General features: G+C 40.0%; 98 protein-coding genes, 1 tRNA gene and 1 pseudogene. 52 read left to right on the top strand and 48 right to left on the bottom strand.

Translation table 11 applies throughout. From position 1 onward, the window contains the following. The 4 genes from Q0R88_RS21890 to thrS all read right to left on the bottom strand — a co-directional run. On the bottom strand, window positions 1–167 hold a 167-nt coding region (locus Q0R88_RS21890), incomplete at its 3' end, for a 50S ribosomal protein L20 (RefSeq protein ID WP_295720457.1). Between the two features lie 78 nt (window positions 168–245). Beyond that, entirely contained in the window at window positions 246–446 is a 201-nt protein-coding gene (gene rpmI, locus Q0R88_RS21885) for a 50S ribosomal protein L35 (RefSeq protein WP_295720451.1), read from the bottom strand. A 118-nt stretch (window positions 447–564) separates the two neighbouring features. After that, window positions 565–1131, bottom strand: coding sequence for a translation initiation factor IF-3 (infC, locus tag Q0R88_RS21880; RefSeq protein ID WP_090647343.1), 567 nt, complete (start codon window positions 1129–1131; stop codon window positions 565–567). A 1-nt stretch (window position 1132) separates the two neighbouring features. Continuing rightward, window positions 1133–3058, bottom strand: a complete 1926-nt coding sequence (gene thrS, locus Q0R88_RS21875) for a threonine--tRNA ligase (protein WP_295720443.1) — start codon at window positions 3056–3058, stop codon at window positions 1133–1135. 184 nt (window positions 3059–3242) lie between these two features. Here thrS and Q0R88_RS21870 point away from each other — a divergent pair, with 184 nt between their 5' ends. Beyond that, entirely contained in the window at window positions 3243–3701 is a 459-nt protein-coding gene (locus Q0R88_RS21870; RefSeq protein WP_295720441.1) for a hypothetical protein, read from the top strand. A 33-nt stretch (window positions 3702–3734) separates the two neighbouring features. On the opposite strand, the gene Q0R88_RS21865 is transcribed toward Q0R88_RS21870, so the two are convergent. The 5 genes from Q0R88_RS21865 to Q0R88_RS21845 all read right to left on the bottom strand — a co-directional run bounded on the left by Q0R88_RS21865 (window position 3735) and on the right by Q0R88_RS21845 (window position 9648). Beyond that, complete coding sequence (locus Q0R88_RS21865; RefSeq protein WP_295720439.1) at window positions 3735–4463, bottom strand: (Fe-S)-binding protein; 729 nt, start codon at window positions 4461–4463, stop codon at window positions 3735–3737. 9 nt (window positions 4464–4472) lie between these two features. Next, on the bottom strand, window positions 4473–5792 hold the full coding sequence (locus tag Q0R88_RS21860) for an MFS transporter (RefSeq protein WP_295720437.1): 1320 nt from the start codon (window positions 5790–5792) through the stop codon (window positions 4473–4475). A gap of 267 nt (window positions 5793–6059) precedes the next feature. After that, a complete protein-coding gene (locus tag Q0R88_RS21855) occupies window positions 6060–8528 on the bottom strand; it encodes a DUF4965 domain-containing protein (protein ID WP_295720434.1) in 2469 nt (822 codons plus the stop codon). A gap of 280 nt (window positions 8529–8808) precedes the next feature. Next, window positions 8809–9270, bottom strand: coding sequence for a DUF4268 domain-containing protein (locus Q0R88_RS21850; RefSeq protein WP_295720432.1), 462 nt, complete (start codon window positions 9268–9270; stop codon window positions 8809–8811). 36 nt (window positions 9271–9306) lie between these two features. Beyond that, complete coding sequence (locus tag Q0R88_RS21845; RefSeq protein WP_295720430.1) at window positions 9307–9648, bottom strand: hypothetical protein; 342 nt, start codon at window positions 9646–9648, stop codon at window positions 9307–9309. A gap of 123 nt (window positions 9649–9771) precedes the next feature. Between Q0R88_RS21845 and Q0R88_RS21840 the strand changes: the two genes are divergently transcribed. Together Q0R88_RS21840 and Q0R88_RS21835 are read left to right on the top strand one after the other, a co-directional pair. Beyond that, entirely contained in the window at window positions 9772–10242 is a 471-nt protein-coding gene (locus Q0R88_RS21840) for a GNAT family N-acetyltransferase (RefSeq protein WP_295720426.1), read from the top strand. Window positions 10243–10385: 143 nt separating this feature from the next. Then, window positions 10386–10467, top strand: a tRNA-Leu gene (locus tag Q0R88_RS21835). A gap of 61 nt (window positions 10468–10528) precedes the next feature. On the opposite strand, the gene Q0R88_RS21830 is transcribed toward Q0R88_RS21835, so the two are convergent. Then, window positions 10529–11296 (bottom strand): NADAR family protein, encoded by a 768-nt coding sequence (locus Q0R88_RS21830; protein WP_295720423.1) that lies wholly within the window; start codon window positions 11294–11296, stop codon window positions 10529–10531. 239 nt (window positions 11297–11535) lie between these two features. Between Q0R88_RS21830 and Q0R88_RS21825 the strand changes: the two genes are divergently transcribed. Next, window positions 11536–12639 (top strand): deoxyribonuclease II family protein, encoded by a 1104-nt coding sequence (locus Q0R88_RS21825; protein ID WP_295720420.1) that lies wholly within the window; start codon window positions 11536–11538, stop codon window positions 12637–12639. 128 nt (window positions 12640–12767) lie between these two features. Here Q0R88_RS21825 and Q0R88_RS21820 read toward each other — a convergent pair whose 3' ends face one another. Then, entirely contained in the window at window positions 12768–13685 is a 918-nt protein-coding gene (locus tag Q0R88_RS21820; RefSeq protein WP_295720417.1) for a bestrophin family ion channel, read from the bottom strand. 247 nt (window positions 13686–13932) lie between these two features. Here Q0R88_RS21820 and Q0R88_RS21815 point away from each other — a divergent pair, with 247 nt between their 5' ends. Further along, window positions 13933–14457: a DinB family protein gene (locus Q0R88_RS21815; protein WP_295720413.1), complete on the top strand. Its 525-nt coding sequence runs from the start codon at window positions 13933–13935 to the stop codon at window positions 14455–14457. 135 nt (window positions 14458–14592) lie between these two features. Here Q0R88_RS21815 and Q0R88_RS21810 read toward each other — a convergent pair whose 3' ends face one another. The 10 genes from Q0R88_RS21810 to Q0R88_RS21765 all read right to left on the bottom strand — a co-directional run bounded on the left by Q0R88_RS21810 (window position 14593) and on the right by Q0R88_RS21765 (window position 25612). After that, a complete protein-coding gene (locus tag Q0R88_RS21810; protein WP_295720409.1) occupies window positions 14593–15639 on the bottom strand; it encodes a PmoA family protein in 1047 nt (348 codons plus the stop codon). An 8-nt stretch (window positions 15640–15647) separates the two neighbouring features. Further along, on the bottom strand, window positions 15648–17003 hold the full coding sequence (locus Q0R88_RS21805) for a Gfo/Idh/MocA family oxidoreductase (protein ID WP_295720408.1): 1356 nt from the start codon (window positions 17001–17003) through the stop codon (window positions 15648–15650). A 299-nt stretch (window positions 17004–17302) separates the two neighbouring features. Further along, window positions 17303–17899, bottom strand: coding sequence for a short chain dehydrogenase (locus tag Q0R88_RS21800; protein ID WP_295720406.1), 597 nt, complete (start codon window positions 17897–17899; stop codon window positions 17303–17305). Between the two features lie 265 nt (window positions 17900–18164). Continuing rightward, window positions 18165–18944 (bottom strand): helical backbone metal receptor, encoded by a 780-nt coding sequence (locus Q0R88_RS21795; RefSeq protein WP_295720403.1) that lies wholly within the window; start codon window positions 18942–18944, stop codon window positions 18165–18167. A 1-nt stretch (window position 18945) separates the two neighbouring features. Next, window positions 18946–20349 carry an undecaprenyl-phosphate glucose phosphotransferase gene (locus tag Q0R88_RS21790; protein WP_295720401.1) on the bottom strand — a complete coding sequence of 468 codons (1404 nt, stop codon included), beginning with the start codon at window positions 20347–20349 and terminating at the stop codon, window positions 18946–18948. Between the two features lie 225 nt (window positions 20350–20574). After that, window positions 20575–21873: a nucleotide sugar dehydrogenase gene (locus Q0R88_RS21785; protein WP_295720398.1), complete on the bottom strand. Its 1299-nt coding sequence runs from the start codon at window positions 21871–21873 to the stop codon at window positions 20575–20577. Window positions 21874–22121: 248 nt separating this feature from the next. Next, complete coding sequence (locus tag Q0R88_RS21780) at window positions 22122–23057, bottom strand: KpsF/GutQ family sugar-phosphate isomerase (protein ID WP_295720395.1); 936 nt, start codon at window positions 23055–23057, stop codon at window positions 22122–22124. Window positions 23058–23060: 3 nt separating this feature from the next. Then, window positions 23061–23837, bottom strand: a complete 777-nt coding sequence (kdsA, locus tag Q0R88_RS21775) for a 3-deoxy-8-phosphooctulonate synthase (RefSeq protein ID WP_295720393.1) — start codon at window positions 23835–23837, stop codon at window positions 23061–23063. Between the two features lie 108 nt (window positions 23838–23945). After that, window positions 23946–24656, bottom strand: coding sequence for a LytTR family DNA-binding domain-containing protein (locus tag Q0R88_RS21770; RefSeq protein ID WP_295720390.1), 711 nt, complete (start codon window positions 24654–24656; stop codon window positions 23946–23948). Further along, complete coding sequence (locus Q0R88_RS21765) at window positions 24653–25612, bottom strand: histidine kinase (RefSeq protein WP_295720387.1); 960 nt, start codon at window positions 25610–25612, stop codon at window positions 24653–24655. The genes Q0R88_RS21770 and Q0R88_RS21765 overlap by 4 nt, the downstream gene beginning before the upstream one ends. A gap of 840 nt (window positions 25613–26452) precedes the next feature. Between Q0R88_RS21765 and Q0R88_RS21760 the strand changes: the two are divergent. The 3 genes and pseudogenes from Q0R88_RS21760 (at window position 26453) to Q0R88_RS21750 (ending at window position 33138) form a co-directional block, all read left to right on the top strand. Then, a pseudogene (locus Q0R88_RS21760) lies at window positions 26453–29713 on the top strand (TonB-dependent receptor). An 11-nt stretch (window positions 29714–29724) separates the two neighbouring features. Continuing rightward, window positions 29725–31500 (top strand): RagB/SusD family nutrient uptake outer membrane protein, encoded by a 1776-nt coding sequence (locus Q0R88_RS21755; protein WP_295720385.1) that lies wholly within the window; start codon window positions 29725–29727, stop codon window positions 31498–31500. A 108-nt stretch (window positions 31501–31608) separates the two neighbouring features. Continuing rightward, window positions 31609–33138: a VCBS repeat-containing protein gene (locus Q0R88_RS21750; protein WP_295720382.1), complete on the top strand. Its 1530-nt coding sequence runs from the start codon at window positions 31609–31611 to the stop codon at window positions 33136–33138. A gap of 48 nt (window positions 33139–33186) precedes the next feature. Here the strand turns inward: Q0R88_RS21750 and Q0R88_RS21745 are convergent, their stop codons facing one another. Next, the gene (locus tag Q0R88_RS21745) at window positions 33187–33438 is read right to left on the bottom strand and encodes a hypothetical protein (RefSeq protein ID WP_295720380.1); all 252 of its coding nucleotides are present in this window, start codon (window positions 33436–33438) and stop codon (window positions 33187–33189) included. A 572-nt stretch (window positions 33439–34010) separates the two neighbouring features. On the opposite strand from Q0R88_RS21745, the gene Q0R88_RS21740 reads away from it, so the two are divergent. Beyond that, the gene (locus Q0R88_RS21740) at window positions 34011–34463 is read left to right on the top strand and encodes a cold shock domain-containing protein (protein WP_295720378.1); all 453 of its coding nucleotides are present in this window, start codon (window positions 34011–34013) and stop codon (window positions 34461–34463) included. 565 nt (window positions 34464–35028) lie between these two features. After that, window positions 35029–37050, top strand: coding sequence for an HRDC domain-containing protein (locus tag Q0R88_RS21735; protein ID WP_295720376.1), 2022 nt, complete (start codon window positions 35029–35031; stop codon window positions 37048–37050). 47 nt (window positions 37051–37097) lie between these two features. Here the strand turns inward: Q0R88_RS21735 and Q0R88_RS21730 are convergent, their stop codons facing one another. The 5 genes from Q0R88_RS21730 to Q0R88_RS21710 form a co-directional block, all read right to left on the bottom strand. Beyond that, window positions 37098–38012, bottom strand: coding sequence for a DJ-1/PfpI family protein (locus Q0R88_RS21730; RefSeq protein ID WP_295720373.1), 915 nt, complete (start codon window positions 38010–38012; stop codon window positions 37098–37100). Window positions 38013–38114: 102 nt separating this feature from the next. Then, complete coding sequence (locus Q0R88_RS21725; RefSeq protein WP_295720371.1) at window positions 38115–38513, bottom strand: DUF6010 family protein; 399 nt, start codon at window positions 38511–38513, stop codon at window positions 38115–38117. A gap of 16 nt (window positions 38514–38529) precedes the next feature. Further along, window positions 38530–38961, bottom strand: coding sequence for a DUF2147 domain-containing protein (locus Q0R88_RS21720; RefSeq protein ID WP_295720369.1), 432 nt, complete (start codon window positions 38959–38961; stop codon window positions 38530–38532). Between the two features lie 72 nt (window positions 38962–39033). Further along, on the bottom strand, window positions 39034–39381 hold the full coding sequence (locus Q0R88_RS21715; protein ID WP_295720366.1) for a hypothetical protein: 348 nt from the start codon (window positions 39379–39381) through the stop codon (window positions 39034–39036). A 34-nt stretch (window positions 39382–39415) separates the two neighbouring features. Beyond that, window positions 39416–40588: a DJ-1/PfpI family protein gene (locus Q0R88_RS21710; protein WP_295720364.1), complete on the bottom strand. Its 1173-nt coding sequence runs from the start codon at window positions 40586–40588 to the stop codon at window positions 39416–39418. 400 nt (window positions 40589–40988) lie between these two features. Here Q0R88_RS21710 and Q0R88_RS21705 point away from each other — a divergent pair, with 400 nt between their 5' ends. Next, window positions 40989–43403 (top strand): FtsX-like permease family protein, encoded by a 2415-nt coding sequence (locus tag Q0R88_RS21705; protein ID WP_295720361.1) that lies wholly within the window; start codon window positions 40989–40991, stop codon window positions 43401–43403. A gap of 36 nt (window positions 43404–43439) precedes the next feature. On the opposite strand, the gene Q0R88_RS21700 is transcribed toward Q0R88_RS21705, so the two are convergent. Continuing rightward, window positions 43440–44357, bottom strand: a complete 918-nt coding sequence (locus tag Q0R88_RS21700) for a helix-turn-helix transcriptional regulator (protein ID WP_295720358.1) — start codon at window positions 44355–44357, stop codon at window positions 43440–43442. A gap of 18 nt (window positions 44358–44375) precedes the next feature. Beyond that, window positions 44376–45266 carry an NAD(P)H-binding protein gene (locus Q0R88_RS21695; RefSeq protein ID WP_295720356.1) on the bottom strand — a complete coding sequence of 297 codons (891 nt, stop codon included), beginning with the start codon at window positions 45264–45266 and terminating at the stop codon, window positions 44376–44378. A gap of 142 nt (window positions 45267–45408) precedes the next feature. Between Q0R88_RS21695 and Q0R88_RS21690 the strand changes: the two genes are divergently transcribed. Beyond that, window positions 45409–45762, top strand: a complete 354-nt coding sequence (locus Q0R88_RS21690; protein WP_295720354.1) for a hypothetical protein — start codon at window positions 45409–45411, stop codon at window positions 45760–45762. 32 nt (window positions 45763–45794) lie between these two features. Here Q0R88_RS21690 and Q0R88_RS21685 read toward each other — a convergent pair whose 3' ends face one another. The 6 genes from Q0R88_RS21685 to Q0R88_RS21660 form a co-directional block, all read right to left on the bottom strand. Then, complete coding sequence (locus Q0R88_RS21685) at window positions 45795–46175, bottom strand: VOC family protein (RefSeq protein ID WP_295720352.1); 381 nt, start codon at window positions 46173–46175, stop codon at window positions 45795–45797. Continuing rightward, on the bottom strand, window positions 46165–46599 hold the full coding sequence (locus Q0R88_RS21680; RefSeq protein WP_295720349.1) for a VOC family protein: 435 nt from the start codon (window positions 46597–46599) through the stop codon (window positions 46165–46167). Before Q0R88_RS21680 ends, Q0R88_RS21685 begins: the two co-directional genes overlap by 11 nt. Continuing rightward, window positions 46599–47570, bottom strand: a complete 972-nt coding sequence (locus tag Q0R88_RS21675; protein WP_295720345.1) for an ankyrin repeat domain-containing protein — start codon at window positions 47568–47570, stop codon at window positions 46599–46601. The genes Q0R88_RS21680 and Q0R88_RS21675 overlap by 1 nt, the downstream gene beginning before the upstream one ends. 76 nt (window positions 47571–47646) lie before the next feature. Continuing rightward, entirely contained in the window at window positions 47647–48105 is a 459-nt protein-coding gene (locus Q0R88_RS21670; RefSeq protein ID WP_295720344.1) for a hypothetical protein, read from the bottom strand. A gap of 54 nt (window positions 48106–48159) precedes the next feature. Then, on the bottom strand, window positions 48160–48771 hold the full coding sequence (locus Q0R88_RS21665) for an alpha-ketoglutarate-dependent dioxygenase AlkB (RefSeq protein ID WP_295720341.1): 612 nt from the start codon (window positions 48769–48771) through the stop codon (window positions 48160–48162). Between the two features lie 8 nt (window positions 48772–48779). Then, the gene (locus Q0R88_RS21660) at window positions 48780–49052 is read right to left on the bottom strand and encodes a hypothetical protein (protein ID WP_295720338.1); all 273 of its coding nucleotides are present in this window, start codon (window positions 49050–49052) and stop codon (window positions 48780–48782) included. Window positions 49053–49155: 103 nt separating this feature from the next. On the opposite strand from Q0R88_RS21660, the gene Q0R88_RS21655 reads away from it, so the two are divergent. The 4 genes from Q0R88_RS21655 (at window position 49156) to Q0R88_RS21640 (ending at window position 56486) form a co-directional block, all read left to right on the top strand. After that, window positions 49156–49887, top strand: coding sequence for an Error-prone repair protein ImuA (locus Q0R88_RS21655; protein ID WP_295720336.1), 732 nt, complete (start codon window positions 49156–49158; stop codon window positions 49885–49887). Between the two features lie 53 nt (window positions 49888–49940). After that, window positions 49941–51392 carry a DNA polymerase Y family protein gene (locus Q0R88_RS21650; RefSeq protein WP_366087754.1) on the top strand — a complete coding sequence of 484 codons (1452 nt, stop codon included), beginning with the start codon at window positions 49941–49943 and terminating at the stop codon, window positions 51390–51392. Window positions 51393–51405: 13 nt separating this feature from the next. Continuing rightward, complete coding sequence (locus Q0R88_RS21645) at window positions 51406–54603, top strand: error-prone DNA polymerase (RefSeq protein WP_295720330.1); 3198 nt, start codon at window positions 51406–51408, stop codon at window positions 54601–54603. Between the two features lie 431 nt (window positions 54604–55034). Then, a complete protein-coding gene (locus tag Q0R88_RS21640) occupies window positions 55035–56486 on the top strand; it encodes a sensor histidine kinase (RefSeq protein WP_295720328.1) in 1452 nt (483 codons plus the stop codon). Window positions 56487–56509: 23 nt separating this feature from the next. Here the strand turns inward: Q0R88_RS21640 and Q0R88_RS21635 are convergent, their stop codons facing one another. Next, window positions 56510–57373, bottom strand: a complete 864-nt coding sequence (locus Q0R88_RS21635; protein ID WP_295720327.1) for a universal stress protein — start codon at window positions 57371–57373, stop codon at window positions 56510–56512. A 322-nt stretch (window positions 57374–57695) separates the two neighbouring features. Here Q0R88_RS21635 and Q0R88_RS27215 point away from each other — a divergent pair, with 322 nt between their 5' ends. Beyond that, window positions 57696–57932 carry a helix-turn-helix transcriptional regulator gene (locus tag Q0R88_RS27215; RefSeq protein ID WP_366087768.1) on the top strand — a complete coding sequence of 79 codons (237 nt, stop codon included), beginning with the start codon at window positions 57696–57698 and terminating at the stop codon, window positions 57930–57932. 145 nt (window positions 57933–58077) lie between these two features. Here Q0R88_RS27215 and Q0R88_RS21630 read toward each other — a convergent pair whose 3' ends face one another. The 7 genes from Q0R88_RS21630 to Q0R88_RS21600 form a co-directional block, all read right to left on the bottom strand. Continuing rightward, the gene (locus Q0R88_RS21630) at window positions 58078–58254 is read right to left on the bottom strand and encodes a hypothetical protein (protein WP_295720324.1); all 177 of its coding nucleotides are present in this window, start codon (window positions 58252–58254) and stop codon (window positions 58078–58080) included. Between the two features lie 254 nt (window positions 58255–58508). Continuing rightward, window positions 58509–58901 carry a response regulator gene (locus tag Q0R88_RS21625; RefSeq protein WP_295720321.1) on the bottom strand — a complete coding sequence of 131 codons (393 nt, stop codon included), beginning with the start codon at window positions 58899–58901 and terminating at the stop codon, window positions 58509–58511. Window positions 58902–59297: 396 nt separating this feature from the next. Beyond that, the gene (locus Q0R88_RS21620; protein ID WP_295720318.1) at window positions 59298–60788 is read right to left on the bottom strand and encodes a SusD/RagB family nutrient-binding outer membrane lipoprotein; all 1491 of its coding nucleotides are present in this window, start codon (window positions 60786–60788) and stop codon (window positions 59298–59300) included. Window positions 60789–60801: 13 nt separating this feature from the next. After that, window positions 60802–61770 (bottom strand): hypothetical protein, encoded by a 969-nt coding sequence (locus Q0R88_RS21615; protein WP_366087751.1) that lies wholly within the window; start codon window positions 61768–61770, stop codon window positions 60802–60804. A 239-nt stretch (window positions 61771–62009) separates the two neighbouring features. Further along, the gene (locus Q0R88_RS21610; protein WP_295720317.1) at window positions 62010–63986 is read right to left on the bottom strand and encodes a carboxypeptidase-like regulatory domain-containing protein; all 1977 of its coding nucleotides are present in this window, start codon (window positions 63984–63986) and stop codon (window positions 62010–62012) included. A 588-nt stretch (window positions 63987–64574) separates the two neighbouring features. After that, entirely contained in the window at window positions 64575–64796 is a 222-nt protein-coding gene (locus tag Q0R88_RS21605) for a hypothetical protein (protein WP_295720316.1), read from the bottom strand. 121 nt (window positions 64797–64917) lie between these two features. Beyond that, a complete protein-coding gene (locus Q0R88_RS21600; protein ID WP_295720314.1) occupies window positions 64918–65655 on the bottom strand; it encodes a glycosyltransferase family 2 protein in 738 nt (245 codons plus the stop codon). A 45-nt stretch (window positions 65656–65700) separates the two neighbouring features. Here Q0R88_RS21600 and Q0R88_RS21595 point away from each other — a divergent pair, with 45 nt between their 5' ends. The 35 genes from Q0R88_RS21595 to Q0R88_RS21425 all read left to right on the top strand — a co-directional run bounded on the left by Q0R88_RS21595 (window position 65701) and on the right by Q0R88_RS21425 (window position 102964). Continuing rightward, window positions 65701–66543, top strand: coding sequence for a polysaccharide biosynthesis/export family protein (locus tag Q0R88_RS21595; protein ID WP_366087749.1), 843 nt, complete (start codon window positions 65701–65703; stop codon window positions 66541–66543). After that, on the top strand, window positions 66543–68966 hold the full coding sequence (locus Q0R88_RS21590; RefSeq protein ID WP_295720310.1) for a tyrosine-protein kinase family protein: 2424 nt from the start codon (window positions 66543–66545) through the stop codon (window positions 68964–68966). The genes Q0R88_RS21595 and Q0R88_RS21590 overlap by 1 nt, the downstream gene beginning before the upstream one ends. An 18-nt stretch (window positions 68967–68984) precedes the next feature. Beyond that, on the top strand, window positions 68985–69500 hold the full coding sequence (locus tag Q0R88_RS21585; RefSeq protein ID WP_295720307.1) for a UpxY family transcription antiterminator: 516 nt from the start codon (window positions 68985–68987) through the stop codon (window positions 69498–69500). Window positions 69501–69662: 162 nt separating this feature from the next. Further along, window positions 69663–71450 (top strand): asparagine synthase (glutamine-hydrolyzing), encoded by a 1788-nt coding sequence (gene asnB, locus Q0R88_RS21580; protein ID WP_295720304.1) that lies wholly within the window; start codon window positions 69663–69665, stop codon window positions 71448–71450. Continuing rightward, window positions 71443–72561: a glycosyltransferase family 4 protein gene (locus tag Q0R88_RS21575; protein WP_295720301.1), complete on the top strand. Its 1119-nt coding sequence runs from the start codon at window positions 71443–71445 to the stop codon at window positions 72559–72561. The genes asnB and Q0R88_RS21575 overlap by 8 nt, the downstream gene beginning before the upstream one ends. Next, on the top strand, window positions 72558–73421 hold the full coding sequence (locus Q0R88_RS21570; protein WP_295720300.1) for an ABC transporter permease: 864 nt from the start codon (window positions 72558–72560) through the stop codon (window positions 73419–73421). Before Q0R88_RS21575 ends, Q0R88_RS21570 begins: the two co-directional genes overlap by 4 nt. Window positions 73422–73424: 3 nt before the next feature. Then, the gene (locus Q0R88_RS21565) at window positions 73425–74717 is read left to right on the top strand and encodes an ABC transporter ATP-binding protein (protein WP_295720297.1); all 1293 of its coding nucleotides are present in this window, start codon (window positions 73425–73427) and stop codon (window positions 74715–74717) included. A gap of 45 nt (window positions 74718–74762) precedes the next feature. Continuing rightward, the gene (locus tag Q0R88_RS21560; RefSeq protein WP_295720294.1) at window positions 74763–75359 is read left to right on the top strand and encodes a CatB-related O-acetyltransferase; all 597 of its coding nucleotides are present in this window, start codon (window positions 74763–74765) and stop codon (window positions 75357–75359) included. Further along, window positions 75343–75984: a DapH/DapD/GlmU-related protein gene (locus Q0R88_RS21555; protein WP_295720293.1), complete on the top strand. Its 642-nt coding sequence runs from the start codon at window positions 75343–75345 to the stop codon at window positions 75982–75984. The genes Q0R88_RS21560 and Q0R88_RS21555 overlap by 17 nt, the downstream gene beginning before the upstream one ends. Beyond that, window positions 75971–76840 carry an alpha-1,2-fucosyltransferase gene (locus Q0R88_RS21550; protein ID WP_295720290.1) on the top strand — a complete coding sequence of 290 codons (870 nt, stop codon included), beginning with the start codon at window positions 75971–75973 and terminating at the stop codon, window positions 76838–76840. Before Q0R88_RS21555 ends, Q0R88_RS21550 begins: the two co-directional genes overlap by 14 nt. Continuing rightward, window positions 76825–77874 (top strand): glycosyltransferase, encoded by a 1050-nt coding sequence (locus Q0R88_RS21545; RefSeq protein ID WP_295720289.1) that lies wholly within the window; start codon window positions 76825–76827, stop codon window positions 77872–77874. Before Q0R88_RS21550 ends, Q0R88_RS21545 begins: the two co-directional genes overlap by 16 nt. Then, entirely contained in the window at window positions 77847–79004 is a 1158-nt protein-coding gene (locus Q0R88_RS21540) for a glycosyltransferase family 4 protein (protein WP_295720287.1), read from the top strand. Before Q0R88_RS21545 ends, Q0R88_RS21540 begins: the two co-directional genes overlap by 28 nt. A 27-nt stretch (window positions 79005–79031) precedes the next feature. Then, window positions 79032–80045: a glycosyltransferase family A protein gene (locus Q0R88_RS21535; RefSeq protein ID WP_295720284.1), complete on the top strand. Its 1014-nt coding sequence runs from the start codon at window positions 79032–79034 to the stop codon at window positions 80043–80045. Further along, on the top strand, window positions 80042–80995 hold the full coding sequence (locus Q0R88_RS21530; RefSeq protein WP_295720281.1) for a nucleotide-diphospho-sugar transferase: 954 nt from the start codon (window positions 80042–80044) through the stop codon (window positions 80993–80995). Before Q0R88_RS21535 ends, Q0R88_RS21530 begins: the two co-directional genes overlap by 4 nt. Then, window positions 80985–81770: a DUF5672 family protein gene (locus tag Q0R88_RS21525; RefSeq protein WP_295720280.1), complete on the top strand. Its 786-nt coding sequence runs from the start codon at window positions 80985–80987 to the stop codon at window positions 81768–81770. The genes Q0R88_RS21530 and Q0R88_RS21525 overlap by 11 nt, the downstream gene beginning before the upstream one ends. A gap of 3 nt (window positions 81771–81773) precedes the next feature. Further along, complete coding sequence (locus Q0R88_RS21520) at window positions 81774–82706, top strand: glycosyltransferase family 2 protein (protein WP_295720278.1); 933 nt, start codon at window positions 81774–81776, stop codon at window positions 82704–82706. A 40-nt stretch (window positions 82707–82746) separates the two neighbouring features. Beyond that, window positions 82747–83586, top strand: coding sequence for an alpha-1,2-fucosyltransferase (locus Q0R88_RS21515; protein ID WP_295720275.1), 840 nt, complete (start codon window positions 82747–82749; stop codon window positions 83584–83586). A gap of 59 nt (window positions 83587–83645) precedes the next feature. Continuing rightward, window positions 83646–84578: a glycosyltransferase family 2 protein gene (locus tag Q0R88_RS21510; protein ID WP_295720273.1), complete on the top strand. Its 933-nt coding sequence runs from the start codon at window positions 83646–83648 to the stop codon at window positions 84576–84578. Beyond that, complete coding sequence (locus Q0R88_RS21505) at window positions 84556–85806, top strand: acyltransferase (RefSeq protein WP_295720270.1); 1251 nt, start codon at window positions 84556–84558, stop codon at window positions 85804–85806. The genes Q0R88_RS21510 and Q0R88_RS21505 overlap by 23 nt, the downstream gene beginning before the upstream one ends. Before the next feature lie 37 nt (window positions 85807–85843). Further along, window positions 85844–86962: a glycosyltransferase family 61 protein gene (locus Q0R88_RS21500; RefSeq protein WP_295720268.1), complete on the top strand. Its 1119-nt coding sequence runs from the start codon at window positions 85844–85846 to the stop codon at window positions 86960–86962. Continuing rightward, window positions 86956–87492 (top strand): acyltransferase, encoded by a 537-nt coding sequence (locus Q0R88_RS21495; protein WP_295720265.1) that lies wholly within the window; start codon window positions 86956–86958, stop codon window positions 87490–87492. Before Q0R88_RS21500 ends, Q0R88_RS21495 begins: the two co-directional genes overlap by 7 nt. After that, a complete protein-coding gene (locus Q0R88_RS21490) occupies window positions 87485–88414 on the top strand; it encodes a glycosyltransferase (protein ID WP_295720263.1) in 930 nt (309 codons plus the stop codon). Before Q0R88_RS21495 ends, Q0R88_RS21490 begins: the two co-directional genes overlap by 8 nt. Beyond that, the gene (locus Q0R88_RS21485; protein WP_295720261.1) at window positions 88401–89423 is read left to right on the top strand and encodes an acyltransferase; all 1023 of its coding nucleotides are present in this window, start codon (window positions 88401–88403) and stop codon (window positions 89421–89423) included. The genes Q0R88_RS21490 and Q0R88_RS21485 overlap by 14 nt, the downstream gene beginning before the upstream one ends. 57 nt (window positions 89424–89480) lie before the next feature. Then, window positions 89481–90344 carry a hypothetical protein gene (locus tag Q0R88_RS21480; protein WP_295720258.1) on the top strand — a complete coding sequence of 288 codons (864 nt, stop codon included), beginning with the start codon at window positions 89481–89483 and terminating at the stop codon, window positions 90342–90344. Beyond that, window positions 90326–91285 (top strand): glycosyltransferase family 2 protein, encoded by a 960-nt coding sequence (locus tag Q0R88_RS21475; protein ID WP_295720256.1) that lies wholly within the window; start codon window positions 90326–90328, stop codon window positions 91283–91285. Before Q0R88_RS21480 ends, Q0R88_RS21475 begins: the two co-directional genes overlap by 19 nt. A 22-nt stretch (window positions 91286–91307) precedes the next feature. Further along, window positions 91308–92333, top strand: coding sequence for a glycosyltransferase family 4 protein (locus tag Q0R88_RS21470; protein ID WP_295720254.1), 1026 nt, complete (start codon window positions 91308–91310; stop codon window positions 92331–92333). Next, window positions 92330–93562, top strand: a complete 1233-nt coding sequence (locus Q0R88_RS21465; protein WP_295720252.1) for a hypothetical protein — start codon at window positions 92330–92332, stop codon at window positions 93560–93562. Before Q0R88_RS21470 ends, Q0R88_RS21465 begins: the two co-directional genes overlap by 4 nt. Next, on the top strand, window positions 93559–94839 hold the full coding sequence (locus Q0R88_RS21460; protein ID WP_295720250.1) for a glycosyltransferase: 1281 nt from the start codon (window positions 93559–93561) through the stop codon (window positions 94837–94839). The genes Q0R88_RS21465 and Q0R88_RS21460 overlap by 4 nt, the downstream gene beginning before the upstream one ends. After that, complete coding sequence (locus tag Q0R88_RS21455; RefSeq protein WP_295720249.1) at window positions 94826–95719, top strand: FkbM family methyltransferase; 894 nt, start codon at window positions 94826–94828, stop codon at window positions 95717–95719. Before Q0R88_RS21460 ends, Q0R88_RS21455 begins: the two co-directional genes overlap by 14 nt. A gap of 1 nt (window position 95720) precedes the next feature. After that, complete coding sequence (locus Q0R88_RS21450; protein ID WP_295720247.1) at window positions 95721–96881, top strand: glycosyltransferase family 4 protein; 1161 nt, start codon at window positions 95721–95723, stop codon at window positions 96879–96881. Next, window positions 96871–98283, top strand: coding sequence for an exosortase Y-associated Wzy-like protein (locus tag Q0R88_RS21445; RefSeq protein WP_295720244.1), 1413 nt, complete (start codon window positions 96871–96873; stop codon window positions 98281–98283). The genes Q0R88_RS21450 and Q0R88_RS21445 overlap by 11 nt, the downstream gene beginning before the upstream one ends. Further along, window positions 98280–99419 carry an XrtY-associated glycosyltransferase XYAG1 gene (locus Q0R88_RS21440; protein WP_295720242.1) on the top strand — a complete coding sequence of 380 codons (1140 nt, stop codon included), beginning with the start codon at window positions 98280–98282 and terminating at the stop codon, window positions 99417–99419. Before Q0R88_RS21445 ends, Q0R88_RS21440 begins: the two co-directional genes overlap by 4 nt. After that, window positions 99416–100831 (top strand): exosortase Y, encoded by a 1416-nt coding sequence (gene xrtY / locus Q0R88_RS21435; protein WP_295720241.1) that lies wholly within the window; start codon window positions 99416–99418, stop codon window positions 100829–100831. Before Q0R88_RS21440 ends, xrtY begins: the two co-directional genes overlap by 4 nt. Continuing rightward, window positions 100824–101378: a WcaF family extracellular polysaccharide biosynthesis acetyltransferase gene (locus Q0R88_RS21430; protein ID WP_295720238.1), complete on the top strand. Its 555-nt coding sequence runs from the start codon at window positions 100824–100826 to the stop codon at window positions 101376–101378. Before xrtY ends, Q0R88_RS21430 begins: the two co-directional genes overlap by 8 nt. A gap of 14 nt (window positions 101379–101392) precedes the next feature. Continuing rightward, window positions 101393–102964, top strand: coding sequence for a hypothetical protein (locus Q0R88_RS21425; RefSeq protein WP_295720237.1), 1572 nt, complete (start codon window positions 101393–101395; stop codon window positions 102962–102964). Window positions 102965–103147: 183 nt separating this feature from the next. On the opposite strand, the gene Q0R88_RS21420 is transcribed toward Q0R88_RS21425, so the two are convergent. The 5 genes from Q0R88_RS21420 to Q0R88_RS21400 form a co-directional block, all read right to left on the bottom strand. Then, window positions 103148–106276, bottom strand: coding sequence for a CusA/CzcA family heavy metal efflux RND transporter (locus Q0R88_RS21420; protein ID WP_295720234.1), 3129 nt, complete (start codon window positions 106274–106276; stop codon window positions 103148–103150). 34 nt (window positions 106277–106310) lie between these two features. Continuing rightward, complete coding sequence (locus tag Q0R88_RS21415; RefSeq protein WP_295720231.1) at window positions 106311–107408, bottom strand: efflux RND transporter periplasmic adaptor subunit; 1098 nt, start codon at window positions 107406–107408, stop codon at window positions 106311–106313. Between the two features lie 13 nt (window positions 107409–107421). Beyond that, window positions 107422–108717 (bottom strand): TolC family protein, encoded by a 1296-nt coding sequence (locus Q0R88_RS21410; RefSeq protein WP_295720228.1) that lies wholly within the window; start codon window positions 108715–108717, stop codon window positions 107422–107424. Window positions 108718–108786: 69 nt separating this feature from the next. Next, the gene (locus Q0R88_RS21405; protein ID WP_295720226.1) at window positions 108787–110151 is read right to left on the bottom strand and encodes a HAMP domain-containing sensor histidine kinase; all 1365 of its coding nucleotides are present in this window, start codon (window positions 110149–110151) and stop codon (window positions 108787–108789) included. Continuing rightward, window positions 110148–110840, bottom strand: coding sequence for a response regulator transcription factor (locus Q0R88_RS21400; RefSeq protein WP_295720224.1), 693 nt, complete (start codon window positions 110838–110840; stop codon window positions 110148–110150). Before Q0R88_RS21400 ends, Q0R88_RS21405 begins: the two co-directional genes overlap by 4 nt. Window positions 110841–111214 lie beyond the last annotated feature (374 nt).

Here is a 111214-nt window from a genome sequence, read left to right as displayed (position 1 = left end):
TCTCTTTTCTTGGTTTTACGGTCACGATAAGCGTACTGTAAACCTTTTTCAACTGTATTTTTTGCAACGGTATAAACCTTGCTGCGTGAACCCCAATAACCTTTGGCGAGGTTCATGATCCTTTTTCTGCGTCTTCTCGACGCTACTGCGTTAACTGAACGTGGCATGTTGTTTGATTTTGGTAGTGAGTGCCTGCCTTTAAAGCCGAACTTAAAACTCTAATACCTGGTTAAAAAAATTGTGAATTACTTTCCGATGCAAAGCATACGTTTAACATTTCCCATATCAGCTTTAGATACTAAGCTGGTATGACCAAGGTTACGCTTACGTTTAGTCGACATCTTAGTTAAGATGTGGCTTTTGAAAGCATTCTTCCGTGTGATTTTACCGGTTCCAGTAAGCTTAAAACGCTTTTTTGCACTGGAATTGGTTTTCATTTTTGGCATAACTATTATTTAATTGTTTGTTTAACTTACAAATGTGCAACCCTGCAGATCTGTAAATACCTTTATATAAGATAGTACTGATGTATAACTCTGAAATTACACATCAGTACATCTGAAATTATTTTTTTGCAGCTTTGGGTGCAAGGGTTAAAAACATCCTTTTACCTTCTAGCTTTGGTAGTTGTTCAACTTTACCTACATCTTCCAATGCCTGTGCAAAACGAAGCAGTAATATCTCACCCTGCTCTTTGTAAACAATTGCGCGGCCCTTAAAGTGTACGTAAGCCCTTACTTTTTCGCCGGCTTCCAAAAATTTAATAGCATGCTTTAATTTAAATTCAAAGTCATGATCATCAGTGTTCGGGCCAAAGCGAATCTCTTTAATAACAGTTTGCTTGGCATTACTTTTTATCTCCTTAAGCTTTTTCTTTTGCTCGTAAATAAACTTGTTATAGTCAGTTACTTTACAAACCGGCGGTACAGCGTTCGGAGATATTTCAACAAGATCTAATTCCTGCTCTTGCGCTATAGCAAGGGCATCTCTTAATGAAAAAATTCCTTGCTCTACGTTGTCACCTACAAGGCGAACTTCCTGAGCCCTAATGAATTGGTTGATGTTGTGTTCAGCTTCTTTTTTCTTAAAAGGAAGCCTTGGTCCTCTATTGAAAGGTTTGTTTAATGCCAAGTTATACTTTTATTTCTTTAATTATTTGTTCTTTAAAATCTTCTATGCTCATACTTCCCAAGTCACCCTGACCATGTTTCCTAACAGAAACCATGCCTTCGGCAGCTTCCTTTTCGCCCACAATCAACATATAAGGGATCTTTTTGACTTCAGCATCGCGTATTTTACGCCCTATCTTCTCGTCTCTGAAATCAATCAGCCCGCAAATATCGGAATCTTTTAACACATCAGAAAGTTTTTTTGCATATTCCTCGTATTTTTCTGATATCGGAAGAATAATAAATTGCTCCGGAGATAACCACAATGGGAAATTACCTGCGCAATGCTCAATTAATACTGCGATGAAGCGTTCCATAGAGCCAAACGGCGCCCTGTGAATCATTACCGGGCGATGTTTTAAATTATCACTACCAGTGTATTCCAGTTCAAAACGCTCAGGCAGGTTATAATCAACCTGTATGGTTCCCAATTGCCATTTACGACCAAGGGCATCCCTCACCATAAAATCAAGCTTAGGGCCATAAAATGCAGCCTCACCCAATTCAACAACGGTGGTCAAACCCTTTTCAGCAGCAGCCTCAATAATAGCGGATTCTGCCAAAGCCCAGTTTTCATCAGTACCGATGTATTTGGCTTTGTTTTCAGGATCACGTAAGGAAACCTGCGCAGTATAGTTATCAAAACCAAGCGCCTTAAATACATATAGTACAAGGTCGATTACTTTTTTAAACTCATCCTTCACCTGGTCCGGGCGACAAAACAAGTGTGCATCATCCTGTGTAAAGCCGCGTACACGAGTTAAGCCGTGCAGCTCGCCGCTTTGTTCATAACGGTATACGGTACCAAACTCAGCCAAACGAACAGGAAGATCTTTGTACGAGCGTGGTTTTGTTTTATATATCTCGCAGTGGTGCGGGCAGTTCATTGGTTTTAAAAAGAACTCCTCTCCCTCCTGCGGGGTTTTTATAGGCTGAAATGAATCGGCGCCATATTTCTCATAGTGGCCAGATGTTACATACAGATTTTTATGACCGATGTGTGGTGTAATTACCTGCTCGTAACCAGCTTTTACTTGTGCTTTTTGAAGGAAGTTTTGCAAACGCTCACGTAAGGCTGTTCCTTTAGGCAACCATAATGGTAAACCCATGCCCACTTTTTCCGAAAAAGCAAACAATTCCAATTCCTTACCCAATTTCCTGTGATCGCGCTTTTTAGCCTCTTCGATCATATGCAGGTATTCTGTAAGCTCGCTGGCTTTAGGGAATGTAACACCGTAAATACGGGTAAGCTGCCTGCGTGTTTCATCACCGCGCCAGTAGGCCCCGGCAACACTCATCAGCTTTACAGCTTTTATGAACCCTGTGTTGGGGATATGAGGCCCACGGCACAGATCGGTAAAGTTTCCTTGTGTATAAAAAGTGATAGCGCCATCCGGAAGATCCTTGATCAGATCCAGTTTGTACTCATCATCTTTTTCGGTAAAGTACTCGATAGCATCTGCCTTGCTAACCGGTTTACGAATGTACTCGGCCTTGGTTTTGGCAAGCTCAATAACCTTGTCTTCAATCTTCTTGAACTCATCTGATGAAAATTCACGATCGCCAAAGTCAACATCGTAATAAAAGCCTGTTTCAATAGCGGGGCCGATACCAAACTTAGTACCCGGGTAAAGGGCCTCTAAAGCCTCTGCTAATAAGTGGGCTGATGAATGCCAGAAAGTTGATTTACCTAAAGCATCGTTCCAGGTTAAAAGTTTAACGTGCGAATCCTGCTCAATTGGGCGACTTGCGTCCCAAACCTGGCCATCAACTTCGGCTGCTAATACATTGCGTGCTAATCCTTCGGAGATCGACTGCGCGATCTGCATAGAAGTAATTCCTTTATCGTATTCACGAACGGAACCATCTGGAAGTGTAATACTAATCATCTACAACTATGATTTAAATTTTAATAAAATTACGTTTTGTGATCACCTACGGGAGTGATCATTTATTTGAGGTGCAAAAATAGGATTTTATTTTTGATTTCAGATTGCGAATGTTCGATTTCGGATTTGAATGCAAACTGGTTTTAACAATTTTAAAACAATATATTTGATTGAATAGCCAAATATGAGAGGAAAAAAAGAACCATTATACAGAAAGGAAAATAAAGTTTCTTTAAATAATAAGTACAACGTTGTTACAGGTGGCGAATTTAGGTACCAACGACATACGAAGGCTTTTTTGAAAGATGATACACCTCACGGCCCCATGATTAGTGGTCGTTTTGGTTATGATTATACGCCTCTATTTAAATTCCTGTTGTCAAAAGTGGGAAAAGAATGGGATTTGGTATATAGCGAAGCTAAATCCCGCCTGGACAAGGAAGATCCCATTTTCTGGCTTGTTGCAGTGCACTCTCATCAAAAAAGAGATACAGTGAGATGTGGAGATAGTTCATATTATTCCGGACTATTTGTTGATGAAAATGGCTGTCTTCAAAAAGTTAATCCAGATGCTGATTTACACCACATTAAGACGTACTGGAATGAAACATTAAGTTTTAACGGAGAGGTATTGCCTCGCTAAATTTAATAAACGACACGAGTAAAGAGATATCCATCAAACATTCCCCCACCCTAAGGCTAATACATCGGCCAGGTGGATAGTTTTTATAGGCAGACTGTTTTTATCAATATAGCTTTGCAGGTGCATCAGGCAAGAGGCATCTGTTGAAATAATGTATTCGGCGCCTGCGGCCAATGCGTTATCAACTTTTTGCTGCGCCATTGCAGTTGAAATAGCCTCGAATTTAACGGCAAATGTTCCGCCGAAACCGCAGCAGGTTTCATTATCTTTTAGTTCGAGCAATTCTAAACCCAGTACTTTAGAAAGCAGCTGGCGTGGCTCGTTTCTTATCTTGCACTCGCGCAGGGCGGCACAGCTATCATGATAAACAGCCTTACCATCCAATTCAGCACCGAAGTAATCAAATTGAAGGATATTTACCAGAAAATCTGATAATTCATAGATATTTCCCTGTATTGCCCGGCATTTGTTATGTACCGCGGTATTGGTAAACAGATCATTATAATAATTTTTCACCATGCCGGTACATGATGCCGAGGGCGTAACAATAACACTATCTTCCGAAAAATCATTCAAAAATTTACTCCCAATGGCTTTTGCATCATCCCAAAAACCAGCATTAAACGCCGGTTGACCACAGCAGGTTTGGTTTGGGTTAAAACTCACTTTGCAGCCCGCCTTTTCCAATACCTTTACGGTATTAAAAGCAGTATCAGGAAATAATTGATCTACAAAACATGGTACAAACAGCTCTATCTTCATCGGCACAAATTATTCGGCGCTAAAGTCAGCATTTTTTTGAATGCTTTTTTCAGCTTTTAACAAAGAAAACAATAATATTAATCCAATAATAAAAAAACCGCATAATGCCAGTGTCGAATTGCGCATGCTACCGGTTATCTCTTCTATAAAAGCAAAACTGAACATACCTCCTACTATCGCCAGTTTTTCGGTAACGTCATAAAAACTGAAGAAAGAGGCAGTATCCGGTATATTCTCGGGTAAATATTTAGAATAAGTGGAACGTGACATAGACTGAATACCTCCCATAATTAAGCCAACAATAATAGCAAGCCCATAAAATTGCGGAATGGTGGTTACAAAATACGCCGCTATACATGCCGCTACCCAAATAATTACCACCAATATTAAAACTTTTACGTTACCATAAATAGCCGACAAGCGCGACATTAGTGTAGCACCGCCTATGGCAACTATTTGTATGATCAGGATAATTTCTATCAAACCGCTTGTTTCCATCTTTAGCACTTTGGCGCCAAAGCCGGCGGCAACCAGCATAATAGTTTGCACCCCCATAGAATAAAAGAAAAATGCGGGTAAAAATCGCTTTAACAAGGGCATGGTTTTAACCTTAGCCCAAACCTTAGCTAATTCGATAAAACCGCCTTTAATAATGTTGTGTTGGTGGGTTTCTGCATTGGGACTACCTTTTGGCAATACGATGAAAGGAATATATGCAAAACCTATCCACCAGATACCAACCAGAAGAAATGAAAGCTGTGCTGCGCCACCGCTGGTTAATCCAAAGGTTTTAGGCGAAAGCACAAAAACAAGACATATTATCTGTAAAATAACACTCCCGATATATCCGTAAGTAAATCCTTTAGCGCTTACTTTATCCTGCATATCAATGGTAGCAATTTCTGGCAAATAAGAATTGTAAAAAACAAAACCTCCGCTATAACCGATAGCCGCAAGCGCAAAACAAATTATTCCAAACTCCAGGTTATTGGGTCCGAAGAAAAACAGCCCGCAGCATGACATGGAGCCCAGCCACGTAAAAAATTGCATAAAAATCTTTTTGTTGCCCCTATAATCTGCAATTGAAGATAGTATGGGTAACAGTAAAACCATTATCATGTAAGCAACTGCCAGCGCGTAATTTGATAATGCCGTATTAATAAAGCTTTTACCGAAAAACATTACCCTATCGCCATTTTTAGCATTTGAGGTGATAGCTACATAATAGGCCGGGAAAATTGTTGAAGTGATGACCAGGTTATAGGCCGAGTTGGCCCAATCGAAAAAAGCCCAGGCACGGATGGTTTTCTTGTTGTTTTTGGTTTCCATTGACACAATAAAAGTATAGAAAAAGATTTAACATACAAGAGCGAATAATAAGAGTCAAGAATCAAGATATAAGAATCAAGAGACAAGACACATTGCCCTTGCAAAAAAAATGTCATTGAGAGGTACGCAGCAATCGTGAACTATGCAAGCATTCTGCACAGTTCACGATTGCCGCGCTGCCCTCTCAATGACATGAGGATACAAGATTCGGTCTTAATTCTTGTATCTTAATTCTTGACTCTTCAATATTTATTCTATTCCCTAACTCTACTTAACATCAGGTCTCCATTTTTCCTGTAGCAGCTTTATAAAATAGCCCCCTACCACACTGCGCGCCTGGAAACCTACCTGCTTGCCGTCGGTGGTTTCGTGCCAGTCGCTTAATGGTACATGGGTCGGTGTTTCCATCGCGTATTTATATATAGGAGCAGCAAGAGTCTTAAAATCGTCCTGATTTTTGGCTAAAGTAGCAGTCCAAAGGATCCAGTCGCTTTTAGTGTAGGTTTTTCGACTATCTAAAGGCAAACCAAATTCATTTTGTTTGGTCAGATAAAATTTGATCTCACGATCGTAAACAGATTGCGGGAAAAGGTTTAATCCTAAAATCTTATCCCAAACGATATTGTATTTCTGGCTCCAGGTTTCAGGTTTATCAAACACCAATGAATAATGATCACCTGCATCGGCCATTTTCATCCATTTAGTTACCATTTCTTTAGCCATAGCCTGGTATTTAGCAGCCACTGCTTTTTCACCTAACAGATCGGCAAGGTGGGCATAGCAACCGATACCCACAATTGCTTTAGCAGATAAGTTAGCATTGCGTGCAAGGTGACCCGCAAAGTCATCGGTGCAAAGCTGATTAGCGGGATCAAGTCCTTCACGACTCAGGTAATTGGCCCAATCTGTTAACACCTTCCAATGTTTTTTGGCATAAGCCGGGTTGTTGCCATTGGCTTTAACTATGGCAGCAGTAAGCGCCAGCATATTGCCCGATTCCTCAACCGGCATACCTTCACCATAAGTTTGCCCGTTGGCTATAGGATAAGTACCCAGATCATGTGCGGCAAAATCATGAGGAAACTTCCCGGTTTCACTAAAGTAGAAAATTCCATTCAGCATCCCTTCCATCAGGCTTGGGTTATAAATCAGGAACAAAGGCGCAGATGGGTATGTTACATCCACGGTATTGATTGATCCATTACTAAAGTTTTCTTTAGATAAAAACAGGATCTCGCCCTGCGGGCTTTTTACTAACGTATGCGCTGATATGGCCTGGCGATAAGCCAGCACACATAGCTTTGCATATTTGTCGCCACCAGCTTTTTCGGCATCATTATATACCGAACTGTTAAAGGCAGTGCAGCTTTTTAACACCGCTGGATAATCAACTGCGGCTTTGGCTAAGGCCTGCTCAATGGTTTTAATTTGAGCGGTTTTCCACCATGGTTTTAAATTGGCATGAAAATACTGTACCGGGGTAATATCATCATAACCCAGCTCAATAAATTTACTTACAGCAGTTTTACCAACCATGCCAAGAGATAGTACGGTATTTAAAACCAGGTTGGTACCCTCTTTTGCAGTTGATTTACCATCACCTTTAAAAAATGAATTAACCCCTTCACTTTCGGTGCTTACATATTGCAGAGCACCAAATGTTTTGGGAACCGCCACATACATATATCCCCAGTCTATCCTCAAATCATCTCCCCTTTTTTGCAGGATAGGCTGCTCAACGGTACCGGCTTTTAAAATAGACAAAGTACTCGTTGCATATTTTTGAGTGGTCATCGCCTGGTTTGGTGTATTGCGGGCAACATCAGTTGATGCGCCAAAATAAACCTCCACATTATGCGCTTTACCAGTACTTGATTTTACGCTATAAGTAATATAAGATACCGGCCTTGACAATAAAGCTAAGTTGTTCATCAATAAAGGCGATGTGAATGTAACCTTCAGATCCACATCACCACATTTAAAGTAATAAATGGTTTGTGTTGCATTGATGGTAACTCCGGTTTGTTTTGCAGCCTGCAGCTCAGCATGATCTGTTGGCTTTAGCTCATCAGCAAAGCCGGCATCAAGCGCTCCGCCTCCGCCTGTGTTGGTACAATGCAAAGCAAGTACATTTTCGCCCTCCTTTAATTTTTCAACTACATCATCCTTAAGGGTGATCATCTGCAGATCGCCATTAGCGCCGCTGCTCACATTTATTTTTTCGCCATTCAGATACACTTCCGCCTCATCATCATGATGTAGCTTAAGATAAAGCTTATTAATAGCAGTTTTATGAAAAGTAAAGGTTCTCCTTACCCAAATATCCCGGCCCTTCCAAATGGTATTGCCCATTGCTTTATCATCACTGAAGGGCGCGGTGCCGGTTTTCCAGGCGGTGTCATCAAATTTTGTATCAGCCCAATTTTGTGTTGGTTGGGTTTCTGTGTATTTACAGATGTATGGTTTTTCGTCGGCAGCAGGAACAACAGTTTTATAGGTTGCCGGCTCTTTACCCATGAAACGATACACATCACCGTCAACTTTTATCAAGCCAAGTAATGATTGATTTTTACCTGTCCAGTGCCTGGTAGTTGATTCATTTAATTTATCAGAAAATGACCAGATACTAAAGTAAGGATTATGTGTTATCAGTGGATAAGCCGGGGCTTGAGTATCCTGCGCCCTTGCTAAAAAAACAATAAGTGCAAAAAATACGGTTAATGGAAACCTTTTCATGTGTTTTAGTAAGATTTATAATGTAGATATATAATTATTATCGGTAAATATTTGCTTTTCTTTTCAATTAATAAACGGTTTTAAAAAAAAGCGTCAAATAGACGATTAATTGATACGAATTGTAGAAAGATGGGCAGATTTTAGATGAGCAGATGAAGGATTAATGTGCAGATATGCAAATTTCAGATGTGCAGATTATGAAAGCAAATTCTGTTAATTCTTTAATTCTAAAAATTCTGGTTCAGACAATTCTCACATCTGCACATCTGAAATCTGCACATCACTTGAATATATCAAAGCTGTAATTTGCTGTGCTCCAGAAATCATCAAGGGCAATAATGCGGGGCTTGAAGAATGAGATAAGCGCGGGCCAGTCTTTTTGGTTAAAAACACTTACGTTGGGTAAGGTTTTAATAATGCGGCTTACGGTTTTATTATTTTCATCGGTAGTGTGTAATTGCCAGTCCCACTCCTCCTCAATACTTGAATTGAGTACAGCTTTGAGCTCTTTAAACTGTTCAAATACCAATTCCTGGATGCCGGTATCAGGATGAGCGATCTCAATGGCGATAAAAGCTGAACGGTTATCGGCCTGCATCTTAAAGCTAAGGTGCTTTATGCCCGTTTTATAGTTTATCCAGTTTATTTTTAAACCCTCTGCTGACGGATGCGGAGCAATGTATTGGCCAAAGGCCGTCCAGAATGCCTGTTTAATTTGTGATGCCTGATCGCGGGAGTACAATAGTCTTTATTTAAAATGAGCAGGCAAATTTATGGATTATTTTGCGTTTTGTATAAACTCAACAATTTGATGCTGTTCATTCGGCGATAACGAACCGCCTGTGTATTCCCATTTCAACTTATTGCTATTATAAGTTAGCCTGCCCAAAAAATCCGGATTCTTTGCATCATCAACCAAAGGGTAGCTTTCCCCAATTTCGGGGGCTATTTCCTGCATCTCTAACAGGCGGGCTTCGCCATGGTCGTTACCTTTATATAAGGCATACACACCTGTAAAGTTAAGATGATTATTTGCGGCCTGGGTTAGCACAGGTTCAATAATGATATTTATTGTTGTACCGTTGTCTTTTTTAATATAATAGTTTACTGTATTAGTCATAGCCGAAGGTTCTTGATATTTGAATATTACAAGTGAGTTTTGAAATTGTTCATGGAATTAATAATTTGATTTTTTAACACTCAAAAATCCTTAGATTTAATTACCAATTAACTTAATTATTTTATGATGGAATTTAATATAGATGATCTTATTATCCGGCGACTTGGATCTGATGATGTGATGATTGCAGAACAGCTTATCCAGCTATTTAAGGATATTTTTGAAGCTAACGATCTGATACCCGCCAAACCATCTTATTTAAAAACACTGCTGCGGAAGCATGAATTTATTTGTCTTGCAGCAATCTATAAAAACAAAGTAATAGGTGGTTTAACGGCTTATGAACTACCGATGTACTACTCAGAATATACCGACCTTTTTATTTATGATATTGCAGTTGCCCCCAACTTGCACAGGCTGGGTATTGGTAATAAATTACTTCAGGCTATAAAAGCGTGGGGAGGACAAAATTATATACGCGAAATATTTGTTGATGCCAATGAAGAGGATAAACATTCCCTGGATTTTTACCGTGCTGCAGAAGGGTTTGAAGAAAAAATTTCGCAATTTACCTTTAAAGTGAATAAACATTAGCCCTTGATGATGTATGTTACATACTTAATAAACACCTTCAATTAAATTAATAGCAAAGAAATGAGGCAGATAGATAAAAAACTAAAATTATATTTTATAGTTTATCTTAAAACGCTATCTTTGCGACCTGTTAAAATCCTAATGCGGAAGTGGCGTAATTGGTAGCCGCACCAGACTTAGGATCTGGCGCCGCGAGGCGTGGGGGTTCGAGTCCCTTCTTCCGCACAACAGTTTAAAAAGCCGTTAACTTAATAAGTTGGCGGCTTTTTTGTTTTAAATAATTGAGTTATGAATCGTAGAAATTATTCCATTTATACGGTATTGGATTGGATAGCCTGAAAATAATCTGATCTCTTTCAGAAAGCGTATCATAATATTCCCCAAACTGATGTATCATATCTTCACCATTTCCCATACGCCAAAATAAATCGTGTGGGTCAATCTCAGGATACGATTTACATGGCGGAGTCACCGTGCTTTTTATATAATCAAAGCAGTCAAACTTTGTGAGAAAATCTCTTACCTCCATCAATGCAAAACCCAGTAAGTTTTGGCCGTTCCAAAAATAGGGATTATCAATGTGCTCAGTATCTTTAGATAAACCAATGCCCCATATTTTATCGATCGGGCTTGCTTCAACCAATATCCGGTCTTTTGTATTTATCAAAAAATCAGCAAATTGAGGATGTTGGTTAAACTTATGAATGTTACCATTTACAACAATAGCATATCGGTTTGTGGCCCAAATCTGCTCATCAAATCCTAATATCTGTCTTCCCAATTCTTTTGCTTCACCAGGGCTTTTGGCACTGATTATTTTTTGATAAGTATTTATATCGTTAAATAAAAGGGCTTTATTAGCCATCATCCAATGCTCTGCAGTTTGATAATTTATGCCATCAACTGTAAATGTTAGTTCAAACCATTGGCTAAAACAAAATTTTCCAACTTGTTCTTTTAATGTATTTGAGTGTCCCCAGAAAAATAAGAATTTCAGTATTTCACCCTGGTCAAATTTATCGGTAAGCCATTCTAAGTTGTAGTAGTATGTCATTATTCTTTATAACCCTGATGTTTCTCAAACTTAATTATTTTCTTAATGACATTCAAAATATCTTCAGGGTGTTCTATTGTAGTCCCTCCTTCCGCACATTTAAAAAAGCCGTTAATTTAATAAGTTGGCCGCGTTTGAATTTCGCCTCGTACTAATCGGAAACCACCTTATTTAAAAATAAAAAAATATTTAAATATATATATAACTTTATGGCATTAACAACTTAATCCCAGATAGTTATGAAAATTTCAGCACTTGACGAAACCGGCAATCCGGTAGATTGGTGGTTTATTTACAAAGTTCCACAGCTTGGCCCTGGTGCAGGTAGCGATAGCGCCACAGGTTACGAATACGTTTATTATGACTCAAAGATTGATGCAAATCCTGATCTGAAACAAAGGAACGTTACTAAATCGCCGAATGTTCTTAACAGCGGCAACGGCGCACTTAATCTTACACTCAAATCGGTGCTTGACAGCTTTGCAGCGCCAACAGGAAAGACGGGGTGGATCATGTACAACGACGAGATGCCTGAAAGTGTGGGCAAGACAGATGATGGCAATAAAGGGCACACTAAAGGCGCGATCGCTTTTGATACGGAAACAAATACCGGGTTTTGGATACTGCATTCATGGCCAAAATTTAATGACCCTGGTGCAAAGGCAGACCCGACTCCTCAATATGGGCAAACCTATTTGTGTATATCATTGGATATTGACACCTGCAGGAAAATAGCCACGCAAATGGCAGACCACCAGGAGCCGCAGGTTTATTATAATCATACCGCAGACCTCCCCACTACCGATCCTCTTTATATATTAACACAACCATTAAACCCCAAACCTCCCAAAAAGAGTGATGTGCTTGAACTGACATCCATCGGCGGTATGCCTTTCAAGGTGATTGCCAAGAATAAACAATGGGATGATGATTTTTGGAATGACTTAGTAGGGCCTGCGCTGGGAGATGACATGGATGTTGAAACATGGATCAGGGGACCTATCCCACCCCAGGCCGATAGCGACGGTATCCACAAAACCTTTGACATCAAATACATCAATTTAGCTGCTCTGGGCGTACATTGGGCCTGGCCCGAAACCCATGACCATGCCAAATGGGGGATCACATTGCACAGCCCATGGGTTTGCGTTGGCGATATCAACCGCATGGTGTCGCAAAAGAAACGCGGTGGAGGCACCATTGCATTTCAAAATAGAACGCTGTGGCAGGCATTATCAAAAACAAATCTTGTTTTGGCGCCTCCGGGAAAATCAAGAACTGAAGTACACCAGGTGATCCATCAAACGCATCCACCCAAAAAAGCTCAACCGATCGGCCTCTAACACTGAATTACAATAGCTTAACAGTTAATATCAACGGGAGTTATCCGAAAGATCATTCCCGTTGATATCTTTTCTCTTCCAATCAGTATTCCGCATCAAAACACCATATTTAATGTTTAACATTGGCATCAGTCGATAATAGAGCCTTGATTAACTGGTTTTTCAGGCAACGGCTTTCCAATCATCTCCAGCAAGGTAGTTTCAATCATCAAGCTCATCGCGTTTAAAGCCAGATCGTTAGGTTCCACCCCAAAAGGTTCTTCAATTTCATCGGCAATGGCTTCCAGCGCAACAAAGGTGTAAGCTATAAAAATTACGATAAGTGGTGTAAACCAGCCCAAACTATCTACAAATCCAAAAGGAAGCAAAAAACAGTAAATATAAACTGTACGATGTAACAGGATCCTGTAAGTATAAGGTATGGGCGTAGATGCTATCCTTTCGCAGCCGCCGACAATATCAGATAGTCTGCCCAAATTTTCATCAAACGCCACTTGCTGAATGGAATCTATTTTACCTTGTTCTTTGGCTTTTTTTACCCAAATAGCCATTTGCTTCATTAACATAACCGGCTTATAAATAGCGCTTTTTACATCGGGGTAAATATCCGGGGGCAGCCTTTTTTGCAGATCGTCGCTGGCATCTGTATGCCTCAACTGGTGTTTAAGCGCATAGGTAAAAGCCACCAGGTAATTAACAAAGGTTTCTATCTCGGTAGAATTGGGCAGATAGCCACTTAAAGCTATGGCCTGCCTTGCTAAAGAACGGGTATCGTTAAGTAAGGCCCCCCAAAGTTTACGGGCTTCCCAAAAACGATCGTAGCTGGCGTTATTTCTGAATCCCAGAAAAAGTGCTAAAGCAATGCCAAACAGTGTAAACGGAGCAGGATTAAGTGGTATTTTATAATGAAAGAGAATTCCTTTAGCAAAAACAACAATTACAGATAACGCAAACAGCAATAACAGTCGTGATAAAAGTTTCGGCAGTACCGATCCTTTCCACATGAACAGCATCCGGAACCAGTGTTCGTTTTTTCTGATAATCATATTATATTTTTTTCAATAAAACTAATAGCCGCTTTCGAGCTACATTAATTTGTTTGTTGAACCATTCTAATATAATTACATTTTCAATTACCTTCAAAATATCTTCGAGGTAACAAACCCACCCGGGAACCGAACAACCAGTTTTATTCTGTTCCTTTCAAATATCTTTTATCACTGCTGACATAGGGCTGTCATCAGGCCCCCTTTTCTTTGTTATGAAATCATTTTTTTAATTAAAACAAACAAAATGGAAAACAATCTAAGCACACAGCAAACAAGCAATGCGATGGAGTGGTTCACCTCCTCTGATGCCATATTAAATCATTGGCAAGGCCATCGCCGGCTAACGAGGCAGGTAATTGAAGCTTTTCCAAAAGATAAGCTATTTGAATATTCGATTGGAGGAATGCGTCCCTTTGCTATGATGGTAAAGGAAATTATGAGTATTGCAGATTCAGGTATTCAGGATCTTTTCCAGGATAGCCCTACGCCCGTTGCAAAACTTGGCCATCATTCAGGAGGCTCTTTCGCCAACACAAAAGAAGAAATTTTAAATTTATGGGATGATATCACCTATAAAATTGAGACACTTTGGCCCCTGATACCACAACAGCGTTTTCAAGAAGTAATGGTGGCTTTCGGAGCATATGAAGGCATAACATCTGATATAATTCTTTATTGGATTGATAACGAAATCCATCACCGCGGACAAGGCTATGTTTACCTCCGATCTCTGGGAATTGAACCGCCAGCGTTTTGGAACAGGGATTAGCGTTACGCTATGTATTTCGCTATTAACTTAGCAGTTGTTTTAAATAATTAGTGAGCCGTCAATTGCTTCGCATCTGTTGAAAGTTGCAGAACCCCAGACTTACGAAGTTTTAGAAACTTCGTAAGTCTTTCGCCGCTATTTTTTAGCGAAATCTTTGGCAATTTCGTTTAGCTGAATTGCGCCGATAGTTTGTTCGCCATTATTAATAATTATACGATACCGGAAAGTTACAGATTCTCCTTTTTTCAGGCTCAGGTTTTTAGCCGATTTGCCATTGGTAAAGATTTTTTCACCAAGCGGATTGGCTGCAAACAGGCCATATCCCCGGGCATGCCAGAATGTAGGATAGTTGGGATTTCCAGGATGATCTATTATAGCAATACTTACCGAATCGGCACCCATTTTGCCAAAAACCTTGCACCATACACCACGGGTGCTCCAGGCATCGTTACCTGTTTTACCGGCACTGGTTAAGTAATTACCATTGGCTAATTTATCTGTACCCCCTTTAACTATGGTTACATTACCTTTATCATCTGTAAATTTTTGATCTTCTGTAGTGGGCATCTGCAATTCGTGCGCTAAACGCAAACCCAGCATGCCGTCTTTGGCATCGTTAAAAACGGCATCTACATCGGCCTTTAAGGTAGTAACCCGGTCAATTATACGCTGGCTACCTTTCCCGCTAAATTCAAAACTTGTTGTTTCTTCTAAAAGAACCTCTTTTTGCTGGTTGGTCCAGTTTGCATGATAGGCCAATACCCCAATAGTTCCGCCGGCCGCTTTCAATATATGGTCAGTACGTATCCAACCGTATAAATTCTTTTTGTCTTTAGGAATTGCGTATGAATTGTTCCAGAAGTCGAGCCCGTTTAAGTTTTCAAAATTAAACCATAAACCAATATGGTGCGGATGATCAGTCGGGTCACCGGGTTTAGGTTCAAGTGGAAAGCCACGGGTAACAACGGTACCATTAGCTGCATACAAAGGGTATAATACCGGTTTTTCAAGACTATCAGGATACAGAAAACTGGTAAACAGCTTGCCGCCAACAAAAACATCAACCTTATGTTCTTTTACCGAGCTCACTATCTTTACCGGCTCGCTTTTTTGAGCCGATACAGCCGAAGTCAGGGCTGTTAATCCTACAACCAACCCCAACTTTTTGAACCTGTTTATCATAATGTCTATTAAAATTTAAATATCCGACCATTCACCATTACCTCCTGGGTTTTCTCATCAAATGTGGCTTTATAGCCGGTATGAACGGCAGCATTGGTCATAATATTAGCTATAGAATGGCTGTATCCTGCTTCAACCGGCGCATTTGGCTGTTTACGACTGCGTACACATTCCATCCAGTTACGCACATGGTTTGAAGTCAGTACATCGCCGCCTGTATTGGCCGAAGCAATTACCTTTTCGGTATTTGCCAGACTAACCTCTGGGAGCAGGTTTGCCTGCATATTCATGGCGGCAGCCATCTTTTGTGTTAAGCCGCCGTTTGGCGAAACTTTGTTAGTTATCAGGTTTAATTCACCTCCGTTTGAATAATAAATCTCTGCCGGATGCTCATCTCCGTTGTGCATGCGCGAACCAAAAGTAACCTGGAAACCAGTTGAAGCGTCATCCAGCGGTCCATAATCAAAGGCGGCCAAAATAGTATCCCAGTTTCTCCGGCCGTCTTTCCACATATAAATACCCCCATTGGCAACTACGCTTCGCGGATGTTTAAGCCCAGAAAACCAGTGTACAGTATCAATCTGATGGCTCATCCATTGACCCGCCAATCCAGATGAATATGGCCAAAACAAACGAAATTCCAGGTATTTGCGTGGGTCGAACGGTTCATACGGACGGTTCATAATAAAACGTTTCCAATCGGTATCGCCTTCTTTTAATGCGCCTAACAGCTCAGGTCTGCGCCAGCGGCCGGGCTGGTTAACATTCCAGGTTAATTCAACCATGGTGATGGGGCCAAATTTACCCGAACGGATAAAATCATTAGCCGCATGATAATTAGCTCCGCTCCTGCGCTGTGAACCTATCTGCACTATCTTACCCGATTCCTTTATAGCTTTAAGGGCATCGCGGTTATCTTCCATAGTTTCTGCAAAAGGCTTCTCCACATAAGCATCACATCCCGCTTTTACTGCTTCAATAGCATGGCGGGCATGCTGAAAATCAGCAGTGCTGATAAATACCGCATCTACCGTTTTACTATCATATAATTCTTCATTATTGCGGTAAGCCTTTACATCATTCTGCATCTTTTCTTTCCAGGCTGCAGCGCCTTCTTCTCTACGCCTTTTCCAGATATCTGATACACCTACTACCTCAAAATTGAGTTCTTTGTAGTGGTTCATAAAACTGGGAATATGCGAACTTTTATGCCTGTCAGAAAACCCTACAACACCAACCCGTACCCGATCATTAGCGCCGATAATGCGTTTATAGCTTTTGGCGCTCCATGCGGTTTTGGTGAGTAATGTTCCGGCCCCTACTATTGCGACTTGCCTGATAAAAGTTCGACGTGATTTTTCCATAATAGTTGTATTACTTAGGTTGTTGATTTTAATTGCTCTTGAAATTGCAGCTGATGTCAATCATCAGGCCGAACTATAATATTTTTTGTAGAGTACAGGTAAATTGGTGTAAACACAGTTTGTGTAACTGGCAAAGTCAAATATCGATGAAATCTCACTAAAAATATTATCCTTTTTGTAAGAAACATATTACAATGAGGTAATGATAACTATTTGTAATGGTTTCTTGAAGAAGCAAACTGCTAAAAATATCAATAAGCATTGCAACTAATATATAATAGTCTTAACTACTCCTTTTGTCAAAATACCTTAAAAGTTTGCCCCGTTTGAGCACCCAAAACACTTTTGATATAAGCCTGTGTTACCCTTTCCATAGTCACGGGTGCATGGCCGGGAAAGTATGGAAAATACCCCGGAGAATCCTCCACCACGCCAGGACTTATGGAATTGATACGGACACCATTTTCAAGCTCGATTGCTGCCGATCTTACAAAAGCATCAAGCGCTCCATTTACGGCGCTTAAATTTGCTCCTAAAACAATGGGATCTTCACTTAAAATACCAGATGTTAATGTAAAAGAACCCTTAGGATTAATATAATGCTGACCTGTTAAAACCAGGTTAACCTGTCCCATGAGCTTACTATCTATCCCTTTCATGAAATCAGCATATTTCATCGAAGCTAAAGGCCCAAAATGGCCATTTCCGGTTGTACTTACCAGTGCATCAAATGGGCCAACATGCTCATAAAAACGCTCAATAGCTTCCGGTGAGCTGATATCTAATTGCAGGTCGCCGCTATTTAAGCCTACTTTTATAACCTGGTGTTCTTTTTCAAGAGCCGCTGTTACGTGCTTTCCTATGGTGCCGGTAGCACCCACGATAATGATTTTCATGATAGCTTATTTATATTGTTTTTTTTAAATAGGTTCATAATTTATGATCGTACTAATTTAAACCGTTTTATAATTCCGCGCATGAAATTGAGAGGGAAAAACACTTGTCCGAATAAAAAATGACAATAAATATGGTATAAAAATCAGCCGGTTAAAAGCGGGCTTTATGCCCTTAGATTAATAGCTGCTTAGAGCCGCCGGCAAATCAAACCTGGAGAAAGAGGGTATTAAAAAAGCAATTAATATTTGCAGCCGAAACTAAAGATTAAACTATCTGCATTGAAGATTTCAGATACTCCGGCACTTGCAACAACCTGCTGCCATACCATGAAAACAATTCACCATCTACCAGAATAATTTTCGCCTTTGGCAGCAACTGTTTAAATTCTTCTATATGTTTTTGTGCAAAAGGGTAAGGTTCTGATGATAGAAACACCACATCGGGGTTTACTTTTACCAGTTCATCGGTCGAAACTTCGGGGTACCTGGCTGTTTCAAAAGCGTTGATTAAACCACACTTTTGCAACAGGCTATCAATATAAGTTTGTTTGGCGGCCACCATATAAGGTTTTCGCCAGATAAGGTAAGCTACCCGAAGATTTAAACGAGGTAAAAGCAATGTATTAAAACCCAGGCTGATCTCACTACATAAAATTTCCGCCTCTCGCCGGCGATCGACTATTAAGCCTACACCCCGGATCATCTTAAGCGCACCATCAAGATCATAGATATCGCTTATCCAAACCGGGCAGATATCCATGAGCTCTTCTATTTGGCTACGTTCGTTTTCTTCTTTGTTGGCTATTATCAGATCGGGCTGTAATGATTTAATCAGTGGAATATTGAGCTGCTTGGTACCCCCTACTTTGGTTATAGTTTTAACTTTTTGCTTGGGATGAATGCAGAATTTAGTAATGCCAACAAGTTCAGCATCCAACCCTAAATATAATAAAAGTTCGGTTTGGGACGGAACAACAGAAATTATCCTTTTAGGTACGACAGGTAAATATACTTCACGATTTAATTGATCGTGGAACACAGCCATATTAAAACGCGTTCTTTTCGCCCCTTAAAGCGTTCCAGAAAGTTAAAAATACAATCTTCAGATCCAACAGGAACGACCAGTTCTCGAGGTACCAAACATCAGCCTCCACACGTTCAAGCATAGCCTGGGTGGTTTGTGTTTCGCCCCTTAAACCTTTAATTTGTGCCCATCCGGTAATACCAGGCTTAAGAAAGTGCCTTACCATGAAAGTATCTATCAACTGCGAATATTGTTGAGTGTGGCTGATCATGTGAGGCCGTGGACCTACCACAGACATGTTACCAAGTATTACATTGAAAAACTGAGGTAGTTCATCTAAACTGGTTTTACGGATAAAAGCGCCTGTTTTAGTTATACGGGCATCGCCACGGGTAGCTTGCTTCTTATCCGAATCTTTATTTACCCGCATACTGCGGAATTTATAGCATTTAAATGGTTTATTATCCCTGCCAGAGCGTTCCTGTACAAAAAATATAGGTCCCCTCGATTCCAGCTTGATCAGGATAGCCAGTATTGGGAACAGCCAGCTAAAAACAAACAGAATAATGAACAACGAAAATGTAACGTCAAACAGGCGCTTTATAAACCTGTTGAGCATATTTTCGAGCGGCTCGGGTCTTACAGATATTACCGGGATATGCCCAAAACTTTGTATAAAGGTTGGTTTTTTTGCATAGTCATAGTACTCTGGTATGAATTTAAACCTGATGAGGTTTTTATCAGCATCAAGCATAAGCCGCTCAATAGTTTGTGCTTCTGAGCTTGGCAGTGTACAAAATATCTCGTCGACTTTATTGTTTAACACGTAGCTTATGCAATCATCTGTTCCTCCTAAATATAAATGATTGTCGCTAACTGTTTTGGGGTCATCATCAAAAAAGCCAATCAGGCTGTAACCACGTTCAGGGTTTTGTTTGAAAAAGCTATAAAGATCAGTTCCTATACGGCCACCACCAATAATAATTACGGCCCGGGTATCAATTAGCGATGCCCTATCACTTTTACGAATGGTAAGAAATATCAATTTCCATAAACCTAAAAGAAAACCGAACAGTGCCAACGAGTAAAACAAATACTCCCGAGTAATAAAATAAGCCTTTGTACCTATGAGTATTATAATAGTAAAGCAGATAAAACTCACAAACAACAGGTAGGTTTTTATTACACCTCGGTAAGTTTTTATAGAATCTTTGTTTAATACGTGTTCATACAACCCGGTGATATTGGCAGACAATAACCAGATCAAGTTAAAAACTAAAACAATAGGCAAATATTTTCTGTTGTTAATCCAAAAAACGTATGACCTGTCCTCAATAAAGTAAGAAATTACCATGCTCATATTAAGTATAATATAATCAATGGTAAGGTTCACTGCTTTAATAAAAGTAGCGTATCTGTGAATCATGTATTAGAGCTTCTTGAAGTATACAACACCTGCTAAAATTAGCATATTTATTTATAAATAACAATGTGATAATTGAATGCACAAACGATTACAAAAGTGTTAGGGCATGATTGACAAAATTAAAAATTTAGAAATTTCAACAAAATCAAATATAAAATTATTAGCGCACTAAGTAACCCTTTATGATCGTAAAACGCGAATATTAATCTTGTAAATCCGGCGATACTATAACCGTCCGTCAACGATATCTTTATCAAGCATGCCTTTTATATCATATATAACAGATAAAGGCGTTTTCTTTAGCTGACTATAATTTAACTCAAAAAATTCCCTGTGCGAAACCGCAACTATTATGGCATCATACCCCCCCTTTAAACCATCAACATGCTTAATTGTTTGTACGCCATACTCGTGTTTAACCTCTGAAGGATCGGCCCAGGGATCATAAATTTCATAACAAATTTCATATTCACTTAAAACCTTTACAATATCAATCACTCTTGTATTCCGTACATCCGGGCAATTTTCTTTAAATGTAAAACCAAGTACCAATACATTTGAGTTTTTAACCTGAATATCTTTCTTAATCATTAGTTTAATGACCTCCAGGGCTACATAAGTACCCATGCCGTCATTAAGCCGCCGACCAGCCAATATGATCTCGGGATGGTAGCCAACTTCCTGCGCTTTTTGAGCGAGATAGTAAGGATCAACGCCCGTGCAATGGCCACCCACAAGTCCGGGTTTAAAATTTAGAAAGTTCCATTTGGTACCTGCCGCTTCCAAAACCGCGTGTGTATCAATGCCCATAATATTAAATATTTTGGATAGCTCATTGACAAAAGCAATATTGATATCGCGCTGCGAGTTTTCTATTACTTTACAGGCCTCGGCAACCTTTATACTTGGGGCTTTATGTGTACCAGCATGAACAATAGTTTGATAAAGCTTGTCAATAAAATCCGCAGCCTCGGGCGTTGAGCCAGAGGTTACCTTCAAAATATTAGTTAACGTATGAATTTTATCTCCCGGATTGATTCGCTCCGGCGAGTATCCGGCAAAGAAATCGACATTATACTTTAATTTTGACACCCGCTCAAGCACCGGTACGCACACATCTTCGGTAACGCCAGGATAAACTGTTGATTCATAAATAACTACATCACCTGGCTGTAGTACGTTGGCAACAGATTCACTTGCTTTTATCAATAAACTCAAATCGGGACGGTTGTGCAGATCTGTTGGTGTGGGTACCGAGATGATATATACATTGCAATCGGTAATATCCTGAACAGTTGACGTACAAATAAGACCATTGCCAATGCCTGTTGATAAAACCGATCTTAAAACTTCTGTATCCGTTTCAAGCGTGCGATCAAATGCATTATTTAATTCATCAACCCGGCCTTTCTTTATATCAAAACCTTTAACCGGAAATTTTTTGGCAAACTCAACAGCTAATGGTAAACCAACATAACCGAGGCCTATTATTGCAATGCGGATACTCAGGGGCTCTTCAAACATTTATAAGGTAGTATAGATGGGTAAAGTTAATTAATTTTGCTATAAACGCTGAACCCGGCTCTTTATAGCATGACTCCGTTGGTTATTTACACCTTCTCGGATATTATATGAGATTTGAATTATTTCTATCGTTATTTAGCAGCTCCCAATTCAGTTTTGCTAAAATTCCGAACGATCATCCCTACGGGTTTATGAACCGACGTATTTACTATCATCACTAAACCGGGTAAAGTTATCTTCTGTTGGGATTAAGCGTTATATATCTGGTAAACGCCAGATATTGATCTGTTTTGCGCCGAACCTACAAGCAATGTAGTAACTTTCTTTTCCAGCATAAGCTGTTCTGCATGACTTGCAAACTCATCTTCATCTATAATAATAGGATTTTGGGTCATAATTTCAAACACAGTTAAGGTTGCTATATCAGGATGCTTTAACAGGGCCCTTCTCAGATCCCCATCGGTGACTATACCTTTAATATAAGTGGCATCCCCTACCATAACCATACCCAACCGCCCTTCTGACATTTTTAATAACAGATTCATAAATGAAGCCTGCTCCTCAATAAATGGCAGTTTATCGGTACGCATCAGGTCTTTAACTTTTATAAGCAGTTTGCGCCCCAGGCTCCCACCGGGATGAAAACGGGCAAAATCATGCTGTTTAAAATCACGGGATTCCATTAAAGCAATTGCAAGCGCATCGCCCATTACCAACGCGGCCGTGGTTGATGAGGTTGGTGCAAGTTCAAGGGGACAGGCCTCACGTGAAATTTTAACATTTAAATGGTGATCGCTATTTTTAGCTACCGTTGAATTTGGATTACCGGTTACCCCTATAACCAGGTTTTTATTCCATTTTAAAAATGGAATGATCCTTAACACCTCATCAGTTTCGCCCGAATAAGAGATCAGCATCACGATATCATTGGTACTAACCATACCCAAATCCCCATGAAAAGCCTCGCCAGGATGAAGGAAAAAACTAGGCGTTCCTGTACTTGCTAAAGTAGCTGCAATTTTTTTGCCTATAAGCCCAGATTTACCGATGCCTATAACAATAAGCTTCCCGGTATTGCTTAATATGGCATTTACCGTTTTGGTAAACTCGTCATCAATTAAACCGGCCACATGTTGCAGCGATTCGATCTCTATATCAAAAACTCTTTTAGCAATATCCTTCATTGCTTAACCAACTAATGAAGCAATCAAACCATCTAAATCATGCAGTTTAAGCATATTAGGGCCATCACTTAATGCATTATCAGGATCGGGATGCGTTTCAATAAAATAACCATCAGCGCCAAAAGCTTTTGCAGCCAGGGCCATCATAGGCACAAAAGTACGGTCGCCGCCGGTTTTGCCCCCTGCCCCGCCCGGGCGTTGTACCGAATGGGTACAATCCATGCAAACCGGGTGACCAAATGCTTTCATATCATAAATATTCCTGAAATCAACCGCCAGGTTATTGTAACCATACATATTACCACGCTCGGTAAGTACTACCTGGTTATTACCTGCTTCCAGAACCTTTTGGGCGGGATAAAACATATCGGCGCCAGAAAGGAACTGCGCCTTTTTTACATTCACAATTTTACCGGTTTCGGCTGCTGCTACCAACAGATCTGTCTGACGGCATAAAAAAGCAGGGATCTGCAAAACATCAACCACCTCTGCAGCAATGGCTGCCTGAAAAGGCTCGTGAATATCAGTTAAAACAGGCAAGCCAAATTTATCCTTCACATTTTGAAGCATTTCCATACCTTTTTCAATACCCGGACCGCGATATGAATGTATAGATGTACGATTGGCTTTATCAAATGATGACTTGAATACTACAGGCACATTGTATTTCTGCCCTACTTCGGCAACTTTTTCTGCTACCTGGTATAACAATTCCTGGTTCTCCATTACACAGGGTCCCAGTATAAAAAACGGCTTCTGCCGCATTTGCTCAAACAACATATTATGAAAGTTATAGGGCAAAGATAATTATAAGCACGAATTTCACGAATGGAAAACAAGGAGGTCGAAATTACAGGGTGTTTTTTTCGCCAGCCAGCACGTTAAAATTTATTTGCTGTTAGCTTCAATTAATGCTGTTACCGATTGCCGGTAAGCTTCCCCAATTGGTAACTCCTTCCCGTTAATGATGATGGAAGTTTTACTTACCGCCTCAATTTTACGGGTGTTGATGATAAATGACTTATGCACCCGCATAAAATAAGACGGCCAGTTTTTTTCTACGTTTTTAAAGCTTAGCCTTACAATAGCTGTTTTTTTATCACCCGGAAAATATATTTTCACATAATCCCTCAAGCCTTCCAGATATAGTATTTCATCAAATACAATTTTAAGAACTGAATAGCCGGCGTTTAGATAAGTATGATCTGCTGATTGGTTAATTAAAGACTGCTTCAATTCTTTAAATTCATAAAGCTCTTTAGCTTTGTTGCAAGCCATCATAAAACGCTCCATCGGAACAGGTTTCATCAGGTAATCAACCACATTTAAGGCAAAACCCTCCAAAGCATATTGTTTATAGGCAGATACGATTATAATCAGCGGTTTATTTATCAGGCTATTTATAAACTGAATCCCTGTAACTCCGGGCATCTGGATATCAATAAACATCAAATCCACGTTGCTATCTTGTAAAGCCTTACTTGCCGAAAAACCATCATCACATGCCGCCTGTAAGTTTAAAAACGGTATTTTACTTATATTATCAGTAAGTAAACTTAAAGCCAGAGGTTCATCGTCAACTGCAATACAATTTATCATGCGTCCAATTTTAATATTAAATTAACTTCAAAAAGGTTGTTTTTATTATTGATAGTTAACTCATGTTTGTTTTCATACAACAGATTGATTCTCCTGCTCACGTTTGCTATCCCTATGCCCGAAGAAGAATCTTTTTCCTCCTTATAAAAAGGATTGTATTTATTACTAACATTAAAATTCAAAAAATGGTCACCTGCAAATAGTTCAATCGTGATATGAGCATCATCAATTGAACTTACACCGTGTTTAAATGCATTTTCTATAAATGGGATTAAAAGCATAGGCTCAATAAGCTGATACTCATTATTTATATTAAATGTAGTTTCTACTTTAACTTTCCGGCCAAATCGTTGCTTTTGCAAATCAATATAATCTTTCAGGTATTCTTCTTCTACTTTAATATTTACTTTCTCCTCATCCGTGTGGTACAGCATGTATTTCATTAAACCAGAAAGCTTCATCACTGTTGGTTCAAGTTCTGAACTATTCAACCTAACCAGCGCAACTATGTTATTCAGTATATTGAATATAAAATGTGGACTTATCTGTGATCGCAGAAATGAAAGTTCGGTCTTTAATTTTTCCCTGTCAGTTTCGTTCAATTTATTCTTGTATTCAAGTAAATTGTTATTCAGGCTATATGCCAAACTTGCTGCCATTGTAAGTAAAAAGGCCGGCAATCTTAACCAAATGGTGCGCATTAAGTTATAAGGCACATCTATTTCTAAGGCCACATATATCTGGTGATGAAAAAACAGGTACAGCGCGTAAATTGAAATAAAAGTCAAGGAATAATAAAAGTATTTTTTTTTCAATAGCAAATTTGGGATCAGTACAGCACTATTTAAGTAAAAAGTGCCTATCCAAAAAAAATACCCCATGTAATCTATCTTAAAAAAATCGTTGATCTCTTCCTGGGTGTACGCCCTGGATGGCATTGCCCTATAGGAGTGCATAATATAAGGTAATGCCATCAAAACCAACCAAACGCATACATGCGTTAAAATTTTGAAATTTCTATGATGCAAATTCAACCCCACTATCCTGTTATTTTCATACATGGCTAAAATACATTTATAAAAGATTTAATTAAAAGTATACCTATAATGCTATATTATTTTTACACAAAACCTACTGCGCAAACTTTCCTACCTCAAAGCATTTTTTCACTTACAACACTGCTTTACAGTTAACAGGAATTTCAATACCACATTACCACCATGTCATCTTTTTATAAGTTGACGCGGTGATTTCAAGCGATAAATTGGCTTACAATTGGTTTATTATGTCTTTTTGAAAACACGCACTAATATATTACATCCCGTTAAAGTCTCCCTAAATCTTTATACAAAACTCAAAATTTTCTTTGTCGTATATCTCCGGCTGTTTGTCTCACGCACCCTATGCTTTGTCGATATATTAAAATCGATAAATCTATTATTTGATTATTTGTATTCAATTATAATAAACCAGGTATAAGCAGTTAAGCCTTAAGATTCATAAGGCTTTTATTAAAGAATTAATTGTTGTTAACAGGAGCATTTCATACGCTTTTTAATAATCTGATCAAGGAATTAACAATACAAGTGCGTTGACAAATAACGCCATGTATTAAAAGAGCTTAGATGATTATAAACATGTCATTTGAGATTTAGTTGATCAATATCACTTGAGAAATGATATTGGGTTGCGTTCCGGGATGAGATCCGGAACGCTTTGTTTACCAACTAAATACAACTCCTTACTTGTTTGCATTTAATAATAAACCAAATATATAACCAACAAATCTCAATCCTATGTTTAAAAGTCTACTCCTTAAAGGAAGATGCTTTGGCGTGCTGTTATGCTGCTTAGTTTCTTCAATGGTAGTTACAGCACAAACAAAGTACAAAGGTAAAGTTATCGGCAGCGATGATAAATTACCCGTTATTGGCGCGTCTGTACGTGTTAAAGGTGCTTCTACCGGTGCTGTAACCGATGTTAATGGCGAATTTACGATTAGTTTAAGTCCGGGAAACACCCTGGTAATTTCCTATATCGGCTACCAAACCCAGGAAGTTGCTGTGGGTACCGACGCGAATTTAAGGATCACCTTAATTGCCGGTACCAACTCCCTAAATGAGGTGGTAGTAACCGGCTATGGTAGCCAACGCAAAAAGGACCTGGTAGGTGCTGTTGCTGTGATAGATGTGGCCGCAGCCAACAGGCAGCCTACCTCGTCTGTTGAAAACCAATTGCAAGGCCAGGCTGCGGGTGTTACCGTAATAGCATCTGGTCAGCCGGGTGAAAATCCATCGGTGAAAATCCGTGGTGCCAACACTTTTGGAAACAACCAGCCATTATATGTGGTTGATGGCGTGCCAACAACCAATGTAAGTGATATTAACCCTAATGATGTGGCAAGTATGCAGGTGTTAAAAGATGCCAGTTCTGCATCAATTTATGGTGCACGTGCCGCAAATGGTGTAATTGTTATTACCACCAAAAAAGGTACTGGCAAGGTTAGTGTTTCTTATGATGCTTATTATGGTACCCAGGTACCCAAAGGTGGCAACGTATTTAACCTGCTAGATCCGCAGGAAATGACAAGTTTAAGAAACTTAGCTATTAAAAACACCGCTGCTTTAAAAGGAATCCCGGTTGACCTAACCAGTAATTTATATGGTCCTAAAGGTGATGTATTACCAGACTATATTAGCGCCGGCGGTGCCGGTCCTTACGGCATTCATGACGGCGACCCTGCGGTTGATCCTTCAAAATACAATGTTAACCCATTTTATACATCAGGAGATCCATCAGGCTTTTACCGTATTACCAAATCAAACAAAGCAGGTACAGACTGGTATCATGAGATATTTAAAACGGCGCCCATCCAAAGCCATAACGTGGCTTTAAGCGGCAGTTCTGACGTGGCAACTTATTTGTTTTCTTTGAACTACTACAATCAAAAAGGTACTTTAATTGATACTTATGATAAACGTTACACCGTAAGGGCAAATACCAGCTTTAAAGTATCCAAACATATTCGTGTAGGCGAAAACTTATCCTATTCCATAACAGAAAATCCGCTGATTAATTAAAATGATGAGGGTTCTGGAATTGGTATGGCTTTCCGCGAACAACCTATTATCCCTGTGTATGACATTATGGGTAATTATGCCGGTTCAAATACCGCAAACCTTGGTAATGCCAGGAACCCTGTAGCCATACAACAGCGCACTGCTAATAATTATGGAGCCTATAACAGGTTATTTGGTAATGTTTTTGCCGAAGTGGACTTATTGAAATACTTTACCCTGCGCACGCAGTTTGGTGGTGAATATTATTCTGATTACAACCATAACTTTACGTTCCCTGAATATGAAAACTCAGAAAACAATACGACCAATTCCTACGCCGAGAATTCATACAATGGATATAATTACACCTGGACAAACACTTTAACCTATCACCAAACCATAGGTAAACACGATGTTAAATTATTGGTAGGTACAGAGAACTACAAAAACAGGTATGAAACGTTAGGAGCTACAAACACCGGCTATTTCACATTTGATAAAAATTACACAACCATATCAACCGGTACAGGTGTACCAACCGCATACAGTACTATTGAACGGGATAAGATACAATCATTGATAGCCCGTTTAGATTATACATTTAACGATAAGTACCTTTTAAATGCGACCATTCGTCGCGATGGTTCATCCAGGTTTTTAACAAATCAATACGGTTGGTTCCCTGCAGTAAGTGCCGGCTGGCGCATATCCCAAGAAAGCTTTCTTAAAGGCGTAAACTGGATCAACGATTTAAAGATCAGGGGCGGTTATGGTGTAATGGGTAACCAAATCAACGTAGATCCTTCTAACGCATTTACTACATTCGGTGCAAGCAAAACCAACTCTTACTATGATATAGCTGGCACATCAACCAGTACAACTGCTGGCTTTACGCAGAGCCGAATTGGTAACCCCGATGCTAAGTGGGAGCTTGATAAAAACTTAAATATTGGTTTTGATGGTTCCTTCTTTAATCAAAAATTGGATATCTCTGCAGATTATTACAAAAAGGACATAACCGGTTTATTGTTCAACCCAAATCTTCCGGGTACTGCAGGTTCGGCCACCGCACCTTATAGCAACGTGGGTGCCATGAGTAATACGGGTTTGGATGTCACTATTGGTACTCATCAAACCTTTAGTCATGATTTAAAAATGAATGCTTCATTAACCTTTACTACTTACCACAACGTAATTAAAGCGGTTACCGTAGGCCAGCCTTACTTTGATGAAAACTCTGGTCGTTTTAACGGTAGTTCAATAATCCGGAACCAGGTAGGTGGGCCTGTAGGTGGTTTCTTTGGCTACAAAACAGCTGGCTTCTGGAATTCTCAGGCAGAGATTGATGCTGCCAACGCAAAAGCGGGAGGTGTTTACCAGACTGATGCAGCGGTTGGTCGTTTCAGATATGCCGATATCAACGGTGATGGAAAAGTTGATGCCAGTGATCGTACACTGCTTGGCAACCCGAACCCTAAATTTACGGGTGGTTTAAACCTTGATTTTTCTTATAAAAACTTCGATCTAAACATGTTCTGGTATGGTTCATACGGAAATAAGATATGGAATGACGTAAGGTGGTGGACAGATTTTTATGCAAACTTTGCAGGTGCAAAAAGCAAGACAGCTTTATATGATTCATGGACACCTACACACATGGATGCCAAAGCCCCAATTCAGGAAATTGATGGTTCATTCAGTACCAACACAGTACCAAACTCATTCTATGTTGAAAACGGATCATACCTGCGTTTGAAAAACTTACAGGTAGGCTACGCCTTTGATCCTAAACTATTAAAATCAATAGGTATTGATAGGTTCAGGGTTTATTTATCAGGAGCAAATTTAATTACGATAACTAAGTATTCGGGAGTTGATCCTGAGATTGTAGGTGGTGGCACAACCAGCAACACCAACAGCAGCACAAACTTTGGTGTTGATCGTGGTAACTACTCGCCAAACCGTACTTATTTATTAGGTGTACAAGCTAAATTTTAATTAAAGAAATTATGAAAAATATAAAACGTTTATCAGTGTTTGCATTCATTGTAGCTGGTATAGTTCAAAGTTCATGCAAAAAGTCATCCCTTAATCAACCCGCTTTGGGTGCACTAAGCACTACTCAAATTACTACAGCAGCCGGTGTGGATGGTCTTTTAATTGGCGCCTATTCGGCGCTTGATGGTCAACAGGGTACTAACGCAGCTTTTGGCGGTGGCGGACCCTGGGAAACCTCGCCCGACAATTGGATATATGGCAGTGTAGCCGGTGGCGACGCACATAAAGGCAGTTCAGGTATTGATCAGCCTGCCATAAATTCCATAGCAACATTTACGGTTGATGCCAGTAATGGCTTTTTAAACAGCAAATGGAAAGCTGATTATGAAGGTGTAACCAGGGCTAATAACGTACTTAAAGCCGTAAATGCTGTTGCAGGCTTAACTGATGCCGCCAAAGCAAATATAATTGGACAGGCCAGGTTTTTAAGGGGACATTACTATTTCGACCTAAAAAAGATGTTTGGAAATGTACCTTATATTGATGAAACAACAACCAATTTTGTACAGCCAAACACAACCGATATCTGGCCTAAAATTGTCGCCGATTTTGCGTTTGCCTATGCAAACTTACCTGCAACCCAAACCCAGGTTGGCAGGGTTAACAAATGGGCAGCCGGTGCATATCTTGCCAAAACCTATCTTTATCAAAAAGATTATACCAACGCCGACAAAACATTCACCGAAGTTATTGCCAGCGGAACAAACTCAGCAGGGCTTGTTTATGGTTTAACAGATAACTACGAAGATAATTTTAACGCGGCCACTAAAAACAACAAAGAAACCGTTTTCGCTATTCAGCAGGCGGCAAATGATGGCACCGGAACTATTAGCGAAGCCAACAACGGCGATATGCTAAATTACCCCTACAATAGTCCCTTCGGCTGTTGCGGTTTCTTCCAGCCAACTTTAGATCTGGCAAACTCATTCCGTACTGATGCAGCAGGTTTGCCTTATCTGGATGATTATAACTCTCATCCCATTGTTACCGATATGAATATTGCATCTGATAAACCTTTTACACTTGATGCCGGCAACGTAGACCCCCGTTTAGATTGGACTGTTGGCCGTCGTGGAATTCCTTATCTTGATTGGGGTAATCACCCGGGTACAAACTGGATTCGTGAACAAAGTTCGGCAGGCCCCTACTCCCCTAAAAAGAATGTTTACTACCAGGCATCAAAGGGAACTTATGCTGATAGCCATACATGGGCACCAGGGAATGCCAACCAGGTTAACGTTATACGCTTCGCTGATGTTTTGTTAATGGCTGCTGAAGCAAAAGCACAATTAGGTACCGGCGATTTAGGCCTATCCTATGTAAATATGGTTCGTGCAAGGGCCGCAAAACCAACAGGTTTTGTATATACATACAAAGATGCCGGTAACCCAACCGGGGGATATACCACCACGCCGGCGGCTAATTATGTGATAAGCCCATATCCGGCCGGTTATTTTACAGGCAAAGATTTAGCGTTAAAAGCTATTTACTTTGAGCGTAAGCTTGAGTTAGGCATGGAAGGCCACCGGTTTTTTGATATCGTACGCTGGGGAACTGCTCAACAATCTTTAGCCACTTATTTTGGCTTTGATGGCAAAACCATAACCGATGTTGCCGGTGCGCATTTTACTACAAGCAAAAACGAGATATACCCTATTCCTCAACCACAGATAGATCTTGAATCAACAGGAAAATCTTCTGCCTTGAAACAAAATCCGGGTTATTAGTACTAAACCTTGTCATTATTTATATAAAAGGAGGCGGCTTTTGCTGCCTCTTTTTGTATAATGAAATATCAAATTAAAACTTAGCTTACAAGAAATCGAATATCCATTATGAGGTTAAAAAAGCATCATATTTTAACATTAACCTTGTTAGTATTTACAAGTGCCGTTTGCTTTATCTCCATCAACTGCAATGGTCCCGAAAAAGAAATTGCTAAAACCGATGGCAGAGCACTCTCTTTAAAATATTGCAAAAGCTGCCACCAATATCCTGATCCCGCATTATTGGATAAAGAAACCTGGGCAAAACATGTATTGCCTGCAATGGCTCCGCGTTTAGGAATACAGGTTTATGCAGGAGATCAATACGTTAATAACCCATCGGCAAATTCACCGGTTTCTTATGATGATTGGTTAAAAATTGTTGACTATTATACGTCAACATCTCCAAAAACACTTAAACCCGCCAAAGCGCCTGTTACTCCGGTAAATGATTGGGGCGTTTTTAGTTTAATTAAGCCTGCCAGCAGTGTTTCTGTGGCTACCACCACAATGGTGGCTTTTGATACGCTTGAGCATCGACTATATACCAGTGACCGGATGAGTAACAGTATTTTTCAATGGTCGGATAAGTTAAAGCTTTTGGGTACTGATAAATATAATTCGCCCGCAGTTGACGTGCAGTTCTACAAGGATGATAAAGGTAACAGAAACAACATATTTACCTTTATAGGCTCCATGGATGCGGTTGATATTACCAATGGTTCTGTAAGCGAAATAGATTTTAACAAAGGTGGTGTGGCTACGTCATTAATTGCCGATAAATTACCAAGGCCCGTTCAATCATTAGCTGTTGATATCAATAAAGATGGTTTAACAGATTGGGTGGTTTGCGGTTTTGGCCATAATTTTGGCGGCTTATACTGGTACAAACAATTACCATGCAAAAAATTTGAGAAACACATCATAAGCACAATCCCTGGTGCTGAGCACGCTGTTACCGGTGATTTTAACCATGATGGCTGGCCGGATATCGCTTGTTTATTTGCCCAGGCCGATGAAGGCGTGTGGCTGTTTTTAAATGATCATAAAGGGGGCTTTTCAACAAAAAACGTATTACGGTTTCCGCCCATGTATGGCTCAAGCAGTTTCCAGCTGGTAGATTTTAATAACGATGGTAAACCGGATATTTTATACACCAGTGGAGATAACAGCGATTATTCAAGGGTTTTGAAGCCATATCATGGCGTGTATATTTTTCTGAATCAGGGTAATTTAAAATTCAAACAAGCTTATTTTTATCCTGTAAACGGTGCCACTAAAGCCATTGCAACTGACTTTAATGGCGATGGCAAACTGGATATAGCTTTGATCGCATTTTTTCCTGACCTTAAAAAACACCCGGCCGAAGGCTTTACTTACTTTGTACAGGATAGGTTTATGCATTTTATCCCGCACAATCTGCCGATAGCAAAAGAAGGGCGCTGGATTTGCATGGATGTTAATGATTATAATGCAGATGGTAAGCCCGATATTGTTTTGGGTAATTTCTCTTTAGGTTTTATTAATGAGGACGGTATTAAGCCCGATTGGAATACCCATACTCCATTTATTATCCTAAAAAATCAGTCAAAATTTTAGTTAATCAATTGGGGTCGTAAATACTTTAATTTTCATCAATAAGCGAAATTAGGTACTGGTCATGAATCCAATAGATTTGTTTTCCTGCTTTTTAACAGCAAGACCCTGAATAAAAAGCTGCCCCCCTTCAATCTTAAATTCGAGACTGTGCTCATCAGGCTTAAAACCATCTCCTATAAAAATTTCCTTTATTTTTTCCATCAGTTCTTTCCGATCAAAAACAGGGCTTAGTTTGATCTGGTCGTTAAGAGGTTCGAGCACTATACCTTCAACTTTGTAAGAGAATAATTTTGATTCCATTTGATAAATATAGCGGATTAAATACTATTCTATTGTCATCCTATTCCTATGATTTGCCAGTAGGTTTAAAAAAATAGAGGATTCTTATCCCAATGAAATCGAATAAATATCGGCGCCACACAGCTTGTGAGGCTGTTCAATTCGGTACAATAAGACAAAGAAATATTAAAAAGTCCGGCTTATTTTTAATTAAATAAATTTTGGATGAAAAAAATAGTGGATATAAAAATGCTTTTGTGAAGAGTAAAGCAAATGATTATAACCTTTGTAAAACATTTAAAAATAAGCACTTTAAAAACAGCGTACAAATCGTTCGTTTTCCATACATAAAATTCATATATATTTATAAATCAATAGATTATAAATACAAAACCCACACCAAAATTTCAATACACTCATAAAATTCCCTAACCCCAATGCGTCATTCGTATAATTTGTGGCAGCAGAAAAGTTAGTTGAAACTTGCCTACTCTTATGGCTTAAAATGATCCAAAACTCAATTGAATTAAAAATATTTCAGCTATTTATATTTCTGGTATCGTTTATCTGAGAATTTTTTCGTATATTGAACTATGGGTAGATCTGTAGAAACCTTTAGTAAGAAGGAAAGAGAAAAGAAAAAATTTAAAAAACAGCTTGACAAAAAAGATAAAGCGGAAGATAGAAAGGCCAATTCTGACAAGGGCAAGAGCCTGGAGGACATGATGGCCTATATAGACGAAAATGGAAATATTACTTCCACTCCACCTGATCCGACAAAACGGAAAAAAATCGTCATAGAAGATATCCAGATCGCGGTTCCCAAGCAAGAACATCTTGCCCCTGCCGATCCTGTTAGAAAAGGTGTTGTCGCTTTTTATAACGAATCAAAAGGTTACGGTTTTATTAAGGACTTGCTAAGCCAGGAAAGTATTTTTGTGCACGCCAATGGGTTATCAGAAGCTATCCAGGAAAATGACAAAGTAACCTTTGAAACCGAACAGGGACAAAAAGGATTGAATGCTATAAAAGTCAAAAAACAATAGCTGATTACATTTTCACATCCAGGATTTGTGAGCCTATTGAACCAGTAGAATTTATTGCCTCGAGCCTATAAGATCACATTCTTTTTAAAATGCTGTTATAAAGCAAATTTCTCAGAATCGTAGCATACCTCCAAGGTAAAGCTGGCATGTATAATCAACGGAATTGTAATGGCACCTTCAACACTTATCGTATTGAAGGTGCCGTCATATTCCGTATCGCATCATCTTTGACTAATTTATGTAATTCCATATCCTGAAACCGAAACAGATGCCCCTTTATCACGGCAATTAAACTTTTGCGTCGCCTTGATTTTGCAAAAAGTTCAACTGTTCCGTATCCGAAGTCAATTCTTTGCTCCCGTTAAAAGAATCACAGTATTTTTTTAATAAAGAATTAAAAAACTAATAATTTTAGCATTAATTTGCATTCGGTCTAATCCCTTGCGGGAAAAACAAACACCGGCAAACGAACTTTCACAAAAAAAAAAGACTTCCATGTAGGAAGAAATTTTAAGTTGCATGAAATGCCACAAACAAATTTTATGCTAAAATTGCAACAGAAAAGATGGATACAATTAACCCGGTGATGACTTTGGCTTTGGATTATGTGGAATCCACCAATACGGTTGTTTTTCTTACAGGCAAAGCTGGCACAGGTAAAACAACCCTCCTTCAATATATCAGGCAAAACTCAAAAAAGAAAATGGCTGTTGTAGCCCCTACCGGTGTGGCGGCTATCAACGCGGGTGGTATGACCATCCATTCTTTTTTCCAAATCCCTTTTGGGCCAATCATCCCATCAAGAACTTCCCGGCCGGAGTTGCATTATAGCCCGGAGAAAAAAGAACTATTATTTAACCTGGAACTACTAATCATCGACGAGGTAAGTATGGTGCGGCCAGATGTATTGGATCATATTGACCTGGTGTTGCGCAATGTAAAAGAATCCGCTTATCCTTTCGGTGGTGTTCAACTCCTGCTCATTGGAGACCTTTCGCAGCTGAGCCCAATTATCAGGGACGAGGAGTGGATACTGCTGGGCCTTTACTATTCAACCCCCTATTTTTTTAGTAGCCTGGTGTTGCAAAAAACGCCCTATGTCCGCATCGAACTGGATCATGTATTCAGGCAAAAGGAACAGGCATTTGTTGATATTTTAAACGAGGTTAGAAACCAAACTATCAGCCCCGAGAACCTGGAGCTTTTGAACGCGCGGTACCAGCCAGATTTCCGCCCAACAGCAGAAGACCCCTATATTACGCTCACCACGCATAACGGGATCGCTCAGCAGGTTAATAACGAATTTGTTGAAGCGTTACCGGGAGAAGAATTTGAATTCAAGGCTACAATCCGCGGAGAGTTCCCCAAGGATGCTTATCCAACGGAAACTATCTTGAAACTCAAGATCGGGGCACAGGTTATGTTTGTCAAAAATGACAGCTCTGCAGAAAAGCTTTTTTATAATGGAAAAATAGGGACCATTACACAAATAGAAACCGACACGGTATTTGTGCAGTGCGGTCATGAAAGCCGGGAAATAGCGGTACAGGCATTGGAATGGACAAACATCAAGTACCAGTTGGAAGGAGAACAGATTAATGAAAGCAACGCAGGCAGCTTTGCCCAGATCCCTTTAAAGCTGGCCTGGTCTATCACCATACATAAAAGCCAGGGCCTGAGTTTTGATAAAGCTATTATTGATATAAGTGAAGCTTTTGCCCACGGCCAGGCTTATGTGGCTCTTAGCCGTTGCCGAAGCCTTGCTGGGATGGTGCTCCGCAACCCCATATCTCCACATAATATTATCGGCGATCCGGCCATCGTACATTTTAATGAGCAGGCCAAACTCATTAAACCCAACCAGGAGCGATTGATAGGCGACAGGGAGTTGTACCGGCAATTCCTGCTGACAGAGATGTTTGATTTCGGCGGCCTTCAAAACAGGATTGGAAATTTCAAGGACCTTATCCCAGGTTTTCAGGAAGATATTATAGACGTATCCAGAAAATTTGTACGGCAAATATCAGCCCACAATGCTGAACGTGTACAGAAAGCTGCAGAATACTTCCTGGCAAAATTAACACTGACTACCGAGAGCCTTCATACCCAGCTCCCCTCCTACATTAATCAACCGGGTGCTATTAAAGAAAAGGCAGCCAAGGCAGACCAGCTGATTCAATGGATCATGACAAAAATTACTTTAATGGAACATTTTTCTAAAGAAGAATTTAATATTATTACTTACCTTAAAGTGAAAAAGGACGCACATGCCGGCGCAGTTGCTGATCAGTCCCAATCATACGTCAGGGCCCTGAACGCCAAACCAAACGAAAAGCTTTTTAATCAGCTGCTCGTATGGCGGGATTCAGAAGCTCAAAAAAACAACATCATGCCGAATATGGTAATCTCCGAGAAGACGATGGCCTCAATAGCCGAAAAACTCCCGGCTACACTTAAAGCACTTGGAACAATTAAAGGAGTAGGGCAACAAAAATCAACACAGTATGGCCAGGAGCTTATTGCCATGATCCGCGTTTACCAACAAGAATTGTCAGGCGTTGAATTGGAACAAAAAAGTTTATTTTAGTATATTAGATTTAACATAATTGGCACCTGCCAGTTATATACCGACGCTCAATTTTTTAAGATCCTCTGTAACTGCCTGGCTGTTTTAAATCCACATTTGGCAGCGATATATTCAATGGTATATTCGGGATTGTTAAGCATGGTGTTAGCATATTCTTTTCGCAAAAGCGTATGGTATTCCAATATAGTAGACCCTGTTTTTTCTTTAAAAACCCTGCTCAGGTTTCTTGGGCTCATATTAACCAGCGATGCAAGTGTTTCTATGTTATTTTCTGCGGATAGATGATCAATCAAATAATCCTGTACCTCATGCACCAGCGGGTTGATATGGTTGCGGTAATCCAGGTAAATGCTTTGTTGTTTATGCTTGCCACTTCTGCGGTGATAAACCACCAATCCCCTTGCTACTTTATGAGTAAAAAGCGGGCCTTTAAAATCTTCAAGAATAGCTAAGGCCAGGTCAATGCCGGCACTTATTCCGGCACTGGTGTATACGTTATTGCTTTTTATATACAAAATATCATTTACAACTTTTGCCTGTGGAAATTGTAATTGTAATTCCTTTACCCTCCTCCAATGCGTGGTACATTCGGTATCCTTTAATAAACCAGCTTTGCCCAAAGCAAAAGCGCCGTTGCAAATAGAACAAACAGTTACATGCATGTCTGAGCACTCTTTTAACCATTTGAAAAATGCCCGTTCTGCCCCAAACGCAATGCTATTAACATATTCAAAATCCATACCGGGTACAAAAACAAAATCCCCCTCCTGTAATAAAGCTTCAGTAAAATGCCTCAGCTTTCCAAATCCCAGGCCAGAAGTTGATACAGGATTGTCCTGGTAGGTATAAAATTCCATTTCTATCTCAAAACCATAAAATTTAGCTTCGGTAAAAACCTGCACGGGCCCGGCCAGGTCCAGCAGTTCAACAGTTGGGGGAATAATAAAAGCAATTTTTCTCATGATTTTTAAAAGCAATTTTCATAAAGGTAATACATAAGTGGGTTGCCGATAAGGCCATTTACCTGTCGGATACAGACAGATAGCTTTATAGAAATTATTTTATTACAAAGGAACTGATTTTGCATTTCGATATCTTAAAACAATCAAATAAAAACCAATTGTAAAATCAATGGATAAGCAAAACAGATCATAGTGAGGTGGAATTAAACTGGAGTAAGGGAACATACCAAAAACGAGGTCCCAGATGCCGTGCAGGAAATAACCTGCTGCTAAAATGGTCAAGCTTTTTTTTACTCCATAATAGGCAATAAAAAGAAACAGGATGGCCTGCACAGCAGTAATGATCAGCGAAGCTACAGTACTCCAGGTAAACCCAACATAAAGGAAGCCGATTCCTGACAGGATGAGTCCATAGATGAGTTCTTTATCCAAATGTTTCAAAATGTTAATAGTTAAAATAACTACAAGGCCCAAAGAAATGCCAATGATTAATGCGATCATGACTTGATGTTTTTAATTATTTAATGCGTTGAAAAAATTCCGTGCGTCCAAACAGGGAGATACCAACGTATCCGCGTACTTTCAGCATATCTCCGTTTAAGCTCATTTTGCAGTCGTAAGTCTTACCGCTTTCAGGATCATAAATCCTTCCTGAAGTATAAGCCCCGTCTTTGAAGGAGAAGCCGGTCAGCAATTCTATTCCTAACACGTTTCTCGTTTTTAAAGCTTCGTTTGGATTCTTACTGTCTTTCCGGGGCTGGGCTACCCAAATGGATTTCCCGAAATATTGCTCACCTTTCTTATAAATTTCAATTTTAGCATCTTTTTCAGGCGACCAGTATAAGCCTGTAATCTGATCTGCCACCTTTTGGTTTGTTTGCGCAAATCCGGGTAAGGAAACAGAAATTAAAATAAGTGAAGAAAGAATACCTGTTATTAAATTTTTCATTGTCTTTTGTGTTTTAATATAATTGATTGTTGATTGCATATTTTGTAATTACAGCGTTTTACTGCATACCGGTTAAGGGATATCACGTCTGTAGAATAATTTTCTGAAAGCGAAATGAAATATCTCACTATCGCCATACCGAACGGGGTAGGCATTGATAAAGGACCATCCTTCCCTGCCCATAAAATTCATGGCATCTATAATGGTGTTGAACTGTTTGATTTTTCCTTCCCAGGTCCTCAACCTGGTATCGCTCCAAAAATTTTTTTCATCGCCAAAATCAATATCGATAGTTACTTTATTGCTCAATAGTCGCGGTTTGGCTATAACCTGGCAAAACTGTTCAACCTTTATCGAATCTGTTTGTGCAAATGAATGCAGCGACCCCAGTATAAGTGCTATTATGAATATCTTTTTCATGATTGTTTTTATTTATTGATAAGCCTTTGTTTGTTTAATTATAGTCAAGCATCAGTTTCACAACTGCTTTGAATTTGTCGCCATATAGGTCACCGATCCGTGCAAGGCATACATTTATCGGGTACTGTTTTTTCATGTCATACCTGATAATATCTTTGTAAAGTGCCGTAATCGAAGCATTGTTGCCGGGCATCAATACATGCATCTCATCTACCTTCTTTGAATCGTTGCCGCCGGTATGCACCAGTGTTAATCCATACCTGGTTTGGAGAGTGGTATCGGTGAGTGTAAAACATTTGAAGGATTTGGGAAACGTGCGGCCATAGGTATCAAGAATACTTACCAACTCAAATTCATTCATGCCATCCTGTAAAAGCAATCCCAGGTTGCGGTTCTGTTTCAAAATAACTTTATGGGCGATGGTGAGCACATTGCCAAACTTAATGGCATCACTCTGATGAGCGGTCAATATCTCCGGGTGAGGATAGTGAATGTCCGCAGCTACAACCTGCATCATTTTACTGCCGAACAGGTCATTAATTACCGTTAGGCTGCCTTCCACCGCGTTAGATACTCCGGCAGTGCTGTACAGGTTGCCACTATGCGCAACATTCACCTGCTTTATCCATTGCGGTTTGCTGAAATGTGATTTCAGCATGTTAAAATCAGAGGCATGGCAGGTAATAGGCTTACCGTCAAAAAGCCCGGTAGCGGCTGCCGTTGAAGCGCCGTCACATACAGCGAGGATCTTCGTAACGGGTGTGAAGTGACTTTTTATAAACGAAATGATTGTGGGGTCTTGTTTTTCATCACGTATAGATAAAGCCGGGATAACAATCACATCAGCAACTAATTTAAGGGAATCTGCTTCTTTGAAAGTCAGCTGCGGGAGTATAAAAAGGTTTCTTTTGATGAGCACGGGAGCTCTTTCCTTGGCAACAATGTATACATTTAATTTACCGGTTGCGTTAAACAGGTAAAAAGGTGCCAGCATATCAAACATTTCTGTCACCTTGTTATCAGCGATGATGAATACTGTTTTCTTAGTTGCATCGTATGATGGTTTTTTCCAGTCAAACTTGTTGTTACCTACATAAGGAGGAAACTGCCCGAAAGCTATGATAGGCTGAAAAAGTAAAACGAGAACAACACCCGCAACAACAACCGTTGATAGGGAAATGATAAATACTTTCTTAATTTTTTTCATTGTGATTAATTGATTAATAATTACATCACAAAGGTGTAGCGAATGACGACGAAAATTAAGACAAGCAGATGTCAGATACGGACAGGAAAATAAGTGAGGCTTTTAGATGTAAGTGCAGGTTTATTCAGACCTGTATAGTTCATTTTAGGACTAACAGAATCCACTGTATAGTATTTACAGGATTTACTCACAAATCGGTATAGCTATTTCCAGACTGGTCACTGTATAGTTTATTGGATCAGCCTGTTATAAAAGCGAACAACAGATGTTCGCTTTCGATACATCCCCAGATCAACAAACAAAACAAATAACTAATAATCAATAACTTAACCAATTGGCACCATATTTAAAATAACATATTTAAATACTTCCTTTTCAGTCTCGTTTAAACCATAACGTCATGATAAAAAACTATCTAAAAGTAGCCTGGAGAAACCTGGTCAGGAATAAGGTTTCTTCCCTGATCAATATAGGCGGCCTTGCCGTAGGTATGGCCGTGGCCGTGCTCATCGGCTTATGGATATGGGATGAATTGTCTTTCGATACCTATCATCAACATTATGATCGCATTGCCCAGGTCAGGACGCGACTCATTGATCCGCGTACCGGGGATCCTGCTATGAACTCTTCGCTTCAGTTCCCGATGGTAACCGAGCTTAAAACCAACTATAAAGATAATTTCAAACACATTGTAATGGCTTCCTGGGATGTTGACGATATCCTGGCGACAGGTGATAAGAAACTTTCGAGAAAAGGTTTGTTCATGGACCCCGACGCGCCGGAAATGCTGACCCTGAAAATGATCTATGGCTCCCGGACAGGCTTAAAAGATCCGCATTCGATCATGCTTTCCCAATCAACTGCCAAAGCTTTCTTTGGCGATGCGAACCCGGTGAACCAAATGATGAAGATCAATAACAAATTGGATGTTAAGGTTACAGGTGTTTACGAAGATCTGCCATTAAATACCCAGTTTAAGGATCTTAAATTCCTGTCCCCTGCCGAGTTGTGGATCGCTGATAACCCATGGATAAAAGAACGGGCCTTGAACGACTGGCAGAACCATTTCCTAAAAATTTATGTGGAGATTAATCCAAATACTGATTTTGAAAAAGTTTCCAGGAATATTAAAGATGCCGAGCTAAAAAACCTCGCTGATCTGAAAGAACAGGCTAAATTAGATCCGCAGGTTTTCCTGCAGCCCATGCGGAACTGGCACCTGCATAGTTATAAACGCGGCGTTCCAGATACCGGACCGCTTCAGTTATTGTGGCTGATCGGCGTCATCGGCGTATTTGTATTGCTATTGGCCTGTATCAATTTCATGAACTTAAGTACAGCGCGATCTGAAAAGCGCGCCAAGGAAATAGGTGTCAGAAAGGCCGTCGGCTCTATGCGGAAACAACTGATAGGCCAGTTCTATAGTGAATCTTTTCTGGTTGTGGTATTATCTTTCCTGGTGTCGTTGGTTCTGGTCAGTTTGGCCTTGCCCTGGTTCAATGATCTATCGGCCAAACAGGTGATCATACCATGGCAGAATGCCTATTTTTGGGTAGCAGGCATTGCATTTGTTTTGCTGACCAGTATCATATCAGGAAGTTACCCCGCACTTTACCTGTCATCTTTTAACCCAGTCAAGGTATTGAAGGGAACATTCCGCGTTGGACGGTTTGCGTCCATTCCCCGCAAGGTGCTCGTAGTTGCGCAATTTACAGTCTCGGTGGCTTTAATCATCTGCACCATTATCATTTACCGGCAAATCCAGATTGCCAAAAATCGCCCTGTGGGTTATACACGCGATGGCTTGGTCATGATCCAAAAAAAATCCAGTGATTTTGATGGTAAATATGACCTGTTACGATCAGAACTTAAGAATACAGGCGCCGTAGCCGAAATGTCTGAATCATTTGGCAGGGTTACTGAAATTGCATCCGGTAATGGAGGGTTTAAATGGAAAGGCAAAGATCCCAATTTGGATGATCAGTTTGGCACCTTACCTGTAAGTTTTGAATATGGCAAAACAGTCGGCTGGCAATTTGTGAAGGGGCGTGATTTTTCAAGGGCCTTTACCAGTGATTCATCGGGCATCGTCATTAATGAATCCGCTGCCAAATACATGGGATTGACAAACCCGGTCAGCGAAAATGTAAGCTGGAAATTCCAGGACCAGCCACTAAAGCATTACAAGATCTTAGGTGTGGTTAAAGATATGATCATGGAATCGCCTTATGAGCCCATGTATCCAACAATATTTATGATTAAAGGCCATGTACCTACATCATTGATCAATATCAAAATCAACCCCAAAATAAGCGTTAACAAGGCCTTGCCCAAAATAGAAGCTGTTTTCAAAAAGATCATCCCGTCGGCGCCATTTGAATATCAATTTGCCGATGAGGAATATGCGGCCAAGTTCGCAGCTGAAGAACACATTGGCCGTCTTGCTACTGTTTTTGCTGGTCTCGCCATTTTAATTTCGTGCCTTGGTCTTTTTGGCCTGGCATCATTTGTAGCCGAACAACGCGTCAAGGAAATTGGTGTACGCAAGGTATTGGGCGCGTCAGTGTTTAATCTTTGGGGGCTGCTTTCAAAAGATTTTGTGCTGTTAGTGATGATAGCTTACCTTATCGCCTCCCCTGTCGCTTATTATTTTATGCACCAATGGCTGCAGCATTACCACTATCGATCCGAAATATCCTGGTGGATATTTGCTGTAACCGGCGCCGGCGCCATGGCAATCACTTTACTCACTGTAAGCTATCAAAGTATCAGGGCTGCATTGGAAAACCCGGTAAAAAGTTTGAGGAGCGAGTAAAGTTGCGGGAAGACAAGTTAATACCATATTAACAGGCTAGTTAAAAGTGTTCCTGAATTCCAAAGGCGAAAGGTTGGTTTTTGTCTTGAATAACTTACTGAACGACTGCGGATGTTCAAAACCTAATTCGTATGCAATTTCACTTACTGATAAATCTGTAATAGATAGTTTTTCCTTTGCTTTTTCTATCAGTTTATCGTGTATGTGTTGTTGGGTACTCTGGCCTGTTAATGTTTTAAGCAATCCACTTAAATAACCGGGCGATACATTTAATGAATCGGCAATATATTGAACGGTGGGCAATCCTTTTTTTATTAAGGAATCGCTGTTAAAATATTCGTTAAGAATATCTTCCAAACGATTCAGGATATTATGATTGGTGATTTTCCTTGTTATAAACTGGCGATGATAAAACCGGTCGGCATAATTGAATAACAATTCCAATTGAGCGATAATGATGTCCTGGCTAAATTTATCAATGTTTGAATGATATTCCTGCTGAATGTTTTGCATAATGCCTGCAATTGTTGTTTCTTCTTTCTCTGAAAGAAACAGGGCTTCATTTACCGAGTAGTCGAAATATTCGTATTGCTTTATGGTTTTGGCCAAAGACGTATTCCACAAAAAATCGGGATGAAGCAATAACATCCATCCCGATTGTTTTAATGTTGAATCCTTCTCCACCTCAATTCTAAAAACCTGGCCCGGTGATATAAAGAACATGATACCTTCATCAAAATCATATTCCTGCTGGCCATATTTCATTTTGGCATTAAAATTCCGTTTAAGGGCAATGGAATAAAAATCCTTAACTAAACTTGTTTCATTAGCCGGCACCTGCTTAACCGATTCTAAATTTATTACACTGATTAACGGATGTTCCGGCTTAGGCAATTCCCTAAACTGATGAAATTCACTTATCGTTTTAATCCGATGAGGTTGGATATTTGCCATATTTCAATATACTTGTTTTTATTTAAAGGCGGCAGCAAATTCTTTTGCAAAATCTGTGAGCTTTACTTTACCCATAACTGCCGGCTTATTGCGGTAATAATCCTCTGTTAATACACCGTTATGCTGGCTTGCATACATTTCAACTAAACCGGCAGCAATGCCGGGCTGCATTCCGGCCGCTTCTAAACCACTTTGCATTTGTTCATTGGCAATAATTATCCATTTTAAACCAGGCTTACCCATAGCCTCGCCTAAGATACTTGCTGTTTCGTTACCGGTAAGTTCATCGCTTGCCACATACCGTACTTTTCTGCTCAAGGGTGATGTTTCAAGTTCTTCAGCAATCGCGGCAGCAATATCTATTGGCGAAACCCATATTAGCTCATCATCTGCACCATAATTTGCTGCAATAACGCCGTCCTTTTTCATCATAGCTACAAAGCTGTACAAATTGTAATAGAAACCAACGGGACGCATGTGCGTGATGGCAACATCAGTAAGCTTATTTAGGGTAACCTCTACATCATGATGAGCGAGAATGATACCTGAATCCTTAACTAAATGAGCACCAACGCTACTGAGGTGAACCATACGCTTTACGCCCGAAGCCTGGATAGCACCGGCATAGTTGTTGCCGATTCTGTGACAATATGCCATTAAATCAAGCTTTTGATCAAAGTAATTAGCTGGCGGTACCATGGTGTACACGGCGTCGGCGCCTGTAAAAGTGTCTGTAAGAAAATTAACGTCTTCTAATGAGCCGATGGCTGCGGCAGCACCCAATGCTTCGATATCTTTCTGTTTTTCAGGATTGCTGCTGATAACAGTAACCGCATGTCCTTTTTGCACTAATTCTATTGTCAGTGGCTTGCTGATGTGCCCTAACGAACCTGTTACTATAATTTTCATTTTTCTGTTTTTTGATATTGCAAAGTTGCGCCATAGCAAAACAGCAGATGTAGCCATATCTACTGTTGTTGTAGCCAAAAACGGTTTTGATCAGATTTGTGTATTCTGTAGTATAATATGTATTTTAGATAAAAAACAGTAAATGAAGTTTTTATCACTCGAACCATTTGTGCCTTCAGGCAGCAACTTTGAAGGCTCACGGGAATTTTTCCAGGAATTGGGCTTTCATATTAACTGGGAAGTGGATGGTTACATTGGCTTTCAGCGGGATGAATCCAGATTCGTTCTTCAGAAATTTGATAACGTTGAATTTGCACAAAATTTTATGCTCAGTGTGAAAGTCAGCAATGTTGAAGAATTCCGAAAAAGCGTTCTTGAAAAAGCACTACCTCAAAAGTACGGTATCCGTATCGGGCAGATCATCCAGCAGCCCTACGGCATGGAGGTTAATATCATTGATATTGCCGGAGTTTGCTGGCATTTTGTTGAACAATAACGGTTATTACACGATAAATATAATCCCTTCTATTAATTATCAGTTTGATCCTCTGCCGATTCACAGTTCGTATTATGACCGATACGCAGAATATGCCCATCAGGATCTTTCACCAGCATTTCGCGCATGAACCAGGGCTTGGTGTCCGGTTCGCTTAAAATTAGTGCGCCTTTGGCTTTGATGGCCTGGTAATATTCGTCCACATTGTCCACGTTCAAACAAAGCCATGTTCCGGGATGTCCCTGATCGCCTTTACAAAAGAAAATCGTTGTATCACCAATTAACACTCCGCCAAATGTAGGTGGATCATCCCAGGTCCATTTTTCTTCAAATCCCAGCACTTCGGTATAATAGTCCAGGCTGCGCGTTACATCATCTGAGTAAAGTACAGGTATAACAGATTCAATTTTCATCTTTTTTCCATTCACTATATTTGGTTTCTTCCAAAACATCGGTAAGGCTTTCAAATTCCAGCCGGTAACCGTCCGGGTCTTTCAACCCTACCACCCACATGCCATTCCCCACAAAAGGCTCTGAGATGCTTAAGCCTTTTTCCTTAAACTCGTGATATAAACCCAGCGCATCGGCGCATTGGTAAGATATCGTTACGCCCCCGCCGGGTGGCGCTAACTGATCTGCATTTCTGTTGCGCGGCTCCTGTAGCATGATGGACACAGCATCTCGCTGCAGCCAGCACCATTCAATTTTCCCCCTTGGAGTCCACTCATTGGTAAGCTTAAAGCCCAGGCCATCCCGGTAAAACCGCAGAGAAGCCTCCATATCGGCCACCATAAAAAAAGGCACTGCCAGCCGGATGTTTTGCGGGTTAGTTTCCATTATAGATTCTTTAATCGTTCTTCAATTGCCGCATGACCTTTCCTCGTTGCCCAGGCTAAGGGCGTCGACCAATCAGCACCGGAACACCCGGGATCTGCACCCTGTTCCAGTAAATAGTTCACTATGTGCAGGTGGCCCCAGCGGGCAGCCATCCCTAAAGGCGTCGACTGGTATTCTTCTTCAATCGCATTGATCTCCGCGCCATGGTCAATCAACAACTTCGCCTTGGCAATATCCCCATTTTGCGCCATGTCATGCAAAATAGTAACATGATGCCAGCTCATGGTATTGGGGTTCATCCCTTTTTCCATCATATAGGTTGCCCCGTCCAGTCGTTCAAAATAGTATTTCTGCGTCCACTTCAAAATATCCGGCACTTTTGCCCCATAAGATAGCAACAGATCGGCCATGGAACGATTATTGGTTTTTGCGGCAAAAGTAAGGATGCCTTCGCCCCAGAAATAGGTTTCATCGAGTGCAAATTCAGGATGATCTTTTAAAATTACCGCTGTTTTTATAAGATCGTTTTGATCTACTGATTTTTGAAACTCCAGCTGGAGTTTTGTGCGGTTAAAAAATATTTTCCCGTTATCACCCTTATATTTATGACGCCCGGGATGAGCCGCATATTCTTGCAACAACCGGGCAATTTCGTCATGGCCGCGATCTGCCGCAATGGTTTCGAGACTGTCCCGAAAGGGATAAATTCTATAGGTTGGATCATGCGCCCCATTATCCAGTAAATAACTAACGATAGCTACATGTCCTTCGCGAACGGCAAAATGGATTGGCGGGGTATAATTGTACTGCGCATAGATCAGCTCCGGACATTCGCTGACCATTTGCTTTACCCTTTCCAGGTCACCATCATGACTGGCCATTAGAATTTCCCATACCTTGTCTGTAGTGGACAACACCTTATTGGCAACTTCCATAGGTAATCCCAGGCTCATTTCATGGGGTCTTATCATGGTTTCCACATTTTGAGATTATTATTTAGAGATATAGCCCCCCACCTATCGCGAACCTTAAAAAGCGGGACCATCTTCATACGTTATGTTCCAGTTTTGCGGCCAGCTTCCGGAGTTCCGGTGCAGATGTTTTGCCGGTTAGCTTATTAACCTTCAGGGTAATCACCTGGTCCTTTTTTCTGAAAATGATGAGGTAAAAATGCTGCTTATCGGTATGAAAAAAAGCCTCATCACCCAAGCCGGTTATTTTTTCCTGCCCGGGCATACCAACATTACCGGCAACAATAGCGGCATAAGCCTTTTGCGCAGCTGTTATCACCGGATATTGGGCTGACAAATAATATAAATGCGATAGCGTATCGGCAATGGCCACATATGTATACCGCTGTTTGGATACGCCATTTTTTTCCTCACCGGAACTGGCACTCATACGCGCAGTTTGGCCCAATACCTTTTCTGCATCGGTAACCGATATTTTCGGTACGTCTCCATAGAAACAGGTTATCAGCAGCAACAAACAGGTGATGGCTTTCATACATTTAAATTTAGGATTTAAATCACCGAAAATAAAATTTCAGGAAAAAATACGTCATATAACCGTCCGGAAAGTGAGGTTGACCCGCGCCTTCATAGGTTTAATGGATTTGGCAATACGATGTTCCCAATGTTCCTGCAAACCTGCTTTCATCAACAGAAACGAGCCATGCTCCAGCCGAACCGAATATTTTTCACCATGGTTGGCTTTGTTCCGAATATCAAAACTGCGCACCTGTCCAAAACTAACCGAGGCTATAACAGGGTTGTTGCCTAAAACACTTTCACGGTCGCTATGCCAGGCCACAGAATCATTGCTGTCGCGGTAATAATTGAGCAGAACACTATTAAATTTAATGCCCACCAGTGGCTCTATCTTAGCTTTGATCATCAGCAATTCAGGTGTCCACAGATTGGGTTTGGTTTGAGTAAGCGATGCATAGTCATATACTTCCGGATCGCCATACCAGGCAGTCAGTCTTGGTGTAATAACTTCTTTGTCGTAAATTTTCTGTATCCGCTGTTGCCAGGGAGTTGCTGCAATAAACTTACTTAATAAAGAATTGCTTTGTTCTTCATCAAACAAAGCAGGCATATACTCCAGCAGTTCCTTTGGTAATCCCTTACTTTGCCCCTCCTCGGGAAAAAAACACAATTGCTCCATCATCCTTCTCCTTAAATCCTTTCTACATAATTGATAATAAAATCCGCAACCTGTTCCTGTTCCGCGATAGATAGTATATCGCCATCATAGATCCAGAAACCCTGTGCGTCAAATAAAATGCAGCCGAGGTCATCAGGCCTTTCTTCAAAAGCGGTATACAGCTGATAACATTGGGCTGCTTTTTTATGCGTCGGATCGGGCACTACCCGTACGACTTCATCAGGGCCGCTTTTGCGCTTTACAAAGGCTTTGGCCTCCCTGGTCAGATAGTTATGCGTAATCATTTTAACTGTTGTAAACTTTTTTTCAAATATAAATAAAATGCTAATATTTTTAGTATTAACTTTGTAGTCCGCAGGAATTTCAGGCGAATAAGATGTAAAAGACATGCAGGAAACCCAAAAGGATATGATCAACCGTTTGCAAAAAGATATTTTGCGATGGCAGGGTTTTGTTCCGCCTGTAGCGGATAAGCCTGGTGGTATTGGCCTGGGACCATTGGAATCCGCATTCCCCAATGGCGTTTTCCCTGTGGGTAATATACACGAAATGGTTTGCCCAACGCCGGAACAGGCGGCCGCAACCAGCGGACTAATGTCGGGCTTACTGGCTTTCCTGATGCAAAAAGGTGGCGCATGCCTGTGGATCAGTACCACAAGAAAACTTTTCCCTCCCTCCCTTGATGATTTTGAAGTGCAGCCAGACCGGTTAATCTTTATTGATGTTCAGCGCGAAAAGGATGTACTCTGGGCCATGGAAGAAGCATTGAAATGCGAAGGGCTGGCAGCAGTTATTGCCGAAGTCAGGGAAATAAGTTTTGCCCAATCCCGCCGTTTGCAGCTGGCGGTGGAAAGCAGCAAGGTTACAGGCTTTCTGCTACGCAACGATCCACGTAAACTGGGTACAACTACCTGTGTTGCCCGCTGGCAGATCACGCCATTGCCAAGTACGGTGGAAGAAGAATTGCCGGGTGTGGGCTTTCCGCGATGGCAGGTAGAACTGCTGCGGGTGCGGAACGGCAATCCGGGCAGTTGGAAGCTGGAATGGGTTGACGGACACTTTGTGCCGGTTGACGAAGATATTATGATGAATGAATTACCGGAACGAAAAGCCATATAACCATGCAAAGTCGCTTTCTTTCTCTATGGTTTCGTCATTTGACGACGGACTGGGTGACGATCCGGCAGCCGGAACTGAAAGATGTGCCCTTTATCCTGGTAGCGTCCGAACGTAACCACATGGTGGTTACAGCCGCTAATAGCTTAGCAGAAGCACAGGGCATTACTGTAGGTATGGCGGCGGCGGATGTGAAAGCGGCCATACCGGGCCTCCAGGTTTTCGATGCGCAGCCGGGCCAGTCTGCCAAAATACTCAAACAGGCCGGCGAATGGTGTATCCGTTATTCGCCGCTGATTTCGGTTGATTTGCCCCAAGGCTTAATTTTAGATATTTCGGGCTGTGCGCACTTGTGGGGTGGTGAACGGGCTTACCTTAAGGAAATTGTAAACCGCATCAGAAGCAAAGGCTATGACGTTCGTGGCGCGATGGCTGACACCGTTGGAACAGCCTGGGCCGTGGCACGTTTTGGGCGGATAAAACCGATCATTGAGCCGGGCGATCAGGCGAATGCCTTGTTACCCCTCCCGCCGGCTGCATTGCGCCTGGAACCGCTGATCCTGGAGCGGCTGCAAAAACTTGGTTTTTATACAATCAAAAGTTTTATAAACCTGAAACGTTCAGCAGTGCGCCGCCGTTTTGGGGATAATTTCCTGCTGCGTTTGGACCAGGCCCTTGGTAACGAGAACGAACCCTTGCAAGTATTGCACCCGGCAGAACCTTATAATGAACGCCTGCCATGCCTGGAGCCGGTTCGCACCGCAACAGCAATAGAACTGGGTATTAAAACACTGCTGAGTAACCTTTGCAAACGACTACAGGCTGAAGGTAAAGGCTTGCGGACAGCCGTCCTTAAATGCTATCGCCTGGATGGTAAAATCGTAGATGCCACTATCGGCACCAACCGGGCTTCGCATAACATCAATCATCTGTTCAAATTGTTTGAACTTAAAATACCCCTGATTGAGCCGGATCTGGGTATTGAACTGTTTACCCTGGAAGCGCCAAAAGTGGAGGAAGTATCGCCCGATCAGGAGATCCTGTGGTCGCCAGAGGGCTGTGGCCTCGCTGATACCAGTTTGGCAGAACTGCTCGACAGGCTGGCCAATAAAGTTGGCGCTGGCAACATACGCCGCTACCTGCCGCAGGAACGTTACTGGCCGGAACAATCCATTAAAAAAGCCGGTTCACTTGCAGAAAAGCCCACAACTACCTGGCGAACCGGGCGTCCAAGGCCATCGTTGCTGTTGCCACGGCCCGAGAAGATAGAAGTGACCGCGTTGCTGCCCGATAATCCCCCCATGCTGTTTATTTATAAAGGCGAGCGGCATACGATCAAAAAAGCCGATGATGCTGAACGCATAGAACGCGAATGGTGGCTGGACACTGGACCACACCGCGATTATTATGTGGTAGAGGACCACGAAGGCCGGCGCTACTGGCTGTTTCGCTCGGGCCATTATTCGGATGAGGGGTCACAATGGTATATCCACGGATTTTTTGCTTAAACAACATCTTATTATGAGGTACGCAGAATTACAGGTAACCAGCAATTTTACATTTATGCGGGGTGGTTCGCATCCCGATGAACTGGTAGAACATGCGGCTGACCTTGGCTATACCAAAATCGCGATCACTGACCGAAACAGTATGACGGGAGTTGTACGTGCGCACCAGGCCGCAAAGCTGAAAGGCATAGGTTTTATTCCTGCCTGCCGCCTCGACCTGCTGGATGGCCCCAGCCTGTTAGCATACCCTACAGATATTACCGCCTGGGGCAGGTTATGCGCTTTATTGACATTGGGCAACCTGCGTACCGAAAAAGGCAAATGCGAACTCTATAAAAAAGATGTTTATGCTCATGCCCAGGGTATAAAATTTATAGCTGTGCCGCCCACAAGGCTGAACAGGAAGTTTGATTTTGACGATACTTTTAAAGCTGACCTTGCGGAATATAAGGCTATTTTAGGTGCAAACCTTTACCTGGCTGTAAGCCGCTCCTATAGTGGCGATGATGCCAAGCGCTTTTACAGGTTGTCACAATTGGCTGTTCCTATGGTAGCCACTAATGATGTACACTATCACGAATCTTTACGCCGGGAATTACAGGATATACAAACCTGCGTACGGGAAAAATGTACCATCCATAACGCCGGGTTCCGCCTGCATGCCAATGCCGAGCGCTACCTGAAACCTCTTGATGAACTGGAGCGTTTGTTTCGCCAGTATCCTGATGCTATCGCGCGTACACAGGAGATTGCCGATGCCTGTACTTTCTCACTGGATACTTTAAAATACCTCGAACCGGAATGGGTGAGCCCGGATGGCCGTACTTCAGATGAACACCTGCGGGCGCATACAATGGAAGGCGCCCGAAAAATATTTGGTGAGATCATCCCGAAAAAAATCACGGAACAGGTTGATTTTGAGCTGGCATTTTTTGCGAGGCGGAAGCTGGCTCCTTATTTCCTGCGGATTTATGAATACACCCAAAAAGCCGAGCAATTGAATATCCTGCACCAGGGACGCGGTTCGGCAGCCAATTGCACGGTTTGTTTTTGTTTGGGGATCACGCCGGTAAATCCTACCAAATCCCGGCTGCTGTTTTCCCGTTTTATGTCTGATGCCCGCGACGAATGGCCTGATGTTGACGTGGATTTTGAACATGAACGCCGGGAAGAGATTATCCAATGGATTTATGAAACTTACGGCCGGGAACACGCGGCCATTGTAGCCACAGTGACCCAGGAACGGCATAAAGGCGCGATCCGCGATGTGGGTAAAGCAATGGGCCTATCAGAAGATACGATCAAACGCTTATCCGGTGCAATCTGGGATTTTTCAGAAGAGGCTTTTGACCGGCAGCGGATCATTGAACAGGGACTAAACCCGGATGACCCGCACTTACACAAAGTTTTGGAGCTGACCGAACAGTTGATGGGTTTCCCACGCCAGTTAGGGCAGCACACAGGCGGGTTTGTGATCATGCAATGCAAGCTTTCTGATATCTGTCCTGTTCTGAACGCCCGCATGGAAGACCGTACACAACTGGAATGGAACAAGGATGACCTGGAAGCGCTGGGGATTTTGAAAGTGGATGTACTGGCTTTGGGAATGCTGACCTGTATAAGAAAGGCGTTTGTGCTGTGCAAGAATCATTACAACCTTGACCTTACACTGGAGAATGTGCCGCAGGACGACCCGGCCGTTTATGATATGATCTGTCATGCCGATACGCTTGGCGTCTTCCAGATAGAGAGCCGTGCACAAATGTCTATGCTGCCCCGGTTAAAGCCGAGATGTTTTTATGACCTGGTGATCGAGGTGGCTATCGTACGGCCAGGTCCAATACAGGGCGACATGGTACATCCTTATTTGCGCAGGCGCGACGGCATAGACCCCATAGTATATCCATCTGAAGAACTCAAAAGAATATTGGGCCGGACATTGGGCGTGCCGCTTTTCCAGGAACAGGCTATGGAGATCGCTATTGTGGCGGCAGGCTTTACACCGGCGGAAGCCGATCATCTGCGGCGAAGTATGGCGACTTTTAAAGCTAAAGGTTTGGTGAGCCAGCATCGCAAAAAGTTGGTCGATGGCATGGTGGCCAACAACTACGACAAGGAATTTGCAGAGCGAATATTTAAACAATTGGAAGGTTTTGGCAGCTACGGTTTCCCGGAAAGCCATGCCGCTTCGTTTGCCCACCTCGTTTATATTTCCTGTTGGCTTAAATGGCATCACCCCGATGTTTTTGCGGCGGCCTTGCTCAATAGCCAGCCCATGGGGTTCTATCAACCGGCAGAGATTGTGGATGATGCCCGCAATCACGGCGTAGAGGTGCGCCCGGTGGATATCAACCACTCCCAATGGGATAATATATTAGAAGAAAAAGCGGGTAAATTTTTTGCCTTACGATTAGGCTTCCGCCAAGTAAAAGGATTAAATGAAGAGGAGATGCAATCCCTTGTTGCCGGGCGAAGTAGTGGCTATACCAGTATCCACCAATTGAGTGATGCGGGTATACCACAAGCCGCTATCGAAAACCTGGCCGACGCGGATGCCTTTCGCTCTTTAGGGCTGGATCGCCGCGAGGCTTTGTGGGAAGTACCCGCACTCAATGACAAGCCAATTGGGTTATTTACCGGGCAGCCATCCGAAAGCGCGCTCGAAACACAGATCAGTCTGCCATTCATGACCCAGGCCGAGCATGTTGTACATGATTTCGCTACCACGGGGCTATCACTCAAAGCACATCCCGTAAGTTTTGTACGGGGCCAGCTTGACCTTCTGCGCGTAACACCTACCGGGGAAATAAAAACGATGAAAAATGGCGATCCTATCAAAGTTGCCGGGATGATCACCGTCCGTCAGCGCCCCGGCACAGCCAAAGGAGTGCTGTTTATCACCATAAAGGATGAAACCGGTTTTTCTAACCTTGTTGTGTGGGAAAAAGTCTTTGACAAATACCGCAAGGAGATCCTGCAATCCCGCTTACTCATGGTGGAAGGCAAATTGCAGGTGGAGGGCGAAGTACTACATGTGGTTGTCCGCCGCTGCTTCAACCTCAATAAATTACTGAACGGCCTGACCAACGCCGATAATGATGATCTACCGTTAGTCCCCCTATCCCGATCCGACGAAACAACTGCACCCGCACCCCAAAAACGCGACCAGTCTGCTCAAGATGTCTTTTACAAAGGCAGGAATTTTAGATAATTAGTTTTTATTTATTGAATTAATGCCAGCCCTGATCTTTATAAACAATTATCATTTGGCAATTCAATTTTTAAAACTACAAACACCTGAAAGCTGCCACACAAAAGAATTAAGTGTTATTAAAATTCAATGATTAGATCAGTTTAGGCTCGTCTATTTAATTGTTAGCTTTGTAAGATGAAGGATCAACAGGAAGTACCCGAGTGCTTGATGTGGGCATCAAGGTTATTTTATAAGCATGGATACAAATCAAACGTTAAAAATTAGAATTACGGATAAAAAGAATATTGCAAAGGCTTTATTAACAAGTAGACTTGATTACCTTTCGTTAAATAGATTCATAACCTTTGCATAGTCAACAACACCTAATTTTTAATATATAATATATACATTTTTCCATTGTAGCTTACGCAAGCTCATCTTTACTTTACATGCAAACTAAACTCGAACTCTACCAAAAAGTTATCCCCATAGCTCATTTGGGTATATGGGAAGTGAACCTGGCCAAAGGTGAAATTTATTGGAACGCCGTTGTTCGGGACATTCATGAAGTAGACCAAGATTTTTCTCCCAGCCTTGAAAAGGCAATAGAATTTTACGAAGATACTGACGCCATTAGGCGATTAATGGATGATGCCATAAAAACAGAAAATCCTGAAGTGGTCGAATTAAAACTGACTACTGCAAAAGGAAACGTTAAATGGGTTAAGGTTAGAATAAAGGCCGATTTCGAGGACGGCAAATGTACTGTCATGTATGGCTCTATAGAGGATATCACAACGCAGGTTAACCTGGTGAGTAAACTGGCAGAACAGGAAGAACAATTTCACCAGGCATTTGATTACGCGCCTATAGGGATGGCCCTTGTATCTACAAAGGGAGAATGGATTAGGGTTAATAAAATGTTGTGCCAGATTTTGGGCTATAATGAGCGAATTTTATTAAAGCTAACTTTCCAGGACATCACGCATTCGGATGACCTGGATATTGATTTGCAACAAATGTATCAGCTATTAGATGGCAAGATCACTGCATATCAAATGGATAAGCGTTATTTTCATATTGATGGCGGTATTATATGGGTCTCTTTAAATGTTACTTTGGCCCGCGATCAGCAGGGAAAGCCACTGTACTTTGTTTCCCAGATTAAAGACATTACAGACCATAAGAGGATGGAAATGGAACGAAGCCGGGCAATGGAAATCATTAGCGCGCAGAACAGCCGCTTGTTAAATTTCGCACATATAGTATCACATAACCTGCGGTCACATGCCGGTAATATACAGATGTTGACAGAAATGATTTTGAGCGAAGAAGACACCGCCGAAAGAGATAGCCTGATTGGGATGCTTGGTATAAATGCGGTTAATTTGCAGGATACACTTGTGCATTTGAATGAGGTTGTTGATGTACATGCCAGTGGTAAACATAGGCTGAAAATGCTAAATCTTGCTAAAGAAATTGAAAAAACGACGGGAGTCTTGTCCGGATCATTAAAAGCTGCAGCGGCAAAGCTTTCTATTGAAGTATCACCAGAAATTGAATTTGAATTTGATCCTGCTTATCTGGAAAGTATCCTGCTTAATTTATTGACCAACGCCATCAAATACCGCAACCCCGAAAAGTCGCTAAAAATCAATATAAATGCTAAAAGGTTAAAAGATCAGATCATCCTGAGATTTAAAGACAATGGTATGGGGATAGATATGGTTCAAAATGGCAATAAACTTTTTGGGATGTATAAAACCTTTCATGGCAACGATGACGCACGCGGAATAGGCCTGTTCCTGGTTAAAAATCAGGTAGAGGCTATGGGAGGAAACATCATAGCAGAAAGCATTCCTGGCGAGGGAACTACATTTATAATTGAATTCAGGAACTAAATAGTATAAAAAAAACTGAATGTTTAATCCATTTTAGCGGAAAATACCAGCAGAGGTATTTTTTGTTTATCCAGTGCCTGATGGGCAAGGCTTTGTTTCAACATCCGTATAAAAAATGAATGTTTGTGGTGGACGATGGCAAGCGCATTTGCTTGTTCTTCTTCACATAAGTGATTGAGCCTTTCAACCACCTCTTTCCCCTTAACATTTTTAAAAGTAATATGCGGATAGTTTAGTGCAGCCACTTGCTTCATAAACTCTACTTCCCCTTCGTTTGTTGCCGTTCCGAGACTTTCTGATGGCATGATATGCACCAACTCCAACTTTGTATTGAACAGTTCACCAAGTTTTACCAGGTATTGGAGGCTTTTAATATCTTCAGGACTAAAGTTGCTTGCAAACACTATTTTGCCAAGCTGTGTTAACTCCATTTTTTCCCTTAAGATCAAAACCGGGCAACTGGCGTGCTCAATTACAGCATAGGTATCACTGCCAGAAAAGATGTGTTCAAAAGCATTGTCAGATCGCGACCCCATCACAATCAACCCAATGTTTTTCTGTTGAACAATTTCATTTACAAGCTCTCCTAAATTTCCTTCCCGGCATAAGGTGCTAATGGCTGGTTTAAATTGCTCCGGATGTACTTTGTTGATCAATGGCTCCAGATGTTTCTGAAAAGTCTGGATGTTGCTTTCGCTATGATCTTCCCAATAAGAGGGGGACTCTCCTCCCCATGGCGCGCCGATATAATAATTGCTCACCGGGATAGTTTGATAAGCATTAAATAATAAAACATCAGCATGGATCATTACGGCAAGATTCAGTGCGGATTGAGCTGCATGAGCAGCATTGTCAGAAAAATCTGTCAGAACAAGGATCGTTTTCATAATTATCAAAATTTATGTAAATCCACCTGGTATTGTGCAGCCGGGTCCTGCCATCAACTGTCGTGATCTGGGTAAGTTTAAATTATCTATTGCAACGTATTCATGGATCAGGATAGGTTTTGAAGCTTCTGTTCTGCAATCATTATTTTATATTAATCACCTGTTCAGAACGAGTTGGCTTCGTATACAAATATGCAGTTTATATCAATTTAAAAAAATGATTTCTATCACTTAATCACTTGGTTTATAACGGATAGCGACCTACAAATATTATCTACCTGCAGAACCTTGCGGGCAAAAAATCAGTTAACCTGTTTAGCGGCTGTATCACAACGCAGATTATTTTTCGCGCCTGTTTTATGAAAATACCGGAGAGCGGCCATTAAGCTATATACAAGTCAAACGAATAGAGCGGGCGCAATTGTTACTTACTACCACCAACCTGTCTTTTTATGACATAGCAGCCGAAACAGGCTTCGAGAATTTATCCTATTTTTCAAGGATCTTTAAAAAGATTACCGGGCAACCCCCAGGTGCTTATAAAAAAACAGCCTGGTGATGTAAACCACGTTACCGATGTTGATCGTTAAACATTAAAAACCGTACGGGCATTTAGTTGAAGTCAAATAGTCACTGGCTTTCTTTGATACCTGCGAATAAAACAGTTGAATCGCACCACTTTAATTTTAACAAGTAAAATTTAATTAGTGTCTCTTTGTTCTTAAACGTTCCCATCTATCCAACGCTTCCTTTTGAAGTATTTTGGTATGCTCTATCGCGATGGCCTGTTCATCTTTTTCGCAAAGTGGCCAATCGGTAGCCAGATGTATTGCAGGCTTTGCTTCATCTTTTTCTTTGCTTTTATCTTTGCTGATTAACATGGTATAAAGAATTAAAGCGCTGGTAAACAGTGCATGGTTAAACGAGAATGGATTTGTGACCGCTTATTTGATCTCGATTGACTGATCAAAATATTCATTTCCTTTTTTATGGCGATGATAATTTTCAGCCTGCCATTAGCATGTGCAGGTTCGATACTCATTATCATCTTATACTCCCCGGAATTTCCTTTGATTAGACAAATCATCAATGCGGCAATGACCATTAAAATGGGCTGACTAACTGACTCAAGTATTTATAACGTCAGTTCGGTGTATTTCTTTTTTCGCCTATGCCATGTTAACTGTTTCCTAACTACGTAGTAAAGCTGATCCAGGTCAAACGGTTTTTTAAGATAGTCATCAAAACCCAGTTCCCGGTAATGTACATCAATTTGATCATCGCAGCTTAAAGCGACCACTGGCAGGCGCCGGAAATGCGCCTTGATCCACTGGCAAACCTGTTTACCCGAATGATTAAAAAGCCAGCAGTCAAGCAATACAAGCCTTGGGTGATGACGCCTGATCATGTCCAGGACGTTATCATTGCAGTCGGTTAAACTGTAAACCCGAAAGCCCTCCATTTGCAAGGCCTCAGTGACTGCCTCCAAAGTACCGAGATCATTCTCTTGTACCAAGATCGTTTCCATAGACTTTATTTTTTATCAATAAACAATAGAATCACCGGTAAAATAGCATGGGTGTTGATAGATTATAAAAGTTATAATTTAAACGAAGTGCCCGCCCGGTTAGTATATAATTAGGGCAAAAAATAACTCCAAATTAAACCAGATTAACTTTTAATTATGTGAGGTAATATACCAGGCAATGAAAGCACTTAAATGAGCAATTTCGATCAATACAACGCTCATTAATCTACTAAATAAGTTAAAAGAAGGATATTGAAGATTTATCCAATAAGGGCAAAAAGTGATCGTTTCTTTTTATTCATTCCGCCGAAAGGAAATTTTAATTTTCCAAATAAAAGGGCCGGATCAATTTTACCTGATCCAGCCCTTTTTATTTATTGTGCAATATCAATTTGCTTATTTATCCCACCAAACCCTGGTATCCAATGCATCAGGACCTTGACGTGAAATAACATTATTATAATTAGTCAGATTTAAATCATGCTCTGTTTGCGGATATTGCTGCCTGCGCGGAATTTTCTGACCCGGACTTAATGATCCCGGAACAGGATCAAGCAATTTAGGCAAGCCTGTTCTGCGGTATTCCGCCCATGACTCCCAGCCATTACTTAAAAAGCCGGCGATCCATTTTTGCAGTAATATTTGTTCAAGAGCAGTGTTAGCCGAGAACTTTATCGAAGCTTGCGCCAGGTAAGTTGCAGCATCACCTGCACTTATACCATTCTGCGTTAAAGACGCGGTTATACCCTGGTTGTAAAAATCAGCGGCAGCGCCATCGCCGCCAGCAATCCAACCTAAATGAGCAGCCTCAGCCTCCGTAAATAATACCTGGGCATAGGAAGTCCAGATAGTTGGAGAATCCTGATTTGATACAGTCAGGCCTATTAATGATACATTACCCGGTTTATCCCTGGTACCTGCGCTATAATCACCAAGTTTATCACCATAGGTGCCATAAGGTAAGCCAACGTAGGTTTTAGATACTGTTGGAGCAACGTAAACCGGTAAACGGGGATCATTAAAACCTTGCAATGTATTTACTACCAAACTACTAACCGCATAATCATAGCGATTACGATAGTTATTAAAATATGGATTTTCGTTTGTTTGTGCTGCCAAATAAGTATAAGATACGTTATCCTCGTTTGATATCATCAACCCACCGGCAACTGCTTTTGCAAATTCGGTACGACCTGTTGCCGGATCTACCTTTGACAACCTTAAAGCCATGATAGCGTGCAATGAGTTTGCCCAGTGTTTCCATTTATTGTTGTTACCATGAAATAGAATATCACCTGTTAATGCCGGCCCGTCATCGAATTGCTTTTGGGCTTCATCCAGTTCTTTCATTAAAGATGGATAGATGTCCTTTTGAGCATCAAATACCGGTGAAAAATTAGCTGATCCGCTTAATGCCTGGGTGTAAGGTATATCTCCCCACCTGTCGGTCATAGTCAGATAGATAAATGCGGTAAGTATACGTGCCGAAGCAATCTGGTTATTATTTGAACCGTATCTGGTTGTTGTTTCCAGACTTTTCTTCGCCGGGTCTGTATTTACAGTAATAACCGTTTTCAGATCCTGTAATGGTCCTGTGTAGTAGTTTTGATAATCGTATTGTTTTAATGAAAACAATGACTCATTGGTGTAAAACGTTTCAGACAAGTATTGCGAATATAACTCGCCCGCGAAGGAATTGATATTAGTTGTGGCGCCAGCTCCGTTTACACCACCCAAAAACTGTATGGCGCTGCTTAGCATATAGCCCGTTTGAGCATTTGGCGATTGGTTGGGATTAACGTTTACATCGCCCCCCACTTTACATGAGGACAGGATAACTACACCGGCCCCAATAATATATTTACTTATATTGAATATTTTTTTCATGATTTTGAGCTTATTAGAAAGTTAGTTTAAGGTTGACGCCTAAATTTCTTGTGTTAGGCAACTGTCCACCTTCATAAAAAGATGTTTGCAGTTGTGACGGATCAACACCTTTAACTTTGGAATAAATTAACCAGGGGTTTTGCGCGGTTACGCCAAAATAAGCCGATTGGAATGGAAGTCTTCCCAGCATTTTTTTAGAAAATGAATAACCTACACTAACTTCTCTTAATTTAACATAAGAAGCATCAAATGTGTATTTTTCCCATATCTGGCTATATACCTGCTCATATAACTGACGCGTATTTACGTAGGTAGTATTAGGAGTACCATCTGCATGAACACCCTGTACCAGTGTACCACCGCCATTAGCTACGTCATTACGTACTGGATTTCCTTTTGCATTGTTTCCAACTGTTTCAGCTCCAAGTCCGGATCCGTTTAAGTTTTGCTCAGTAACAGAAACAAATTTTCCGCCTTTCTGAAAATCAAGAGAAAAAGCTACTACTACTCCCTTATAATTAAATGAGTTAGTAAAACCACCGGTATAGCTTGGCAGCATACTACCTAAATTAACAGAATTGTTTACTACAGGCATACCAGTTTGATCAACTACAATGTTGCCTTTAGTATCACGGGTGAAGCCTGAGCCAATGATTTGACCATAAGACTGACCTAATACGCCGTTAACACCAAAGCTTGGAGAACCAACAAATCCAAAGCTTTTTGCACCTGCAGCCTGGTTACCACCAGCAAGGCCATAACCGCCTGCACCATCAGGTGATACCTGTAAGCTGTTTATGCCAGGGAATATTGAAACTACTTTATTCCGGTTAAACGCAACGTTGAAATCTGCATTCCAGGTAAATTCTTTTGTTTTTACCGGCGTGCCGCCCAATGTTATTTCTATACCGTTATTTTTAATTTCACCTGCATTAATTACCGCAACCGAATAACCTGAAGTTCCGTTAACTGGTAATGGCAATATCTGGTCTTTGGTATTGCGGGTGTAATAGTTAAAATCAAACCTGATCCTATCTTTTATAAAACGCAGCTCTGTACCTATTTCAAAAGCGGTAGAAAGTGTAGGCCTTAAGTTAGCATTTGGAAGGGTATTTGGTACGGTTTGGATCGGATCTCCTCCGTGTGGAGTTGTAGATAAGTTATAAATCTGATAAACCTGGTACGGCGAAGCATCAGAACCAATTTTTGCAGCTGATAATCTTAATTTACCAAACGTAAGAATGTCGTTTTAGGTAAAAGTTCCGAGAAAACAAATGAGCCGGAAAGACCACCATACCAGTAAGAATTATTATTAACAGGCAGCGTAGATGAATTATCATTACGGGCGTTAAAATCAAGATATAAAAAGTCTTTATAGCCAAATGAGGTGTAACCATAATAACTATTAACACGGGTTAAAGCATTATAACTAAGTGCTGTTGGCGCATCAATTGAGTTACCAAGAGTATATAGTCCGGGTATAGCCAAACCGCCGTTAGTATTTCCGCTGGTGTACAGGTAACGATCCTGGCGACTTTCTGCATATAAACCAGCTTTTACTGATAGATCATGAAAAACATGGCTGTAGTTCAAATTAGCCACATAATTATTCTCTTTATAAGTATACTGGCTTTGTGAATATGAATCCACATTGATAGTACCTGAACCTACTCGTGAATTGTCATCCCTGTTCAAAAGATCTTCCCGGGCTATAACCGAAAGAGAAAGGTCTTTAGTGAACTGGTAAGATGCTGTAAGATTACCGTATATACGATTGCTGTTTGACTTAGAAGTATTTACATAAGCCTCGGTGTACGGATTGTCCCAGTAATGAGGTGAAAGATCATCAGGGCTAATAATATTCCATGATGTATACGTTCCGTCGGCTCTCTTGTAATTTTTCAGCTGACCAATTTCAGTATCCCTGTGAAACCATTGGCTGAATGATCCGGCTGTTTGCGTTCCATAACCTTCCTGGGGAACATTGTTTGAATTGATTTGTGAAAAGTTTATATTGGCGCTTACAGTTAATCTTTTTGTTAACTTAAGTTCGCCGTTTAAACCAACGTTATTGCGTTTTTGATCACTGTTAGGCGTAATACCTGTACGTTCAATGTTAGTGTATGAAACCCGGAAGTTATAATTATCACTGGCTTTTGAAAACGCTGCATTTGTATTTGCAGTAACACCCGTACGGTAAAAATCACGAACGTTGTTTGGCTGAGCCACAAAGGGTTTTAATTTACCATAGCCAGGATTAGTTGGATCCCAGAAATACCATGGTGCGTACAAGGTTCCATCAAGTTTAGGGCCCCAGCTTTCATCAACACCATAATCATAATATTTAACTCCATTAAAATTTGCGTTTGATGCGGGTGAGTTTCCAGGATCATAAGTGTAAGTCTTCCAGTTTAAACTTGTACCACCACCATATTCGTTCTGGTACTCAGGAAGCTGGTAAACTTTTTCAAAGGTTGTTGACTGATTAAATGAAACGCCAACTCCTCTATCAGCACCTTTTTTAAGGGAGATAACCACCGCGCCTTCTGAAGCACGCTGACCGTATAGCGCAGTAGCTGCCGGGCCCTTTAAAACTGTTAATGATTCAATATCATCATTATTTACCGCATTTGGATCTGTAACCACACCATTAACCACATAAATGGGATTACCGCCCGATAGGGAGTTAACGCCACGGATACGGATGGTAGAAGTACCAAATTTTGCGCCCGAACCGCCAAGTACCTGTACACCGGCAATTTTGCCGGCTAAGGCCGTGTTAAGGTCAGATTGCTTTGTTACCGATAAATCATCACCTTTAACCGCCTGGGCAGCATAACCCAATGATTTTTGCTGGCGCGAAATACCTAAAGCGGTAACAATAACCTCATTTAAACCATGGCTGGCCGGTACCAGAACTACGTTTAAATTGTTTTTGTTACCAACAGGAACTTCCTGGGCACTGTACCCAATAAAGCTAAATACAAGTGTTGCATTATTAGCAACATTTAGTGAGTATTTGCCATCTGCACCGGTTTGGGCGCCAATGTTCGTTCCTTTTACTTTTACGCTTACTCCCGGTAGAGGTAAGCCATCATCTTGAGCTGTTACCACACCATTAACGGCATGGCTTTGCGCAAATAGCTGGGTTGCAGCCAATAAAAAATTGCACAAAATAAGTAGTAAACCTTTTTTCATTGAAATAAATTAATTAATAGTTATCCCGGTAAACACAACGGGTACATAGCGCAAAGCAAAATAAAATTTTGCAATATTTCCTACGACTATACTTTGTTAACCTTGACGATTTATTTTATTTAAATGACACAACAAACCATATTTTATTTCGTTATCGGCCGCGCGAAAATCTTCGGCTTAACAGAAAGGCGGTTAATTTAATTAACTAAAAAAAAGGGAAAACACGCGAGGTATTTTCCCTTTTCCTTGAGAAGTCAAAATATTAATTACTAACCGATTACTTTAAATTAAAGTAACAAAAGCTTAACAGCAATACAGCCAAAATGATCAATTAAAAAGCCTCCTTTACCAGGATTTTGCTATCAATATTTTCGCCGAAAATTTGAATGAAACTTTGCAGGGGCTGATTAAAATTCAGAAAAACACCTTAACTATTATGACTTTAATTTGACTCTCTATCCATTTTATTACAAAATAGTTAATCAAAAGGCGGTCAGTAGTTTTTTCATTTAAAAATGAAAACAATGAGCCCTAAGTCCGTTAAAACTGAGAGATGCTATTTAAAATTGGTAAAATTGAGCGGGGATATTAAAAACGAGGTATTTCTGGTCCGTTATATGGATTTTCAAGGGCATACCATATCCTGGTTAACCGGTGTTTCGCATTTCCATCTTTAACATCTGACGTCATCTGTTCGATATTCCTTTTTACAGCTTCTTTAACATCAAGTTGGGTGGTTGCCCTATCAAGGCGTAGGGTTTCAGGTAATGTTGCTGCTTCTAAGTAGGCTATCAGGTCTTGCTCTGTCATGCCGCAAAGTTAAAAAAGCGATTCATTTAATCAGCGAACCCACTTGCAAATTGAAACTTTCATGTTACAATAACTAAGTACCGGGATGCTAAATGCGTATAAAAACAACGTAATTACCTAATTAAATATATTGATTAATTTTCCTCAAAGGTTTTAGAACTAAAGCCAGCACAGGAAATGCAATGCCATTTTTACGCATAGCTTTTAAATCAAAACTCCAGGCTTTAAGCCTGCTTTTAAAACTTCTATTACTCACACCTCCGCCCAGCATATTAACCATTACCTTGTTTATATGAAAACATTTAATTTTGTTCAGATACATAAACCGCAGCATCAGTTCATAGTCGGCCGCCGAGCCGTATTCCAGGCTATAAAAGCCCAACTTTTCAAATAAGTTACGTTTGCAATAAAACGTGGGATGCGGGGGCATAAATCCCCGGTTAAAGGAATTAATTACACACTGCTTTGAATTCCATTTCCGGATTATTTTTCCGTTGAGATTTACATAGTTCAGGTTTCCGTAAACCGCATCAATATCTTGTTGTGTAAATACCTGTGCTACTGTTGATAAAACCTGATCATCAGCCAGGAGATCATCGGCATTAAGAGTGCCTACAATTTGGCCGGTAGCTATGCTGATTCCTTTATCCATGGCATCATATATGCCTTGATCTGGTTCAGAAACAAAAAAATTGATGTGTTTTATATGTTTTTTTATAATACTTACCGTATTGTCGGTTGATCCGCCATCAATAACAATATGCTCAATATCGGGATGCTTTTGGCTGATAACAGATTGGATACATTGCGCTATGGTATCCTGGGCATTATAAACAACGGTAACTAATGAAATCTTCAAACTCTATAAATTGGAAAAAATACGAATCGTTAATACCCGCAAATTATGTATTTTTGGAATCAATGCAGAATTATAAAAATATTTAAGCAGAAGTTTTTTGTCCTCATGCGCATAGTAACGTCAATTTTCCCTATTTTTTTAATAGTTCTTATTCTATCTTCTTGCTCGGGTAAGCAGTACCAACCTTTATTTGAACAAAAAACTGTCAATACTGATACAGTATCGCAGAAAAGCTATAACGATTTAAGCAGCTATCGCATAAAATCACAGGATATGCTGCAGATACGAAACCTGCAAAATATTAAATATGTAGTTGATGAAGCGCCTTCATCAAACAGCGGAGGCGGTGGTGGAAGCGCCGGAGCCGGACAAACTTACCAGGTTGACGAAGAAGGCACCGTGGCCCTACCTGTTATTGGCCATGTTGCTGTTGTAGGACTTACACGCACCCAGGCATCAAAACTTATTGAAGACCTTTACCGTAAAAACCTTTTAAAAGATCCCATAATTGAGTTAAAAATCACCAACCTGAGGGTTACCTTACTTGGCGAAATTAAGGGGCAGGGAAATTTCCCATTGGTTAGAGACAAAACCACTTTGATTGAAATGATTGGACAGGCTGGAGGCCTTACAGAGAAGGCTAATATATCAAACGTTAAAATAATTCGTGGAGATCAAAAAAATCCCCAGGTAACCTACGTCGACCTTAGGGACATACAATCAATAAACGATCCGAGGGCTGTACTTCAAAATGGCGATATTGTATATATAGCTCAAAACAAACGCGCCATACGTAATGATAATTTACAAAACGCTTCATCCATTGTACAGCCAATGTTGCTTTTACTGAGTACAGCTTTACTTGTTTTATCGCTTTCCCGCCGCTAATGGAAGAAACAGAAAAATTCCAAAGAAAACTGCCTAACCAGGAAATCGACTATTTCAAGATTGGCAAAGTATTGTTGAGTCGTTGGTATTGGATTGCTGCATCTGTGGGTTTGGCTGTTATTATATCTTATACTTATTTATGGTACACGCCTAAAACGTTTGCAACATCCGGCACATTAAAAATTGAAGAAAGAAAGTCGGAAGTTTCAGATCTTATATCTGTAATGGCAGCGCCCGAACGCGGGCCATCAAAAATACAGAGTATAACTTCGGTATTACAAAGCAGAAATGTAATACTTAGTGCTATAAAAGATATGGACTACCGGGTAAGTTTTTTTATATCCGGCCGCGTACGCACCTCCGAAACATATCCATCAAAGCCATTAAGCATTCAACTTATAAAGTTTGATAGCTTAAACTTTTATCATGATATTATAAGTTACAAACCTATTAACAAACAAATCTTTAGCCTCTCTTATAAAACGGGCGAAAAAGAAACTAAAAACCACTACAGCTATAATGCACCCGTAACCATAGGCAATACCAGTTTTACCATAAAATACCCCGGCGCTATTGATAACAGTACAATTTATCTTTTCAAGTTCAATATCCCTGAGGATTATATAGGTAGGGTGCAGGGTGGTTTAAGAGCCGGCGAAACCGGCAAGAATACCAATATTATCTCGCTGCAGGAAACCGACCTTAACCCCCAGTTTGCTGCTGATGTGCTTAACAATATCATGAAGGAGTATGTGATTTTTGACAGGAACCAGAAATCACAGTCGGCATCACAAATGATTGATTTTATTGACAGCCAGCTCTCATTCCTATCCAGTGAAGTAAAAGGATCAGAAAGCTCAATAGAAAAATATAAAAACAAAAACAAAATACTTGATGTAGGCTCTGCCTCGGCTACTTCGGCCAGTAAAGCCGCCGACATTGAAACAAGAAGATCACTGTTAAAAATTCAGATGATAGCACTTGATCAGCTAACAGATCAAATAACCAAAGAAAAGGATAATGTTACACTAAATTTCAGCTCTGGCGGAACTGATTTACCTACTTTAAACGCATTAATAAACAAGTTAGATATACAGATATCTGAAAGAGCAGCCTTATTAAAAACTTATACACCTAATTCTCAGCCCCTACTTGATATTAATCAGCAAATACTTCAAAGTAAACTCACTGCTTTAAATAACATAAAAGGTGTACGTAACAGTGTCGTAAAAAATATAGCGTATTTGGATAGTCAGTTAGCGCAGATTAACCAAACCATAATGACATTACCGGCAGCCCAGCGTGATCTTGTTGCTTTACAACGGGATTTTGAGATAAATGATAAGGTATATTCCTTTCTGTCAGAAAAGAAACTGGAAGCTCAGATAAGCCGCGCCGGCATATTACCTGGCGCCACGGTTATTGAATTTGCACAGCCCAATTATAATGCTGTATCACCCAACGAACATGATATCCACCGTTCGGCCATCATTTTGGGTTTAGCAATAGGCCTTGGCCTCATTATTTCAATAAGGATACTTAACCCTTATATTTATGATAAGGAAACCATTGAAAGCCTTACAGTAATACCTATACTGGGAGTTATAAGAAAATATCCAGAACACATTGATGAAAACAGCAGGCAGGTCTTAGTCCTAAGTAAGCCCAGATCCATATTTGCCGAATCGGTTCGTTCGGTGCGTACCAATCTAAGCTTCCTTGCATCAGAAAAGGCCAGCAAAATAATTTGTATAACATCGGAGGTTGCCGGCGAGGGTAAATCATTTGTAGCTGTAAACTTATCAAGTACCCTATCGCTCATTGATAAAAAAGTTATACTTATCGGCGCCGATTTAAGGCGCTCAAGACTCCATAAAACCTTTCATGTACCTAATGACAAAGGCTTAAGCAACTACCTTGCCCACCAGAGCACGCTTGACGAAATTATTCTCCACTCTGAACAGGAAAATCTCGATTTTATGGTTTCAGGTCCGGTTCCTCCAAACCCATCAGAATTACTGCACAGCGCCAGGATGACTGCGATGATTGCCGAATTGAAATTAAGGTATGATATTATAATGATTGATACCGCGCCAATCGGCCTGGTATCTGATGCAATCCCATTAATAAGGATAAGCGACATTAATGTTTTCGTGATCCGATCAGGAAAATCTAAATTTTATGCAGCTACGGTTCCTCAACGAATAGCACAAGAATATCATCTTGATAATACCGTAATTGTACTAAACGCTTTTGAAGAAGACCTTTTACATGCAAGATACTATACTACCAAATTTACCGGCGACAATGCGGGTTCAAGATATTACTATTACTCTGACTATAGCGGATACTCGGGATCTGGCTATTATTTAGATGATGATAAAAATAAATGGTGGGATATAAGGCGATGGTTTAAAAAATAAGATGCACTTATTAAAACAATGGAATTAAAGGTAAGTGAAACAACAAAAAAGTGGTATCCTGTTTATACAAACCCTCGTGCCGAAAAAAAAGCATACCAGGCATTAATAAACAAAGGGGTTGAAGCTTACCTGCCGCTGCACCGACAATTAAAACAATGGAGCGATCGTAAAAAATGGGTTGAAGAGCCTTTTCTTAAATCATACATATTTGTTAACATTGCTCAACATGAGCAGGCCGATATATTGATGACAAAAGGCATATCGAGGTTTTTATATTTCATGGGAAAGCCCGCATCAATGCCCAGCCGCCAGATAACAGAATTAAAGTTATTAATGGCCAGCCCATATGAATTGGAGATTACCGAAGATGATCTGCAGGCGGGAGAAAAAATCATACTCAAAGCAGGTCCATTAAAAGGAATGACCGGGGAAGTAATATCGCAGCGGTCGCAAAAGCAATTGATATTAAGGCTTGAAAGTATTGGATGCTCCATAATTGTCCATGTTGCCGCATCTTATATTGAAAGATTTTAATTGAAATTATTTATTTTAATTAAAAAATATTGATGGCTGATTTTATATCAGCATAAATTAATAAAAAAACAGGGCTACACCAATAAATATAAGTCACTGTTAAATAATAAGTTACAATTAAAAATGTAGTTTACGGGGCGAAGCTGTGAATATTTATAGAGTATGTGTAGGATAGTTGGAATAATTAATAAGCGGTTACAACCCCAACTTATCCGAGAAAAAGTGAAAGCCATGTGCAAAGTACTGCAACATGGAGGACCAGATGACGAAGGTATTTTTTATGATGAAAAACAACATCTCGCATTTGGGCACCGCAGGCTATCCATAATTGATTTGAGCAGTAACGGGCATCAGCCAATGGCAGATGTGGAGCAAAAAGTCTGGATAACCTTTAACGGCGAAATTTATAATTACCAGGAATTAAGAAATGAGCTGTTAAGGCTTGGCGTTAGCTTCAATTCCGTTACTGATACAGAAGTAATAATTGCCGCCTATTTGCAATGGGGAACTGAAGCCTTCTCCAAATTGAGAGGAATGTTTGCATTCGCCTTATTTGATAGCATTAAGGGGCTTACCTACCTGGTACGCGATACGGCTGGTATAAAACCGGTATATTATTTCGCCGAAGATGGCCAGCTGAGTTTCGCATCAGAAATAAGAGCTTTTACGGCGGCTGACATATCTGCCGAAAAAGATCCCAATTGGCCTATAAGGTTTTTAGCGTTTGGCCATATACCAGAGCCATATACTACTTTAAAAAATGTATTTAGCCTACCCAAAGGGCATTATTTATGTTGGACCCATGCATCATCAACGCATGAGATCAGCCCTTATAAACAAACTGTATTAAAAAATCAGATAACCGATGTTGATAAAGCCCGGCAGCTGATAAAAAATGCTTTAATAAAAGGTGTAAACCGCCAGCTGATTGCAGATGCGCCATTGGGTGTATTTTTAAGTGGTGGTATAGATTCAAGCCTTATTACGCTATTAGCAGATAAAGAAAAAAAGGAGCAGCTTAAAACCATCTCGATATTTTTCAACGAAAAAAATTATGATGAACAGGCGTATCAGCGCGTAGTTTTAGATAAGGTAAGCGGTGAAAATTTTTCGCACTTAGTGAAGCAGGATGATTTTGAAACTTTCCTTCCGCAAATCATTAACGCCATGGATATGCCAACTACCGATGGCATCAATAGCTGGTTTATTAGCAAGTACGCACATGAGGATGGCTTAAAAGCAGTACTATCCGGCGTAGGCGCTGATGAATATTTTGGTGGTTATCCCTCATTTAACCGGATACGGTATCTTGGATATTTAAGAAAACTTCCTCCTTCCCTATTTTCGGCGATTAAAGGGTTATTACCAGATCATTATAAAAAACTTACATTTTTGGGTAATGACCATTCGGCAGCCGATTATCTTTTATTGAGAGGATTGTTTTCGCCGGGCGATATTGCAAAGGCGCTTAATACTGACGATAAACAAGTTAGGGACGTTCTTTTTAATGGTTTTGATATCCCTCATCTGGGGCCTTATGATCAGGAACATGCATCATGGTTTGAAGCAAACCTTTACATGCAAAATCAACTCCTGCGAGATACTGATGTGATGAGCATGAATCATGGTTTAGAAGTTAGGGTCCCTTTTTTAGACGAAGACTTTACAAGTCTGGCTGAAAGCATAGCGCCAGAAATAAGATTCAATAACCAACAAGCAAAAAAAATTCTGATTGATAGCTTTAATGGCCTGCTGCCCGAAGCCGTTTGGAACCGGCCAAAAATGGGCTTTACATTTCCATTACAACAATGGATGAGCCAATACAAACCAATAAGCGATAGTAGCTTATATCGGGGTGAAATGGCACAAAGTGTAATTAAAAATTTTAAAAATAACCAAATCCATTGGTCAAAAGCTTTTGCTCTTTACCAAATACAAGCCAATGTCTAAAAAAGTAATACTTTTTACTTTACAAACATTCAGCACTACTGGCGGCATCCAAAAAATGACCCGTACGCTGGGGCATTCATTACAGCAACTGGCAAAAACCAACAAAGGGAATTTTGAACTATGGTCTGCTTATGATAAGCAAACCGATCTGATGCCCCAATATCTGCAGGCAAATGCTTTTAAAGGCTTTGGAGTTAACCGCGTTAACTTTGCATTTAAAGCTGTGAGTAAATCAACAATGCCCGATGTTATTATTTTAAGCCACATAAACCTGGCAAGCGTTGGTTTGTTTATAAAATTGGTTCATCCTAAATGCAAGGTTTGGCTTATTGCCCATGGCATTGAGGTTTGGCGGCCGCTTTCTTTTGTTAAAAAATACCTTTTAAAACGTTGCGACAAGGTAATTTGTGTAAGCAATTTTACGCGTGAGCAAATGCTAAAACGACACAGTGTAAGTGCAGATATTTGCCGGGTTTTAAATAACGCGATCGACCCTTTTATGAAGCTGCCGGTAACCTTTGAGAAGCCGAAACACCTTCTTGAGCGCTATAAGTTAACAACAAATCAGCCCGTTATTTTTACCTTAACACGCCTTGCTTCTACAGAACAATACAAAGGATACGAGCATGTAATAGAGGCTATCAGCAACTTAAAACAGCATTTTCCGGGTATTAAATATATACTATCAGGAAAATACGATACCAAAGAAGAGGACAGAATAAAAAAACTTATAATACACCATAACGTAGCAGAACAGGTAATACTTACAGGTTTTATTGAAGAAGCTGAACTAACAGACTATTTTTTATTGGCCGACCTGTTTGTGCTACCCAGCAAAAAAGAAGGTTTTGGTATAGTATTTATTGAAGCCCTTGCCTGTGGATTGCCGGTTATTTGCGGTAATGCCGATGGCAGTATTGATGCGATAAGAAATGGCGAATTAGGTCATGCAATAAATGCAGATGATACCTGCGAACTGAGTAAATGCATTACCGAATATTTAGAATCGCCATTAACAGCTGTTAAACGCAAGCAGTTGCAAAAGCAATGCCTGTCGCATTTTAACGAAATAGATTACATGCAAAAATTACAATTACTATTAAACGAATGAGTATGCCTACCGACGAAAAATGGGATATTGAATTAACGCCCCACAGCAGCTTATTTGACTTAAAACTTGATGATATATGGCATTATCGGGATTTGCTGATGCTATTGGTACGGCGCGATTTTGTTTCTTTTTATAAACAAACCATCCTTGGCCCTTTATGGTTTTTTATCCAGCCATTGTTCACTACTGTCATTTATACTTTTGTATTTGGTAACCTTGCAGACATCTCTGCAGATCATTTACCTAAACCATTATTTTATTTGGCAGGCATTACCGCATGGAACTATTTTGCAGATTGCCTTACAAAAACATCTACGGTTTTTACAGCAAACGCCGGCCTTTTTGGCAAAGTATACTTTCCCAGGCTTATAGTACCGCTAAGCATTGTAGTTTCAAACCTGATTCGTTTTGGTGTTCAAATGGTGCTTTTTTTCCTGATGATAGGGTTTTATGTATTTAAAGGCGCAAATGTTCATCCCAATGCCTATCTGTTACTGTTCCCTTTTTTATTAATGTTAATGGCAATGTTAGGTTTAGGGCTTGGAATGATCATATCTGCCATGACTACAAAATATCGTGACTTAAGCTTCCTGATTACCTTCGGTATCCAGCTAATGATGTATTTAACTACAGTGATTTATCCTTTATCTACCGTTAAGGAAAAATACCCCAAATACCAATGGATGGTTGAATATAACCCGATGACGCCAATTATTGAATCTTTCAGATATGGCTTTCTTGGTCAGGGTACTTTTACTATGCTATCCTTAGGGATCACCACTGCGATAACAATACTGATACTTTTAATTGGGATAGTAATTTTTAACCGCGTTGAACGCACCTTTATAGATACAGTGTAATATATGCCATCGGTAATTAAAGTAGAAAATCTTTCAAAAGCTTACCAGATAGGAGAAATAGGCACAGGAACCCTATCCCGCGACCTGGAACGTTACTGGGCAAAGATGAGAGGTAAAGAAGATCCTTTTTTAAAAATAGGCGAAGTTAACGATCGCGCAAAAAAAGGTGAAAGTAACATTGTATGGAGCTTAAAGGATATCAATTTTGAGATAGAACACGGCGATGCCGTTGGCGTTATAGGTCGTAATGGTGCCGGCAAAAGCACATTGCTTAAAATACTAAGCCGGGTTACCGCTCCTACCACTGGTTCGGTTAAACTAAAAGGACGAATAGCCAGTTTACTAGAAGTTGGTACGGGCTTTCACCCCGAATTAAGCGGCAGGGAAAATATTTATCTTAACGGTGCCATCCTGGGCATGCGTAAAGCAGAAATAAAGCGAAAGTTTGATGAGATAGTAGATTTCTCGGGAGTTGAGCGATACGTGGATACGCCAGTAAAACGATATTCATCGGGCATGTATGTACGCCTTGCCTTTGCTGTGGCAGCTCACCTGGAATCGGAAATATTGATTGTTGATGAAGTATTAGCCGTCGGTGATGCCGAATTTCAAAAGAAATGTTTGGGAAAAATGGGGGAAGTTAGTAAAGGGGAAGGCAGAACTATTTTGTTTGTTAGCCATAATATGGCAGCTATAAATCAACTTTGCAATAAATCCATCTTATTAAAAAACGGGCTGGTGGCCATGAATGGCCTAACAAGTAAAATTGTTGATGATTATTTAAAATCTGATCTTTTAACTGAAGCTTACGTAAACTTGAGTGAAACAATTACAGCTGGAATAGGTAATAAAAAAGTTAGTTTTGTAGATGTTTATCTAAAAAAGCATGGGCGGTCAGATAGTACGCGCCTATTCTCGTTAGGTGATGATATGCATATATATATTCACCTGCAATTTAAAAACCCCAATCAAAGCCAGGTTCGCACATCCATTGAACTAAAAACTGTTGATGGCATTAAAATAGCTAACATGATCGATGAAGATTCGCATTTTCAGGTATCAGCATCAGCCGAAAATACTGCTCTTTACCGCATAACATTAAACGACCTGCGGTTATATCCAGGCACATATTATTTAAGTCTTTATTGTGGTGATACGTCAAGCACTGAAATATATGATTACCGGGAAGATTGTATTTCTTTTGAAATTATCGATGGAGGCAAACTAACCAGCCGCTACCTGCCAAAATCGGCCGGGCTGTTTTTCCTTACGCCCGAGTGGAAGAAAATTGAATAAAAACTAAGCATGTTATTATCCCAGCTAAAAAAATTGAAGGTTATATTGTATGCTTTTTTAAAAAAACATACGGAAGAGCAAAAACGAATACAATACTTCAAAAAACAATCAAACAACATCCATGCTGACGATGTGGATATAAAAGCTGTTAAAGGACACAACATAACCATCTTAAAAGGATCATATGTTTGTGAAAACAGCTCAATTGATAGTTATACTTATATTGGGTTTAATACATTAATTTCAAAGACAATTATAGGCAGATATAATTCTATTGCCAACAATGTAAATATTGGGCACGGCGAACACCCGCTTAATCTAATTTCAACATCCAGCTTTCTTAACGATACGCCATATGAAGTATTAACACAAAAACAATGCATTGTTACGCACGATGTTTGGATAGGATCTGGCGCCACTATAAGAAGAGGGATAACCCTTGGTATTGGTTGTGTTGTTGGAGGCAATGCATTTGTTAACAAAGATGTCCCGCCGTTTGCAGTTGTTGGGGGTGTACCTGCAAAGATTTTAAAATATCGCTTTCCACAGGAGAAAATTGACAAAATTTTGGCTTCTTCATGGTGGGAAAAAGATGTTGAACAAGCAAAGATAATTGTAAAAAAACTTGAAGAAGATAATTAAAAACTGGCTAAAGCAGCTTCTTAATTATAAATCAAATGCTCAAATCCGGGGTAATAGCATACCAGATTTAGGCTCAAATAATCCTTTTGTTAAAATTGGAGAAAATTGCTATATCGACAATTGCACTATTGGGAGTTACACATATCTTTCGAAAAATGTATCGATGATGAATACCGAAATTGGCAAATTTTGCTCCGTTGCGCAGGGAGTTTCTATTTGCTTAGGGAAGCACCCCTCCTCTAAATTTGTAAGTACCCATCCGGCTTTTTTTTCTGTTCACAAACAAAATGGTATGACATTCAGCGATAAACAATATTTTATCGAAATGGGCAAAACTACCATTGGTAACGATGTATGGATTGGTGTTAATGCAATTGTTATGGATGATATTACAATTGGTAATGGTGCAATAATTGGCGCGGGCGCTGTAGTAACAAGAGATATACCACCATATGCCATTGCTGTTGGAGTACCGGCACAGGTTATAAAGTATCGCTTTGAACCGGATCAAATATCCTTTCTTGAGAAATTTGAATGGTGGAATAAAGAACATGATTGGCTGCAGGAACATTTTACTGAATTACATGATATTGAAGATTTTATAAATAAATATGCTAATTGTTAAAATTCATGGAGGCTTAGGAAATCAGTTATTTCAATATGCTTTTGCAAAAAGCCTGGCATATAAAAACAACACTGATTTTAAACTTGATATCCATTTTTTTGATGATCAGTCATTACGTAGCTATAATCTGTGCGATTTCAATATTATAGAAAACATAGCGTCGACAACCGAAATTTCGGCATTTAAGCAAAAAAAAACAACAAGGTTTAATTTTCTAAAAAGTAAGCTTTTTAAACCTGAGACACATATAGTTGAAGAAAAGAATTTAGAATTTAACCCACTATATTTTACCCCTTTAACTAATGCATATTTAAGCGGATACTGGCAATCTGAGAAATATTTTGCAGATATAAAAACGCAAATAAAAAATGAGTTTACTCCCAAAGCTCCCCCATCTGACACAAATTGTTTTTTGCTCAATAAAATTAAATCAAACAACGCGATAAGCTTACATATCCGCAGGGGCGACTTTGAAAAGGAAGAAACCGTGAACAAAATTCACGGCACATGCTCGTTACCTTATTACGAAAACGCCGCAGATTTAATTGCTAATAAGCTTACTGATCCGATTTTTTACATTTTCTCAGATGATATAAACTGGGCAAGACACAACCTCAAACTAAATTATAAAACGCACTTTGTTGATATTAATGACGAGCATTCTGCTTTTGAAGATATTCGTTTAATGTACAACTGCAAACATCATATTATAGCCAACAGCACCTTTAGTTGGTGGGGAGCCTGGCTCAACACTAAACCCGACAAAATTGTGATTGCGCCAATAAAATGGTTTAATGACACTGAATTAAATTACCAGGCTAAGGATATTGTACCCGAAACGTGGATAAGAATATAACTACCCCGATTGTTAGTATAATAATGCCGGTTTATAATTGCGAGAGCTATATTGTCGCAGCCATTGACAGCATACTGAATCAAACCCTTACAGCTTTTGAACTTATTATAGTTGATGATTGTTCTACTGATAAAGCCATTGAAATTGTCAGCAGCTACAAAGATGAAAGGATTAACTTTATACAGAAAAAAATCAAAAGCGGCTTGGTAGCCAGTTTAAATATAGGTATTAACCTATCCAGGGGCAAATACATAGCTCGTATGGATGGAGATGACATTAGCCACTTAACCCGGCTCGAAAAACAGGTAAACTACCTGGATCAGCACTCTGAAATTGATTTGTGTGGAACTGCTTATCAACTAATAGACAGTCAAACTATTGTGAGTTTCCCTATTTGTCATGATGATATCAAGATAGGAATGCTTGAATATTGTCCGTTGGCACATCCTACTGTGATGCTAAAAAAAAGCTTTATTGGTAATAACAATCTCAGGTACTTAAATGAATTTGAATGTGCCGAAGACTATGAACTATGGACCAGGTGTGTATCACTTGGTAAAATAAATAACATGCCCGATGTGTTGCTTTCATACAGACGCCATAATAATCAATTCTCTATTACCAATAAAAAGAACCAGGACAAAAATTCAGCCATTTGCAGGGTTAATATGCTAAGCCTAATTTGGAAAAATGCCTCTTTAAATGATCAATATACACGTGAGCTGCTCTTCCAAAATGAAACCTTCCATAATATAAACAAACTAAATGATGTGATTGGTTGGATGGACGAACTTGTCAGGTTAAATATGGAGAAAGCATGTTTTGACGCACACAAATTTAAAGACTACGTTAAGATAAAAAAAAACTCCACCATCCGTCGCTTCTATTTAAACCAAACTATATATACCCCTAAGGTTCTATGTCAATTTTTGAAAGTTTATAAGAATTATAAAGGTTGTTTCAGCACGTTGGAGTATTGTAAGTTAGCTTTGAAATGCCTGGTGTTTTGGAAACTAAACTTTGCCAGGAGATAATGTTTAAAGCAGCAAAGAAACATATTATTATTGCTAAATTATTTGAGTTTGGCGGCAGTAATAGTCACCTTAAAGCATTAATAAAATACCTTGGCAAGGAAAATATTATACTACTCTTAGAAAATGAAGATCAACTTCCTTATTTAAAAAACTTAGGTGACACAACGGGCATTATTGTTAAAATCCAACAACAATTACACGGCTACGCCCACTTGGGTAATAATTTCACCACCAACATAAGGGAATTATTCAAAATACTTAAGTCCGTTTTTGCCATACAATTATTAAGTTTCAAATACAGCTATGCAAGTGTAACTATCTGCTCGGTTGAACCAGAAAAACATTTGTATCTGTTGTGGTTGCCGTGGGGGAAAGTATATTACATACTGCATTCTACTCCAAATAAAAATCATACGCCTTTTACATCATATACATGTAACACAAATTTGAGTAAGCGCAAAAGAATCATAACTGTATCACAATCAAACAAACAGCTCATTTGTGAAAATTGGGATATAGCTAATAAAGAAAAATTTGTTAATGTGATTTATAATTGCCTGCTAAACGATAATTTAAACCACGTAAAAACGCAAACTACAAAAAGCAATAATCAACAGCATATTGTAACCATGGGGCACGTTATAAATTATAAAAACCCCCATGTTTGGCTAGATGTGGCTAAACTCGTAACATTAAAGTATAGTAATGCTATTTTTATATGGCTTGGTGACGGACCATTATTAAAGGAATTTAAAGATGCTACAAAAATGCTTGATAACATCCGTTTCGAAGGCTATAAAGCTGACACCGACATGTATTTAAAAAGCGCATGTATTTATTATCAACCAAGTTTACAAGAAACTCATGGAATTGCTGTTGTTGAAGCTATGGCCAATCAATTACCATGTGTAACCTCTAATGCAGGCGGGCTTCCAGAGTCTGTACAACATCAGTTTAATGGATTACTCTTAAACGCTATGGATAAGCAAGGGCAGGCAAACGCTATATTAACCCTGTTAAATGATCCCAACTTAAGCAAGCAATACGGCATAAATGGTTATTTAAAATACAATGAACTATTTAGCTACGAATCTTTTAAATTGAATATGGATGCCTTATATATATCTTAAAAATATATTTATTTCAAAATTTTGTAAATGCAATTAGGTGTATCAGTTATCATCTGTTGTTATAATAGTGCTGCACGCCTACCTGATACGCTGAAACATTTGGCATTGCAACGGGTACCTGCAGGTATATTATGGGAAGTTATTGTAATTGATAATGCATCAACAGATAATACCTTTCAGGTTGCTTCTCAGGAATGGGAGAAATACACCATTCCAAATGCTGGTTTCAGATTATTGTCCCAACCAATCCCCGGTAAAAACCATGCTCATAAAATGGGAATTGAAGCTGCTAACTATGAATATATACTTACTTGCGATGATGATAACAGATTATGTGCTGATTATGTAAGTATAGCCTATGAGTCTATGTCCGCTGACAATAAAATTGGCGTGCTAGGTGGCTGTGGCATATTCGACCCACAACAGCCCGCTTGGTCGGATATTGAAAAACATAAGCAGTCATATGTAAACGGCCCCCAAACCTGGGCTTCGACAGCACATTGGGTATATGGTGCAGGATGTGTTTGCAGAAAAAGCTTATTTATTAACCTGTATAATAAAGACTGGCAGCAAATTACTTCGGGAAGAAATGGCACAAAACTAATCTGTGGCGAAGACGTTGAAATTTGCTTTATTATATATATATGTGGATACAAAATTAAATCAAATGATAGGTTAACTTTTCATCATTTTGTACCACTAAAAAGACAAAGCCTGAAGTACATTTTAAATTTGCAGTACTGGATAAGCTACTCTTATGTTTTACTAAACAATTATCTTATGCTGATGGATGGTGATAAGCGTTCGGTACAAAAAAAATTAAATGATTGGTCTATTTATAATATAAAAGCCCTGGTCATGTTTACAGTAAAATTAGCCAGGCAAAAACTCATAAAGTTGCAGCCTTTAAGTGTTGATGAAAAATTAAAGCTGCAATCTCATCTTGGCTCCCTAATATCAATTTTCAATAACCGAAAAAAAATCATAAAACATCATAGTCAATTAACTAACATGTTAAAAAATCAGGAAATGTTTAATTGAGATTATCGCGTTTGCAGATGTTTAGTACGCCTATACTTTTTTTAATATTTAACCGTCCCCAAACCACAGAAAAGGTTTTTGAGGAAATACGTAAGCAAAAACCCCAATACTTATTTATTGCCGCGGATGGTCCGAGAGAAAATAACCAACACGATGTTGAGCTATGTAAAACCACCCGGAACATCGTTTCAAAAATTGACTGGGAGTGCGAAGTAAAAACTTTATTCAGCGATAAAAATATGGGCTGCGGACTTGCTCCTGCCACAGGCATTACCTGGTTTTTTGAGCAAGTAGAGGAAGGTATAATACTGGAAGACGACTGCATTCCCAACAGCAGTTTTTTTGAATATTGCGAAACTTTGCTAAATAAATACCGGGACAACACCAATATCATGATGATTTGCGGCACAAGCTATCAGCCCAAACCATTAAATAACGACACTTACTATTTTTCAAAATATCCGCACGTTTGGGGTTGGGCTACATGGAAAAGGGCATGGAAAAATTATAGTTTTAAACTCGATGGTGAAACTAATGAAACCAGGCGCGATGTTATAGAGCGAACTTTTACCAATAATCGTGAGCGTAAGTTTTGGGAAAACAATATGCACATGATCATAAACGGCCTGGATGCCTGGGATTATCAGTTTATGTATTGGATGTGGAAAAACAATGGTACCTGCATTGTGCCTTGGCAAAATATGATATCAAACATTGGGTTTGGAGCGCATGCTACGCATACACATGATTGCAATTCCAATCAATCGCAAATGACACAGCATCAGCTTTCAACAATAAAACACCCGCAACATATTAAGGTTAATACAAAGGCCGATGACTATGAAAGAGGGCATATATTAATTGGCACCGAATATAAATACTACTTAAACAGGCTTCGTGCAGTGGCGGGTAAGTTTTTAAAGCCTGTTTTAATTAAAAATGGCAGGTAAAATGGTTGCTGTAATTATACCCATTTATAAACCGCAGCCCAATGCCAATGAGCTTGTTTCATTAAAGCAATGCATCCGGGTATTAAAAAAATATCCCATAATATTTATTGGCCCATTTAAATTGAATACTACTGCTTACGAGGATATTTGCCGGGATCACATCCCATTTAATCTAACCTTGTTTGATGATGATTATTTTAGTGGAATAGAAGGCTATAATAAACTGATGTTATCTTCCACGTTTTACAAAACTTTTCTTGATTACAAGTACATACTAATCCATCAGCTTGACGCTTTTGTTTTTAAAGACGAGCTTGCTTACTGGTGCACAAAAAACTATGATTTTATTGGTGCACCAAATCTGCCCCATGAAAACCAGGCAAACGAAATTCAGTTTCTGAAAGGGTATTCAAAATTATTAAGTGCCGCTAACCGTATATTTAAAACAGACCATAAAATAAGTAACGTTGGGAACGGCGGGTTTTCGTTACGAAAAACCAAAACTTGTTATTGGCTGCTTAAACTTTTAAAGTCGAAAACATCTGCCTGGGGAACAAACAATGAAGATGGTTTCTTTAAATATTGGGGCAATTTACTCCACCCCTTTTTTAGTTTGCCCGCTGATGATACTGCCCTTCGTTTTTCTATAGAACACTCACCACAGGAGTCGTTAAAAAAACTAAACAATGAGCTGCCCTTTGGCTGCCACGCTTTTGAAAAACACGAACCGGAAGTATGGGAAAAATATATTTCAAGTTTTCAAAACCTGTACTAAAAATTGAATATTAAACTTCCTGATCTTAAAGCATACAAGTCTCATTTTCAGCAGAAAGGCGTTGACTGGCCTCTGCCAACTGTTGAGTACAGGGAAACTGGTTTGCTAAATCATCTTCCTAAAGCCGATAATAATAACATAGGCTGGCCCTGGACCGAAGAAGTTGATCCCGCGGTTTATGATAAGGCCATAAACTGGCCCAAATTAACCATTGTAACCCCTTCATATAACCAGGATAAATTTATCGAACAAACCATCCGATCAGTATTATTACAAAATTACCCTAACCTGGAGTTTATTGTTATAGATGGAGGCAGCACTGATGGCTCGGCAGAGATCATCAAAAAATATTCGCCATGGATAAGCTATTGGCAAAGCGAAAAAGACAAAGGACAGGGAAACGCTATTAATCAAGGCTTTAGTTTAGCATCCGGCACATATTACGCATGGATAAATAGCGACGATTATTACTTAAATAAAACCTTTTTAAGGGTTATACATGAATTTATTAAAACAAGGGCAAGCTTTGTTTATGGATATGCTTTTGAGTATTTAATTGATAAGCAACAGTTTAGGAACATTACAAAAGTAATTCCATTTATAGATTATTTTATCAGGTTCCCTTCCTTAGTGCAACCATCTTGTTTTTGGAATACGGAAATACATCAGTCTATATGGGAAGACCTGCATTGCTCGCTTGACTATGAACTTTGGCTGCGTATAGTAAAGGGCAATAAAAGAAGTTTAATAAAAGAACCGCTTTCGGTAGCAAACGTACATATGGATGCCAAAACATCCGACCCTAAAATGAAAGACAAATGGCACCAGGACCATTTGCTAATTTGCAGTACTGATGCCCATGGCCCGGTGTTAAACTGGGATAGGCTTGCCATTATTAATCGCCTGCGAATAAAACTATACAATTGGTTTCACTAAACACTTCAATGATATTTATAAACTTCCCTGAAATGAATTTATGGTAGGTATCGTAATCGAATGCAGGTTGGGAAATCAGCTTTTTCAGTATGCGTTTATAAGGGGATTATCAAAAAAGATAAATACCCCCTTTTTTATAAATGATACCATTGAAAAATTTACCGCGGCAGATTACTTTTACCTGGAAGGCTATAACCCGTTAAAAAATTTTATAAACCGGGTTTATTTTAAGTTAAAAAGCGGCAGTATTTCCAAAAGCCTGCAAAGTGTTGCGGTGGATAATTATTCAGATCCTATAATTAGCCAGGCAACCAACGAAATTATATACCGGGGCTACTTCCAGTCGGCACTTTTTTTTGAAAGTATAGCCGGTAATATATCCTCCCACATCAGGATAAAAGAAAAATTTCAACAGCAATTTAGTGCAAAATATAAGGATACTTTTGCCAGCAACAAGATTATTGCCGTGCATGTAAGACGGGGTGATTATTTAAATTTAAACGATTGGTGGCAGCAAAATTTAGGCAGTAATGATTTAACGTTGCCTGCAAATTATTATTTACAAGGTATTGAACAGGTAACCGATCATGAAAATTGCAGAATAATTTTTGTTAGTGATGATATGGAGTTTGCGCGCGCTACATTCGGTCACATCAAAAATGCCGAATTTGCCAGCAATGAAATGATCATTGATTTTCAAATTTTAATGAATGCCGATGCCTGTATTATATCAAACAGTTCATTTTCATGGTGGGCAGCCTATTTAAATCAAAAAGAAAACAAACAAATTATTTGCCCCAGATACTGGCTTGGCTTTAAAATAAAAAAAGAATACCCAGCGAATATTGTTCCGGATAACTGGATACAAGTAACTATATAACGATTGAAAATCAGTTTACCCATCTTTATAATTCTACAAAAAACTCTATTATTTCGATAGTGAAAAAAAGCCTAAAGTTTGCATTATTGGTGCCCTGTTACAACGCCGAAAGCTATATTGACGCATTTCTGGATAACATAGCAAAACTTAATAGGCCTTTTGATGAGGTGCTTTTTTACGATGATGCAAGTACCGATAATACTTACCGGCTCCTTAAACAGAAAGGCTGTCATGTTATTAAAGGTGAAGTAAACCGGGGGCCAGGGTTTGCCCGTAATCAACTTGCCCAAAGCTCACAGTGCGAATGGTTTCATTTTCACGATATTGATGATGGCTTAAACTCCGACTACCTGGTTAAAACCGCCGGGATGGCTGAAAAGAACCAATTTGACGTTGTTTTATGCAATGTTAACTGGTACGATGCCCAAACAAAGGCATTAGCTTTAAGCTGGGAATACTCTAATACCGGGATTAATGAAAACCCGGTTACATATACTATTTCGCATCCAATTGGGGGTATTAACGGTCTTTACCGGAAAAGTAAATTCATACAGACGGGTGGTTTCAACACAGATATCAGGATATGGGAAGATGCGGATCTTCATGTAAAGCTGGCGGCACAAAAAGCCCGGTTTTATATCATCGAGGAGGTGCTATCCTATTCGCTGCGCTACCCCGCTTCTGCAAGTACCGATCAAAGTTTAAGCTGGCTAACCAGGTTAAACCTCCTGCAAAATTATTTTGAAATTTTTACCGATGAAGCCACCAGAATGGAAACCGGGAAACAGGCGCAGGTTGCTGCAGGCAGTTTAATAATATATCGCCAGTTTTCAGCGGCAAAAAAAGCATTCCAGTTAAGCGAATTGTGTAAAGTAAAGGTACCTTACAACAATTCAAGGATCTGGGGATATATTAAATGGGGTACACCCTCATCATTAAGGATCAGTTTACGTTTATTACAATTAAAACTTGCATTCAGAAAAAGCACCTGAGATTAGTAAAACCCATCGTGGTTATGATAAAAAACTGGAAGGTTTAAGAGGCCTTTGCGCTTTTATTGTAGCTGTAAATCATCTTTTCACATTTGATTTTTTTGGCACCTTTAGTTCACCGATATACCCTATTTTTTTCCGACTACAGTTCGCCCATGTGGCTGTTTTAATATTTTTCATCATGTCGGGGTATGTAATGGGCTTAAGTCATATTAATTCCCCGTTCAATAACATCAACATTGCAGATTATCTAAAAAAAAGAATAGTAAGGCTATATCCCATTTATTTAATAGCACTATTTATTTCTGTTGTCTTTGGTTTGCAATTTGCGCCTATACCTCAGGTAATTGGCCACTTGTTTTTTTTACAGGAAGTTTTTGTGCACACCTTAAAAGCCAACCCTGCACTTTGGTCGCTCAGTTATGAAGTTATTTATTACCTGGCATTTATAGCATTATGGGCAGTAAGTAAATATTCCAAGAATCTTTATCTATTATTAGCGGCACTCATCATTGCCGCTATTTTAAGTAGCCCATCATTCAATATCGTTAAATCGCTATTAATTGGATGGATCTTTTGGCTCTCCGGCTTATACATTTCACGTTTAATCAATAACAATAAAAACACCATCAAAGCCCCGCTTATAAGCTATTTTCTCTTCCTTTTGGCTACGATAAACCTGCAATCGGGAGCGTTGATTATGAAACTGTTGCATATCTCGTTTAATAATCACAATCAGATTCTTTTAAATGATCTTTCATATTTACCTATATGCACGGTTATCATATCAGAAATTACCGGTAAGTATTTTAAGTACACCACCTGGATCAAATTATTGGCATGCTTTATACCCGCTTTCAGCGTGTTTGCGCTCCTTTACTTTAAACATAATATTTTTTCCAATATGGATTGGGTGTACGGAGTAGCCTGTTTCTGTTTAGGAATAGTTTTCTTAATTTTAAAAAGCAGTATTTACAGCTTCGAAAAAATGAATTTTATGGGTAAAATATCCTATGCAGTTTATGTTTTTCACTTCCCTATTGGCTTCTTTCTTAATATGTATTTAAGTAAATATCTATCTGGGCCTACTTTTTTGATAACGGGAATAGTGTGTTGGGTGATATTAACTTGCGGAATATCTTATGCAACAGAAATAGTACTTCAGCCATATATCAAAAAATACTTTTTTAAAAAAACACCGGCTTCGCAAGTCGCGGTAATACATTAAAATTTTGCTAAAAAATTATCTAAAAAAAATATTGATCATGTTTTTTACCAATAATCCTTACAGGATAAAAAGGTTTGAAGATGTGTATAATGATCCCGTTGGCGAGTCAATAGATAAACCTGAAACACTTTCGGTAACACTAAAATGCGAACAGGGCGAAACCATAAATTACGCACCACCATTAATAAGTAATCAACAGGAAACAAGCCACAGGCTAATAGGTAAAAAATCAAGATTCAGGTATGGCGGAATCTTTAAATCGCCCGACAGGTATTTATACAGCGTTTCAAACGCATGTATCATAGGGCAGTCAGGATTAATATATGATCCCGAAAAAAGAAGCTTTATTGATGAATCAACAAAAGAGTGGGTTATCAATCTTAAACAATCACCGTACGTAAATGCGCTGAATTTACCTCCTAAAACCTATTTAAAGGGTACAACCCTATCATTTCTTACCATAGGCGCCGATGGAGGTTTTTATCATTTCCTGTTCGAATCAATTACGAAGACAGGAATGTATAGATCCATCCTAAACCAGGCCGACCACATTCTGTTCAACGGACCATCTACCAATTGGAAACTCAAATGGATAGATAGAGCTAATATAGATAGATCCAAAATTATATGGATGGATAGCATGGCACATTATGATTGTGAACAATTAATATTCACTAACAGGCTTGTTGGCGACCAGCAGCTTAATAACTGGGCTGTAAATACTTTAAAAGAAACATTTGGCATTGATACTGCGAAAGTTAAGCAAACACGTCCCCAAAAATTGATATGGATAAGCCGCAAAAAAGTTTATGCCAGGGAAGTTGATTGGGAAAATGAAATATTAGCACTGTTCCCGGATATAGAAAGTGTTGAGCTCTCGGATATTGATGCTGATGACACCATTGTTAAATTGCAGGCTGCAACACACGTTATAGCGCCCCATGGTGCCGGCCTAAGTAATATATATTTATGTGCGCCGGGCACCAAAATTTTAGAGTTGTTTCCAAATGGCGCATTCTTTCAGCCGTGTTATAGCAGGCTTTCAAATATTTGCAACCTTGAACACCAGGTTATGTACCTTGATTTTAAAGACAAAGAAAATGCAGAAACAGGGCTAAAAGTTTTCTCAGATGTACTTACAAAATTTATATGTTAAAAGCTATCTCTTTTATTTATGTTAATTTATTGAGGTCTTTCGGCATAAGTATTAAACAAAATGTAAAGATCTGGCCATTGGTTTATATTGCTAAAGGGTTTGCAAATGGCCATAAAGGTAAAATCACTGTTAATAATCACTGTGAGTTATCACAGGGCACTGTTTTAAAAGCCTACGGTGGCGAAATAACGATAGGCCAAAACACATTTTTAGGTGAGTACTGTATTATTTATGGACATGGAGGGGTAACAATTGGCGATAATACTTTAATAGCCATGCAAACTTGTATCATCAGCTCAAACCATAACATAGCAAATAAAAACACTTTGATCCGGTCGCAGGGCGATGTTTTATTGCCGATTAAAATAGGCAGCGATGTGTGGATAGGTGCAGGAGTAAAAATTTTAGGAGGTGTAACAATTGGTGATGGATGCATTGTAGGCGCGGGAGCGGTGGTAACTAAAAACTTACCTCCTTATGCAATTGCAATAGGGGTACCTGCTCAAATAACAGGCTATCGTAATGACTGAATTTCTATCAGTAATACTGCCTACCTATAACCCGCACGCTTCGCGTCTGCTCCAAACCATTTCTGGATTAAAAGTTCAAACATTACCTTTTGCAAGTTGGGAGTTAATTATTGTCGACAATAATTCGGCGCCTGCTGTTAATATCGACCTGAGCTGGCACCCCAACCATAAAATAGTGAAGGAAGCAAAACCAGGACTTACACATGCCAGGTTAAAAGGGTTTGAGCAAGCTTCGGGTGCTATTATTGTTATGGTTGATGATGATAACGTATTAGATAAAGACTATCTTAAAAACACTTTGTCGCTATTTGGAAAAAGTAGCACATTGGGTGCCATAGGCGGCAAATCGATGCCTTTGTTTGAATCACCTCCCCCCCTATGGTTAAACGAATTTTATGGCAGCCTGGCACTCCGTGATCTTGGCGACGAGCCAATAATAAGTACTTGGAAAAACGAATATCCTAACAGTGCTCCCATTGGTGCAGGTATGGGCATCAGGATAACGGCGCTTGGTGCATACATCGATAAAATAAAAGCCAGCGGTTCGATCATATCAGACAGGACCGGTAATGAGCTCACTTCTGGTGGAGATAATGATATGGTGATAGAAATTTTAAGATCAGGCTGGCAGGTTGGTTATTTCCCATCCCTGCAACTACACCACATCATTCCAGAACAGCGCATGCAGGTAAATTACCTGGCCCGGTTATTAAATAACACCAACAGATCATGGATACAGGTATTGGAAAAACACCATATAAACCCCTGGAAAAAAGTAAACGGGTTTACTGTTCCGTTCAGAAAAACAAAGGCATGGTTCACCTACAGGGCATGGCAAAGTGCTGCAAATTATATAAAGTGGCAGGGGGCCTGCGGCTTATTTGATGGTTTGGCAACAATTAAAACAAATGCAAAAACATAATCATATGATTGACATGATGCGCTTTTTTGCGGCGTTGATTGTTGTTCTTTTTCATCTTAACCAGGCCGTTCAGCACGTAGACAACTGGTATCGTAACCTGGTGAAGTATGGCTGGCTTGGCGTCCCTATGTTTTTTGTAATAAGCGGGTATTGTATCATCTTATCTGCCTATAATTCGGGTAATGTAAAAGACTTCCTGAGCAGGCGATTTTTCCGCATATTTCCGCCCTATTGGGTAAGTATCATCATTGTGCTGTTTGCGGCGTGCTTTCAAAAATTATATATTGGTTCAAGTGCCGTTCACTACATTCCGCGAAACATAACGGATATCCTTGCTACATTCACACTTACTACTACACCCTTTACCAATATAAACACCATGAATTGGGTGTATTGGACGTTAACCTGCGAGCTATTTTTTTACCTGAGTGTATGCCTTATCTTATTGTTTAGTAAAAACTTTATGGTGTATTTCCTGATAGCCATATCATTATTAGCTGTAGTTTTACCGCCGCAAAAAATAGGGCTTTTATTCTTTTTAGATCAATGGCCCGCTTTCGGACTTGGTGTATGCATTTACTATTTTTTCAAGGGTTCAAACGCAATCTCGAGGCTTTATTTTGCTACTTTATTGTTGATCAATTTGTTCAATTTGTTTCACAGGTTTTATTTCACCGATTACACCATTGCAGCACTCCTTACATTTTGTTTAATTTTTGTAAGCCATTACATAAAGTCATCAGCAAATATATTCAGTAAACTGGGGCAGCATTCCTATTCCGTTTATCTTATCCATGTACCTGTTGGCGTTTATATTATTGGCTTATTTGAAAGTAAATACATCCAGCAAAATGCGTTTCTTAATTTTATTTACGATTTAACCGTGTATGCATTCATCAGCCTTTTGGCATGGTTAATTTATAACCGGGTAGAAAAACCGTCAATAGCTTATGGCCGGGAAATTTCCACCATGTATTTTAACGGCAAACCCCAAAAACATACCGCTTAAGTGATTCAGTCAATTATCAATGTATTATACCGCTATCCCGTAGCCAAGCTTAAAAGAATGTCAAAACTTGGCGGTTACTTTAGCTACAGGCATATGATGCATAATTGTAAGTTGATGGAAAAAGCATCTCAGGATTTACCACCGGTAAACTCTTACGCCGATGGTTTGCCCATATACTTTTTAACAGGTAAAAACTACCTATATCAAACCCTGTTTTGCATCCAGTCATTAAATAAGCATTCTGCAGAAAAATTGAGGTTTGTACTGGTAGATGACGGAAGTTTTAATAAGGAAATTGTCGACCAAATAAATAAACAATTGCCGGGGGCCGATGTGATTACCCAAGCATTGATAACACAAAACCTGGAAAAAGTTTTACCCATAAGTAAATACCCTGTATTGTGGCATAAACGTACCGAATATCCGCACATAAAAAAACTTACAGACATCCATACTATACCCGGCAACGGTTGGAAGCTTGTGCTCGATTCAGATATGTTATTTTGGGATAACCCGGTAGCAATGATCAATTGGCTAAAAAATCCGGATAAACCATTGCACATGGTAGATTGTACAGAATCATATGGCTATTCACCTCCGTTGATGGCACAACTGGTAAAAGGAAAAATACCTTCATTACTAAACGTAGGCGCTATAGGTTTAAACAGTAATGCCATAAACTGGGAAAACCTGGAAAGCTGGATCCCGGTTTTAGAAGAGGCAGCAGGAAAGTCCTATTATTTAGAACAGGCATTATCGGCTATGTTAATAGCCAATACTCCATGTGTTGTTTTATCGGCAGATAAATATATTGTTAATCCCAATGTTGATGTCACAGCAAACGACAAAGGCACTTTACACCATTATGTTGATCTGTCGAAAAAACAGTATTATAACAATGCATGGAAAAAAGTAATTTAATGGATAATACCCCGCTGATTTCTATATGTATACCCGCTTATAATTGTGAGAAATATATTGGAGATACAATAAGTTGCTTTCTTTCCCAAACTTATAAAAACATCGAGATAATTGTTGTAAATGATGGCTCAAATGATGGCACTAAGGCGGTGGTCAACAATATTAAAGATGAACGCGTAGTACTAATAAATGTTGGCAATGGCGGAGCCGCGAAAGCACGTAACATAGCCTATAACAAAGCCAGGGGAGAATATATTGTTTTTTTTGACGCTGATGATTACGTTCAACCCGATTTTATTTGGCACCAATTAAACAGGATCAGGGATAAAAAAGATGTTATAGTTTTATCTGCCTGGGGAAGGTTTTATCATGACGACATCAGTACATTTCAATTAAATAAACTGCCAGATACCGACATGACATTTGAGGAATGGATAAAGCTTTATTGGTATAACTGTACTCCGATGACCAATCCGGGCAGGGCTATTATACCTAAAAGTATTTTAGAACAAGCCGGGCTATGGAATGAGAACCTATCATTAAATGACGATCTCGAATTTTTTACCCGCATATTTTTGTCCGCAGAAAAAATAGTTTTTAATAACGCAGCTATTCTCTATTATCGGTCTGGAATCGAGGGCTTATCCAGTAAAAAAGGATCGGCAGCGTACACATCCCTTTATAAATCAATACTATTGTCTACCGAAATGGTTGTAAAGCGTTACAATAGCAGCCTTATAAAACAAAGTTGCGCTAATTTTTTGCAATGCTTTATATATGATGTATATCCTGATGAGAAGGAATTAATTGGATATGCAGAAAAGAAGATCATTGAATATGGCGGGGCAAATTTCCCCTTTCCATCTGGCGCTTACACCAAATTTTTAGCATCCATACTGGGGTGGAAAATAACCAAGAGTATAAAAAAACTCATTCAATAATGATATCACTATTACTTACCGCATGAAGATAGCTATCATAGTGAATCCATTAATTCCTGTGCCTCCAAAACAATACGGAGGAATCGAGCGCATTGTTTTTATGCTGATACAGGAACTGCAGCAGTATGGCCATGATATTACCCTGTTTGCAAATGAAAACTCCGAAGCAGGCTGTCAACTGGTACCCTACCGCGAGCATGAAAATTATGGCCTTCAGGATATGTTGAAAATAAATCTACTCACTTCAAAAATTGCCTATCAGCACTTTGATCTCGTGCACACTTTTGGGCGCATGAGCAATATAGCATGGCTCATGTTTAGCAAACTGCCCAAAATAGTATCATACCAGCTACCGCCAACAATTTCGCAGGTAATAAAAGCATCAAAAATTGCACGCAAACATTCGCTTTATTTTACGGCATGCAGCAATTATATAGCCCGCCAAATTAATGATCATTGCCACGTTACAACCATATATAATGGGGTTAACATAAATGACTACCAGGTTAACAGCACAGTTGATGCCGATGCCCCGTTTGTTTTTTTAGGAAGGATACAGAAAGAAAAAGGCACAGCTATAGCCATTAAACTGGTAATTGAAACCAACAGCAAGCTGATAATTGCGGGCAATATACCGGTAGAAAAACTACACCAGGAATATTTTTATTCGGAAGTAAAACCGTATATAGATAATGACCAGATCAGGTATATAGGCCCGGTTGATGATCAGCAAAAAAATCAATTGCTCAGAAATGCACAGGCCTTATTGATGCCTGTAACCTGGGATGAGCCCTTTGGAATAGTAATGGCCGAAGCTTTAGCTTGTGGTACACCAGTAATAGGTTACAACAGGGGTGCAATTCCGGAAGTTGTTACCGATGGCATCAATGGCTATGTTTGTAATAACGAGCAGGAATTGCTAAGCGGTATCCACAATATTGGTAAAATAAACAGGTTAAATTGCCGCCGGATAGCCGAAGAAAAATTCAGTGCCGATGTTTTGGCCCGACAGTACGAAAACCTTTATCAGCTGGCACTAAGTAAATGAAGCGGGTTACCTTTATTACCACAGGCCAACCAACAACTAATCCACGCTTAGTTAAGGAAGTAGAAACATTAATTATGTTTGGCTACCAGGTAAAGGTTATATATTGCTTTTATCAGTCATGGGCTCAAAAATTTGATCATGAAATAATTGATAAAAACCCCGGAGTGTATATTTTTTGCGGGGGGAATCCGGTTACTTCAAAACTTAGTTATTACAAAACCCGCATCAGGCAAAAAATCAGTAAATATCTTTCCGGTTTCACAAAACTGGGGCATGTATATGAAAATGCTGTCAGCAGGACACACGCAGAAGCGCTTTCTATCGCAAAAAAAATACAGACTGATATTTATATAGCACATAACCTTGGCGCTTTGCCCACAGCCGTGTTGGCCTCTAAACATTCAAATGCAAAAGTTGGTTATGATGCCGAAGATATGCATTCGGGCTTTGGAGATCCGGAGAGCACAGATAGTCGCCTAAATAAATACATCGAAGAAAAATATTTCGCACATACTGATTATTTTACGGCTGCCAGTCCTTCTATAGCACAGCAATACAAACAGTTATATCCTTATCTTAACCCGGTAGTGATAAACAATGTGTTTGTAAAAAACACTATCCCTTTTACATCAACTTTATTACATAAATCTGTAATAAAGTTATTTTGGCTTTCACAAACCATTGGTATCAACCGTGGAATTGAAGATGTAGTAAACGCCATGCATCTTTTAAACAACAGTAAATTGCTAAACAATAATACTTTGGAGCTGCACCTTTTAGGTAATTTACCCGACGGAGACTTCAAGGTATTTATTGAAAACCAGGCACCTTTAAAAATTCATATTCACCCGCCCGTTTCAACTGTAGAAATTGAAGGTTTTGCCAGTCAGTTTGATATTGGCTTAGCTATGGAAACAGCTTATTGCTTAAATAATGACATTGCTTTAAGCAATAAGATCTTCACCTATATTCAATCCGGTTTGGCCATAATTGCAAGTGATACCAAAGCCCAAAGTATGTTCCTTGAACAATACCCGGGTGTGGCCAAATTATATAAAAAGAATGACGCCATATCCATGGCAAACTGCCTAAAGAAGTATGCCGAAAATCCACAACTTCTTTATGAAACCCGGCGACACAATTACATGCTTGGTCAAAATGAGTTGAATTGGGAAACTGAACGTGAAAAATTTATAGCCATAGTGGATAAAACCCTCCAGGAAAATTGAAACGCCTGCTCATCATTTCTCCTTATTTTCCCCCTGTAAACGCTGCTGATATGCAACGGGTACGCATGAGTCTCCCCTATTTTGCCGGTAATGACTGGGAAGCCGAAGTAGTAATGGTTGATGAAAAATATGCAGATATGGCTATTGATGAGTTGTTGCTACAAAGTGTACCACCTCAAATAAAAATCCATAAGGTAAGTGCTTTAAAAAAACATCTTACTTCCAAATTAGGGTTAGGCAGCATTTCCCTACGTTCCCTGTGGTTCTACAGCCAAAAGGTCAACAAGCTTTTAAAAGCTCAAAAATATGATCTTATCTATTTTTCCACTACGCAGTTTCCGGTTTGCATCCTGGGCGCCTACTGGAAAAAACGTTTTGGGATACCGTATGTAATAGATATGCAGGATCCCTGGTTTTCTGATTATTACCAGGATAAACCCAAAGCTCAAAGGCCGCCCAAATATTGGTTCTCGTATCGCCTCAACAAATACCTGGAGCCAATAGCCATGAAAAATGTAGATGGTTTAATCAGCGTATCTGATGATTACATCATCGACTTGAAAAAAAAATATCCGGAAATAAAAAACATACCTTCTGCAACCATAACATTTGGTGCATTTGATCCTGATATGCAGATAGCCGAAAAAAATGAAAAATTATTTAATAAGCTGCTTAATAAAGGATCAATCAACGTTGTTTACATCGGTCGTGGAGGCGCGGATATGCATAAGGCAATAACGCCTTTATTTAAAGTGCTTAAAAATGGATTACAAAACGAGAATGAAGCCTTAAAATCATTTATGTTCTATTTTATCGGCACAAGTTACGCTCCAAATGGCAAGGGCAATCCAACTATAATGCCACTTGCCAAACAGTTTGGTGTAGACGGCCAGGTAGTTGAAATTACCGATCGGATCAGCTATTATCATACACTGGCTACTTTGCAACAGGCAAACGCGCTTTTTATTCCCGGCTCTGACGATCCTAAATACACGGCTTCAAAAATATATCCATACCTCCTAACTCAAAAACCCATATTGGCCATTTTTAACGCGGCAAGTTCGGCTATAAATATCATGAAGGAATATGGTGTGAACGATGTTTTTGATTACGACACCATAACCGATTCGGATATTAACTTATTCCTGGCAGCATTGCTTAACGGCAATCATCAACAGCCAAAGTATAATGCGGCAATTGTAAATAAATATTCGGCCAGGCAAATGGCCTTTAACCAATGCAAACTTTTTGATAGCGTTATTAGTGGAAAAAATTAAAAGAACGTTTGGCTTTATATATAATCACCCTTTAGGTAAAAGGCACCCGGTTAAGGCACTCATCCGGTTTGTTTGGTGGCAAATTCAAGGCAGCCTTCGTCCATCCAAATTTATTGTAAAACCTTACCTGTCAGGAGTAAAATTTCATGCCCGTAAAGGCTTAACCGGCATCACCGGCAATATTTATACCGGCCTGCATGAGTTTAATGATATGGCCTTTTTACTGCACTTTTTAAGGCCGGCCGATGTTTTTTTTGATATTGGCGCTAACGTGGGTTCTTACACTTTGCTGGCATCCGGAGTATGCCAGGCCAAAACCATCGCCATTGAAGCATCAGCAAATACCGCGGCTATCACCCATAAAAATATCAGCCTAAATAACCTCCAGGATAAGGCCACTTTGATTAATGCCGCAGCAGGAGCCGAAGCCGGTGTACTAACATTTTCAAAAAACGAGGATACTACCAATCATATTATCAGCCCTGATGAAACACAAAATACCGACGTTGAAACAGTAAAGGTGATCACGATTGATTCCATTTCTGTAAATGATAACCCCGCGTTGATAAAAATTGACGTAGAAGGTTTTGAAACCGAAGTGTTGAAAGGGATGCACGATACGTTGAAGCTGGAATCGCTTAAAGCTATTATCATCGAGCTAAATGGCAGTGGCATCCGCTATGGATTTAATGAGGAAGATATCCATCAGCTACTGCTGGCCAATGGATTTAAACCTTACCAATATGATCCCTTCAACAGAAATTTAAATTTGATGCCCTCATTCGGTAGTTATAATACCATTTACTGCCGCGACGCTGATTTTATCAATCACCGGTTAAAAACCGCCAAAGGATTTAATATAATGGGCGAAACCATCTGATATGCGCCTGGCTATTATAACCACCCATCCTATACAGTATTATGCACCGGTTTTTAAACTATTGCATGAAAAGCAACAGGTTGATATTAAAGTATTTTATACCTGGGGAGAAAGCGCACAGGAGAAATTCGATCCCGGTTTTGGGAAAACTATATCCTGGGACATGCCTTTAACAGATGGCTATCCATACGAATGGGTTGAAAACACATCAACAGATCCGGGTTCGCATCATTTTAAGGGCATAGTGAACCCCGGATTAATCAGCCAGATCAAAACCTGGCAGGCTGATGTTATACTGGTTTATGGCTGGGCATATGATAGCCATTTAAAAGTTATCCGGCATTTTAAAAGCAAATTACCCGTTTATTTCCGTGGCGATTCAACGCTGCTTGATGCTCAGGAAGGATTTAAAGCGTTATTACGATCCACTTTTTTAAAATGGGTGTATCATCATATTACTCATGCCTTTTACGTAGGTAGTAATAACAAAGCTTACTTCGAGAAATATGGTTTAAACGCCGGGCAACTTAGTTTTGCCCCACACGCCATAGATAATGATCGGTTTGGTGTGCAGAGGACGGATGAATCCGATAAATTAAGGCAAAGCCTGGGCATTACCGCAGCCGAAACATTGATACTATTTGCAGGTAAGCTGGAAGAAAAAAAATCACCCCAATTATTGCTGGATGCTTTTTTAACTTTGAACATGCCAAACACCCATTTATTATTTGTTGGTAACGGTAATTTAGAAGTTTCATTAAAAACCAATGCGGGTAAAAAAAACAAAGTTCACTTTATTGATTTTTATAATCAATCATTAATGCCGGTAGCATACCAGGCATGTGATTTGTTTTGCCTGCCCTCAAAAGGCCCGGGAGAAACATGGGGGCTTGCGGTAAATGAGGCCATGGCCGCGGGAAAGCCCGTGCTGGTATCTGATAAATGCGGTTGCGCCGTAGATTTGGTGGTACCTGGTATTACCGGCGAAATATTTGAAGCAGGAAACTTAACCGACATCAGTACCAAATTGAGCAAACTTATTTTCAATAAAACAACGCTGAAAGTTTTGGGTCAGAATGCTAAAAACAAAATAGCTGCATGGAGTTTTACAAATCAGGCAGATGCCATTTTAAACATACTAAGAAATAGCAATGCAAGGTAAACAAGTTCCATTAGAGCGTTTTTTAATATTGTTCATTCCCTGGGCGCTGGCCGCTTTACTGAAAAGCGATTATGAATTATCCTACCTGATCGCCTGGCTGGGATCCTTCCTGATATTTTTTTTGACGTTAACCGGTTGGGTTAAGCCCCTGCCGAATGACAGGAGCATTGCCGAACAACTCATGCGGCCAATTTTTTTGGTCCAGATAATTTTTGCGGGGTATATGGCCTGTACCTCCATATTTTATTTCCTGGATGTATTGGGGTATCAAAACTTTGAAAAAGTACGTACTACCCTAATTGACCAGGACAGGCTTCAATTTACGGCCCAATGCCAACGGTATTATTGTTTAGGTCACGCCGCCTTTGTTACTGGTATCTTAATCTTTATGGATTATTCGGCTAAATCCAAATACCATATTTCACAAGATAAACTGGCCAATTTACTGATGATGTTTGCAGTGTTCAGTTTCCCTGCCTCTATATTATTCATTAAAATTCCTGGTTTATCGCAATTTGCAAATCAATTCAGCTCCTTAAGTTTTATTGCCGGTACTTTGGCGCTTGCCTTTGCCATTCCGCTTAAAAAAATTGGCAATACCCTTATTTGTATTTGCTTTTACTTTTTCAACTTTTACCAGGCACTCATTTCTGGTTTTAAAGAACCCATTATTATTAGTGTTTTGGTGTTGGGAATATTTCTGTACCCTAATTATAAAAAACTGGTGGCTGGTATTTTCATTCCTATCCTATTGCTTCTATTTATGTTTCTGCCTACCTATAACAGAATCTTCAGGCAAAATGCATGGTCTGAAAATGCTTCTACAGATGAAGCGACAGAACTGGCATTAAATGCCGCGTTGAATAGTGTTGACTCCGGCGATGAAGATGATTCCAACTGGGGATTCCTGGTGTACAGGTTAAGTGAGATTGATATGTTTATCAAGTTCACTCAATCAACACCTAAAAATGTTGATTTTTACGGCACCAAACTGATCCAACAATCCGGAATGGCCATTATCCCACGTGCTTTCTGGCCGGACAAACCAAGTACCGAAGACCTGATCATGGAACGCGTTTATGATGCAGGTGTGGTAAACAGAGCATCATCAGTATCTGCAAAGCCTGCCTTTATTGTTGACGCCTACCTTACCGATGGAGCACTTGGCGTTTTTTTATCCATGTTTATTTACGGAGCAGTTGCACAGCTGATATCCACCAAAGCTGAAAATCTTTTTGGCGGATATATTTTAGGAACGGCTCTTGTTTTCAGCGGCCTTTTCCAGATCATGTGGCGTGGCCTTAGTTTTGAATTTCTCGTCAACACCGTGTTCTGGAGTTTCATCAGCATGTTTGTGGTACATAAAATACTTACCGTATCCAATATCTTAAAAGAGGGTTGAAAATATTACAGATCTCTGCTGCCTATAAACCAGCCTATATTTATGGCGGGCCAACCATGTCTGTAGCGATGCTTTGCGAGCAACTGGTAAAAGCGGGTTGCCAAATTAGTGTATATACCACCACAGCCAACGGTCCACACGAACTTGATGTAGTCCCAAACCAAACGGTGGTGGTTGATGGTGTTGAGGTTACCTATTTTAAACGCATCACTAAAGACCACAGCCACCTTTCACCTGCGCTGTTAAAAGCCGTTTGGAAAAATGCCAAAGCTTATGATGTAGTGCATCTCCACGCGTGGTGGAATCTGGTTTCTGTACTGTCCTGCCTTGTCACTGTTATGCGTGGGGTGCCTGTTTTAGTTTCGGCCCGGGGTACCTTAAGCCCTTATTCGTTTCAAAATAAAAACCAGGGCATTAAAGCACTCATTCATAATTTATTGGGTAAACCGGTATTAAAGCATTGCCACATCCACGCAACATCTCAAAGAGAAAGCGATGCGGTAAACTGTATCATCAAACCAAAAAGCAACACTACAATACCCAATTTTGTAAGGCTTCCAGTATATCATCCACAGGTACACGATATCGTTACGTCTCCAATTAAATTAATTTTCTTCTCCAGGATTGAAGAAAAAAAAGGATTGGATATCCTGCTTAATGCCCTTTCAATGGTTAATATTCCTTTTCATCTCACTATTGCAGGCAATGGCAATGAATTGTATGTAGCTGGTTTAAAGTCATTAGCTGTAACTAATGGCATTGCCGATAAAATAACTTGGACCGGTTTCATCAACGAAGATAAATTTAAGGTGTTACAGCAGCATAATCTGTTCATATTACCATCACATGATGAAAACTTTGGCAACGCCGTTATTGAAAGCCTGAGTGTGGGCACGGCTGTACTGATAAGCGAGGAAGTTGGCTTAGCTGATTATGTAAGTAAAAATCATTTAGGTTGGCTCTGTAAAACAACCGCGGTATCTGTGGCAGAAGCCATTAATCAGATAGCCGGCAGGCCAACCGATCTTAATACTATCAGGGCGCAGGCCCCGGATATTATTTACAGCGATTTTGGTGCCGATAGCTTAGTTGAAAAATACATAGGTTTGTACAATAAAATAAGCAAACAGCATTGACCCCCGTATATTCATTTATCATCCTCACCTATAACGAAGAGCAGCATCTGCCCCGTTTACTTGCATCTATCAAAGAGTTGAATGCACCTGTTTTTGTTTTGGATTCGGGCAGTGATGATAATACGATCAATATAGCTCAAAAGGCAAACGCGGTAATTTTGCAAAACCATTTCGTGAATCACCCGCAACAATGGGATTTCGCTCTCAAAAATTTCGATATCAAAACTCCCTGGATCATTTGTTTGGATGCCGACCAGGTGGTTACGCCGGAATTGAAGGAAAAACTGATCAATTTTAAAGATGATGAGCACCGGGATATCGATGGCATTTACTTTAACCGCAAAAACTTTTTTAAAGGCCGGTGGATAAAGCATGGTGGCTATTATCCTTTTTACCTGCTTAAAATGATCAGGTACGGGGTTGGCTACTCAGATCTGAACGAAAATATGGATCACAGGTTCATAATACCCGGCAAAACCAAAGTATGGAAAGATGGCCATATCCTGGAAGAAAATCTCAAGGAAAACAATATCAGTTTCTGGATAGCCAAACATAACCGGTATAGCGATCTGCTGGCCCATGAAGAGGTTGAACGCATGCAAAAAATGCGAACACAAACTCTTAAGCCATCGCTGTTCGGCTCGCCAGATGAGCGTACCGCCTGGCTAAAACAACTGTGGTGGCAACTGCCGCGATATATAAGGCCAATGTTTTATTTTATTTACCGCATGATATTTCAATTGGGTATCCTGGAAGGGCGTATTGGTATGATATTCCACTTTTTACAAGGCTTTTGGTTCAGGTTGATTGTTGATGTTAAAATTGATGAAATCCTTAAAAGTCAACAAAAACCGGCGCGGGTAAATCAAACCAATAACTCTCCCTTTAAATTTGTATTTACATTCCTGTTCTTATTCCTGGTGTTTTATTACTTCAATATTTTGTTTTTTGGTATTACCAGCCCCGGCAACCACTACTATCCATTTTTAGCTGAGCATTTAAATTATATAAATGGTTTGCGAATATTCCTGTTACAAAGCAGCGCCGTGGTACTTAGCTGGTTTGGCTTTTCATCCGTACACAATAACACAGAATTATTGGTGGCGGGCAAAGGCGCCATTGTGTTAGTGTATTCGTGTTTAGGATTGGGCTTAATCAGTTTCTTTTCGGCGTTTGTAATAGCTTATCCCAAAAGGCTGAAACAAAAAATGATCTTTTTAATAGCCGGAATTATAGGTATCGAGCTTTTAAATATTATCCGTTTTGTAGTTTTAGCTTTATTTTGGGACAAAAAAGCAAACCGGATAATTGATCATCATACCATTTTCAATATCATTTTGTACATTATCATTATGATAAGCTTATATTATTGGGTAAAGCAAAACGACAAAGCAATCAATAAACATGCTTAAAACCAACCTGGCCACCTATAATAATCATCCATTCCATCCCGGCGGCAATGCTATAAAAAGACTTTTATGGTTTTATACAAACGCTGTACTTTTCAAAACAAGCATTATTCCATCCAGCGCCTTTAAAGTATTTTTACTGCGGATGTTTGGCGCCAGGATTGGAAAAAACGTAACGATTAAGCCGTGTGTAAATATCAAATATCCCTGGTTTTTGCAAATTGGTGATGAAAGCTGGATAGGCGAAAATGTATGGATAGATAGCCTGGTTATGATTAGCATCGGTGCTAACGTATGCCTTTCGCAGGGTGCGGTGCTACTTACCGGAAGCCATAACTATAAAAAAACATCATTCAATCTCATAACCAAAGAGGTGATTTTAGAAGATGGCGTTTGGATAGGTGCAGGAGCCATTGTAAATCTTGGTATTGTAGCAGCAAGTCATTCGGTGCTTACCAGCGGCTCTGTAGCCACAAAAAATCTGCAGGCCTACAGCGTTTACCAGGGCAACCCGGCTATAAAGATCCGCGATCGCGAGATTGACTTATAAATATATCTAACACTATGATATTACAAAAATCACAACCCCATAAAATTATCCTGTTGGCTTTAGGCATCATGGTATTAATTATGGGTACGATGATATTTATTGCGCCTACCGCCCTCTTCCCTGATCCCAGCTGGGGGTTCCAGGTGATGCAAAAAATGCAGGCTGGTGGCGCGTTCAATATAGCCACCAAACCCAGTCCGGCAGATCTCAGCAAAGATTATAGCGAATTTTTATCATGGTGGTCGCCCGGGCAGTATTTAGTTCCTTACTTTTTTAAATCCGTTTTTGGCATCAATACGGGGCAGGCATCAGCAATTACTGTTACTTTATTTAGCCTTCTTGGAATAGGCGGATTGTATGTTTTTTTTACAAAAGCAGGATTTACACCAACGTTGGCAGCAGTTAGTGTATTGGTAATAGCAATTCAACAAGGTTTCTTTATCCCTTATGTTTTTTATAACGGTGGCGAAGTCTTGCTTTTCGGCTTTATTGGGTGGTTCCTGTATGGTTGTGTAAGCTTTGATAAAGCAGATTGGAAGTTTACTGTATTCCTGCTGCTTTCCGGTTGGATAGGCTTTTTCTGCAAATCATCCTTTTTGTGGATGTATGCTGCCGGGTGCCTGTATATCTGGATCAAACTATCCCAAAAGCAATTAAATCTAATGGATTGGGTTAAAAACGGCATCTGGATTGCCATTCCATCAGCGTTATCGTTGGCCGCTATATACGTTTTTTACTTATCTAAGGGCGCAAACCCTGCATCAGATTCATCAGGGTTACTATTCAGTTGGGAAACCTTTAGCTTTCCACTGGCTTCCCCAATTTTAGCAGGTTTTTCGTTAGATGATATATTAAACGGGGTACTATTTCACAATAATGAATGGTCGCTTAGTCCTCAGTGGTTATTGATTATTCTATTATTAGCGGCTGCATTAAGCGTCGTGATTATCGTAAGTATCAACCGTTCAATTCCGAATAAGAACTATACCCTATTGCTCAGTATTTTTTATGTGTTATCTGTGCTGTTTTTTGGCTATAGTTTTTTACGGCAGGCAAATATTTCATACGAAGCAAGGCATTTCAGGATCATTGGTTTACTGGTAACTCCCGGAGTAGTTTACCTGGTGAGCCGATGGAAACCGCCTTTTAAAATAGCTTTCGGACTGGTATGCTTTTTTATCACCTTTTTAAGCATCCGGTATTTTGTACCCAGCTATCATCAAAATAAAACAGTAAACGCCCACGGGGCATCTGGTGTAGCACTACCATTCATTGATCAGCCATCGCTGGATTATATTATGGATTTAGACCGGAAAACAAAAAATGCGCTCTTCGTATTTATTAGCCCGGATCTAGGTCTTGAAATTAACCATAACCGTTATGTTATTTTAGATCCTATCGACGCCGATGTCAAAATTAATTTCGATAGCTATGTACATTATGGCCATGGCGGCCCCATCTTTATTATGCTCCCGGCAAGCTATATGGGCCCAAAATCAAACATTATACGTAAATGCTTCCCCGGATACACCGGTTTCCATATGGATATGCTGAGCAATAATTACGTCCTGTATTCGGCCAAATAAAAGCCGACTGTAGAAAAACTAAGCACGTAATAATTGCTCAGCAATTATTTGTCCTGATCTAAATCCTTTCGATTTCCATCAATTACTGCCAGCCGCCGAAGAAAAACATATACCGGCGAACTCTCCTCTTCAATTAATGGCTTTCCGCCTCCATTAATCACCTAACATAGTTTTCAGTTCCTGTTAAATCCTTCCGGTGTCGCCGTTCTCTACCCTTTTAAGGTAAGTCCAGTAAAACACGATGGGGAACACAAACAGGTTGAATATGGTATTGGTAATTAGTCCGCCAATAACTACTATGGCCAGTGGTTTTGATGCTTCGGATCCTATACCTGCCGATAATGCAGCCGGTAGTAAACCAATAGCCGCCATCATAGCAGTCATAATAACCGGGCGCATCCTATCGGCAACACCACTTTTCAAAGCATCGGCAAAGTTGGTAAACTGGTGATGACGCAGATCTTTGATGTTTGATTTAAATTTGGAGATCAGGATAACCCCATTTTGAACACAAATACCAAATAAAGCGATAAAACCGATACCTGCGGATATGTTAAAATTAACGCCGGTGATTAACAACGCAAGTATCCCACCCATAATGGCGAACGGCACATTATTTAACACCAGCAATGAATCCCTGAAATTACCGAACAAGATAAACAGGATAAAAAAGATGATAAGCAAACTCACGGGTACAGCCTGTGATAGTCTTTGGGTTGCCCTTTGCTGGTTCTCAAAATCACCTGCCCATTCTAAGCGGTAATCCTTAGGCAGTTTAATTTGCGCGTTTACTTTGGCTTGCGCCTCTGCAATGGTACTGCCCATATCGCGGCCCCTTATAGAGAACTTGATAGCACCATAACGGCTGTTTTTATCACGATAGATCATACTGATACCCGTAATTTTCCCGATATCGGCTATCTCGCGTAATGGTACGCGGCCCCCGTTAAGTGTTGGTACGCGCAAATCGCCAATGGCAGAGGCATTGTTCCTGAAATCCTCCGGGTAACGGATCCTCAGATCAAATTTTCTTTCTCCCTCATAGATCTGTGTTGCAGCACGGCCGCCAATGGCGGTTTCAATAACCGCATTAGCATCGGCGGCGGTTACACCATACTGGGCCATTTTATCCTGGTTAAGGTTAATCTGCAGTTCAGGCTGCCCCATATTACGTAAAATACCCAGATCCTCAATGCCACGTACTCCCTTTAATATTTTATAGATCTGTTCTTCTTTACCCTCAATATATGGGTAGTTGTCGCCAAACATTTTAACCACTATAGATCCCTTTACTCCCGACACTGCTTCTTCAACGTTATCAGATATCGGCTGCGAAAAGTTCAAATCTACTCCGGGATAAAACTTCAGTTTGTCCTGCATCCGCGCTATCAATTCTTCCTTCGTCTCTTTTCGTTTCCATTCGCCCTGCGGATAAATATCAACATGAAATTCTATGTTATAAAAGCCAGTGGCATCCGTACCATCATTGGGCCTGCCCGTTTGCGATATCACTTGTTTAACCTCATCAAAGCTCAGGAAGATCTTGCGCATCTCATTTGATAACTTAACAGATTCTTCAAGTGATGTACTCAAAGGCCCTGTAGCTCTTACATATATAGATCCCTCATTAAGCTCGGGTAAAAACTCGGTTCCCAATAAAGTAAAGCAACCCAGGCTAATCACTAAAGCAATAAGCGCTATCGGGAAAACTATTTTGCGGCGTTTAAAACACAGGTTATAAAAACTAAGCGCATGCTTTGTAATAAACTCCACAAAAACGTTATGGCGTTCGCGCACGTTTTTCTTTAACAGGATGCTGCACAGTGCAGGTACCAGGGTAAAGGTTAATAACAAAGCGCCTAAAAGGGCAAAGCTCAATGTCCAGGCCAGGGGCGAAAACATTTTCCCTTCTACTTTTTGGAAACTGAATATAGGTAACAGCCCGGTTATGATAATAGCCTTTGCAAAAAATATGCCTTTACCATTTACCAAACATGCCTGGCGTATCAATCCCAGCTTGCTTAGCTTGTTGAAATTTTCCATTCCAACTTCCTTTGCCTTATGATCAAGCAATACAAAGATCCCCTCTACCATCACCACAGCCCCATCTATGATGATCCCAAAATCAATAGCCCCCATGGACAATAGATTGGCCGACATCCCCTTTAATTTAAGGCACATGAAAGCAAACAACAGTGCGAGTGGAATAACAATGGCAACTATTACCGTGGTGCGCCAGTCGGCCATGAAAAGCAATACAATAACCGTTACAAATACAATCCCCTCGGCCATATTGTGCAATACGGTATGGGTGGCAAAATCAACCAGCGTTTCGCGGTCATAAAAAGTGTTGATCTTTACATCCTCGGGCAATATACTGCCGTTCAGCTCCTTTATCTTATCCTTCAGGCCCGCTATCACTACGCTGGGGTTTTCCCCTTTGCGCATAACAACAATACCTTCTACCACATCCGGGTCTACATCCCTTCCTACCTGTCCTAAGCGGGGCAAGGCTGATTCCGTTACTTCGGCTATGGTTTTTACATAGATGGGCGTACCCTTTATGTTGTTAACTACAATATTTTTTATCTCGCTGATATTGTTCAATAAGCCAATGCCTCTAACCACATAGGCCTGCCCGCTTTGCTGTATCACGTCGCCGCCAACATTCACATTGCTTTTTGATACCGCATCAAACAATTGCAGCGGGGTTATATCATATTGCACTGCTTTTTGCGGGTTAATTGTTATCTGGTATGTTTTCACCTCGCCGCCAAAGCTGTTTACATCGGCCACGCCGGGTACTGCCCTTATCTCGCGACTTACTACCCAATCCTGTATGGTCTTTAATTCGCGTACAGAGCGTTTATTGCTGGTAAGTGTATACCTGTAAATTTCACCTGTTGGGCCATAAGGCGGCTCAATCTCCGGCGTGATGCCATCGGGTAAATTGGCCTCGTCAATATGATTATTGATCTGCAAACGGGCAAATGCGTAATCTACATCATCATCAAAGGTGATTTTTACAACCGATAAACCAAACAGCGATGACGAGCGTACACTTGTCTTTTTCTCTGCCGGGTTCATGGCCAGTTCTATTGGGCGGGTTACAAATTTCTCAACCTCCTCGGCACTACGGCCGGGCCACTGGGTTATAATGGTTACCGATGTATTGGTTACATCCGGGAAAGCATCTATAGCGATGGTTTTGAAGCTGATATAACCTGCAACAGCCATCAGCAGCGTAACAAAAAATATAAAAACCTTGTTTTTAAGTGCAAAAGACAGCACTCCTTTTATGAACTTGTTCATCTAAGTTGCTTTAATAAAATGATAGGGATCCGTATTAATCTTTTAAAGACTCATACAGGTAAACTTGTCGCGATGCTACTATACGTTGCCCCGGTTTCAATCCTTTGCTGATGTAGGCTACATCCTCTACACGTTTGGCTATTTCAATAGGTTGTATATGTACCTTTGCTGGCCCATCCACCACAACCACGTAGTTTTTATCATTATCAAACACAATAGCATTGGTGTTGATGGCCGGTAAATTCATGCCTGATTTTGCCCGGATCTTAACATTGGTAAACATGCCAGGCTTCAGCATATTATCGGGATTCCTGATCATTACCCGGGCACGCATTACTTTGTTATCGGGATCAAGCACATCAAAAAGCTTATCAATTTTACCGGTAAATACTTTGTCGGGATAGGCAAGCGTTGATATCTGTACTTCATCGCCAACCTTAACACTGGCAATATCAGACTCATACATATTGATGAGCACATACACAGATGACAGATCTGCAATGGTAAACAGGTTCTGATTATTATCAGCTCTTACCATCATATCTTCCGTAACATTTTTTTCGATGATGTAACCACCCAGCGGGGCCTGTATTTCATACCCCTTACCGTTACTTTTGTTGATAGACATTATGGAGCTTGCCCGACTATTCTCGGCAGTTGCTTTTTGGTAATCAGATTTGGCTTGTTCCAGATCCTTTTCAGATGCCAGGCCACTTTTGTACAAATCCTGTGTGGTTTCCAGTTGCCGGCGGGTGTTACGCAAATCGGCCCCGGCCGCGATCATGTCACGGCTAAAGCCTGCTATTTCGGCGCTGCGCATCGTAGTAAGCACCTGGCCTTTTTTTACCACATCACCCAATTGTACATGTACTGCCTGTGCAATACCGCTTACCATCGGGAAAATTTTAACCATTTTAGTTTCGTCTGGCGCGATACTGCCGGTAAGCGTAATTTCCGATAACGCGTTTTCGGCCTTTACTGTATCAATCACCAAACTGTGTAATAAACTATCGGTTACCTGGAAATGGGCATCCTTTGCCGTTTCGGCATCGTCATGATGGGTGCAGGCTGATATGGATAATATAACGGCTGGAATGACACCAAAAGCAATTATTTTATAGGGGCGATACATGATATCTAAGTAATTATTGATTAAAAAATGGAGTACCTGTAGCAAAATTTAACTGCTCGAGCGAGCTTATGCGGTTAAGCTGCAGGTTATTTAACTGTAGGGTGTTGGTTTTGTAAGAATCATAAAAATCAAGAAACTCCAGCAGGCTGATGTTGTGCTTCTGGTAATTTTTAAATACTTCCTGTATCAGGTGGTTAAAATCCTGTTTAAACTTCGGATCGAAGCTATTGTACAGATTTTCAAGGCGTAAGGCTCCTTTATAGTCATTGGCAAGTTCACTTTCCAGTTGATCTTGCTGACTTTGTAATTGCACTTTACTGGCATCAACTGCTATACGGGCTTGTTTTATACCACCCTGGTTGCGGTTAAAAAATGGCAGAGAAAAAGCTATCCCGGCGCTGGAATAATCGCGGATGTAACTGCCCTGCTTATCATAAGCTAATGAAAAGGTAACATCTGGTACAGCCGTTGCCTTTTGAAGTTTTAGGTTGATGTTATTGTAATCAACAACAGACCGCGCTACTTTCAGATCATACCGGTTGGCATAGGCCGAATCAATCAAATGCTGGTAGGGTACTTCTGACACCACTGATTTCCCTTCAAGGTTAATATCAACCTGTGGAACAATATAAGCCGAAGGCTTGGCCCTGATCATCAGTTTTAACTCACTTTGCGTATCGTCAATACTATCCATCAGGTCGTTCAGCTCTGATTGCAATGAGTAAAGCTGCGACTGAATCCTGAGTACTTCTTTTTGGGCGATATTTCCCTTGCTGTACTGTTCCTGGAAAACTTTAAGCGTTTTGGCCAGTGAATTTATCTCCTCCTGGTATACCCGGGCAGACTGTTCCTGAAAATAAATTTTGTAAAAATCATTCCTGAGCGTAAATTTAAGCGTGCGCAGCAGATCAAATAATTGATATTGTGCCTGTTGCGCGCTTATCTGTGCCAGCTGAATACTTTTATTGCGTTTACCTGCAGTTTGGATAAGTTGTGATAGCTGGGCAGAATACTCGCCCCCATCATGACTTGTATCAAAAAACCTTTTGGTTTTAGGATTATATAAAACGTTGGCAAAGCTAAAGTCGGGATTATTGAACAAACGGGCAGTTATTATTTGCGCCTGGGCCTGGTCAATACTATAATGCTGAATAATGAGATTAAGGTTATTCTTTAAAAACTGCGATTCCGTCTCTTTCAATGTCATACTTAATGTATCGCTGTTGGGGGTTTGTCCGAAAACAATACCCCCCACAGCCATACACCATAGTTGAATTGAAAAAAGAACGATAACAAATTTGTGGTGCATAGTATATTTGTTTGGAACAAAGCTATACCACCCAAATTAGAGGCACATTAAAGCGAGATTAGAAAGAGATTAGAATATAGGCACAAAGCTGATGGTAAAAGTTGTACCCTGGTTAATAACAGAATTCATGGTAATAGCGCCATTAAATAATTGTATAATTTTATAGGCAACATAAAGCCCCACCCCGTTTCCATCAAATACCCGCCCGTTTGCACTACGATAAAATGGCGTAAATATTTTTTCCCGGTCATCAACCGGGATACCAATACCTTTATCCACTATGGTAATTACTACAGACCGCTCATCTGCATACAAACGGCAGATTACAGGCTTGTTGCCCGAAAATTTAAAGGCATTGCCAATAATATTATTGAGGGCAATTTTCAATAGCGTTTTGTTGGCGTTAATGAACAGTGCCTGCTGTTCCTCTGGTAGATGATCAATTTGTACCTGAAGCTGCGGATGCCCCGGCGACATTGCCCAATGATGCTGTATTTCCCAAATCTGTTCATCTATCTGCACCGGCTCAAGCATTGCGCGTGTATATTCCATATCGGTTTGGGCCAATTCCATAAGGCTACCAATGGTTTCTCCCAACCGTTCTGCCTCAAATAATACCGAATTTAATAGCTGTTCATATTCTGCACTACTGCGTTGTTTATGCAACGCAACCTCTATTTCACCTATAATACTGGTTACAGGCGTACGTAACTCGTGCGAAGCATTGGCCACGAAAGTTTGTTGTAGCTCAAATGAATTTTGCAAATGGCTTAATAAACGATTAAAATTAATAGCCAGCGCGCTTATTTCATCTTTACCCTTTCCCTCATCTACCCTTAAATGTAAGCTACTGGCATTCATCAATTTCATTTGCCTGATAACACCATCTATAGGCAATAATGACCGTTCAGCAAACCAGCGACCTATAAAAAACAAAAAACAATTCACCACAATTAATATGATGATCATGATCCTGATGATACCGGATAAACGAATTTTGGCCTGCTGGTCATAAGCTGATGCCAGGATAACAAAATTACCCTGGTTATCAGGGTAATAAATACCTATGGTTTGCCTTTCACCCTCCCTAAAACTGATAGTTTTTTTGTTGCGTACCTGTTCAATGGTATTAATGCTCCAGTATTGCTCCCTATCTTTAATAAACGAGGCGATATTGTGGGCGTTATAAACACGTATCACTTCATCGGGCAGTTTTTCCAACATTCGCTCCCTGACATGGTTTAACGAGTCAGAAGATATTTCGTCGGCCTCGAGGTATAATTGGGCGGCTACTTTTGCCCTGTCTTTTAAATGTCCATAAAAATCTGTTCTGAAGAAATCAGCAAAAGCCAGGTACATGATCCCCATTATAACCAGCAACAAAGCCGAGCTAAGCAAAGTAAAATTAAGGGCCAACCGGTTTTTTATTTTCATACTGCCTTGTTTTCCTTTAAAATATAACCCATGCCTATTACGGTGTGAATCAGCTTGGCCTGCGAACCCTTTTCAATTTTTTTTCGGAGATAGTTCACGTACACATCAATAAAATTGGTACCGGTATCAAACTGAATGTCCCATACTTTTTCAGCAATATAATCACGCGATAAGGTTTTGTTTGGGTTACGCATAAATAATTCAAGCAGGTGATACTCTTTGGTTGTAAGCATAATCTCGGCATTGGCACGCTCGGCAGTTTTGGTGAATATGTTCAGTGTCAGATCGCTAAATGTCAATAAACCTTCCTCTTTTTGATTATCCGGTTTAAATCGTCTTAATAATGCACCAATGCGGGCCAGTAGTTCGCTAAAATGAAAAGGTTTCACCAGGTAATCATCCGCCCCGGCTTGCAAACCGTTTACTTTATCATCTACGCGATCAAGCGCGGTAAGCATTAATATCGGCACCTTGCTGTTATCCCTCCTTATTTGCCTGCAAAGATCAACACCGTTGATATCAGGCAGCATCAAATCGAGGATGATAAGGTCAAATGATTGTGCACTTATCAGATCAATGGCAGATAAGCCATCCCCGGCATGAGTTACCAGGAAATCATGTTCCTGTAATCCTTTTGAAATAAAGGCCGCCACTTTTTCCTCATCCTCCACGAGGCATATATGATTCATAATTTTTCAGGGAATTGAATGAGTTACAAATAAAAGAAATATTAAGCTACTTGCGCATAATATTAAAAAAGGTGCCAACCCTGTGAATCATGTTATAAAGAGCCTTAAAGTGACAACGAGTAAATTACCTGTAATTAAAGGCCATGCGTTCCGGAGTAAAAAAACATGTGCAAAAACCTTCACTTTTTTGCACATTATTCAATAGGCATATTCCATAAACTCCCCGTTTTCGATCATTTAGGCTCAATATTGAGATATTTAATAATCTGCCCATTTGCTGACTTCCCCGGGTGTTCGGGCCAGGAGGATGCGGGTGTTCGGCGGTGTTCGGGCTGAGGTTTAGCAAAAATGTAAGTTGTTGGTTTATAGCAGGA

Origin of the sequence: Mucilaginibacter sp., assembly GCF_025362475.1 — a bacterium.
GTDB lineage: Bacteria > Bacteroidota > Bacteroidia > Sphingobacteriales > Sphingobacteriaceae > Mucilaginibacter.
Note: the sequence above shows the minus strand (reverse complement) of the source record. Positions and strands in the feature narration are given on the sequence as shown.

What these genes read in the sequence shown, in the direction of transcription:
- rpmI (WP_295720451.1), bottom strand. Translation starts at nt 446, where the DNA reads ATGCCAAAAATGAAAACCAATTCCAGTGCAAAAAAGCGTTTTAAGCTT.
- thrS (WP_295720443.1), bottom strand. Translation starts at nt 3,058, where the DNA reads ATGATTAGTATTACACTTCCAGATGGTTCCGTTCGTGAATACGATAAA.
- Q0R88_RS21870 (WP_295720441.1), top strand. Translation starts at nt 3,243, where the DNA reads ATGAGAGGAAAAAAAGAACCATTATACAGAAAGGAAAATAAAGTTTCT.
- Q0R88_RS21865 (WP_295720439.1), bottom strand. Translation starts at nt 4,463, where the DNA reads ATGAAGATAGAGCTGTTTGTACCATGTTTTGTAGATCAATTATTTCCT.
- Q0R88_RS21860 (WP_295720437.1), bottom strand. Translation starts at nt 5,792, where the DNA reads ATGGAAACCAAAAACAACAAGAAAACCATCCGTGCCTGGGCTTTTTTC.
- Q0R88_RS21855 (WP_295720434.1), bottom strand. Translation starts at nt 8,528, where the DNA reads ATGAAAAGGTTTCCATTAACCGTATTTTTTGCACTTATTGTTTTTTTA.
- Q0R88_RS21845 (WP_295720430.1), bottom strand. Translation starts at nt 9,648, where the DNA reads ATGACTAATACAGTAAACTATTATATTAAAAAAGACAACGGTACAACA.
- Q0R88_RS21840 (WP_295720426.1), top strand. Translation starts at nt 9,772, where the DNA reads ATGATGGAATTTAATATAGATGATCTTATTATCCGGCGACTTGGATCT.
- Q0R88_RS21830 (WP_295720423.1), bottom strand. Translation starts at nt 11,296, where the DNA reads ATGACATACTACTACAACTTAGAATGGCTTACCGATAAATTTGACCAG.
- Q0R88_RS21825 (WP_295720420.1), top strand. Translation starts at nt 11,536, where the DNA reads ATGAAAATTTCAGCACTTGACGAAACCGGCAATCCGGTAGATTGGTGG.
- Q0R88_RS21820 (WP_295720417.1), bottom strand. Translation starts at nt 13,685, where the DNA reads ATGATTATCAGAAAAAACGAACACTGGTTCCGGATGCTGTTCATGTGG.
- Q0R88_RS21815 (WP_295720413.1), top strand. Translation starts at nt 13,933, where the DNA reads ATGGAAAACAATCTAAGCACACAGCAAACAAGCAATGCGATGGAGTGG.
- Q0R88_RS21810 (WP_295720409.1), bottom strand. Translation starts at nt 15,639, where the DNA reads ATGATAAACAGGTTCAAAAAGTTGGGGTTGGTTGTAGGATTAACAGCC.
- Q0R88_RS21805 (WP_295720408.1), bottom strand. Translation starts at nt 17,003, where the DNA reads ATGGAAAAATCACGTCGAACTTTTATCAGGCAAGTCGCAATAGTAGGG.
- Q0R88_RS21800 (WP_295720406.1), bottom strand. Translation starts at nt 17,899, where the DNA reads ATGAAAATCATTATCGTGGGTGCTACCGGCACCATAGGAAAGCACGTA.
- Q0R88_RS21795 (WP_295720403.1), bottom strand. Translation starts at nt 18,944, where the DNA reads ATGGCTGTGTTCCACGATCAATTAAATCGTGAAGTATATTTACCTGTC.
- Q0R88_RS21790 (WP_295720401.1), bottom strand. Translation starts at nt 20,349, where the DNA reads ATGATTCACAGATACGCTACTTTTATTAAAGCAGTGAACCTTACCATT.
- Q0R88_RS21785 (WP_295720398.1), bottom strand. Translation starts at nt 21,873, where the DNA reads ATGTTTGAAGAGCCCCTGAGTATCCGCATTGCAATAATAGGCCTCGGT.
- Q0R88_RS21780 (WP_295720395.1), bottom strand. Translation starts at nt 23,057, where the DNA reads ATGAAGGATATTGCTAAAAGAGTTTTTGATATAGAGATCGAATCGCTG.
- kdsA (WP_295720393.1), bottom strand. Translation starts at nt 23,837, where the DNA reads ATGTTGTTTGAGCAAATGCGGCAGAAGCCGTTTTTTATACTGGGACCC.
- Q0R88_RS21770 (WP_295720390.1), bottom strand. Translation starts at nt 24,656, where the DNA reads ATGATAAATTGTATTGCAGTTGACGATGAACCTCTGGCTTTAAGTTTA.
- Q0R88_RS21765 (WP_295720387.1), bottom strand. Translation starts at nt 25,612, where the DNA reads ATGCACTCCTATAGGGCAATGCCATCCAGGGCGTACACCCAGGAAGAG.
- Q0R88_RS21755 (WP_295720385.1), top strand. Translation starts at nt 29,725, where the DNA reads ATGAAAAATATAAAACGTTTATCAGTGTTTGCATTCATTGTAGCTGGT.
- Q0R88_RS21750 (WP_295720382.1), top strand. Translation starts at nt 31,609, where the DNA reads ATGAGGTTAAAAAAGCATCATATTTTAACATTAACCTTGTTAGTATTT.
- Q0R88_RS21745 (WP_295720380.1), bottom strand. Translation starts at nt 33,438, where the DNA reads ATGGAATCAAAATTATTCTCTTACAAAGTTGAAGGTATAGTGCTCGAA.
- Q0R88_RS21740 (WP_295720378.1), top strand. Translation starts at nt 34,011, where the DNA reads ATGGGTAGATCTGTAGAAACCTTTAGTAAGAAGGAAAGAGAAAAGAAA.
- Q0R88_RS21735 (WP_295720376.1), top strand. Translation starts at nt 35,029, where the DNA reads ATGGATACAATTAACCCGGTGATGACTTTGGCTTTGGATTATGTGGAA.
- Q0R88_RS21730 (WP_295720373.1), bottom strand. Translation starts at nt 38,012, where the DNA reads ATGAGAAAAATTGCTTTTATTATTCCCCCAACTGTTGAACTGCTGGAC.
- Q0R88_RS21725 (WP_295720371.1), bottom strand. Translation starts at nt 38,513, where the DNA reads ATGATCGCATTAATCATTGGCATTTCTTTGGGCCTTGTAGTTATTTTA.
- Q0R88_RS21720 (WP_295720369.1), bottom strand. Translation starts at nt 38,961, where the DNA reads ATGAAAAATTTAATAACAGGTATTCTTTCTTCACTTATTTTAATTTCT.
- Q0R88_RS21715 (WP_295720366.1), bottom strand. Translation starts at nt 39,381, where the DNA reads ATGAAAAAGATATTCATAATAGCACTTATACTGGGGTCGCTGCATTCA.
- Q0R88_RS21710 (WP_295720364.1), bottom strand. Translation starts at nt 40,588, where the DNA reads ATGAAAAAAATTAAGAAAGTATTTATCATTTCCCTATCAACGGTTGTT.
- Q0R88_RS21705 (WP_295720361.1), top strand. Translation starts at nt 40,989, where the DNA reads ATGATAAAAAACTATCTAAAAGTAGCCTGGAGAAACCTGGTCAGGAAT.
- Q0R88_RS21700 (WP_295720358.1), bottom strand. Translation starts at nt 44,357, where the DNA reads ATGGCAAATATCCAACCTCATCGGATTAAAACGATAAGTGAATTTCAT.
- Q0R88_RS21695 (WP_295720356.1), bottom strand. Translation starts at nt 45,266, where the DNA reads ATGAAAATTATAGTAACAGGTTCGTTAGGGCACATCAGCAAGCCACTG.
- Q0R88_RS21690 (WP_295720354.1), top strand. Translation starts at nt 45,409, where the DNA reads ATGAAGTTTTTATCACTCGAACCATTTGTGCCTTCAGGCAGCAACTTT.
- Q0R88_RS21685 (WP_295720352.1), bottom strand. Translation starts at nt 46,175, where the DNA reads ATGAAAATTGAATCTGTTATACCTGTACTTTACTCAGATGATGTAACG.
- Q0R88_RS21680 (WP_295720349.1), bottom strand. Translation starts at nt 46,599, where the DNA reads ATGGAAACTAACCCGCAAAACATCCGGCTGGCAGTGCCTTTTTTTATG.
- Q0R88_RS21675 (WP_295720345.1), bottom strand. Translation starts at nt 47,570, where the DNA reads ATGATAAGACCCCATGAAATGAGCCTGGGATTACCTATGGAAGTTGCC.
- Q0R88_RS21670 (WP_295720344.1), bottom strand. Translation starts at nt 48,105, where the DNA reads ATGAAAGCCATCACCTGTTTGTTGCTGCTGATAACCTGTTTCTATGGA.
- Q0R88_RS21665 (WP_295720341.1), bottom strand. Translation starts at nt 48,771, where the DNA reads ATGATGGAGCAATTGTGTTTTTTTCCCGAGGAGGGGCAAAGTAAGGGA.
- Q0R88_RS21660 (WP_295720338.1), bottom strand. Translation starts at nt 49,052, where the DNA reads ATGATTACGCATAACTATCTGACCAGGGAGGCCAAAGCCTTTGTAAAG.
- Q0R88_RS21655 (WP_295720336.1), top strand. Translation starts at nt 49,156, where the DNA reads ATGCAGGAAACCCAAAAGGATATGATCAACCGTTTGCAAAAAGATATT.
- Q0R88_RS21645 (WP_295720330.1), top strand. Translation starts at nt 51,406, where the DNA reads ATGAGGTACGCAGAATTACAGGTAACCAGCAATTTTACATTTATGCGG.
- Q0R88_RS21640 (WP_295720328.1), top strand. Translation starts at nt 55,035, where the DNA reads ATGCAAACTAAACTCGAACTCTACCAAAAAGTTATCCCCATAGCTCAT.
- Q0R88_RS21635 (WP_295720327.1), bottom strand. Translation starts at nt 57,373, where the DNA reads ATGAAAACGATCCTTGTTCTGACAGATTTTTCTGACAATGCTGCTCAT.
- Q0R88_RS21630 (WP_295720324.1), bottom strand. Translation starts at nt 58,254, where the DNA reads ATGTTAATCAGCAAAGATAAAAGCAAAGAAAAAGATGAAGCAAAGCCT.
- Q0R88_RS21625 (WP_295720321.1), bottom strand. Translation starts at nt 58,901, where the DNA reads ATGGAAACGATCTTGGTACAAGAGAATGATCTCGGTACTTTGGAGGCA.
- Q0R88_RS21620 (WP_295720318.1), bottom strand. Translation starts at nt 60,788, where the DNA reads ATGAAAAAAATATTCAATATAAGTAAATATATTATTGGGGCCGGTGTA.
- Q0R88_RS21610 (WP_295720317.1), bottom strand. Translation starts at nt 63,986, where the DNA reads ATGAAAAAAGGTTTACTACTTATTTTGTGCAATTTTTTATTGGCTGCA.
- Q0R88_RS21605 (WP_295720316.1), bottom strand. Translation starts at nt 64,796, where the DNA reads ATGACAGAGCAAGACCTGATAGCCTACTTAGAAGCAGCAACATTACCT.
- Q0R88_RS21595 (WP_366087749.1), top strand. Translation starts at nt 65,701, where the DNA reads ATGTATTTTTGGAATCAATGCAGAATTATAAAAATATTTAAGCAGAAG.
- Q0R88_RS21590 (WP_295720310.1), top strand. Translation starts at nt 66,543, where the DNA reads ATGGAAGAAACAGAAAAATTCCAAAGAAAACTGCCTAACCAGGAAATC.
- Q0R88_RS21585 (WP_295720307.1), top strand. Translation starts at nt 68,985, where the DNA reads ATGGAATTAAAGGTAAGTGAAACAACAAAAAAGTGGTATCCTGTTTAT.
- asnB (WP_295720304.1), top strand. Translation starts at nt 69,663, where the DNA reads ATGTGTAGGATAGTTGGAATAATTAATAAGCGGTTACAACCCCAACTT.
- Q0R88_RS21575 (WP_295720301.1), top strand. Translation starts at nt 71,443, where the DNA reads ATGTCTAAAAAAGTAATACTTTTTACTTTACAAACATTCAGCACTACT.
- Q0R88_RS21570 (WP_295720300.1), top strand. Translation starts at nt 72,558, where the DNA reads ATGAGTATGCCTACCGACGAAAAATGGGATATTGAATTAACGCCCCAC.
- Q0R88_RS21565 (WP_295720297.1), top strand. Translation starts at nt 73,425, where the DNA reads ATGCCATCGGTAATTAAAGTAGAAAATCTTTCAAAAGCTTACCAGATA.
- Q0R88_RS21550 (WP_295720290.1), top strand. Translation starts at nt 75,971, where the DNA reads ATGCTAATTGTTAAAATTCATGGAGGCTTAGGAAATCAGTTATTTCAA.
- Q0R88_RS21535 (WP_295720284.1), top strand. Translation starts at nt 79,032, where the DNA reads ATGCAATTAGGTGTATCAGTTATCATCTGTTGTTATAATAGTGCTGCA.
- Q0R88_RS21525 (WP_295720280.1), top strand. Translation starts at nt 80,985, where the DNA reads ATGGCAGGTAAAATGGTTGCTGTAATTATACCCATTTATAAACCGCAG.
- Q0R88_RS21515 (WP_295720275.1), top strand. Translation starts at nt 82,747, where the DNA reads ATGGTAGGTATCGTAATCGAATGCAGGTTGGGAAATCAGCTTTTTCAG.
- Q0R88_RS21500 (WP_295720268.1), top strand. Translation starts at nt 85,844, where the DNA reads ATGTTTTTTACCAATAATCCTTACAGGATAAAAAGGTTTGAAGATGTG.
- Q0R88_RS21495 (WP_295720265.1), top strand. Translation starts at nt 86,956, where the DNA reads ATGTTAAAAGCTATCTCTTTTATTTATGTTAATTTATTGAGGTCTTTC.
- Q0R88_RS21490 (WP_295720263.1), top strand. Translation starts at nt 87,485, where the DNA reads ATGACTGAATTTCTATCAGTAATACTGCCTACCTATAACCCGCACGCT.
- Q0R88_RS21485 (WP_295720261.1), top strand. Translation starts at nt 88,401, where the DNA reads ATGCAAAAACATAATCATATGATTGACATGATGCGCTTTTTTGCGGCG.
- Q0R88_RS21480 (WP_295720258.1), top strand. Translation starts at nt 89,481, where the DNA reads ATGTCAAAACTTGGCGGTTACTTTAGCTACAGGCATATGATGCATAAT.
- Q0R88_RS21475 (WP_295720256.1), top strand. Translation starts at nt 90,326, where the DNA reads ATGGAAAAAAGTAATTTAATGGATAATACCCCGCTGATTTCTATATGT.
- Q0R88_RS21470 (WP_295720254.1), top strand. Translation starts at nt 91,308, where the DNA reads ATGAAGATAGCTATCATAGTGAATCCATTAATTCCTGTGCCTCCAAAA.
- Q0R88_RS21465 (WP_295720252.1), top strand. Translation starts at nt 92,330, where the DNA reads ATGAAGCGGGTTACCTTTATTACCACAGGCCAACCAACAACTAATCCA.
- Q0R88_RS21450 (WP_295720247.1), top strand. Translation starts at nt 95,721, where the DNA reads ATGCGCCTGGCTATTATAACCACCCATCCTATACAGTATTATGCACCG.
- Q0R88_RS21445 (WP_295720244.1), top strand. Translation starts at nt 96,871, where the DNA reads ATGCAAGGTAAACAAGTTCCATTAGAGCGTTTTTTAATATTGTTCATT.
- Q0R88_RS21430 (WP_295720238.1), top strand. Translation starts at nt 100,824, where the DNA reads ATGCTTAAAACCAACCTGGCCACCTATAATAATCATCCATTCCATCCC.
- Q0R88_RS21425 (WP_295720237.1), top strand. Translation starts at nt 101,393, where the DNA reads ATGATATTACAAAAATCACAACCCCATAAAATTATCCTGTTGGCTTTA.
- Q0R88_RS21420 (WP_295720234.1), bottom strand. Translation starts at nt 106,276, where the DNA reads ATGAACAAGTTCATAAAAGGAGTGCTGTCTTTTGCACTTAAAAACAAG.
- Q0R88_RS21415 (WP_295720231.1), bottom strand. Translation starts at nt 107,408, where the DNA reads ATGTATCGCCCCTATAAAATAATTGCTTTTGGTGTCATTCCAGCCGTT.
- Q0R88_RS21410 (WP_295720228.1), bottom strand. Translation starts at nt 108,717, where the DNA reads ATGCACCACAAATTTGTTATCGTTCTTTTTTCAATTCAACTATGGTGT.
- Q0R88_RS21405 (WP_295720226.1), bottom strand. Translation starts at nt 110,151, where the DNA reads ATGAAAATAAAAAACCGGTTGGCCCTTAATTTTACTTTGCTTAGCTCG.
- Q0R88_RS21400 (WP_295720224.1), bottom strand. Translation starts at nt 110,840, where the DNA reads ATGAATCATATATGCCTCGTGGAGGATGAGGAAAAAGTGGCGGCCTTT.